The organism is Gardnerella piotii, assembly GCF_003397585.1.
Lineage (GTDB): Bacteria > Actinomycetota > Actinomycetes > Actinomycetales > Bifidobacteriaceae > Bifidobacterium > Bifidobacterium piotii.
This window is the reverse complement of sequence record NZ_QJUV01000002.1, coordinates 1-102,836: the sequence shown is the minus strand read 5'-3', so window position 1 is coordinate 102,836 and position 102,836 is coordinate 1. Positions and strand designations below refer to the sequence as shown.

At 44.7% G+C, this 102,836-nt stretch carries 69 protein-coding genes, 1 rRNA gene, 1 other RNA gene, 1 pseudogene and 1 riboswitch; of the genes and pseudogenes, 21 read left to right on the top strand and 51 right to left on the bottom strand.

What is annotated here, in order from left to right; genetic code table 11:
• A partial coding sequence (locus tag D0T20_RS06440; protein WP_205412672.1) for a hypothetical protein occupies positions 1–188 on the top strand: 188 nt, incomplete at its 5' end.
• A 205-nt stretch (positions 189–393) separates the two neighbouring features.
• Here D0T20_RS06440 and gnd read toward each other — a convergent pair.
• From gnd to D0T20_RS06320, 3 genes are all read right to left on the bottom strand, one after another.
• Positions 394–1,269, bottom strand: a complete 876-nt coding sequence (gnd, locus tag D0T20_RS06330; protein ID WP_004138455.1) for a phosphogluconate dehydrogenase (NAD(+)-dependent, decarboxylating) — start codon at positions 1,267–1,269, stop codon at positions 394–396.
• A 214-nt stretch (positions 1,270–1,483) separates the two neighbouring features.
• The gene (locus D0T20_RS06325; RefSeq protein WP_016635938.1) at positions 1,484–2,824 is read right to left on the bottom strand and encodes a GntP family permease; all 1,341 of its coding nucleotides are present in this window, start codon (positions 2,822–2,824) and stop codon (positions 1,484–1,486) included.
• 182 nt (positions 2,825–3,006) lie between these two features.
• A complete protein-coding gene (locus tag D0T20_RS06320) occupies positions 3,007–3,534 on the bottom strand; it encodes a gluconokinase (protein WP_004132207.1) in 528 nt (175 codons plus the stop codon).
• A 161-nt stretch (positions 3,535–3,695) separates the two neighbouring features.
• Here D0T20_RS06320 and D0T20_RS06315 point away from each other — a divergent pair, with 161 nt between their 5' ends.
• Positions 3,696–4,436, top strand: a complete 741-nt coding sequence (locus D0T20_RS06315) for a FadR/GntR family transcriptional regulator (RefSeq protein WP_016795326.1) — start codon at positions 3,696–3,698, stop codon at positions 4,434–4,436.
• A 43-nt stretch (positions 4,437–4,479) separates the two neighbouring features.
• Here D0T20_RS06315 and D0T20_RS06310 read toward each other — a convergent pair whose 3' ends face one another.
• From D0T20_RS06310 to D0T20_RS06270, 9 genes are all read right to left on the bottom strand, one after another.
• Positions 4,480–5,340, bottom strand: coding sequence for an HD domain-containing protein (locus D0T20_RS06310; RefSeq protein WP_016838467.1), 861 nt, complete (start codon positions 5,338–5,340; stop codon positions 4,480–4,482).
• 139 nt (positions 5,341–5,479) lie between these two features.
• Positions 5,480–8,011, bottom strand: a complete 2,532-nt coding sequence (locus D0T20_RS06305) for a KUP/HAK/KT family potassium transporter (RefSeq protein ID WP_116438796.1) — start codon at positions 8,009–8,011, stop codon at positions 5,480–5,482.
• 200 nt (positions 8,012–8,211) lie between these two features.
• A complete protein-coding gene (locus tag D0T20_RS06300; RefSeq protein ID WP_115761959.1) occupies positions 8,212–9,192 on the bottom strand; it encodes a TatD family hydrolase in 981 nt (326 codons plus the stop codon).
• Positions 9,193–9,246: 54 nt separating this feature from the next.
• Complete coding sequence (locus D0T20_RS06295) at positions 9,247–11,043, bottom strand: ABC transporter ATP-binding protein (protein ID WP_116438795.1); 1,797 nt, start codon at positions 11,041–11,043, stop codon at positions 9,247–9,249.
• Between the two features lies 1 nt (position 11,044).
• On the bottom strand, positions 11,045–12,871 hold the full coding sequence (locus tag D0T20_RS06290; RefSeq protein WP_116438794.1) for an ABC transporter ATP-binding protein: 1,827 nt from the start codon (positions 12,869–12,871) through the stop codon (positions 11,045–11,047).
• Between the two features lie 307 nt (positions 12,872–13,178).
• Positions 13,179–14,927 (bottom strand): ABC transporter family substrate-binding protein, encoded by a 1,749-nt coding sequence (locus D0T20_RS06285; RefSeq protein ID WP_162862734.1) that lies wholly within the window; start codon positions 14,925–14,927, stop codon positions 13,179–13,181.
• A gap of 325 nt (positions 14,928–15,252) precedes the next feature.
• Positions 15,253–17,148 (bottom strand): ABC transporter ATP-binding protein, encoded by a 1,896-nt coding sequence (locus D0T20_RS06280; RefSeq protein WP_116438792.1) that lies wholly within the window; start codon positions 17,146–17,148, stop codon positions 15,253–15,255.
• Positions 17,149–17,168: 20 nt separating this feature from the next.
• A complete protein-coding gene (locus D0T20_RS06275) occupies positions 17,169–18,116 on the bottom strand; it encodes an ABC transporter permease (RefSeq protein ID WP_116438791.1) in 948 nt (315 codons plus the stop codon).
• Between the two features lie 26 nt (positions 18,117–18,142).
• Entirely contained in the window at positions 18,143–19,126 is a 984-nt protein-coding gene (locus D0T20_RS06270) for an ABC transporter permease (protein ID WP_032815600.1), read from the bottom strand.
• A 460-nt stretch (positions 19,127–19,586) separates the two neighbouring features.
• Between D0T20_RS06270 and D0T20_RS06265 the strand changes: the two genes are divergently transcribed.
• Positions 19,587–21,041, top strand: coding sequence for a C1 family peptidase (locus tag D0T20_RS06265; RefSeq protein WP_116438790.1), 1,455 nt, complete (start codon positions 19,587–19,589; stop codon positions 21,039–21,041).
• Between the two features lie 612 nt (positions 21,042–21,653).
• On the opposite strand, the gene metG is transcribed toward D0T20_RS06265, so the two are convergent.
• Positions 21,654–23,519: a methionine--tRNA ligase gene (gene metG / locus D0T20_RS06255; protein ID WP_162862733.1), complete on the bottom strand. Its 1,866-nt coding sequence runs from the start codon at positions 23,517–23,519 to the stop codon at positions 21,654–21,656.
• Between the two features lie 388 nt (positions 23,520–23,907).
• On the opposite strand from metG, the gene D0T20_RS06250 reads away from it, so the two are divergent.
• A complete protein-coding gene (locus D0T20_RS06250; protein WP_116438788.1) occupies positions 23,908–24,660 on the top strand; it encodes a hypothetical protein in 753 nt (250 codons plus the stop codon).
• The gene (locus tag D0T20_RS06245) at positions 24,650–24,928 is read left to right on the top strand and encodes a variant leucine-rich repeat-containing protein (protein ID WP_116438787.1); all 279 of its coding nucleotides are present in this window, start codon (positions 24,650–24,652) and stop codon (positions 24,926–24,928) included. The genes D0T20_RS06250 and D0T20_RS06245 overlap by 11 nt, the downstream gene beginning before the upstream one ends.
• Positions 24,929–25,016: 88 nt before the next feature.
• Here D0T20_RS06245 and rsmI read toward each other — a convergent pair whose 3' ends face one another.
• Complete coding sequence (gene rsmI / locus D0T20_RS06240) at positions 25,017–25,922, bottom strand: 16S rRNA (cytidine(1402)-2'-O)-methyltransferase (protein WP_116438786.1); 906 nt, start codon at positions 25,920–25,922, stop codon at positions 25,017–25,019.
• A gap of 163 nt (positions 25,923–26,085) precedes the next feature.
• On the opposite strand from rsmI, the gene D0T20_RS06235 reads away from it, so the two are divergent.
• Positions 26,086–26,928, top strand: coding sequence for an alpha/beta hydrolase (locus D0T20_RS06235; RefSeq protein ID WP_116438785.1), 843 nt, complete (start codon positions 26,086–26,088; stop codon positions 26,926–26,928).
• 226 nt (positions 26,929–27,154) lie between these two features.
• Here the strand turns inward: D0T20_RS06235 and D0T20_RS06230 are convergent, their stop codons facing one another.
• From D0T20_RS06230 to D0T20_RS06180, 10 genes are all read right to left on the bottom strand, one after another.
• Positions 27,155–28,672: a formate--tetrahydrofolate ligase gene (locus D0T20_RS06230; protein ID WP_162862732.1), complete on the bottom strand. Its 1,518-nt coding sequence runs from the start codon at positions 28,670–28,672 to the stop codon at positions 27,155–27,157.
• 215 nt (positions 28,673–28,887) lie between these two features.
• Entirely contained in the window at positions 28,888–30,498 is a 1,611-nt protein-coding gene (locus tag D0T20_RS06225) for a C69 family dipeptidase (protein WP_116438783.1), read from the bottom strand.
• Positions 30,499–30,731: 233 nt separating this feature from the next.
• A complete protein-coding gene (locus D0T20_RS06220) occupies positions 30,732–31,283 on the bottom strand; it encodes a YbhB/YbcL family Raf kinase inhibitor-like protein (protein WP_116438782.1) in 552 nt (183 codons plus the stop codon).
• 46 nt (positions 31,284–31,329) lie between these two features.
• Positions 31,330–32,538 (bottom strand): DNA polymerase III subunit delta', encoded by a 1,209-nt coding sequence (locus D0T20_RS06215; protein ID WP_116438781.1) that lies wholly within the window; start codon positions 32,536–32,538, stop codon positions 31,330–31,332.
• Between the two features lie 18 nt (positions 32,539–32,556).
• Positions 32,557–33,282, bottom strand: coding sequence for a dTMP kinase (gene tmk / locus D0T20_RS06210; protein ID WP_116438780.1), 726 nt, complete (start codon positions 33,280–33,282; stop codon positions 32,557–32,559).
• Between the two features lie 20 nt (positions 33,283–33,302).
• A complete protein-coding gene (topA, locus tag D0T20_RS06205) occupies positions 33,303–36,203 on the bottom strand; it encodes a type I DNA topoisomerase (protein ID WP_116438779.1) in 2,901 nt (966 codons plus the stop codon).
• Between the two features lie 190 nt (positions 36,204–36,393).
• Complete coding sequence (locus tag D0T20_RS06415; RefSeq protein ID WP_162862737.1) at positions 36,394–37,533, bottom strand: phosphatase PAP2 family protein; 1,140 nt, start codon at positions 37,531–37,533, stop codon at positions 36,394–36,396.
• Between the two features lie 211 nt (positions 37,534–37,744).
• On the bottom strand, positions 37,745–39,448 hold the full coding sequence (locus D0T20_RS06190; protein ID WP_116438777.1) for a cellulosome anchor protein: 1,704 nt from the start codon (positions 39,446–39,448) through the stop codon (positions 37,745–37,747).
• Between the two features lie 228 nt (positions 39,449–39,676).
• On the bottom strand, positions 39,677–41,203 hold the full coding sequence (locus tag D0T20_RS06185; RefSeq protein WP_116438776.1) for a CAP domain-containing protein: 1,527 nt from the start codon (positions 41,201–41,203) through the stop codon (positions 39,677–39,679).
• Positions 41,204–41,631: 428 nt separating this feature from the next.
• Positions 41,632–42,822, bottom strand: a complete 1,191-nt coding sequence (locus tag D0T20_RS06180; RefSeq protein WP_240320610.1) for a hypothetical protein — start codon at positions 42,820–42,822, stop codon at positions 41,632–41,634.
• 722 nt (positions 42,823–43,544) lie between these two features.
• Between D0T20_RS06180 and D0T20_RS06170 the strand changes: the two genes are divergently transcribed.
• Positions 43,545–44,498, top strand: a complete 954-nt coding sequence (locus tag D0T20_RS06170; RefSeq protein WP_240320609.1) for an ORF6N domain-containing protein — start codon at positions 43,545–43,547, stop codon at positions 44,496–44,498.
• Positions 44,499–44,996: 498 nt separating this feature from the next.
• On the opposite strand, the gene ffs is transcribed toward D0T20_RS06170, so the two are convergent.
• Together ffs and D0T20_RS06160 are read right to left on the bottom strand one after the other, a co-directional pair.
• Positions 44,997–45,093: signal recognition particle sRNA small type (gene ffs / locus D0T20_RS06165), an RNA gene on the bottom strand.
• Positions 45,094–45,229: 136 nt separating this feature from the next.
• The gene (locus D0T20_RS06160) at positions 45,230–46,372 is read right to left on the bottom strand and encodes an inositol-3-phosphate synthase (RefSeq protein ID WP_116438774.1); all 1,143 of its coding nucleotides are present in this window, start codon (positions 46,370–46,372) and stop codon (positions 45,230–45,232) included.
• Positions 46,373–46,550: 178 nt separating this feature from the next.
• On the opposite strand from D0T20_RS06160, the gene D0T20_RS06155 reads away from it, so the two are divergent.
• On the top strand, positions 46,551–48,944 hold the full coding sequence (locus D0T20_RS06155) for a transglycosylase domain-containing protein (RefSeq protein WP_116438773.1): 2,394 nt from the start codon (positions 46,551–46,553) through the stop codon (positions 48,942–48,944).
• A gap of 122 nt (positions 48,945–49,066) precedes the next feature.
• On the opposite strand, the gene D0T20_RS06150 is transcribed toward D0T20_RS06155, so the two are convergent.
• From D0T20_RS06150 to D0T20_RS06100, 10 genes are all read right to left on the bottom strand, one after another.
• Positions 49,067–49,780: an HAD family hydrolase gene (locus D0T20_RS06150; protein WP_016789918.1), complete on the bottom strand. Its 714-nt coding sequence runs from the start codon at positions 49,778–49,780 to the stop codon at positions 49,067–49,069.
• 135 nt (positions 49,781–49,915) lie between these two features.
• Complete coding sequence (locus D0T20_RS06145; protein ID WP_016806621.1) at positions 49,916–50,524, bottom strand: heat shock protein transcriptional repressor HspR; 609 nt, start codon at positions 50,522–50,524, stop codon at positions 49,916–49,918.
• 77 nt (positions 50,525–50,601) lie between these two features.
• Positions 50,602–51,633, bottom strand: coding sequence for a DnaJ C-terminal domain-containing protein (locus tag D0T20_RS06140; RefSeq protein WP_116286187.1), 1,032 nt, complete (start codon positions 51,631–51,633; stop codon positions 50,602–50,604).
• A 234-nt stretch (positions 51,634–51,867) separates the two neighbouring features.
• Positions 51,868–52,599 carry a nucleotide exchange factor GrpE gene (gene grpE, locus D0T20_RS06135; protein ID WP_116438772.1) on the bottom strand — a complete coding sequence of 244 codons (732 nt, stop codon included), beginning with the start codon at positions 52,597–52,599 and terminating at the stop codon, positions 51,868–51,870.
• Positions 52,599–54,500 (bottom strand): molecular chaperone DnaK, encoded by a 1,902-nt coding sequence (dnaK, locus tag D0T20_RS06130; protein ID WP_016802822.1) that lies wholly within the window; start codon positions 54,498–54,500, stop codon positions 52,599–52,601. The genes grpE and dnaK overlap by 1 nt, the downstream gene beginning before the upstream one ends.
• A gap of 536 nt (positions 54,501–55,036) precedes the next feature.
• Positions 55,037–59,866, bottom strand: coding sequence for an FIVAR domain-containing protein (locus tag D0T20_RS06125; RefSeq protein WP_116438771.1), 4,830 nt, complete (start codon positions 59,864–59,866; stop codon positions 55,037–55,039).
• 63 nt (positions 59,867–59,929) lie between these two features.
• The gene (locus D0T20_RS06565; protein WP_116438770.1) at positions 59,930–61,975 is read right to left on the bottom strand and encodes a hypothetical protein; all 2,046 of its coding nucleotides are present in this window, start codon (positions 61,973–61,975) and stop codon (positions 59,930–59,932) included.
• A gap of 594 nt (positions 61,976–62,569) precedes the next feature.
• The gene (locus D0T20_RS06115; protein WP_116438769.1) at positions 62,570–65,380 is read right to left on the bottom strand and encodes a glycoside hydrolase family 31 protein; all 2,811 of its coding nucleotides are present in this window, start codon (positions 65,378–65,380) and stop codon (positions 62,570–62,572) included.
• 269 nt (positions 65,381–65,649) lie between these two features.
• Positions 65,650–66,423, bottom strand: coding sequence for a TraX family protein (locus D0T20_RS06110; protein WP_116438768.1), 774 nt, complete (start codon positions 66,421–66,423; stop codon positions 65,650–65,652).
• Positions 66,424–66,725: 302 nt separating this feature from the next.
• Entirely contained in the window at positions 66,726–68,453 is a 1,728-nt protein-coding gene (locus D0T20_RS06100) for an alpha-amylase family glycosyl hydrolase (RefSeq protein WP_116438766.1), read from the bottom strand.
• Positions 68,454–69,067: 614 nt separating this feature from the next.
• Between D0T20_RS06100 and D0T20_RS06095 the strand changes: the two genes are divergently transcribed.
• From D0T20_RS06095 to malQ, 6 genes and pseudogenes are all read left to right on the top strand, one after another.
• Positions 69,068–70,297 carry an extracellular solute-binding protein gene (locus tag D0T20_RS06095; protein ID WP_116438765.1) on the top strand — a complete coding sequence of 410 codons (1,230 nt, stop codon included), beginning with the start codon at positions 69,068–69,070 and terminating at the stop codon, positions 70,295–70,297.
• A 149-nt stretch (positions 70,298–70,446) separates the two neighbouring features.
• The gene (locus D0T20_RS06090; protein WP_060785716.1) at positions 70,447–71,844 is read left to right on the top strand and encodes a carbohydrate ABC transporter permease; all 1,398 of its coding nucleotides are present in this window, start codon (positions 70,447–70,449) and stop codon (positions 71,842–71,844) included.
• Complete coding sequence (locus D0T20_RS06085) at positions 71,841–72,776, top strand: sugar ABC transporter permease (RefSeq protein WP_162862731.1); 936 nt, start codon at positions 71,841–71,843, stop codon at positions 72,774–72,776. Before D0T20_RS06090 ends, D0T20_RS06085 begins: the two co-directional genes overlap by 4 nt.
• A 113-nt stretch (positions 72,777–72,889) precedes the next feature.
• Positions 72,890–74,887: a type I pullulanase gene (gene pulA / locus D0T20_RS06080; RefSeq protein ID WP_116438764.1), complete on the top strand. Its 1,998-nt coding sequence runs from the start codon at positions 72,890–72,892 to the stop codon at positions 74,885–74,887.
• A 424-nt stretch (positions 74,888–75,311) separates the two neighbouring features.
• Positions 75,312–76,890: pseudogene (locus D0T20_RS06520) on the top strand (hypothetical protein).
• Between the two features lie 288 nt (positions 76,891–77,178).
• Positions 77,179–79,440, top strand: a complete 2,262-nt coding sequence (gene malQ, locus D0T20_RS06070; protein ID WP_116438763.1) for a 4-alpha-glucanotransferase — start codon at positions 77,179–77,181, stop codon at positions 79,438–79,440.
• A 220-nt stretch (positions 79,441–79,660) separates the two neighbouring features.
• Here the strand turns inward: malQ and D0T20_RS06065 are convergent, their stop codons facing one another.
• From D0T20_RS06065 to D0T20_RS06055, 3 genes are all read right to left on the bottom strand, one after another.
• Complete coding sequence (locus D0T20_RS06065) at positions 79,661–80,275, bottom strand: DUF624 domain-containing protein (protein ID WP_116438762.1); 615 nt, start codon at positions 80,273–80,275, stop codon at positions 79,661–79,663.
• 161 nt (positions 80,276–80,436) lie between these two features.
• Positions 80,437–81,270: a carbohydrate ABC transporter permease gene (locus D0T20_RS06060; protein ID WP_016636339.1), complete on the bottom strand. Its 834-nt coding sequence runs from the start codon at positions 81,268–81,270 to the stop codon at positions 80,437–80,439.
• Entirely contained in the window at positions 81,267–82,121 is an 855-nt protein-coding gene (locus D0T20_RS06055) for a carbohydrate ABC transporter permease (RefSeq protein WP_004131357.1), read from the bottom strand. The genes D0T20_RS06060 and D0T20_RS06055 overlap by 4 nt, the downstream gene beginning before the upstream one ends.
• Before the next feature lie 344 nt (positions 82,122–82,465).
• Here D0T20_RS06055 and D0T20_RS06045 point away from each other — a divergent pair, with 344 nt between their 5' ends.
• Positions 82,466–83,485 (top strand): LacI family DNA-binding transcriptional regulator, encoded by a 1,020-nt coding sequence (locus D0T20_RS06045; RefSeq protein ID WP_116438760.1) that lies wholly within the window; start codon positions 82,466–82,468, stop codon positions 83,483–83,485.
• Positions 83,486–83,767: 282 nt separating this feature from the next.
• Here D0T20_RS06045 and D0T20_RS06040 read toward each other — a convergent pair whose 3' ends face one another.
• Positions 83,768–85,111 (bottom strand): ABC transporter substrate-binding protein, encoded by a 1,344-nt coding sequence (locus tag D0T20_RS06040; protein ID WP_101896696.1) that lies wholly within the window; start codon positions 85,109–85,111, stop codon positions 83,768–83,770.
• 153 nt (positions 85,112–85,264) lie between these two features.
• On the bottom strand, positions 85,265–86,050 hold the full coding sequence (locus tag D0T20_RS06035) for a histidine phosphatase family protein (RefSeq protein WP_116438797.1): 786 nt from the start codon (positions 86,048–86,050) through the stop codon (positions 85,265–85,267).
• Positions 86,051–86,220: 170 nt separating this feature from the next.
• Here D0T20_RS06035 and D0T20_RS06030 point away from each other — a divergent pair, with 170 nt between their 5' ends.
• Positions 86,221–87,057 carry a nitroreductase family protein gene (locus tag D0T20_RS06030; RefSeq protein ID WP_116438759.1) on the top strand — a complete coding sequence of 279 codons (837 nt, stop codon included), beginning with the start codon at positions 86,221–86,223 and terminating at the stop codon, positions 87,055–87,057.
• 56 nt (positions 87,058–87,113) lie between these two features.
• Here the strand turns inward: D0T20_RS06030 and D0T20_RS06025 are convergent, their stop codons facing one another.
• On the bottom strand, positions 87,114–87,380 hold the full coding sequence (locus tag D0T20_RS06025; RefSeq protein WP_016839851.1) for a hypothetical protein: 267 nt from the start codon (positions 87,378–87,380) through the stop codon (positions 87,114–87,116).
• A gap of 297 nt (positions 87,381–87,677) precedes the next feature.
• On the opposite strand from D0T20_RS06025, the gene D0T20_RS06020 reads away from it, so the two are divergent.
• Both D0T20_RS06020 and D0T20_RS06015 read left to right on the top strand, forming a co-directional pair.
• Positions 87,678–89,207, top strand: a complete 1,530-nt coding sequence (locus D0T20_RS06020; protein ID WP_116438758.1) for an aminotransferase class I/II-fold pyridoxal phosphate-dependent enzyme — start codon at positions 87,678–87,680, stop codon at positions 89,205–89,207.
• Positions 89,208–89,345: 138 nt separating this feature from the next.
• A complete protein-coding gene (locus D0T20_RS06015) occupies positions 89,346–90,608 on the top strand; it encodes an MFS transporter (protein WP_116438757.1) in 1,263 nt (420 codons plus the stop codon).
• A gap of 41 nt (positions 90,609–90,649) precedes the next feature.
• Here D0T20_RS06015 and D0T20_RS06010 read toward each other — a convergent pair whose 3' ends face one another.
• From D0T20_RS06010 to D0T20_RS05995, 4 genes are read right to left on the bottom strand one after another with little or no spacing between them, the layout of a single operon-like run.
• Entirely contained in the window at positions 90,650–91,174 is a 525-nt protein-coding gene (locus tag D0T20_RS06010) for a hypothetical protein (RefSeq protein WP_016798582.1), read from the bottom strand.
• A 27-nt stretch (positions 91,175–91,201) separates the two neighbouring features.
• A complete protein-coding gene (locus D0T20_RS06005; protein ID WP_116438756.1) occupies positions 91,202–92,413 on the bottom strand; it encodes an ABC transporter permease in 1,212 nt (403 codons plus the stop codon).
• On the bottom strand, positions 92,397–93,107 hold the full coding sequence (locus D0T20_RS06000; RefSeq protein WP_116438755.1) for an ABC transporter ATP-binding protein: 711 nt from the start codon (positions 93,105–93,107) through the stop codon (positions 92,397–92,399). Before D0T20_RS06000 ends, D0T20_RS06005 begins: the two co-directional genes overlap by 17 nt.
• Positions 93,104–94,006: an efflux RND transporter periplasmic adaptor subunit gene (locus D0T20_RS05995; RefSeq protein ID WP_116438754.1), complete on the bottom strand. Its 903-nt coding sequence runs from the start codon at positions 94,004–94,006 to the stop codon at positions 93,104–93,106. Before D0T20_RS05995 ends, D0T20_RS06000 begins: the two co-directional genes overlap by 4 nt.
• Before the next feature lie 475 nt (positions 94,007–94,481).
• Here D0T20_RS05995 and D0T20_RS05990 point away from each other — a divergent pair, with 475 nt between their 5' ends.
• The 3 genes from D0T20_RS05990 (at position 94,482) to D0T20_RS05980 (ending at position 96,843) form a co-directional block, all read left to right on the top strand.
• Entirely contained in the window at positions 94,482–95,153 is a 672-nt protein-coding gene (locus D0T20_RS05990) for a response regulator transcription factor (RefSeq protein WP_020757017.1), read from the top strand.
• The gene (locus D0T20_RS05985) at positions 95,150–96,310 is read left to right on the top strand and encodes a histidine kinase (protein ID WP_116438753.1); all 1,161 of its coding nucleotides are present in this window, start codon (positions 95,150–95,152) and stop codon (positions 96,308–96,310) included. The genes D0T20_RS05990 and D0T20_RS05985 overlap by 4 nt, the downstream gene beginning before the upstream one ends.
• Before the next feature lie 161 nt (positions 96,311–96,471).
• The gene (locus D0T20_RS05980; protein ID WP_004112863.1) at positions 96,472–96,843 is read left to right on the top strand and encodes a hypothetical protein; all 372 of its coding nucleotides are present in this window, start codon (positions 96,472–96,474) and stop codon (positions 96,841–96,843) included.
• Between the two features lie 179 nt (positions 96,844–97,022).
• Here D0T20_RS05980 and D0T20_RS05975 read toward each other — a convergent pair whose 3' ends face one another.
• From D0T20_RS05975 to rrf, 5 genes are all read right to left on the bottom strand, one after another.
• Positions 97,023–97,424, bottom strand: a complete 402-nt coding sequence (locus D0T20_RS05975) for an XRE family transcriptional regulator (protein ID WP_162862735.1) — start codon at positions 97,422–97,424, stop codon at positions 97,023–97,025.
• 167 nt (positions 97,425–97,591) lie between these two features.
• Complete coding sequence (locus D0T20_RS05970) at positions 97,592–98,923, bottom strand: ATP-binding protein (RefSeq protein WP_032813134.1); 1,332 nt, start codon at positions 98,921–98,923, stop codon at positions 97,592–97,594.
• Positions 98,924–99,223: 300 nt separating this feature from the next.
• Complete coding sequence (locus tag D0T20_RS05965; RefSeq protein WP_016839832.1) at positions 99,224–100,921, bottom strand: bifunctional hydroxymethylpyrimidine kinase/phosphomethylpyrimidine kinase; 1,698 nt, start codon at positions 100,919–100,921, stop codon at positions 99,224–99,226.
• A 5-nt stretch (positions 100,922–100,926) separates the two neighbouring features.
• Positions 100,927–102,444, bottom strand: a complete 1,518-nt coding sequence (gene thiM / locus D0T20_RS05960; RefSeq protein ID WP_116438751.1) for a hydroxyethylthiazole kinase — start codon at positions 102,442–102,444, stop codon at positions 100,927–100,929.
• A riboswitch (TPP riboswitch) is annotated at positions 102,433–102,524 on the bottom strand. Its footprint overlaps the gene before it by 12 nt.
• Positions 102,525–102,749: 225 nt before the next feature.
• A 5S ribosomal RNA gene (rrf, locus tag D0T20_RS06560) occupies positions 102,750–102,836 on the bottom strand; the annotation flags it as partial.

The window sequence follows — 102,836 nt, the reverse complement described above, 5'->3', positions numbered from 1 at the left end:
TTCTCAAACCACCACCACACCAGCCGGCTCATCAACCTCAACCGAGGAGAACCAGCCGCGCTGAGCAGCAAGAGATAAACTTACACCAAAGCAAGCCCAAAAGCAAATCACACACAAGCCAACAAGCCAAAACCATTGAAACAAAGCCAAAACATCGGCGTGTTGAAAACGCGATCAAAACACGATAAAAAGTCGCAAGAAACCAAACACCAACAAAAACACAACAAAAATAATCCAAAAAAACAAGAAAAACACCCCCAAAACCCAAAACACGGGAGTGTCGCAAACAAAAATAGATGGGCAATTAACACATAACTGCCCATCTATACAATCTTTATCTATTTTTTACCTATTTTACCTATTTTTACCTTAGATATTTTCTACTTACTTTGACTATTTTTTAGTCACATGGCCACCAAACTGCGCACGCAACGATGAAACTACTCGCAAAGTGTCATCTCCACCTCCGCGAGATACTTGGCGAGCCCACAATGAGCATGCGGTAACTGGGGTTGGAACACCAAGTTCAAGTGCAGCTTCAACCATCCACTTTGCTTCACCAGACTCATTAGCAACAGGAGGCATAGATTCTAATGTTGGATCGTCTTTTGCAGCGCGCGCGAATAAGTCAAGAAGCCAAGACTGAACAACAGAACCTTGGCGCCATGAAGACATAACCTTAGCTGGATCATCTATTAATTCTGAACGCATCATTGTTGCAAAGCCTTCACCAAAAGCCTGCATCATGCCATATTCAATTCCATTGTGAACCATCTTGGCAAAATGACCACCGCCAACAGCACCAGCGTGAACGAGTCCGTCAGGGCCTTCAGGCTTCAAAGTCTCGAAAATTGGTAGCATTCTCTGATAATCTTCATCGGAGCCGCCAGCCATCAATGCGTATCCACGAGTCGAGCCCCAAACTCCTCCTGAAACTCCAACATCCATAAAATGGATTCCTTTTGCCTTTAATTCAGCAGAATGACGCTGATCATCAACATACCTAGTATTGCCTCCATCAATTACTAGGTCATTATCTTCGAGAAGATTGCTTAATTTTTCGATAGTTGTGTCTGTAGGAGAACCAGCTGGAACCATAACCCATACAATACGCGGACTAGAAAGTCTTTGTACCAATTTTTCTAAAGAGTCAACATCTCGATTTGATTCGGCACTAACATCGTATCCAACAACTTCATGACCTCCTTCGCGCAAGCGCTTAACCATGTTTCCACCCATGCGTCCTAAACCGATAACACCTAATTGCATAATAAATTCCTTCTTTCAAATTTTTTGATAACTTTTAATAACTTTTGCAAAACTGTCTTATAAAATTTTTATAAAATAATTCTGCCGTCTGTATCTTTTGTATCTAATGGTTCTTATAAAGAATTTTCAAAGATATCTGCTACAAATATCTGCAAAAATATTTGTACAAACCGTCTGTTCCTACACAAAACTTATTCAGATAATCTTTTTAATTTCATATGAACACAGGAACAACAGCAGAAACTAGCATAATAATTGCAAGCCCAACAACAGACAATACCGTTTCCATTAATGACCATGTTTTAAATGTTTGTCCTACGCTCATACCGAAATATTCTTTAACCAACCAGAATCCAGCATCATTTACATGAGATAAGAAGATTGATCCAGCACCAATAGCTAGTACGAGTAACGCTAATTGTACTTGATTTAGATTTGCAGCCAAAGGTGCAACAATTCCAGATGCCGTTACGGTTGCAACGGTTGCAGATCCAGTTGCCAATCTAATTAGTACAGCAACAATCCATCCAGCAAGAAGAGGATTAAGATTTGCCTGAACAATGCCCGCAGCAATAACTTTACCAATTCCAGAATCTACAAGAGTTTGCTTGAATCCACCTCCAGCAGCAACGATCAACAAGATACTTGCAATTGAGGAGAACGAAAGGCCTACCAGAGAATTTAATGTATCCCTACTCCACTTTGCGCGAATAGCAAATAATATCATCGCAAAAATAGTAGTGATTGTAAGAGCTTCAAGTGGTGTTCCAATCCATGCGATTACACTACCAAATGTAGATTTTGATTGCCCCGTAATATCAACAACACTGGCTGCAAGCATAAGAATTACTGGAAGTAAAATTACGCTAGACGCTTCCGCGAATGTAGGACGATTTTGTGGCTTATCTTCCTTCTTATTGTCTTCTTCTTGCTTAGCTTGAATAGGAACCATTTTTACCATCCAATGAACCATTAGAGGTCCTGCGATTGCTACAGTTGGTATGGCGATAATCAAACCAAAAGCCAAAGTCAATCCAAGGTTTGCATGCAAAGCATCAATAGCAACAAGTGGTCCAGGATGTGGCGGTACAAAAGCATGCAAAGCCGATAAGCCTGCGAGCGCTGGTATGCCGAGAGCAATTACTGGCATTTTTGTACGACGAGCAACAAGAAGAATAATTGGTATAAGTATCACTACACCAACTTCAAAGAACAGTGGAATTCCAACAATAAATGCGCTCAGAGCCATGGCCCATGGAAGCTTATGTTCTGGAGCTTTCTTAAGTATGGTGTCACAAATCACGTCTGCTCCACCAGAACGCGTAAGAAGAATTCCAATAATTCCGCCTAAAGCAATGAGTAATCCAACTCCTGATGCTGTGGAACCAACTCCATTAGTAAAGCTTGTAAGACTTTTATCATATGGAACTCCTGCAATGATTGCAGTTGCAATCGAACCAATCATTAACGATAGGAAAGGATGTACTTTTACCACTGCAATAAGTACGACAATAAGCGCTATACCTAATATTGCCGCAAGAATTAACCCACTCATAAATCCTCCATGATTTTGTGAATTGTTTTAATTATTGTGATGCTTTATTTATAATTCCTTGTGATCTTTTGTTTACGATCAATACGCTAACAACTTTGTTATTTGCGTTAGTAATTTTTGAATGTATATTTTTTGTGCTGCTTTACAATTGTTATGCTTTACAATTGCGACTATTTTTACATTTACAATTGTTTTTGCAGCTGCGATTGTTCATATGTTTTCACTGCTTTGATAGCTCTATGAACCATATCTTCAACAGAACCTTCAATCGATATAACGGTTCCGTTTTCTTCTTTACCTAGAGGCTCCAAAATTGCGAACTGACTTGGCAATAAAGATGGTGGCATAAAGTGTCCTTTACGATCTTTTAGCCTCTGCGCTATTAACTCATGGCTTCCGTTTAAATGCAAGAAGTACACGTTTAGATTTTTAGAAAGAACTTCGCGATATGACCGTTTTAATGCAGAGCTTGAAACAACTGTGTTTTCTCCAAGACTTTCACGCGCAACCATCCATTTGTTAATAAGATCCAACCAAGGCCAACGATCTTCATCTGTTAGCGCAATTCCTGCGGACATTTTATCTATATTAGCTTTTGGATGAAAATCATCACCTTCTGCCAGAGTGTAACCAAGTTGATCACGAATTGCCTCAGAAACAGTAGACTTGCCGCAACCAGCAACGCCCATCACTACAATGTGAATCGCCATAATAGCTCCTTTGTTATTGACAACACTATAAGAATACCACACAAAGACTCTTTGTCAAAGAATTAAGAGTCTTTAATGTGTTATTTTTTGAGCATAACTATATTTTCATTTTCTATTTGCTAGGATGAAACCATAAATATACATAAAACTGCGAGGCAAATATGGTGTCTAATACCACACAAAGTCAAATTTCTAGTGACTTAGTGACCGAAAACGCTCCTTTACATCTATCTATAGCAGATTCTCTCGCAGATGAAATAGTAAATAACAAATGGGAGCCAAAAACTAATCGAAAACTAGAAGATATTCAAAAACAATATGGAATATCTAGAACAGTAGCTCGAGAAGCAACAAGACTATTAGCATCTTTGGGTTGCGTACAATTTCAACGCGGAACAGGCGTAATAGCTTGCAATCCAGAAAATTGGGACGATTTAAATACACGAGTAATCACATGGAAACTACATTCACCATACAGAGAAAATGAACTACGAGCATTAACAGAACTTCGTCTTGTTGTAGAACCTGCCGCAGCAGCTGGATGTGCATTACGCGGAGATGTAGAAATACGCTATAAATTGGGCGTAATTGGTCACGATATGGTAAAAGCGGTAGAAGAAAATAGACTGGCAGATTTTCATGAATTAGATATCCAGTTCCATACTCTTTTGCTTGCAAATAGCGGTAACCCGATTTTTGCAAAACTTAGTTCAATAGTCGAAAGCGTATTACGCGGCAGGGTTGAGCTAAATCTTTATCCGCAAAAACCAAATAAAAAAGCGATATTAAACCATAAAAAGGTAACGCAGGCAATTATGGAAGGTGACGCAGCTGCAGCAAGCGCTGCTATGCACGATATTGTAGCCGAAGTAAACACTGCACTTGGATTAGCGGCTTTATAGCCATAAAAGCAAAGCTTAATCAAGCTTGCCTAATCAATCTTGCCTAATCAACTTTAAGCCCAAAGAAATCTGCAAGCTTACAAACACTCGGCCTGCCGTATTTATTAACCAAGCACATCCATCGCTTTGCGTTCTCTTCACCAAAGCGCGCAGCCTTACGCCTATACGTATCTACAGTTAAAAATCGCGGCGGAATCGACTTACTGTTGTATTTATCTGCAACCATCACAATTTCTTGCTCAACTGTACGCGGAACATAATCGCCAGCAGGAAGCGGCAAATTTTGCGCAATAACTTGCTCGCGAGTTAGTCCAACGCCCGTATGATTACGTGCAAATTGCGCAATATCTTCGCTAAAGCCGTTATCAATCAAATAGTTGTAGCCGCGCAAACCGTGCAAAATATAATTCGGCCCGTCAAACTCCAACTTGCCATTCGCTGCTTTTGAACCGTCTTTAGCTAAAACAAAATACGTTCCAATATCGTGCAACAATCCGCCAGCAAACGCCGCATACTCGTCTACATAATCTTTCGGCGCGATTCCGCCACTAACTTTAGGAAGCTCTAGCGGATTTACGTCAATCAACTTTCCAAGACACGACTTTGCTAAATCACACCTGTTTTTTAGATCTTCATTGATTTTAGACATTTGACGAAGCATAATTTGCTCAACATCTGCTTGCGACTTATCCGCAAAATCAGCAAAATCTGCAAAATTCTCAAAATCATTATTCAAATTAAGCTGCTTAAAAGCCAACAGCTGATTTTGGCGTCTAGCAAGCATCCAAGAAATCGTAGCAATAACAACACAATGGCAATGAATCAAATTGTACGCAGCTTCACTTGGCGCAGTAGCGCGATGCAACTTTTCAATCCTATTAAAATCAGGCAAATCTGCAAGCATAATAATCGCGCTCCTTAAACCCTAAATCACAAAACGGCCGTTATTGAAAGCAAGCGCACAAGCAAACATAAGCACATGTGCAAGCCAACGCAAACGGCCGATTAGCAATAAAGCAGTAAAGCAATAATATGGATTTTAGTTATTTTTTAACTGCTTTAATCTGACCAGTATCTATTCTAGCGATTTTGCCAGTGTTAGATATTTTAGATTCCTTAGTCTCTTTATCCTTAGCCTCTTTATTTTCAGACTTGCTTCCAGACTTCTCAGACTTCTCAGACTTGACTTCTCCAGAAACATTCGCTGCAGCAATATCTCTAGCGTTCATAATCGCAGTTTGCTCGGCATCAACCGAAGCTTGCGCTGCAACATCATTGCCTTGCAAAGACTGAACAGCTCTAGATGAAGCAACCTCTTCTCGCTTTAATCGAGGAGGTCTACGAGTAGAAACAAACAACGGCTGAACTTCTACAACAGGATTATACGGAGCTAAACCAAACCACTTAACTGGCGTTCCAGCAATATGACGAATCGCATACTTCATTTTTAGAGACAATGCGCCACGCAAAGAAATATTCGACTCAGGCATCAAAGCCTTATGCAAAAGCACGTAACGAATTGGGCCAATATCTGGATCCGCATCTACCTTAGGGTACACAGACTGCTGTTGTGGCAGCTCTCCCGTATGCGACAAATCGTGCATAATTTGATGCAAATATGCAGGAATCGAAGGAGAAACCTTAAATCCAAGCTTGATTTTAACGCGGAATAAATAATCCGTGCCAAAATTCTCCACGCAATATTCGCGAGTAAACGGAGCGTCATCAGTTTCTACAGAAACAGCCCACCACGCACGAGCGCGCTTAGGATGATCCGCAAAAATCGAGAAGAAAATACCAGTATCTAGACGCTTCATCTCCTTATCGGAAGTCAAATACACAATATTGTCTGCAAAATAAGGGATTCTAAAATCACTGTGTAACTTATCTAGAACAGGCAAAAAGTCCTTAGGCTTCATGTGCAATCGCTGCGAGCGCTCAATCTTAGTGCCATCTTTCCAAGTGAGCATAATAATCAAAATCGAAGCACCAAGAAGCATGGTAAACCAGCCGCCATGCATAAACTTTGCCATAGATGCTATAAAGAACAAAATCTCAATAATCAGGAAGACTACAGCAAATACTAAAGCGCCAAGCTTCTTATTTTGATACCACATGTGAACCGTAAGAAGTATTGTTGTTGCAATCATGGTAAGCGTAAGCGCAAGACCGTACGCTCCAGATATATGCTCAGAATCCTTAAACACAGCCAAAACTGTAAGAGTTGCAAGACAGAGCACAAAATTAACAACAGGAATATAAAGCTGACCGCGAGTTCGCGCAGGGTATCGCACTTGAAGATGAGGCATCCAGTTAAGGCTGGTAGCTTCCGAAACCATAGTAAAAGCACCAGTAATCAAAGCCTGGGACGCAATAATGCCAGCTGTTACAGAAAGCACAACGGCAACGTAACGTAAATTCGGGCTTAGCATCTGGAAGAACGGGTTTAAGCCTTCTATAGACCACAATGCTTTATTGTTTTGATGCTGAAGCATCCAGCTGCCTTGACCGAAGTAGTTTAGAATAAGCGCCACTTTAATAAACGGCCAAGTAACATAAACGTTTCCACGACCAACGTGACCCATATCAGAATACAGCGCTTCTGCACCAGTTGTAGAAAGGAATATAATGCCCATTAAGGCCATTCCTTGCATATTGTGCGAACTAAACAAGAACTTTAGGCCATAAATCGGGTTCAAAGCCTCAAAAATCGCCAGATTTTCGCCAATATTCATGATTCCAACAAGCGCTAGGAATCCGAACCAAATCATAACGACTATGCCGAAAACTTTTCCAATTCTTTCGGTTCCGCGCTGTTGAACAGAAAACAGAATCACAATAATAATTACCGTGATCATTAAAGAAAGATTGTCGTTTTCTAAGAAGATAGGCCTAAATGCAGATATTGTGCGCAAGCCTTCTACTGCAGAAGATATTGAAACTGCTGGAGTTAGAACAGAATCCGCAAGGAACGCCGCACCACCAATCATTGCTGGAATCGCAAGCCATGCGCCTTTTCGCCTAATAAGCGAGTAGAGTGCAAAAATTCCGCCTTCGCCCTTGTTGTCTGTTCGCATTGCAACAAACACGTATTTTACTGTTGTGATTAGCGTAATTGACCAAAACACAAGGGAAAGCATGCCATAAACCGCTTCGCGACTAATGTTTTGCAATCCGCCTTGACCTGCCAAGAATGTTTGAGCAGTGTACAAAGGAGACGTTCCAATATCTCCATAAACAACGCCCAATGCCACAATTGACATGCCCAAAGTGAATTTATCGGAGCTGGTTTGTATCTTTGCCCACAATCTTCCAAGCGGGCCTCTAACAGCACTATCCGCAAGCTTTTCGGCCTCTTTAACCTCTTTTGCTTGCTGATACGCCAACGCCTCTCGCTCTTCGCGAGTGGTGGTTTTCTGAGAAACCTTTGGCGCTTTTGTAAAAGAAGCGGCCTTTAGAATCGCCTCTTTAGGGTTTGTTACGCCCTTATTAGCGGCCTTCTCAGACTCCTTCGCCACGTTACGAAGATCTTTAGCGTTATCACCAGATAACGCTGAAACGCGTGACTTAGTCATGCTTGATTTTTCCTCCAAAAAGTAAAACCTCTTCTTGGCAATAATCTGCCATAATAAGAAGTCGCATACGGTCTTACCACTTACAGTTTTATTTATTTGTACCTAAATATTGTATACAACAACAGATATATAAAGCAAAATAAGCGTAGAATCCTTGGAAAATAAGGCTTAATCAAAGAAAGAATATAAGACTAAATCGTCTAAAAACCATAGATTTCTTTCGTTGTTTTTAAGGTTGATTCTGCTACTTCCCTCAAAGAACAGTCAAGCGCGGTTGCTAACGATTCAAGTGTGTAAGGCACCATATACGGCGCGTTCGGCCGTCCGCGGTAAGGCATTGGAGTAAGGTACGGCGCATCCGTTTCAACAGTTATGTGGTCTTTGCCAATGATTCGCGCAGACTCTTGCAAATCCTCATTTCCCTTATAACTAATCGTTCCAGAAAAACTTGCGTACCATCCGTTTTCTTTTAGCACTTGAGCTAAGTCTTTTCCGCCAGAATAGCTGTGGAAAACTGTGCGCTCTGGCGCTCCGTCTTTTAGCAAAATTTCTACAACATCGCTATGCGCATCTCTATCGTGAATTTGAAGCGGCAAATTAAGCTCTTTTGCAAGCGCTATATGCGCGCGGAACGAGTCGCGTTGGTAAATTCTTGCGCGTTCGCCTGTGCGGAAATAGTCTAATCCCGTCTCGCCAATCGCCACTACTTCTTTTGGATGCTCTATTACTAGCGAGCGCAAGCGTTGCATCGCTTCGTCAAATGGAATATCGTGATACGGCTTATAAACTACTGGCAAGCCGTCTGGCCCTTCTGCTCCCCTATGGCCATGTAAAGGCGCTTCGTTTGGGTGAATCGCTATTGCAGCGCGCACGCAATCCGCGTGATCTGCCGCAAAGTCTATTGTTGGCTGCCAATCTGGGTATTCGCATCCAACTTCAATCATTTTAGAAACGCCTGATGCTTTTGCATGATTTACTAAATCGCTTGCGCTAGGCTCAGCTATTAAATCTCGACCTTTTTGCTCTAATTCTTGATTAAGATTTTTTGCAAAATCCACTACGCTTAGCATATGCGTGTGGTCGTCTGCGATTGTTATGCCTTCTTTAATTAGATTCTGCCATATTTCAGACTGCTCTGTTAAAGAAGGCGCCCAATTGTGTTCACGATGATGCTTACTCATGATTTACAAGTGTAGTCGCATATTTAACGCGACTTACAATGTGACTGTTTGCGCTTATTGAATCGCCGCACTAATCGCAGCGTACTGCGATTCCACAAGTCTGTAATACGCACCTTTTTGCGCCATAAGTTGCTCATGGCTTCCGCGCTCCACGATTTGCCCATGGTCAATCACGCAAATCAAATCCGCATTCTCGATTGTAGAAAGCCTGTGTGCAATCACAAAAGAAGTACGATTTTTAAGCAATTGAGATAATCCTGCTTGCAAAGCTTCTTCTGTACGAGTATCTATATTGCTTGTTGCTTCGTCTAGGATTAAAATTCGCGGGTCTGCTAAAAGCACGCGCGCAAACGATATAAGCTGCCTTTGCCCTGCAGAAAGAGTAGCTCCTCGCTCTTCAATCTTAGTATTGTAGCCATTAGGCAATTCTTCAATAAACTCGTGAGCGTGAACAACTCGAGCCGCAGCCTCAATCTCTTCGTCCGTTGCGTCAAGCTTGCCGTATCGAATGTTTTCTTTAACAGTTCCGCTAAATATAAAGCTGTCTTGAAGCATAACGCCCATTTGCTTTCGCAAAGATGCTAACGTTATTGAACGCACATCGTAGCCGTCAATTGTGATTGAGCCTTCGGAAACGTCGTAGAATCTAGAAAGCAGGCTTACAAGCGTTGTTTTGCCCGCTCCAGTAGGGCCAACAAGCGCAACCGTTGTTCCAGGCTCAACATGCAAGTCAACTAAATTCAAAATCGGCTTTCCGCCCTCTTCGTAGCGGAAAACAACATCGTTTACGTCAACCTTGCCTTTAATTTTCGGCAATTCTTTTGCATCTGGCTTATCTACAATATTTGGCTTAATGCTTAGAGTCTCAAAAATACGTTCCAAATACACTGAGCATGTTACGAGTTGCGTGTAGAAGTTACCAATGTTTACAACTGGCTCCCAAAAAGTGCTCGAATACCACACAAATGCTATAAGCGTACCCGTGCTTATGTTCATACTGCTCGCGTTTGTTATGCCAACGTAGTAGAGCAGCGAAATTGCTGCGCTTTCAATAATCGAAGCTCCAGGCCAAAGCAGCATTTGCACTCTAACGTTTCGCATCCACGCTTTTCTAACTCCCGACTGCTGCTCTTGGAATGTAGCGTATTGTTCTGATTCACGAGCAAAAGTTTGAGTGGTTTTTACGCCTGCGATTGATTCGTGCAAATATGCGTTAAGATTGCTTTGCTTATTCGATAGTTTTTTAGACGCTTTTCGTTGCAAAATTTGCAAAGTGCGAGTCCAGATTATAAAAACTGGGAATAATACAAGACTCCACAACGCCATTCGCCAATCTATAGCAAACATTGCGATTAGTGTAATGATTAGCACAAAAACATCGGAAAACACGTTGATTAAACCAGAAGAAAGCGTGTCGGAAAGCGTGTTTATGTAGTTTACTATGCGAATCAAAATCTTGCCGTGCGGACGCGAATCAAAGTAGTCAAACGACAACGATTGCACATGCGTAAAAATATCGCGCCGCATATCTTTAATTATCATTTGGCCGAGTCGCGTAATTGCAAGCGTTCTGTAGGCTAACCCAAGCTCATACAGCACAATAAGCACGCCAAACAATGCAATAAGCACGTACAAATAAGAAACGTTTTTATTAGGCAAAACTACGTCTATAAGTGTTTTTGTAATCATTGGAGTTACTGTCATAATGCAACTTCCGCTAATAACAACTAAAACTATTTTGACTAGTTGCCATGCGTACGGCTTTATGTATTTGCGAACGCGCATCAACTCGTGCAAATTTACGTGCTCTTCTTGGCCTTCGTCTTCTCTATAAGTGTTGCGCTGCGCCATTCTACTCCCCCTTAGCCTCGTGTGAATCTTCAAATCCCAAAGCTTTGCCTGTTTGCATACCAAGCTGCTTTTTGTAGATTTCCCAATATCTTCCATGCGACGCAACAAGCTGCTCATGTGTTCCGCGCTCTACGATTTTGCCGTGATCTAGCACAACAATCATGTCTGCGTCTTTAACAGATGAGATTCTGTGAGCAATTGTGATTACTGTTCGCAAGCAGTCTAACTTTTTTAGCTCTTTTTGAATATGCTCCTCAGTTTCCATGTCTACTGCAGAAGTTGTATCGTCCATAATTAAGACTGCGGGATTATTAGCTAGCGCGCGAGCAAGACTTAAGCGCTGCTTTTGACCGCCCGAAAGGCCAACTCCTCGTTCTCCTACAACAGTTTCGTAGCCTTCTGGCATACTCATAATAAAATCGTCTGCATCTGCGATTCTTGCCATGCGCCTAATAGTGTTATCTAACTCTTTGCAATTTTCCTCGTTTTGAGGCAATCCAAAGCTAATATTTCCTGCAATCGTATCGGAAAACAGGAATGTTTCTTGCGCGACTATGCTAACTTGATTTCTAACAGTTTCTAGAGGCCATTCGCGCACGTCTTTTCCATCAATCAAAACGCGACCGCTCGTAGTGTCATAAAAACGCGCTATAAGACTTACAAGCGTTGACTTTCCAGACCCCGTTTCTCCTAAGATTCCAAGCTTTGTGCCTGCTGGAACATCTAAATCAATATCGCTTAAAATTGGTGAATCAAGATCATCTGGGAACGCAAAATCAACGTGTTCAAAAGTTACGCGCCCCTTAACTTTAAGATTTTCCGCAGATGTAGATGGCAAATCAATATGCGATTCTTGCGTAAGAAGCTTACGAATATTTACGCATCCTGCGTTGAATCGCTGCCAATCATTAATAAGCCACCCAACCATTCTTACTGGCATGTGGAGCATCCAAAGGAAGCTGTTAAACGTTACAAACGCGCCTAAAGTCATGCTTCCATTAAGCACAAGCCATCCGCCAAATCCTACTGTTACAAGCTCCAGCGCAAAGCCCATGCCATCCAGCCATGGCATGTATTTTTGCGTGTTTTTTGCAAGCGTAATATTGCGATTAAAGTAGTCTTCGTTGCAATCGTCGAATTTCTTTGTTTCAAAAGGCTCGCGAACAAACGCTTTTACAACGCGATTACCTTCAATGTTTTCTTCCACCATTGAATTCATGCGCGCAAATGATTCGCGAATCGCAAGGAACTTTGGTCTAGCGTTTTTGCCCATAAGTCTTGCAAGCCAGAATAAAAATGGTGTAATTGCCATAAGCGCTAGAGCTAGCTGCCATTGGATTGAAAACATTATAATTAGCGCAAACACAAACATTACTAAGCAATCCAGCGCCATATAAGACACCCAGCTTAAAATGTGGCGAATCGCGTCCGTATCCGAAGTCATGCGGCTCATAATGTCGCCTGTGCGCGTGTGATTAAAGTACGTAAAGTCAAGCGAATGCAGCTTTTCGTACTCGTCGCTTACAAGGCGATACACGGCATTCTGCCCAAACTTTTCCATTAGAAGCTGGTAGATATACCTTGAGCCTACGCGAACAATCATCATTGCAACCATTAGCACGCACACAAAAGCAAGCAAATCATGCTGTTTTCCAATAATGACTTTGTCTACAATAAAGCCCGAAAGCAGAGGCATTGTCATTGCCATTGTGTCGTTTATAGTAAAAAGAACTAGCGATACGCCTACTCTCCACATATCTGGCTTACAATATTGCAAAACCCAGCGCACATTGCTTGCGTCTTTGCGTTTATTTGGATTTACATACATGCGCTAGATTCTCCCTTATTTTTGACTTTACGATTTATTTTTTTATTAAGTTTTATTAAGTTTACATTATTTTCTGCGCGATTATTTTTACGCGATTACACGCGCACAATATTTTGCCTAAATCACGTACAAAACGCGGAAAATAACTCCGTCTTTTGTACCATATTTTGCCTAAATCACGTACAAAACGCGGAAAACGTCCTTTACGCGCAAAAGCATGTGGCGTGCAGCCAAAGACCACACGCCACATGCTATAAGTTAAGCAATCAGCTTAGTAAACTTGCGCGAATCATCGCTACAAATTTACTCACTTCTGCCAACCGATGTTTTCAACAAAAACGTTAGCATATCCAGCAGGACCGCCGTTAGCAAAGCCCTTCTTGTATGCCTGGTAGGTTGGAGGAGCAGAAACTGGGAGCGTGCCATACTCAGCAAGAGCCATGGACTCAGCCTTGTTGCTCAATGCAGTCTGTTCCTTGTAATCGTAGGTCTTGCCAACCTTGGCGAGCAGGGCATCAATCTTCTTGCTGCCAGTACCAGTAAAGTTGGAATCGCTCTTAGAACCGTAGACCTGGGAAGCGGATGCCAAGAAGCTCAATGGGGATTGGGAAACCCAAGCCATTGGAAGCACCTGGAAGTCGAAGGAGCTTACAGTCTTAGAGAACTTAGAAGCAGGCTTGTTTACAGTCTTGCACTTCATTCCAGCCTTCTTCATCATGGCCTGGAATGCGTTAGCAAGAGCTGCCTGAGTGGAGTCATCGCCGAAGAAGGTAAATGTGAACTGAACGGTCTTGCCATTCTTAGCATAGTAGCCGTCTTTGCCCATCTTGTAGCCAGCGGCCTCAAGAGTCTTCTTAGCGTTTTCTACGTTGAACTTACCATCAGCTGGGAGGTTGTTCTTGTAGCCAGCCTGGAACATGGAGAGAAGCTCCGAACCTGGCTGCTCGCTCTTCCAGTTCATACCCTGGAACTGAATCTTGTTGTAGGTGGCAACGTCGAATGCCTGGACAACGGCCTTACGCACGGCCTTGTCTTTGAATGCGCCAGCCTTTGCGTTTAAGTTAATAACACGAATCTTGGTGCTGTAGCCGTAACGGAGCTGAGCGCCCTTAACGCTACGAGCAGCCTTAACCTTATCCTTGGTGGAGATGGAATCCACGGAATCGATTTCGCCGTTCTGGAAGGCGTTCATTGCAGCGGTATCTTCCATACGCTTTACAACAACCTTGTCAAGCTTTGCCTTCTTGCCCCACCACTTTGGATTGCGCACGAAAACAACCTGATCTTCGGTTGCGGACTGAATCTCGAATGGACCTGCGCCCCACTCGTTGTGAGGATTACCTACCCAACCCTGGTTGAATACGGTTGGATCGGTTGCCTTTGGATGAACCAATGGAGCGAAAAGCAATTCCCAAGTTGCGCATGGCTTATTGTACTTAACGATTACTTGCTTAGGATTTGCGCCCTGCTCAACGGACTCAATGCAGTCGTAGCCCTCGTGAGTTGGAACGGAGTATGCTTCGTTCTTGCCATTCATAACTTCCCAAGTGGCCTTGAAAGCAGTGTAATCAATGTCTGTGCCATCGTTCCACTTAGCCTTTGGGTTCAAGTTGTACTGAACAACGAGTGGCTTGTCGCTAACCTTCTTAACGGAAGTGATGTAGTCAGGGTTGTACTTAAGCTTCTCACCCTTAACGGTGTCATAAGCCATAAGATTTGGCTGATAGAATCCCCACAAAGTGCTCATATACGCGGTGTTACCATCGTTGGAAGCGTAGTTCCAGTTTGGACCCATGTCGGAAAGCGAGAACGTGTAAGTACCGCCATCCTTAACATTGTCACGAGGCTGTGGATTGTCGTAACGCTTATCAACCTTAGGCATTGGAAGAGCGCCAGTGTAGGAAGTATCTACACCTGCGGCTGGCTCTTCGGTCATGCCGCCCTTAGCTTTATCTGCCGTAGTGGCGGTTGTACCACCACAAGCGCCGAGCAGCATTGCAACAGAAAGTGCAGCTGCGGCGAATACAGTCAATTTGCCTGCATTAGTATTTTTCATGATTCCTCTCATTCCCCAGAAATGATGTCCACTTTCTGGTATGTGTGTAGAGTATATCTAATCTTTTGACATTTTGTGTTACGACTTTTTTAACAAATGCTGAATTTAAGCTTTTGTTACTTAAGATTTAATCCAGAAAAAAGAAAATTAAATGCAGAAAACCGCCAAACAGAAAATTTTTTAGTTTATTTTAATTAAAAAACAAAATATATTACTTTTTTTAGAATTTATATGCCTGTAACAAAAAATCGCGTGTGTCTTGCATAACACACGCGATTGAAATTGCCATAAACAAAAGTTTAGGCGCATTCACAAAAGATTAGAATCAGACGCTTGCAACGTCATCAAACGAATCTTCTTCGTTAAGAATAATACGCTTGCGATTCTTCTCAATAACAGGATCTGGAATTGGCACAGCGCTAATCAAAGCCTTAGTGTACGGGTGCTTAGGATTATCGAATACCTCGTCCGTCTCGCCAGATTCAACAATGCGTCCGTGGTACATAACAGCAATTCGGCTAGAGATGTGACGAACAACCGCCATGTTGTGAGCAACAAACAAGTAAGCAACGCCCAACTTATCTTGCAAGTCTTCGAGCAAGTTAATAATTCCAGCTTGAATAGAAACATCCAAAGCCGAAACAGGCTCATCAAGAAGAAGAAGCTTAGGGTTTACAGCCAAAGCGCGAGCAATAGCAATACGCTGACGCTGACCACCAGAGAACTGCGTTGGGAAGCGATCAACCTGATCTGGATTCAGCTCAACAAGCTGCATAAGCTCCGCAATACGCTGACGAATCTCTTCCTTCGACTTCTTTTGAACATGAAGAGGCTCTGCCAAAATATCGTAAACAAGCATACGAGGATCAAGGGAGCTCATAGGGTCCTGGAACACGTATTGAATCTTAGAACGAAGCTCGCGACGCTGCTCGCTAGTCAACTTATCGTTAAGCTCGGTGCCGAAGACGGTAATAGAGCCAGCTTCTGGCTTCTTTAAGCTCATGATTTCCATCAAAGTAGTTGACTTACCAGAACCAGATTCTCCAACAAGAGCCACAGTTTCGCCTTCGCGAATCTCAAGGTCAATGCCATCAACAGCGCGAACCTCGCCAACCTTGCGTCGCAAGAAACCGCCACCTGTAATCGGGAATGTTTTAACTAAGCCCTTAACATCCAAAACAACCTTGCGATCCTCGCGAGGAATGCCCTCAAACATTGGCTTAATCGTTTTTTCGGTTTCTGCATGAAGCATCGCGCGAACAGTTTCGCTTTCTGCCTCAAGGCCCATCATATCGCTGGTATCTCCACTCTTTTCTTCTGCAATCAACATATCCATTGTTGGCTTAGAGATTGGAGTTAAGCGGCGAGTACGCTTTTGATCAACGCGCGGAACAGCGCCAAGCAAACCGATTGTGTATGGCTGAGTTGGGTGAGCAAAAATCTCCTCAACGCTATTATGCTCAACCAAATGACCCGCATACATAACAATAACTTCGTCTGCAACGCCAGCAATAACGCCCAAATCGTGAGTAATGAAGATCATTGCGGCGCCAGTTTCTTTCTGGGCCTTCTTCAAAACATCCAAAACTTGAGCCTGAATCGTAACGTCCAAAGCGGTAGTAGGCTCATCAGCAATAATAATATCTGGGTTATTCGCGATTGCCATTGCAATCATAACGCGCTGACGCATGCCGCCAGAAAACTCATGAGGGAACGCCTTTAAGCGCTCAGCTGGCTTAGTAATACCTACCAAGTTAAGAAGCTCAATAGAGCGATCGCGAATCTGCTCTTCTGTCATATTTGGATTATGAATAACCAAAGCTTCCTTAAGCTGATCTCCAATAGAGAACACTGGAGTTAAAGCAGAAAGAGGATCCTGGAACACCATTGCAATGTTCTTACCGCGAATCTTACTCATCTCTGCATCAGACTTTGTTAAAAGCTCTTCGCCCTTATAAACAACAGAACCCTTAACAGAAGCATTCTTATCTAGCAAGCCCATAACAGCCAAAGAAGTAACAGACTTACCAGATCCAGATTCGCCAACAATACCAATTGTTTTGCCGCGATACAAATCAAAGTTCATATTGCGAACAGCGTGAACTGTACCAGCTTCCGAAGCAAAGCTAATTTGCAAGTTGCGTACAGAAAGAAGTGGTTCGTTGTTCTGATTTTCCATTGCAAAGTCTTCCTTATTTGCGTTATTACCCATATCAGTCATGTTTACACCTCCAACAAGCCTTACTCGGCCTTACCAACAGACCTAGAATATGGATCAATCGCATCGCGCAAGCCATCTCCAATAAGCTGAACGGAGAAAGTCAAAACAACCAAAACCGCAGAAGGAACCAAAAGAACCCAAGGAGACGTCATAACGCTACTTTGACCAACGTTAAGAAGAGTACCCAAAGAAGTATCTGGAGCCTTAATACCAAGACCCAAGAAGCTCAATGCTGTTTCGCCGTTGATTGCGCCGATAACACCAAGAACCGTGTTAATAATCAAAACGGAACCAAGATTTGGAACAAGATGGCGAACAATAATGCGGAACGAAGAAACACCTTCAAACTTAGCAGCACGCACATATTCGCGTTCGCGCAAGCTCAAAGTCAAAGTTCTAAGCGTACGAGCGTAACCAATCCAACCAAAGGAAGTCATGCCAAACGCAAGCCACAACCAATCGTTGCCGCCAGTAGCAGAGCCAACAATCAAAGCAATAAGCAAGAAGGATGGAACAATTAAAAGCATGTCTAGAAGCCACATGCCAACCTGCTCAAACCAACCTTCAAAGTAAGAAATAGCAGTACCAACCAAAGCGGCAATAATCGTAATAGAAATGGAGCTTACAATACCAATAGAAAGCGAGCGACCAAGTCCGCGAACGACCATTGCGTACATGTCTGATCCGCCAGGCGTTGTGCCAAGCCAATGTTCAGCACTAGGAGGAGTTGCAAGAGCTGTAAAATCAGGCTCGTCGTAGCCCCACTTGCTAATCTTAGATCCAAACAAAGCAAGAAGAATCAAGAGAACAAGTAAAACTAAGCCAACAACAGCGGATGGACGCCTAAAGAAGCGGCGCGTATAAAGCGTTATTTTGCCTGTGCGCTTAAAATTACCCCAAGAATTAGCAGTTGCCTTCTTATCAGCAGCAGACTCTTGAGCCTTTGAAGATACATCTTTTTTACTCATATCAATACACCTACACTATTGCGCAATTAGCTCAAACGAATACGAGGATCAAGCCAAGCGGAGAAGATATCTGCCAACAAGGCTCCGGCCAAAGTACACACGGCTCCGAACGCAGCAATAGCAACAGAACCATTAATGTCGTTATTAGAAATAGTTTGTACGAAGTAGCTACCCAAACCGTTAATTGCAAACACGGTTTCGGTAATCACAGCGCCCGTAAACACGCCTGCAATAGAGAATGCAACGTCTACGGCAGTAGGAATCAAAGAAGTACGCAAAGCGTGACGACGAATAGCCACATTTAGAGGCAAACCCTTAGCGCGAGCAGTACGAACATAATCAGCATTCATAGTATCGAGCAAATAGGTGCGTTGCGTAAGATGGTAGCCAACCATGCCAGGAACGGTCATAACAATTGTTGGCAAAATCAAATGCTGCAAGAAGTCAAGAATAAAAGCAATAGGATTAGAACCTTGGTAGGAATGTAATCCAGTAACAAAGAACAAACGAGAACCAGCAGCGTTATTAATGCTGATTGCAGCTAAAACAATAAGTAATCCAAACACGGCGGCTGGAACAACAAGCAAGAACGTAGCAATAGAGTTAAGAACCCTGTCTTGCCACTTATATTGGCGAATAGCAGTATAAACACCAACGCTAACGCCTAAAACAATGCCAAGAACAGTTGCGCATGTAACCAGCTGCACCGATGCACCGATTCGCGCAGCAATCGCAGGACCAACAGGCGCTTGCTCTGGGCTTAATCCCCAATCCCAACGAGTAAGAACGCCAGTAATCCAACGCAAATACCTTGTAATAACTGGAGTTTGGTCGTTAATATTTGCTAAATCCAAAGAACGGTTAATCGAAGGAATTGGCGGATGCGGATGCCTAGACATATAGTTCGATCTCGGATCCATAAATGCACTTGCCAAGAAATACGTCATGGATACGGACACAAACAGCATCACAACATAATTCAGGCATCGTTTAACGATGTATCGTATCATTGTGACTCTTTTCTACGTCTAAACATTGTTACCTCCATCTGGTAACTGCAAACTTACGCTTGCACACTGCCATCATTTAATCACTAATCAAAAAGGCAAATCATAAGTGCTTAAGGCACACTTAAGTAAGCCCTAATAATTTGGACGTGTAATTAGTATATTTTTAGCTAACCTATGTACATTACCTAAAATAAACATGCAATAACACGTAATAAATAGTAATCTTAACCAAAATTAATACATAAAATCGGCAAAATATCAAAATATTTAACGAAATTACTTAAAATTTACGAAAACTTGTTTCGTAAATCGCAATAAACACATAAAAATAACATGTTTTACATAAACGAAACACAAACACTCGCAAACACTTAAAGCCGCGCAAAACGCGACTCGTGCATTGAGCAAGCTACAATAACACTTATTCATTACTTTCAAAACAATCAAAACAAGGAGATATATGTCTGAAAACGTAAAAGCCGTTACGCTAAACGACGTGCGCGAATATTCTAAGCATTTTAACGAACAGCGAGCAAATCGAGTAGCAGCAAACGCTTCGGTATCGAGCGGCGTTCTTAAAGCAGCAACAAGCTACCAGGGTCAGCGCGCACTTCCACGCGAATTTTCTATAGAACTAAAGCAAGGAACAATAACAAACCAACAGCATTCTGGACGTTGCTGGATGTTTGCATCGCTTAACACTTTGCGCTACGAGCTTATGCATAAGTGGAATCTAGAAGACTTTGAGTTTTCCGAAAGCTACTTGTTCTTCTGGGACAAGATTGAAAAAGCAAACGCATACTTGGAAAACGTTTTAGCGACTTTAGATGAGACATTAGATAGCCGAATTTTTGAGAGCATCAACTACGGTCCGATTGACGACGGCGGATGGTGGCAAATGTTCGTTAACTTGGTAAACAAGTACGGACTTATGCCAAAGAGCGCATACCCAGATTCGCAAAACGCTACCGATTCCGAAGCATTCGTGCAATACATTAATAGCAAGCTTCGCGAGTTTGCATGCGAGTTGCGCGAAGCACACAAGAATGGCACCTCTATGGAAGAGTTGCGAAAGATGAAGATTCGCGACTTGGAAACCGTGTACCGCATGACCGCGATTGCTCTTGGCGAGCCACCAGAGCGTTTCGACTTCTTTGCACGCACTAAAGATGACGACGACAAGAAGGACGATAAGAAGAGCGGCGAAAATAGCGAATCTAAGAGCGAAGAAAAGAAAGACGATAAAGGCAGCGAAAAGCCAAAGAGCGGTAAAGACGATCGCCCAATGATTTGCGAATACGGCATTACGCCACTCGAGTTTGCAAAGAAGTACGTGCCAGTAGACGTAAACGACTTTGTAAGCTTGTGCAACTCCCCAATGGAACGCACTCCGTTCAACAAGCTCTACCAACTCAAGTACACAACAAACGTTGCTGAGACGAAGGAAATGGAGTTTGCAAACGTTGCGCTAGAAGTGTTCCGCAAAGCAGCTGTTGATCAGCTAAAAGACGGACACCCAATTTGGTTTGCTTGCGATTGCACGCAATTCTCGCTAAGACAAGAGGGCTTCTTTGACCCAGCAGTTGTGCGCGTAGACGAGCTATTCGATGTAGAGTTTACTTTCGACAAAGCCAAAGGTTTGGAATACATGGATTGCCCAGGCAACCACGCAATGACCTTTACTGGCGTAAATCTTAACAAAGATGGCGAGCCAGACCGCTGGAAGATTGAAAACAGCTGGGGTAAAGATAACGGCGAAGATGGATACTACGTTGGATCCGCGCAGTGGTTTGACCGCTACGTTACAGAAATCATTATTAACAAGAAGTATCTTGATGAAGCAACGCGAGCAATATTGGATCAGGAGCCTGTAATGCTTGATCCGTGGGTGCCGCTTACAAAGCGCTGCCGCTAAACTTGATTTAGCACACGCTGATTTATAAACGCAGATTGCATTCGCAAATTACAAATGCAGTCTGCGTTTTTTATTTTATTGCGCTTTGACTGAGCTTGAAATTGCATAGCGCGTTTCAAGCTCCTTCAAAGCGTGATTTGGCTCAAATGTAAAGTCCAGTGGACTTTACATGCCAAATCAGCCGAGCGGCTACTAATAGCCGCGAGGAATAGCGTAGCGCGCGAGCTACATTTCCGCTTTTTGTACGTGTTTTGGGTCGAATGTGGTACAAAGTGCGTCAGTTTTTCCGCATTTTGTTGTTGATTTTGACGTTTAGAGCTACAAAATCGGAGTAAGCGGCGAACACTTGAAAAAGATAAAAGATAAAAAAGAAGCCCGGTGGGAAAGAGAAAACCCACCGGGGCAGAGAGAAAGAGAGAAGAAGGTTTCAGTTATGGGGTTCGCGAACGAACCTCACTGATGGAAGAACCATCAGCAATATTTATTATAACCACATTTTTCTCGCAAAACACGCATATAAACTAAAAATTTCCTGAAAATTTTTTCGTATTCCTGGCAGTATGCCAATTTTTTGTTACATACGTCACTATGCCTTAAAATTTTCCGCTAAAATCACTCAGATTCCAACGATTTTTTAGCTGCAGCCAATCTTTCTTCGTCAGCTTTACGACGAGCAGCAAGAGCAGACTCAAAACGCTCAAGCTCCTCATCAATCGCCTCTTTAGGAATCTTGGCAAAAATCGGAGTTGGCTTAGCAACAGGAGTACCAGTAACCAACGGCTCACTTTCCCATGGATGAACAGTCTTTCCAAGCTCATAGTCGCCAGTAATAATCGGGTACTTAAAATCTGGATTATCTAAGTCAGTCACCTCTTCGATTCTTGGAAGCGGCGAGAACACTCCCGTTCCACCAAGAGCTTCCCACACTTTTTGTGCAGAATGAGGCAAGAATGGAGCAAGCAAATGATTAGCGTCCGAAACAGCTTGTGCAGCAACATGCAAAACAGTTCCAAAACGAGACTCATCATCCTTAATCTTCCAAGGCTCCGTAGCAGAAATATACTTGTTGATATCCGACACAACGCGCATAGCCTCATTAAGAGCATTCTTTTGGTGATGACGCTCAATCAAACCGCCAACAATCTCAAAAGCGTTAGAAGTTTGATCCAAAAGCGCACGATCCATATCTGTCATTGAATTTTCATCCAACGGCGGAATCTCTCCAAAATTCTTATTAATCAAATTTGCAACACGATTAACAAGATTGCCCCAACTTGCTGCAAGCTCTTCGTTATTGTGACGAACGAACTCTGCCCAAGTAAAGTCAGCATCGGAATTTTCTGGACCTGCAACGGAAATGTAGTAGCGCACAGCATCCACTGGGTAGCGCGCCAAAATATCCTTAACATAAATCACAATTCCGCGCGAAGAGCTGAACTTCTTGCCTTCCATAGTCATAAACTCGGAGGCAACAACCTGCTCTGGCATGTTAAGTGGGCCGTAAACGCCAGCTTCCCCACCTTTAGAGCCAGCGCCGTTATACGCAAGCATCTCCGAAGGCCAAATTTGAGAATGGAAAGTAATGTTATCTTTGCCCATAAAGTAGTAGCCAGGAGACTTAGGGTCGCACCACCAATCGCGCCAAGCATCTGGCTTGCCCTGCCTACGCGCCCACTCAATGGATGCAGACAAGTAGCCAATAACGGCGTCAAACCACACGTACAAGCGCTTATTTGGGTTATCAATCCAGCCTTCTACAGGAACTGGAATACCCCAATCAATGTCTCGCGTAATTGCTCGAGGCTTAACTTCCTTAAACAAGCCGATTGAGAAGTTAATAACATTTGTACGCCAACCATCCCTGGAATTAAGCCACTCCAAGTTTGCGTTTGCTAAAGCAGGCAGATCAAGGAAGTAATGTTCTGTTTCTTCAAATCGCGGAGTTTCGCCATTTATCTTAGAAACAGGATTAATAAGCTCGTCTGGGTCCAGCTCGTTTCCGCAAGCATCGCACTGGTCGCCCCTGGCGCCGTCCGCGCCGCAAATCGGGCATGTGCCCTCAATGTAGCGGTCTGGAAGAGTGCGGCCTGTAGAAGGCGAAATCGCAACCTTTTGAGTCCCCTTGTAAATATAACCATTCTTAAGGCACTGGCGGAACATCTCTTGAACAACATGCTCATGATTTGCCGTTGTTGTGCGCGTAAACAAATCGTAGCTTAAGCCTAAATCGCACAAATCTTTAGTAATCACGCGATTATAGCGGTTTGCAAGCTCTTGCGCGCTCACGCCTTCTTTATCTGCCTCAACCAAAATCGGCGTGCCGTGTTCGTCTGTTCCCGAAACCATAAGCACGCTGTTTCCCTTCATGCGCTCGTAACGCGCGTATACGTCGGAAGGGACGCCAAATCCTGCAACGTGACCAATATGACGAGGGCCATTTGCGTAAGGCCATGCAACATTCACCAAAATATGACTCATAGCCAAATATTATCTTGTTCAGCGAGGACACATTAAATAATACACAGAAAAATCACACTAAAAAATCGCTATAAAAATCGCTATAAAAATCACATAGCAAAGTAGATAAATCAAGCATAATCGCGTGTAATCAAGCGCAATCGTACACAACCACATTTAGTCACATATTATTTAGTCACATATAATCACATTTTTTGATGTAAAAAGCTAAAAATCCACTTTTCCACAATTACAAAAAATCGCGTAGACAAAAAAGTAAAACACGATATTGTGTATAAAACTTAGAAGATTAAAACCTAGAACAGCAGAACATTACAGAATTACGGCACTAAAACATTACAGCACTAAAAAGTTGGCGTATTAAGCACATTACGCAGAAAGGAGAAACATGAGCACTTCAACGTTGAACAAAAAACGCACAATACACAATGACGAAAAAAATAAAAAAGCAATAAAAGACTACAAAAGACGCAAAGAATACAAAACTCGCGAAGAATACGAAGAATACGAAAACTACAAAGACTACAAAAACGAAGAGATGATTTTATTTTCGGAAAAACAAAACGAGGAGCTGCCTATTCTTATAGACACAAAACACCTACCAGGGCCACTAAGCATGAAGAAACTATGCAATTTTGGAGCATTCAACAACGTTTCAATACGCACTGGATTTACACAATCTACCGCAAAAACCCCAGAAGGACGATGCAACGTGCTAAAAAATCTGCTTCCAAACGGAACAGTTGCATGCGCATTTACAGCATCTTGGATTTGGCTTGGCGGAAAAATCCCAAACATACTAGAGATAATATCCAAAAGTCATTATCGAATAAAGCCGTACGATCACCGACTACAAGTGTTTAGAAGAAAACTAATGAAAAAAGAACAAAGTGTGATTAAAGACTTGCACGTAACTTCTCCAGCGCGAACTATTTGCGACATTGCACTAACGCCATCAAAAAACATTTACGAAGAAATAAGAAGAGTAGATACTGTGTGCGAATTGGCGCAAAAATACAACACCAGTTTTAAAGATTGCGAAAAAATCATAGACAGCAATCCTTATTTTCCAGGAGCTGCGAAGGCAAAAGAGTGGATTAAATACATAATAGACAAGGACAATATTCTTTATGACTATTAGAGAAAATATTAAGAATTATAAAGCGAGCGCAATGCCGCCAAAACCGCCAATTGTGCTCACTGCGCAAGTCGCGTGCTGCGAAAACACAAGCAAAGACGTGCTATGGCATATTGCTAAGAACGTGCCTGAATTAAGAAAATGGGTTGTTGCAAACCCAGTCGCGGACGCAAAAATGCTGGAATACGTATCTCAGCAAGGAGGGCCAGGCGTTAAACAAAGTCTAGATGTGCTTTTAGAAGCATACGAATATGCAAAAAATGGGGATTAATTGCTGCTTAATTTTCCACATTTGAACATTTTTCGCTTTACTTGCTAGCACTTTTCCACATTTGCACATTTTCCGCTTAATTTCCTATTTAGTTGTCCACATTTTCCTTGATTTTTAAGCAAGCTGCATAAACTTCTTTGCGATTAGCAAAAGAGCCATCATCAAGCGGATTACTGGAAACAACTCGAGTTATAGCGTCTTTGATTCGCAAGCCCTCGTTTTGCGAAAGATTGCAAGCCATTTGCGCAAGCTGATTCACGCTTAAATCAACGTTTTGTTGCACAACCTCATCTTCGCTAGCGCCCGAAAGCACAAGCACAATCTCGCCACGAGGAGGATCATTTTCTACGCTTTTTGCAATCTGCTCAATAGTTCCACGACGTACTTCTTCAAAATCCTTAGTAAGCTCGCGGCACAACGCCATTTTGCGATCTGCTCCAAAAACTGCAAGAAGAGCTGCCATTGACTCCGCAATCCTGTGCGGCGCCTCGTAAAACACGATTGTTCGCCTCTCTAAAAGAAGCGAGCGCAAATGCTGCATGCGCTCCCCCGACTTGCGCGGCAAGAAACCTTCGTAGCAAAAACGGTCTGTTGGCAGGCCAGAAAGCGCCAAAGCATCCAACACGGCACTCGGTCCAGGCGCGCAAGTAACAGGCAAATCGCGCTCTATTGCGCGGCGAACAATCGCAAGCCCTGGGTCGTTAATCGTAGGCATGCCAGCGTCGGAAACAACAAGAACAGTGCTGCCTTGCTCAACCTTGTCTAGTAAACCATCTGCCTTATTGCGCTCATTGTGATCGTGATACGCAACAACTTGCCCAGAAACGTGCACGCCAAGGCGATTTGCAAGGTCGTAAAGCCTACGCGTATCTTCTGCTGCAACAATATCCGCAGTTTCTAGAAGATTAATTAAGCGCGCAGAAGCATCTCCCATATTTCCAATCGGAGTGGCCGCAAGAACAACTTTTCCTAAATTATCTTCTTCACTGCTCATCTTAAATCTCCTTATAAAACCTCTTAAGACTCTACACGAATTTATAAAATAACGCACATAATGCACACCAAAAACAAGGTATTTGATTAGAATTATGCTTAAGTTTATGCTTAGTAATTATGCTTAACATAAATTGCAATCGCGCAAAACGAAAAGAGATACCATGAAGATTATAGAACGCCAAATTAAAGGCATTGATGGCAGTAACGCGCTTCTAACTGCATACGTTTTAGACGATAATTTAGATAGCGAAGGGGATCAAACGCGACCAGCAGTGCTGATTTTGCCAGGCGGCGGATTCTTGCGCGTTTCTAATCGAGAAGCAGAGCCTATTGCTATGAAGTTTGCTACCGCTGGATTCCACGCTTTTGTTTTGCGATACTCGCTTGTGCCTAGCGCGCACCCTACTCAGCTTTTGGAAGCCGCAGAAGCTATGCAATTGATTCGCAATAATGCAGCAGAATGGCATGTAGATGCGCAAAAAGTGGCGATTATTGGATTCTCTGCAGGAGGCCATGTAGCCGCAAATCTTGCGACTAGCGTTAGCGACGATGTTGAAGAAGCAAATGGATATAACGCAAATGACGTGCGCCCAAATGCTCTTATGCTTGCTTACCCTGTGATTTCTGCTGGCGAATACGCGCATAAGCCAACTTTCGACCGTCTTTTTGGAGACGTAGATTCTAGTACTCGCGAGCAACTCGTGGAGCAGCTTTCGCTTGAAAATCACGTTGATTCTAAGACTCCACCTGTGTTCGTTTGGCAAACGATTACAGACCAGACGGTTCCAGTTCAAAACTCGATTATGTTTATTAATGCTTGCGTTAAAGCTGGCGTAAGCGTGGAAGCACATTTGTTCCCTAAGGGTCCGCATGGCTTGGCTTTGGCGGTTAAAGAAACAGCTAAGCGCGATGAAAATGGCGCAGTGCTGCCTGAGTTTGTTCAGCCAGAAGTTCAGCAATGGATTGATCTTGCTTGCGATTGGCTGCGCCGCACTTTTGCATAATTTAACTTCGATGCTCCAGGATGCGCCAGAATGCGCCCGAGTTTGTTTACTTTTCCGCACTTTGTACCAAATTCAACCTAAATCACGTACAAAATCAGGAAAAACCTTCCGCACTTTGTACCACATTCAACCCAAATCACGTACAAAATCAGGAAAAGCCTTCCGCACTTTGTACCACATTTGACCTAAATCACGTACAAAATGCGGAAGATTTCACAGCGGAAAATCACACAATCTTTGGCATTGGAGTTGTTAGTGAAGCTGTAAGGTTGACTTGAACAACGCCTGCGCCAGAATGAACTTCCACCTTTTTAAGCGTTACAGTGCGAGAATCAGCAGGCGCGTGATCGTCATCCGTCATGGTTGCTGGCGACTTTACAGCAACAAGAGCCAAGCTATCAAAATCAACACCAGCCTTATTGCACAAATCCTGCGCTTCTTTCAACGAATCAGCAAAACCTGCTTTGTCGATTACGCGCTCAACAGGCACACCATACGCCTCGGAGCAAAGCAGATTAATACGCTCGCGAAGAGACTTTCCACGGCGGCTTTGTGGAACTTTCGTTTCTGCATCATCTGTAATCACAGACACAAAATCGTCTAGCTGATCTGCCAATCCATCTCCGCCATCTCGGAAAAGATTGCCAACAATCGGCTTGCGGAATCCCAAAGCCTTAGCTTGTTCAAGCAAATCTGGAACCTGCCCATCTTCCCCATCCCACAAATTAATAAGAGGGAAAGTAGGAATATCAAGCGACTCAAGGCGCGAAACGTGGAACGGGTAGCGCCACGCAAGCGTTTTGTCATCTCGCCAAGTGCTGGCACGAGTAACAACAACCGCAGCAGCAGGCCACTTTGCGCCGAACTCGCGAGCAGCAATATCTAGCCACTTTTGCGCGCCAGCATCCGTGCCATACCCTGCTTCCACAACAACAACATCGTGTAGCGCACAAGCCATCTCAACGCTCACAAGGCTTGGAATACCAAGAGAAACGTTGGCAAATGGCCCGCAATGAACGTAAATCGGAGAACCATTAATCGTCTCTGTTTTTGCAGGCTTTACAGCATCAGCAAGAATATTTGTGATTCGCCACAAGTCAACAAAATCGCCAAATTTAACAGGATTCCCGTCTTTTGTGCCAGCAATCATTACAGAAACGCGATTTGCGATTTCTTCCATGCTTCTAGAAAGCACTACGATTTGCATAAGTTCGCAAGTTGGCGTTAATACAACGCGCTCTACAACCGTGCTCTTGCCAAAATCAACAGCAATACTACGCAAAGATCTTGAAGGCACTTCGCTTACTCGCGGCACTAAAATCGTGTCTAAAATACCGTCGTCAATCGCCTTTTCTGCAAAAGAAACAAGCAAATTCTGCGCGCATTCAATAGCCGCCATTTCTCCGCACAATCCCCAGTCAATCAACTCTGGGTGCGAAAGCGAGGACTTTCCGCCACCGCTAGCGCCGCCTTTTGAACCCGCCGCAGTAATGCCCATGCTTGGCTGCCTTAAAACAGCCGCCGCATCTACTCCGCGTTCGCGCAAAGCGTCTACAAGCGCAATAGTGGTGGTTGTTTTGCCTTCTCCTCTAGAAGCCTTAAGAGGAGTATCTGCAGTAACGAGCAACACTTTACCGTGCTTTCTTGGCTCGCTTGGATTCCTCTTTAGATAATCCATAAATCCAAAAGCGTCGATTTTTTTAACCAGTCCAAATTGTGCAGTAAACGAATCAAGAATGCTCATATTCCCCACTTTCAGGCAAAACGCCTAATAGACGCTCAACAACAAATACTCAACAACAAACGTTCAATAACAGATGCTCAATAAGCGCTCAATAATAAAACGCGCATAGCTAATGTAAATGAACAATTTTTATACTATACGATTGCATAGGCGTGGTATAGCAATATTACATTAAAACTATGCGCGTTATTAGTAACGTCTATAACAGCTTGCGATTAGTGATCGGAGCGATTAAAACCATTCTTCATACGCATGCTAGTTATGTACAGAACTGTATCGAGCAAAGAATCGGTTTCTTTCTTCAACTTTGCAGCCATATCTTCATTTGCTTTAGCCAAAGCCGCGCGCACTTCTTCGTTTCTAAGCTCTGCAATAATAGCTTCAGGATCGCGAACTAAATCGCAATAGCCTTCATCACCTTCATCACCTTCGCGCTCTGGCTCGTAATCCTTCAAAGAAACGCCAAGAATCTTTGCAGCAGCAGCATCCGTAGACTTGACCATTGCGTGACCAAGAGAACCAACAACTTCTTGGTAGCGCTCAATCGCGTTTGCAGTGTCGTTAAATGCAGCATCCGCAAGAGCTGCAATAATGCGATTCTCCCAATAGAAGTTTTCGCTTGTTACGCGAGTAGTTGTATCTTCCAAATACTTTGGAGTTTCGTTTACATTTGCGTAGAACGGAACTAAAGCATTAAACGGGTTAGAGCCATACGCCATCCACTGAATTGCGCGCATTGGCTCTGGCATGTAAGGGCGGATTTGCATAACAGCAAGCTGGCTTTGGCGATTAATGCCGATTGGGCGGAAAAGATGACGCGTATGCTCATCGCCAAGCTTGCCGTAAGGATCGTACTCGGTTCCCTGATAGTGCGAGCTTAAAACGTACTTAATATCTTCAACAGTCACTTTGCGCTCAGGCTGACGCGCCCACGGAATGTCGTTGCTATCTGGCTTATGATCCGCATCTTTACCGTCCCACACTTCGTCATACGGATTCAAGAAACGCTCCATAAACCATGCACGAGGCGTGTTGTACACGTGGTCCGCATCTGAATGGGATCCGAAAGCATCTCGAGGATTAAACGGCGAAGCGTTTTCCACAGACAAATCTAAGTGGTTTTCTTCAATAAACTCAAGCAAATCAGCCGAGCACATGTGCTCTTCTTGGTCTGCCAAAGCGTCTTCCAAATCGAACTCGTCAATTCCAAGCTGATTTGGCATAACAACATACGCCTCGTCTGGAACGCGCTTAGCAATCCAGTGGTGTCCGCCAACAGTTTCCATCCACCAAATCTCGTTTACATCCGAGAACGCAACGCCGTTCATCTCGTAAGTGCCATACTTTTCTAGCAACGCACCCAAACGCTCAACGCCTTCGCGAGCGCTACGAATATAAGGCAAAACAAGCGTTAAGAAGTCTTCTTCGCCAATTCCGCCAGGCACTTCTGGCTTATAATCAGCGTCGCCTTCCTTGCCCTGCGCTTTTTGAAGCTCCACCATTGGGTCTGCGCCCAGCACGCGCTCGTTGGATGTAAGCGTTTCGGTAGCGCTCATTGCCACGTTTGCTTCGTTAACGCCAGCTTCTCCCCAAATTCCTTCGCGCAAGTCTGCGTTTGGAACGCTTGTGTATTGCATTGGATTATCTGGAAGCTCTACTGTTACGTGGCTAAGCACGGACTTATAAACGCGAGGCTGGTCTTGCGGCTTTACCACTACAAGTCGCTTTGGGTTAAACTCTCCATTTGCGGAGTCTTCGTTGCGCGCAATAAGCGTGGAGCCGTCGTAGCTCGCTTTGCGTCCTACTAAAATTGTTGTGCATGCCATATTTGCATCCTCATTTTTCTAATTTTTGATTATTTTGGTTATTTGATTATTTTAGATAATTTTGTTTGTTTAGATTAGTTTTGCTTAGTTTTGACTAGTTTTGACTATTTTACACACGCGCATCTAGTCGTAAGCTGCTTGCGATTTGCCAGCGCGCGAAGTCATATAAATCCTAAACCTAAAACCTAAACCTAAAACCTAAATCCTATACTCTAAGCTCTAAACCTTAAGCTCTAAGCTTTTCCTCGCAAATATAATCCGTTAACGTCTACATACGAATCATAATGCCTGATTTCATTCATCATTTCGTTAAGGTAAAAGCCCTCTTTAAGATTTGCAAGAGGCTCTTGCGTGCCAAACACTTCTAGCATGTAGTCGTGATCCTTGTCTGGCGGCTGCGGGCCATTGTAGCGCATTGTAATCGCAGGGTCCGTGCATCCAACAAATCGGCTAGCTTGCGAGTTTCGCCCTTGTACAACTTCTGGAATCATGGTTGGCATTGTGCGCGAAAAGTCTTGCGGAATTTGCAAAGCGCGCGAGTCGTTAAAGTCAAACATAAGCGCTTCCACTGGAACATTTGCTACAACCCAATGAATCCACTGGAATCCGCACACTGGTATAGCGTCGTCGTCTACAAATCGCCAATGCAAGTAGTGCACAAAATCAGGCAACTTGTCTACATAAAATGGAAAAGATACGACTGGAACGCCGTTAATCTTGTTTTCTTCCGGCGCAGCTTTTGCAAAGTTGTCTGGAATAGTGGTGAAATCTGCAGAAATATTCATAATTTAAGTATCTACTACCGCTGTGACTATAAAACGTGACTATGCGTTAAGAAAGCGCACAGAAAAGCGCTTCAAAAACAAGCGTTGCGTTTCCATTGCCAGCAAGCCGCTTTTTAGCCACCGAAAGCGCATCAAGGCATTTAAGCGCGCGCTCTGCTGTAATTTTTTTAGAAAGCTGCATAATATCTGCTTTAAATTCTTGATTCACAAGTGGCGTTTGTAATTGCGCATTGTTTAGCACAACAAGCACATCTCTGTACACGCTGCAAATCGCATCTATTGCGCGGTTTAGAACATCTCTGCTTACGCGAGTCACTTTGCGCTTAACGTCGTCTTTTTTGCCAATCGCATTGTATGCGCTACGAATTTTAGGCGGAATTTTATCCGTTGGCTTAATGCCATTTATGCGCAAAAACTCGCTTTGCTCTTCTTCCACCCACTTTTGCACCTCTTCTTCTGCCTGCGCTTTAGCATCTTCGATTAGCGTTTGCGCAAGCATAATCGCATCTATTGCGCTGCTAATGCGCAAAACGCTAGCAACAAGCTCTTCCCGCCCGCTTCTAGCACGCTCGCTTGTAGCATAAAGCATTGCCAAATCAACGTTTCCTTGCGCAATTCGTGCAACGCTCTCCGCTGTTTTTGCATCCACGTTAGAGCGTTTTTGCACGTATTCTTGCACATCTTGGTCGCTTGGTTGCGCCAAATTCACTATTTGAGACCTGGAACGAATTGTTGGCAAAACATCTGCCGCGCTTGCAGCGCAAAGAATCCATATTGTGCGAGGTGCTGGTTCTTCGATTTCTTTTAGCAAAACGTTTGTTGTTCGCTCAAGCATGCGCCCAACGTCTTCGATTATTATGATTCGCCACGGTGCAACACTTGGCATTTGCTCGGAAATTGACACAATTTCGCGCACTTCGTCAATGCTTACTGTAACTTTGTCTGTGCTTAAAATGTTTACATCTGGGCTTGTTCCAGCTAATACTTCACTTGCGATTTTATCTGTGTTTATTTGAGTATTTGTATTTATTTGAGCATTTATTTGAGTTGCGGAGTCTTCAGCGGCGCGGAAGCTTGCGACTTTTCCGCGCGATTGCAATGCTGCTGCAAACGCTCTTGCTACTTTTGCGCATCCAAATCCCGAAGCGCCGCAAATAAGCCACGATTGCGCAATTTTGCTTGAATCGCCTTGCGCTACTTTTTTAAGACGCTCAACAACTTGCGCTTGACCAACTACCGATTCCCAAACGTCCATTGCTAAAATCCTAGAGTCCTAAAATCCTTGATTTTCTTGCGATTCTGGCGATTTTTCGCAACAGTAACGCACACCAGCATCATCCATCAACTCGCACAAGTCTTTAGCAATCAACTTCGATAAGTCGCAAGCTGGCAAAGTGGCGTCTAAAACGCAAAATCTTTGCGCGTTTTGTTTAGCAAGATCCAAAAACGCTTCACGCGTTCGGCGCGCAAAATCAAGCCCTGCACTTTCCATGCGATCCGCCTGCCCATGCAATCGCACAGCAGCATCTTTCTCGCTCATATCTAGCAAATACGTGCGATTTGGCCAAAGGCAATTAGACGCCCACTCGCTTAAATCACGCACGTCTTGCATAGTGAGTTCGCGCCCACCCGATTGGTACGCTAGCGAAGAATCAATGTAGCGATCCGTTATAACAACCGCACCGCGCTGCAACGCTGGAATAATGATTTGCGCAGCATGTTGAGCGCGATCCGCCGCAAAAAGTAGCGCCTCTGCACGCGCAGAAATCGCTCCGCCGTGCAAAAGAATATCTCGCAACTGTTTTCCTAATTGCGTGCCGCCAGGCTCTCTAGTAACAACAACCTCAAGTCCGCGCGCTTGCAGAAAATCGCGCAAAGCTTCAACCTGCGTGGTTTTCCCAACGCCATCTATTCCTTCAAAAGATATAAAAAGCCCTTTAAGCCCTTTAAGACCATTGTTTAAGCCGCTAATCCCGCTGTTTTTAACACATATAGCCATTTTGCATACCTCTACCAGGTTTACTCGGCTTTAGACGTGGACTTTTTTGCTGTGCTCTTTTTTGCAGCAGGCTTTTTAGCTGCCGTTTTTTTAGCAGCCGTCTTCTTTGTTGCCGTCTTCTTAGAGGCCGCTCTCTTGCGCTTTACAGGCCCTGCCGCTCGCTTTTGCGCCAAAAGCTCAAACGCAACTTGCGGCTCAATCGACTCAGGCGTGTATTGCTTTGGAAGCGTGCGATTCGTAACGCCATCCGTAATATAAGCTCCGTAGAAGCCGTCTTTAATTACAACTGGCTTGCCGCTTTCTGGGTCTTCTCCAAGCTCCCTAAGTGGCGGTTTTGCAGCTCCACGCGTGCGCTTGCCGTACTTTGGTTGCGCAAACAGCTCCTTAGCTTCGTCTAAAGTCACACTAAAAATCGCGTCTTCGCTTGCAAGTGAGCGGTTATCTGGCTTAGAATACGCAGCTGAATCGCCAGAATCCGTTCGCTCGTAGGTCTTAGTCAAATACGGGCCGTATCGCCCATTATTCGCCTCAATCCTTGCGCGCTTAACCTCGCCCTGCTCATCAACTTCTTCTACAACGCCAACCAATCGCGGCAAATTCAAAAGTTTCAAAGCGTCTTGCAAAGTTATTGTTGCAGGGTCCATAGTTTTGAACAAAGACGCCATTTTTGGCTTAGCTTTAGCAGTCTTCTTGGATTTTGCAGAAGACTTTGCAGAAGACTTTGCGCCAGTTTTAGCGGAATCGTCGGTTGCTTGCGACTTACCCTCGCCCGAAGCCTCATCCGCAGCCTCAACAAGCGCAACGTACGCGCCAAAACGCCCGTTCCTAACTTCTACACTGCCGCCAGTTTGCGGATCTGTTCCCAAAACGCGCGGGCCGTCAGAGTTGTTCTCAATCAAATCTCTAGCAACCTGCTCGCTCAACTCGTCTGGAGCTAAAGTGCTTGGAATCGAAGCTCTGCGCGCATTGCCCTCTTCGTCTAGATTCTTAGTATCTTCCAAATATGGGCCGTATCTGCCTACGCGCACGTGCAATCCGCCGCCAATATCAATCGTGTTAATCTCTCGAGCGTCAATCTCGCCAAGCTGATCAACCTGCTTTTGCAAGCCTTCACGCATTGCAAAGTCGCCAGCCTCCGCACGCGAATCGCCAGCAACCGCCGCCTCGTCATCTCCAAAGTAAAACTTGTAAAGCCAATCTTTACCAGCTTCCTCGCCATGCGCAATGCGGTCCAAGCCATTTTCCATGTCTGCCGTAAACGCGTAGTCAACATAAGTTGGGAAATTAGATTCCAAAAGCTTAATAACCGCAAAAGCAAGCCAGCTTGGAATCAACGCGCGTCCACGCTCATACACATATCCGCGGTCAATAATCGTAGAAATAATGCTAGCGTAAGTAGACGGCCTACCAATCTCTTTAGCTTCAAGCGTTTTAACTAAAGACGCTTCCGTATAGCGTGCTGGCGGCTGAGTTTCATGACCATCCGCACTAACTTGCAAAGCTTTAAGAACATCGCCATTAGCCATAGGCGGCAAAGCCTTAGACTGCTCGTCTTCGCTAAATCCGCCAAACACCTTCATAAATCCAGCAAACTCGATAACGGTTCCAGAAGCCTGGAAATTAGCCGTTCCAAAGCTGCCAGCTAAAGCGTCTAGCTTAACTGTAGCTGTAAAACCAGTAGCGTCCGCCATTTGAGACGCAAGCGTGCGCTGCCAAATAAGCGTGTAAAGCTTAAGCTGATCGGCAGGCAGCACGCCAGCCAAATCCGCAGGATTCCTAAAAGTAGACCCAGCCGGACGAATACACTCGTGCGCTTCTTGAGCGCCTGCAGAAGTCGTAGCATACTGCTTTGGAGAATCCGCTAAATACTCGCTGCCAAAACTAGACTTAACGCAATCTCGAGCCGCAAAAATCGCCTCTTTAGAAAGCGTTACAGAATCCGTACGCATGTAGGTTATGTAACCGTTTTCGTACAAAGATTGAGCCGCGCGCATAGTTTGGCGAGAGCTCATAGACAAGCGGTTTCCAGCAGTCTGTTGAAGAGTAGACGTTGTAAACGGAGGCAATGAGCGGCGGCGATACGGCTTAGTGTCCATTGAGTTTACAACAAAATCGGCAGCGCCAAGGATTTGCGCAATCGCGCAAGCGTCTGCCTCGCTTAAATAGTGCGCTAAAGCGGATTCGCCCTTGACTTTTTGAAGCTCTCCAAGCGAGTTAAAATCTTTAGAACCAGCCAAACGCGCTCCGTTTAGAGCCGTCATTCGCGCCGTAAAATCAACGCCGTTTGCACTCAAATCCGCGCAAACATCCCAGTAGCTTGCTTTTCTAAACGCCATTCGCTCGCGCTCGCGCTCAACAATCAAACGCGTTGCAACAGATTGCACTCGTCCAGCCGAAAGACCTGGCCCAACTTTACGCCACAAAACTGGCGAAAGCTCGTAGCCGTACAATCTATCCAACACGCGGCGCGTTTCTTGCGCGTCAACCATGTGGTCGTCAACGTCTCGCGTGTTAGCAAGCGAAGCTTGAATCGCGGGCTTTGTAATCTCGTGAAACACCATGCGCTTTACTGGCACTTTTGGCTTAAGCGCTTGCACAAGATGCCAAGCAATCGCCTCTCCTTCGCGATCCTCATCAGTCGCAAGGAACAACTCGCCAGACTTTGCCAGCGCAGCCTTTAAGTCCGAAACTGTTTTCTTTTTATCTGCGCCAACAACGTAGTATGGCTCAAAACCATTGTTTACATCTACGCCAAACTTGCCAAATTCCGCCTTTTTAGCAGCTGGCACCTGACTTGGCTGCGCTAAATCGCGAATATGGCCTACAGACGCCATAACCGTGTATCCGCTTCCAAGATATCCGCCTATTTTACGCGCTTTAGTGGGAGACTCCACAATGACAAGCTTATTCTGCTCTGTCATACTCTCTCCTTTCATTCATATGCATTCTATATGCAATTCCGCGCTTTTATTACTAAATCCACGCCAACTCTAACGCAATATGCGCTGCAAATTCTGCAAAATCAACAAAATCAAACTTTGCGAAATATCAGCATATACTCCTATATATACCACTTTACTTATTTTTTATTCAATTTTAATTATTTTTTATTCAATTAGACGATAGCATTTTTAACAAATCGCTTTCATTAGACTGACTTTGCTCATCGCTTTTTGATGGTGCAGCAGGAGGAATAGGAGGCGCTCCCACTAATCCGAGTCTGCTTAAAGGAGCAGCCGCGCATTGCTTAATAACCATTAAAACGCCGAAGGTTAGGCTACACGCACCTGCAACAGCCCAATATGTTAAAACGTGCGAAACGCCAATCGCCCATTTTGCGCCCAGCTCAATGCCTGGCATGATTTGATAAAACATGTACGCAAAATACGCGATGCAAATAACGCCCATTGTAATCATTGCGCTTCCAACAATTTGCACGCTTATAGACGACTTTCTGCGTCCAGGCAAATCCATTGCAGAACCGCGCGTAAAAGCCATTACAGCGCAAGAGATTGCGCCTACTATTAGTACCGACATTACAACGTCTGCAGGCCTATGCCAGCGGCCTCCCATAAGTGCCACAGCCAGCAAAAACGTTATTAACGCTGCTCCAGCTGCAGCCCATGCTCTAAACGCGCGAGACGCCGCGCAAACAAGTATTGCGCAAGCAGCCGCCATTAAAAGAGTGTGGCCAGAAGGTGCGGAATTTTTTGCAAGAGTAGCAATGTTTACAAGCATTTGCCTAGGAAGAATGCGTTTTAATGGCTCTGTAGCAAGCGATAGCACGAATATTGTGCAGCATTGTGCAAGCAGCAACCATCGTTTTCTTATGATTGATATTATTAATGCCGCAACGCAAATTAGTGCAGATAAAACTATAACGATTATTGAACTTCTAAGCGGCGCTAAAATCGCGGCGAATGTTGGCGGAATGGCACTATATCCAAAAGTGCTGATTACCATTTCTTCGTACGATTGGCCGATTGGTGTTCTAACAGCTAGAAGCCATACAGCACTAGCAGATGCAGCAAAAATCAATGCGAATATAGCGCATAACACGATTGTTGATATTCTAGGACGATTCATCAATGGATCGAGCTTAGAAATATCTTGATTGACTTTAATATCTTGATTAACTTTGCTGCTATTAGAGTTTTGAGTTAGCTGGATATCGCCGATAATCTGGCTATTATCACTGTCGTCGGCGCTGCCGATAATCTTGCTGCCTTCAAATTGACCCATACGCAATATTTTATCAAACAACACTCCACGCGCTCCATAGCGCTATTCCTCACGACTATTAAGCCGTGAGGAATAGCACGCTCTAAGCGCACAGACAGGTCATGTCGCTCGCGCGGATTAGCCGCGCTCACGTCTTCGCCGCGCGTAAAGTCCACTGGACTTTACGCTTAAGCGGCTCAGCGCTTTGAAGGAGCTTGAAATGCGTTATGCAATTTCAAGCTCAGTCAAAGCGCCGAGCGTCTACAGCGTCGAAGTTGTAATCAAACGTAAAGTCACTTGGCATCACGTTTGAATCAGAATCACTAGAAGGCGCTTCGTCAAAGCTTGGCGAGAAATCAAAATCAGACGGAGTATAAGTATCCTCACTTGGCGTCACATCGAAGCTTGGCGTAAAGTCAAAATCCGAAGGAGTATAAGTATCCTCAGACGGAGTCACGTCGAAGCTTGGCGAGAAATCGAAGTCAGAAGGCGTATCCTCAGACGGCGTCACATCAAAGTTTGGAGTGAAATCAAAATCAGAAGGAGTATAAGTATCCTCAGAAGGCGTCACATCAAAGTTTGGAGTGAAGTCAAAATCAGAAGGGGTCACATCCTCAGAAGGCGTCACATCGAAGCTTGGCGTAAAGTCAAAATCAGATGGGATCACATCCTCAGAAGGCGCGAAATCAAAGTTTGGCGAGAAATCGAAATCAGAAGGAGTATCCTCAGACGGCGTCACGTCCGAAGGAACAAGCTCAGGCTCAGGCGTATCCTCAGAAGGCGTGCTCTCATCGTCAGACGCAGCAATCGCGGCGCCACGTGAAATATCTCCAACGCTCTCGCCCTCTTTATCAACATTTATTGTGGTCCATCCAAGCTGCCTTCCGTTCTCACCTACAAGCAAAAGCGTATATAAGCCGTGGCAGCCTTCTGGAATTGAAACATCAAAGGCCAGATCGTCATTATTAGGATCGCCTGAATAGTCCTTAGCAATAAGGATATCGTCATCTTTATAACTTGACGAAGTCAGCAGCACTGGTTTCTCGCCGTACGCATCCCCAAAATCGTCTACACTGCCCTTATAGAGGTATGCGCGAGATAGAACCAAAAGAGGATCACTTATAATCTTGTTCATATCTGCGTTAGGATATATTCTTCTTGTTTTAATCCTAACATAGCTAGGCATTCCAGCTTCTGCACCAATGCTTTTATCTAAGACTAAGTTGCCTTTTAAGTTTGGATCAACGTCACTCAACGACGCAGGTGCTGGAGCATGCGGATAGGAATCGTCTCTAGAGACTACTGGCGAAAAGTTATCTAAGTACGAAAGATCATAATTGCCAAACTTAGATTTTGTAGGAGTTGGGTCTACAAAACTATTTGACTTTGGATTTTGCATGCCATTCGTAACATTATTTAAACCATAATGAGCACTGTAATTCCTAATAGAAAAGCGCATAGCCTCTGCAAGATCTTTGTATGCTTTCTTCAACTCTTCTTGGCTTTTAGCTGCATCAATACGCTTCCAGTGTTTTTCAAGCAAATACGAATCTTCGCCATCTTCCTTAGTAAAAGAATGAAAATGATATTCGTATCTTCTAATTTCCTCTTTTATTGAATTAAGAAGCTTTTCGCTAGCAGCATCAAGCTTGCCAGTTTTACTTGCCATTCGCGTATTGTTAGACGCCATTAACATGTCGTAATACAGCTGAAATGCAAACTTTCCCTCTCCCAATGGATTCTTATCCACATTGCCATGCTTATAGATAAGACCAACGCCATCCGTTGTGCCATAAAGCTTTGCAAGGTTAACATTCGTGCTTCTTTGAACGCTTGCGTACGAGTCAGCAAACGCAGGCGCGCCCGCAATAAAGCAAGGAGCTGCCATCGAAAGACCTGCTACCACTAACGCAAGCTTTTTTGCGACTAAAGTTTTATTTTTCATAACATTCTTCCTTTTTCTTACTTACGATTTTTGATACGACGACGCTTTTGCGCTCCGACCTGCCGTAGCGCTACGCTTTAAGCGAAAAGACATGTCATCGTTCGCGCGGTCTAAGCGCGCGAACGTCTTCGCCACGCAGAAGCAGTGCTTCTGCCTTGAGTGGCTCAGCGCTTTGAAGGAGCTTGAAATGCGTTATGCAATTTCAAGCTCAGTCAAAGCGCCGAGCGTCTACAGGTCGAAGTTGTAATCAAACGTAAAGTCACTTGGCGTCACGTTTGAATCAGAATCACTAGAAGGCGCTTCATCAAAGCTTGGCGAGAAGTCAAAGTCAGACGGAGTATAAGTATCCTCACTTGGCGTCACATCAAAGTTTGGAGTGAAATCGAAGTCAGACGGCGTCTCATCAGATGGGGTCACGTCAAAGCTTGGAGTGAAATCAAAATCAGAAGGAGTATCCTCACTTGGCGTCACATCAAAGCTTGGCGAGAAGTCGAAATCAGACGGAGTATCCTCACTTGGCGTCACATCAAACGAAGGAGTGAAGTCAAAGTCAGACGGAGTATAAGTATCCTCACTTGGCGTCACATCAAAGCTTGGAGTGAAATCGAAGTCAGAAGGCGTATCCTCAGACGGCGTTACGTCAAACGAAGGAGTGAAATCGAAGTCCGAAGGTGTCACATCAGGTGTCACGTCAGGAGTCACGTCAGGCGTAACATCCGAAGGCGTCACATCCGAAGGCGTCACGTCCGAAGGAACAGGCGCAGGCGCAGGCGTCACATCACTTGGCGTCACATCACTTGGCGTCTCCTCGCTTGGCGTCACATCATAAGGCTGCCCATTAATGTATGCATTAATAAGCTTTTGGTACTCGTCCAGCGTAAATGGCGCCTTATTGCCTTCCAAGTAGCTAGCTGGAACAGCTTCCCAAGATATAACAGTGCCGTACTCGTTGCTAATATTTCCGCTAGTAAGACCCATTGCCGTAAGCGTTGGATTAATGAAGTTTAGGTAGTGGCCAAACTCTCTATAATAGCCAGAATTTATTCCGCCAACAGACATACCCTTAGCTATAAAGTCATCATACTTGGCTTTTTCGTCCGTAATCCACATTTTCATTGCACCAGTCATGGTATCCGTGGTGCTGCCGCCGTCGTAGGTTCCGTCGCCGTATGAACCCCAAGCCAAATTTTCAAACGTCTTATAGTGCATTGCGTGTTCAAAAATATTGGCAGAATAGAACGCGTCATTTATTGCTACTGCCGTCGTATAAAGACTTACGCCAAGAGGATTAAGACCACGACTCTTGCGATACTCGTTAATCGCGCGCATATACGATATTGAATTATTCAAGCGAGTAATGTTATCTGGAGAGTCTTCGCCGCTATTAAGCTTTACTTTTGAATCGTACCAGTTTGGCTTTTCTGTAAAACCATGCAATATTGCAAGAGCTTTAGCTGCATCATCGCGCTGAGCACGCGTAAAGGATTCATTATCCATTACGCTTGCAAAAAGACCGCTAGCAGTGCTTTTTGCGCTGGTGCTATCTAAGCTGGTTGCTGGGTGCGCGTAGCTAGATACTGTTACATCGCTAGCAAAAGCGGTGTTTGCAGTAGCTCCAAACATAGAAACCGCTGAACCAGCCAAAATTGCGGCTACGGTTGCAGCGGTGAATTTTTTAGAAAATGAACTGAAAGAGTTGTTAGAAAATGAATTGAAAGCCATTTTTTCGGCAGATTTTGGAGTTTGCTTTTTCATGGATTCTCTCTTTTACTATAGGGGTTTACTATAGGCTTTTACTATAGGCCTTTACTACAGAGACAAATAACAAAAAAGCTTTCGGCTTTGAATGCCCCTAGTAGCAAACAAAACCGAAAGCAACACGCTCAACACCTAAAACACACTATCTAACGCTAAAACTCCAAGAAGAAAGAAAATTAATAGCAAATCAGAGTTTAAGCAATTAGTAAGCACGCAATTGGCATATCAGCAAGGCGCTTCCCTACAAAACCCCTTACCAACCGTTGAGCGCAAGTATAAACGCTCTTAAATTTCGAGCCGAGGGTATTTATCTAGCTGCGCAATTAGCAACGCGATTAATAATGCAATTAATAATTACTACTAAGCGCATCAATCGCAATGCTTAAACTACGCAGCTAGACAAATTTAGTTTTTACACTTTTAGCTTAGTGACGAGCCTTGCGAACAGCAGCACCCATGCCAGCAAGCATAGTGGCAGCCAAAGCGGTCAAAGTTACGCCAACACCAGTACCAGTGTGGGTGTTACCGCGCTTGTCCCTGTCCTTCTTGTTCTCAACCTCAGCCTTAGCACCAGCAGCGGCAGCACCATTAGCAGCGCCAGCCTTACCTGGCTGAGCACCTGGCTTTACAGCACCTGGGGCAGTGTGGCCAGCAGCGCCTGGTGTAACGTGGGCAACGCCTGGCTGGTAGTTAGCAGCAAGTGGCTCTAAGTCATCTGGCAAAGCATAGCCAGCAACCAAAGCAGCATTCTTATCCTTAGCAGCCTTGAATGCAGTCTTGTAAGCAGACCAAGCATTGTGAGCAGCGGTAAATGCCTTTCCAAGCTCGTCCTTAGCCTTGTTGTAAGCCTTAGTAGCGTCGTTTACTTCTTCAGTAGCGTCCTTAACAGCCTTACCAAGTCGAGCCAACTCAACCTTATCTGCTTTGGTATACTCGTCATGAGCAGTCTTGAAGCTTGCAAGAGCAGCATTTGCGCTATCAAGCTTGGCTTGAGCAGCCTTTACATCAGAGTATGCAGCATCGAACTTGGTGTAGGCCTTCTCGAGCTTGCCGTTAGCTTCGTCGAAATCAGCGCTGGTCTTTACCAAAGCAGCCTTAAGAGTGGACTCAGATGGGTCAGCTGGCTTGACTGGATCCTTGTAGTTGACAAGAGCGGTCTGAGCAGCCTTCAAGTTAGCATCAGCGGTCTTAACAGCCTCATCAGCCTTAGCAGCAGCATCAGCTGTAGTCTTAACGGCAGTCTGCTTATCCAAGAACTTCTGAAGAGTGTTTCCCTCTTCTGTTGTCAAAGCAACAGTGTCATCCTTAGCATATACATGGGTTGTTTGATCTTCCTTAGCGCCCTTTGGAGCACCAGCATTCTTAGCTGCAGTCCAAGCATCGGAAGCATCCTTAGCAGCCTTATCCTTAGCAGCCTTATCTGTGTTAGCTTTATCAAGAGCAGCCTGAGCCTTATTAACAGCATCCTGAGCCTTTTCAAGGCCAGACATTTCCTTTTCAGCTTCCTTCTTAGGAGCTTCAGTCTTATCAGCAGCGAATGCTGGGGTTGCCATTGCAAAGCCGGCAAGCAAAGTTGCGCCAGCGGCGAAAGCGGCGATAGCCTTCTTATTCATCATTTTATTTCCTTTCTTCTTCTCCACCACTCGCAAAGCGAACAACTCGCAATGCGGCGAGGAAAATATAAAACGCGCGTTCGCGCATTTTCACCAACGGTTATCCACCGTGTGATGTTGCTATTAACATACCCCCCCCCGTTTGAAAAAGTCAAGCACCAGCCACACGTGCTAAACCGAAAAAAATGATGTTATACGCAAACTAATTCACAATTAGGCCACACTCGCCGTAAAATTTGTAGATAAACAACGCTCAAACCGTAAAAATGCGCATTTCAAGGTTTTTGAAGAATTTTCCCAGGTTTTTTTAAGGAAAGATTTCCGCGCGTGTCGTTCAACAATAGCGCAGTTAATTTTCCCGAGTTTGTACGTGATTTAGGTCAAAAATGGTACAAAAAGCGTCAACCGTTCGCGCGTTACGGCGCGCAAACGTCTTCGCCGCGCAGAAGCAATGCTTCTGCCTTAAGCGGCTCAGCGCTCCGAATTACCTTCTCGCGCGCTTTGGAATGAAAAACCTATTTTTTTGTTGCTTCTTATCTATAAAATCTTATAAAATGACATTTATGCGCTGATGCATGCTAGTTTTGCTAGTTGTTATATGTTATGTGTCTTGTGTTTGATTTTGGGGAATAACCCTGATTGCTTGTGATTCATGGGTTTTGTGTTAGAAATGTAGTTTTTGTTGCATGGCGCTAGGTTTACGCACATTTTTTAGGAGGAGTCTTATGGCAGAGCAGAATAAAAATTTAAGGATCGCGAATTCTAAAAACGCGTCTGTTAAAACGATTAAAACAATTGAGTCTGCTAAAGCGATAAAAGATGCTAAAGCGATAAAAGAGAGAATCTACAACATTCGCAATCAAAAAGTCATGCTTGATTTTGAGCTTGCTGAAATCTATGGGTATGAAACGAAAAATTTCAATAGACAGATTAAAAATAATATTGAGAAGTTTGAGGGAGAAGATTTTATGTTTCAGCTAACTGCTGATGAGTTCAAAAACTTGAGGTGCAAAAATTTCACCTCAAGTTGGGGCGGCTCTAGATATTTGCCTTATGCTTTTACGGAGCAGGGTATTTATATGCTTATGACTGTGCTAAGAGGCGAACTTGCCACAATGCAGTCGAAAGCTCTTATTAGAACCTTTAAGCAAATGAAGGATTATATTGTTGAAAATAAGGATTTTATTGGCGAGAATGAATTAGCTAAGCTTGCGATTCAAACAAGCCGGAATACTAAAGACATAGCGGAAATAAAATCTCAAATGGCAACGAAGGAAGATTTTAATAAGGTAATGGATAATTTTATTAATCCAAATACGTATAAACATTTTCTTCTTATGGACGGCAATAAAATAGAAGCGGATCTTGCATATTGCAAAATATATAAGTCGGCTAAGAAAAGCATTTATGTTGTAGATAATTATATTGGTCTTAAAACGTTGGAGCTATTGCGGTTTGCCAGTGAAGGGGTTGAAATTGTAGTTTTTAGTGATAATGCTAGGAACAAGAATATGCTTACGGAAAGTATGTTGCATGATTTTGTAAGCGATTATCCTAGTGTTGATTTGAAGTTTAAGACTGCTTGCAGAAAGTATCACGATAGGTATGTGGCTATAGATTATGGAACAGACGATGAGGCTGTTTATCTTTGTGGCGCTCCGACCTGCCTTTTCGCTTAGAGCGTAGCGCGAAAAGGTAATTCGGAGCGCTGAGCCGCTCAAGGCAGAAGCACTGCTTCTGCGCGGCGAAGACGTTCGCGCGCTTAGACCGCGCGAACGACATGACCTGCCTTTGCGTTTGTATAATGCGATGTTTGATGAGTTGTTAAAGAATCCCGAATTGGAGTTCTAAGCGCGCGGGCAAGGCGCATGGCGCAATACAAAAAAGCCCTCTCCGTGGTCCGCATGTAAAATACATTAAGCGTGGAGAGGTTCTGTTAATACGATTTTCCCATGGAATTTTTCAAGAGTCAATATAGACACGCCATATTTTAAGTACAAACACACTACGGTTTTGCGTGTTTATGTAGTGCTTTTGTATCAAAAAACGCCGAAATTCGGTACAAACGCACTACAAAAAATGAACAAAACATTGAACAAAAGTCAACATAAGCAACAAAAAGTGGGAAGCCGCTCGCGCGCTACGCTTTGAGCGCTCAGGCAAGTCGTCGCGCAGAATACAGAAAACCCCCGCGCACCCACCAGAGGCCACTTACCCTTGCTGCATTCCTGCCCTGGGGGGATTGGGTGACGTAGTGCCACGCGGAGGCTCTACCTATATTACACGATTCTGGATAAAAGTCGAGCGCAAGCCGAGCGCAAGTCGCAAGCAACCGAAGATGGAGCGCGCAACAAGATGCATCGCTAGACACAATCACAAGTCGCAAGTAACCGCACCGTTAGACACGCCGCTAGGCGCGCCACACGCTTTTACCGCTCTTCTTTGCATCCTCAACATCCGCATTAAGCTGCGACTCGTCTGCCTCAACATCTCCAGCAATATAGCGCTCAACAAGTTCGCGCGCCTCACTATCTTCGTGCTGAACAGCTGGCGACTTCATAAAGTAAGAGCTAGGAGCCAAAATAGGGCCCGAAAGCTTGCGATCCAGCGCAATCTTCGCCGCGCGCACAGCGTCTATAACAATGCCTGCAGAATTAGGCGAATCCCACACCTCAAGCTTGTACTCCAAGCTAAGCGGAACATCGCCAAAAGTGGTTCCCTCCAAGCGCACAAACGCAAACTTGCGGTCGTCAAGCCAAGCAACATAATCCGAAGGGCCAATGTGCACGTTGTGGTCATCCATATCGTGCGGAACAATCGAAGTAACCGCGCGCGTCTTAGAAATCTTCTTCGACTCAAGCCTAGAGCGCTGCAACATGTTCATAAAATCCATGTTTCCGCCAACATTAAGCTGGTAAGTGCGGTCCAAACGCACTCCTCTATCTTCAAAAAGTCGCGCCATAACTCGGTGCGTAATCGTAGCTCCAACCTGGCTTTTAATATCGTCGCCAATAATCGGAACGCCTGCATCGCGGAATTTTTGCGCCCAAACTGGGTCGGAAGCAATAAAAACAGGAAGGCAATTTACAAACGCGCATCCAGCTTCCATAGCCGCCGTAGCATACGCCTTATCTGCCTGCTCGGAGCCAACTGGCAAGTAAGAAACAAGCACGTCTACGTGCAAATCGCGCAAAACCGCTGCAACATTTACAGGCTCTTCATTAGACTCCTCAATCATTTGCTTGTAGTAGTCGCCCAAGCCATCGTAAGTAGGGCCGCGCTGCACTGTAACACCAAGATTAGGCACGTCTGCAAAGCGAATCGTGTTGTTTTGAGAAGCATAAATCGCCTCGCTTAAGTCATGGCCAACTTTTAAAGCGTCAACATCGAAAGCGGCTACAAACTCAATGTCTCGCACGCGATATTGCCCAAAAACAGCATGCATTAATCCTGGAATTTTATCGCCATCATTGGCATTCTTGTAGTATTCAACGCCCTGAACTAACGACGAAGCACAATTGCCAACACCGGCAATGGCAACGCGGATACTCATATAAACTCCTTAACAAAAATCATCGGCACAAAAACGCCGCACTAATACACTTTTATAATACTAGCTTTTACAAATATTACATACGATATTAAGTATGATTAAAATTCCGCGTTATGTAGGATTAAAGTTCCGCGTTAAGTATGATTAAAGTTCCTCGCCAAGCGCTAACTTGGATTATATGGTTGCAAATAGTTATAGACGAAATTCGCACTCTTCTAGCACAAGGCGCACCGTAAGAAGCGCGGGCGCTGGCGATGCTGCTGGCAACGGCGCAGGCAACAGGGCAGGCGGAAGAAACGGCGCAAGAAACGGCGCAAGAAACGGCGGAAGCGCAAGGCGACCATACAATCAACCATACAATCGCAGAAGCCACAGAAGAATCCAAAAAAACTTTAGAACAAAACACCCGATTCTATTTTGGGCACTAATCGTAGTTTTTACGCCAATAATCCTTGGAATTCTAACGGTTGCGTGGATGTACGTAACAACAGACATTCCGCAGCCAGACAAAATCGCAATGGCGGATAAAACAAAGGTTTACTACGCGGATGGAAAAACGGAAATCGGCAGCTTTGCAGAGCAAAATCGCGAAATCATAAACTGCTCTGTTCTAAAACCATATGTTGGAAACGCAATAATCGCAAGCGAAAACAGGTCATTCTACAAAGACGGCGGAATCGATCTTAAGGGAATTGGGCGCGCAATAATCCACAACGTAACGTCTAAAGGCAGATGGGGCGGCTCTACGATTACGCAACAATACGCGGAACGCTACTATCTTGGCGAAACAAAAACGTATTTAGGAAAGCTGCACGAGGCCATTCTTGCGCTAAAAATCGCGCAAACACAAGACAAAAACACCGTGCTGTGCAATTACATGAACACGATTTATCTGGGCCGCGGAGCGTACGGAATCCAGGCGGCAGCAAAAGCGTACTTTGGCGTGGAAGCGAAGGATCTTACGCTATCTCAAGCGGCAATGCTGGCTGGAATAATCCCTGCGCCAAGCAGCTGGGATCCTGCAATCATGCCTAAAGAGGCGAATATTCGATTCAAGCGCGTTCTGCGAATTATGCGTGAAGACAAGTACATTACAAGCGAAGAATACAAAAACGCAAAAATGCCGCAAACCATTAATCAAACTAAGCAAAACATGTACGCGGGGCCGCAAGGATACCTTTTGCAAATGGTTCGCAGCGAGCTTACAAGCGGCGGCGCGTTTACAAAAGAAGACCTAGACACAGGCGGATACCGCATTATTACAACAATCGACAAAGCTAAGCAGGATTTAATGTTTAACGTTGCAAGCCCGACTGCTGGCGCGCGCGGAATTACGCCGCAAGGAGTGCAAACGGGCGCAATGAGCGTAAATCCTAAAGATGGGTCGATTATATCTGTGTATGCAGGCGATGACTACCTTTCTAAGCCGCTAAATAACGCCACTCAAGCGCTTTACGAGCCTGGAAGTACCATGAAGCCGTTTGCGCTGATTGGGGCGATTCAGGCTGGAACAAGCCTAAACACGCTGTTTAATGGAAATACTGGGCTAAAGTTTAAGGGAATCGACAAGCCAGTAAACAACTTTGCAAACACAAATTGGGGAATAATCAACCTTTATAAAGCAACAGCAAACTCTGTAAACACGCCATTTATGGCTTTGCAAGAAAAGCTGGGGCAAAAAGGTGTGGCGAATACGGCTGTTATGGCTGGGCTAAATGCGCAGCGCGTTAACGGCAAGAATCCGTTTACTGTTCTTGGAAACGACCCTGTGCATATTAGCGAGATTGCGCGCGCGTATTCCACGATTGCAAACCAGGGGCGCAGGCCAGATTTGCACATTGTTTCTAGCGTTAAGAACCCAGACGGCAAAGAGTTTTATAGGGCGCCGACCGTTGGAAAGCAGGTGTTTGCTGCGGCAGACATGGCGCTTGCTATTAAGGCCATGCAAGGCGTTGTGCAATACGGTACTTCGCCAGAAGTTAGGGGCGTTGGAAAGCCGATTGCTGGAAAGTCGGGAACTGCTAACGATGCTTCGGCGTGTAGTTTTGTTGGATTTACGCCGAGTGTTTTGACTGTGTTTGCTATTTGGCACCCAGATGCGCAAGGAAATCCTTTGCCTGTGCCAACTTTCCGCGGATACCCTGGTGGAATTGGGTATTCTGCGCATTTGTTTACGCGATACATGCGTGCGGCGCTGGCTGGAACGGCGGCGGAAAAATTCCCAGAAGCTAAAGATAACGGCAAAATTGGCGGCGTTGACGGCACTTGGGGGCTTGGCGGAAGCAAGCACGAATTTGCGGACGACGATAGCGAAGTTGCGAATAGCGAAAATAAGGAAGATAGTTCAAGTAGCAAAGATAAGGATAAAGATAAAGATAAAGCAGATAGCGCAAGTGGCGAAAATGGCGCGAGTAGTGAAGATGGCGCTAATGGTTCTGGGGCGAACGGTGAGAACGGCTCGGCTGGCAGCGGCACTACTGTAGGCGGCGGGAGCGCTGGCGATGGGTCTGGCGCAGCATCATCTTCTGGAAGCGGCGGAGCTAACCAAACGCAAAGTGGCGGCGGCGATTAAGCTGTATTTTCCCGAGAATGTACGTAAATTGGGTCAAATTTGGTACAAAGTGCGGAAGTTTTTCCGCTTTTTGTACGTGATTTAGGCCAAATATGGTACAAAATCGGGAAAATCCGTATTAGTTACTGCGCAATGCGATCAATAATGTAGCGCTCAAGCGCTTGCGGCGTAAGGTCTTTGTAGCCGTCTAAGTCTGCAAACTGCGGACCGCCGCTAACGTCTAAGTTAGAATACGCTCTTTGCGCAAGAGTTGTTGCTCCCGAAGCCGCTGCCGACTTTAGCCCTGCAAACGAATCCTCAATCGCAATGCAATACTTCATGTTTTGCGCGCTAATGCCAAGCAGCCTACCTGCAGCCAAATACGGCTCGGGGCTTGGCTTTGTAGCATACCCATCGTCTCCGCAAACAAAACCAGCGAACGCTCCTTTAGGCGCATGGTTCACAATGTTTTCAACAAGTCGCCTTGGTGAATTGCTCACTAAAATCGAAGGGATTTTTGCATCGGCAAGCTTTTGCAAAAGATCTAGAACGTCTGGCACCCATGGAACTTCCGCGCTTTCGCGCTCGGCAACATAGTCCACCATTGCGTTGCCAATCTCTTCAACGCCCATCTTTGTTCCGCGCGCAATCATAGCTTCGGCAACGTCTTTTAGAGAGCCGCCCGAGTATTGCCATGCAAGCTCTTCGCTCCACTCGCCGCCGTGTTTCTTTGCGATTTGGATTTCGGACTCGTGCCAATACGGCTCTGAGTCGATTAGCGTGCCGTCCATATCCCAAAAAACTGCTGCCAACTTGCGATTTGTGGCGTTTTGCGCTGCTGTTGTGTTTAGTGCCATTAATACCCTTTATTTTGTAGCTTTACATACGCAATATTTATAATATTTATAATATTTACATTTATATTTAAGCATTTGACTAGTATTTAGAAAAATCTAAACTAATGTTTATATAGGCACTTGTTAGCGTAGGCTCTATAGCCCAAACGCGCGCCACAAAACAATCGACCTATCGTCTTCTAAATCATTGCTCGCGTAATCATTATATTGCGAATCGCCATTATTGCCTCTTGCATAAGACGACGGCAACTCGCGCTGAGGCACACGAATATCTCGGCGCCAATCCTTTGCGCGCTGCGAGCGCTGAACCTCTACAATGTTTCCGTCTGCACTCGCCGCAAAAATGTTTCGCTCCGCACTCGCCGCCTCGTCAACTAAGCGCCTCACTTGCCTTTTAAGCTGGCGATTTTCTTCTTGAAGCTCCAAAATCCGCATAATTCCAGCAAGATTCACGCCGTTTTCTTGGCTCAGCTTTTGCGTTTGCACAAGCCTATCTATGTCTCTAAGCGAGTATCTTCTGGCTCCGCCTTCTGTGCGCTGCGGCATAATCAAGCGCAATCTATCGTACTGCCTAAGCGTTTGCGGATGCGTGTCGGTTAGGTTGGCTACGTGACTCACGGTAAAAATCGGCATGTCGATTTTAAAGCCCACTTCGTCCGCGCCGTCAAGCGTTGCATTTCCGCGCACTAGCGCCACTGCACACATCTCATACAGCGCCCTAATTTGGCGATCCAACCTAGCCATGACTTTCCTTTCTCACGCAAACGCTAAGCAAATCTGCGACTCTTAAACGTAAACGCTAAGCGCATATGCATCTGCATCTATTCGCGCAAATCCTTAACTTCTTGCTCGTAATCTGCGCCACACGCCTTTTCAAACTCTTTTGCAGCATGTTTTACCGCCATTGTTGGCTTTTTTGGAACGTGTATTTGCGCAATTCCAACAAACGCGCCATTTTTGCCTGGCACGCCTTCGCCTTCTACGCGTATTCTGCTGCCGCCCGAAGTTCCAGATGGCACCTTAAACACAATCGGCTCGCCATCTACGTTTTTAAGCGTGACTTTTGCTCCGTGCACAGCTTCGCTTAAAGTGAGCGGCAAAGTGGCCACTAAATCGCATCCTTCAATCGAGAATTGCTCCGACTTTTCCACTTGCACTTGCAAATACATGTCTCCAGAAGCGCCGCCAAACTTTCCTGGTTTGCCTTTTGACTTTAGGCGTATTTTTTGCCCATCTTTTACGCCTGCAGGAATGTGAGTTTTGAACGATTCTCCGCCCGATCGAAGCGAAACTGTAGCGCCTTTAAACGCCTGCTTAAACGTTAGTTTTATAGACGTTGTAATGTCTTCACCACGTTCAGGCACGTTTTGCGTAGCAGATTGACCAGATTGAGCGTACCGCTCGTAATCTGCTCCACCAAATCCTGCTTGCGATGCGCCAGCGCCGCCACCAAACATGGAGAATATGTTTCCCATATCTGGACCCGCGCCGCTTGTGGAGAATCGCACTCGTGAGCCGCCGCCCATTGGCGATCCGCCAAACATTGATGAGAAAATGTCGCTGAATCCGCTTGCGTCGAATCCACCTGCGCCCGCGCCGCCAGCGAATCTTGCTCCGCCTGCGCCGAATTGGCGAATCGCATCGTAGCGAGCGCGCATCTGCTTATCTTTCAAAACGTCGTACGCTTCGGATACGTCTTTGAATTTTTCTTCTGCTTCTTTAGTTTTGTTTAAGTCTGGGTGATATTTTCTAGCGAGTTTTCTGTACGCTTTTGTGATTGTGTCTTCGTCAGCATCTTTAGAGACGCCGAGAACCTTGTAAAAATCTTTGGCTAGCCATTCATTCTCAGCCATTTAAGCTCCTTTTTCTTTGAGCCACTGGCATTTACTAAACAACTTATATCTATAGCTTGTATCTAAATAACCTACTCGCGCTAGCTGCTTAGAATCTAAACCGCCAACACGAGTAGGCATGGGACTTGCATAAGTAAACATTTGATGAAATGCGCGAGCTAAACAATCCAAACAAGCGCTGACATTAGCGATGTTTCACGCATTGTTTCACACTGTTTTACGCTGCGCACACTACTACTCATTGCTTGGAGACGCCACTACGACTCTTGCAGCGCGAATCACTCTATCTCCAATCCTGTAGCCCGATTCCACAACAACATCAACCGTTTCCTTCGTAGCATTCGCATCTGGCTTGTGTAGAATCGCATCGTGCTTTGTTGGGTCAAAGTCTTCGCCCTTTTCGCCAAACTTTTCTACACCAAACTTTTCAAACGCCTTGTCTAATTTTGCGGCCACAGCCTTGAACGAATCGTCCATTGCGCCGTGTTCGCGAATCCTATCAATGTCGTCTAAAGCTGGCAATAAAGCCGTAAGCACGTCTGTTATTCCATGCTGCCTAAATCGGTCTTGCTCTTTGGCTGCGCGGTTACGGAAGTTGATGAACTCAGCTCGCTCGCGTTGCAACGCTTCCAAATAATCCGCCGCCTCTTTTTTGGCTTTGCCAAGAGGTGTTAAGGAATCGTCTTCTTCGCTGCTTTGAGCGTCTACAGAATTGTCATTTTCTTGAGATTTACGCGCGTTGGATTCATCTGCGGTTGCTTGCGACTTTTCCGCGTCGGCGGCTGCGCTAGCGGCCGCATCGGTGTTAGCAGCAGCGTGCTTTGCTTCATGAGTTTCCTCATGCTCCGCAACACCATCAGCCGCAACACCATCCGCCGCAGCGCTATCCGCTGCACACGAATCGTCAGCCGCCGACGGCACGTCTTCCAAACCACTCAAGTAGTCGTTGGCGTTAAACTCGGACATTACTTGTTGTCCTTATCGTCCTTGTCGTCGTCCACCACTTCGGCGTCAACCACGTCGTCATCTTTAGATGCACCTGCATTTGCATCAGATGCAGAACCAGCGGCACCAGCCTGAGCACCAGCAGCACCTGCAGCACCAGCCGCACCCTGCTGAGCGTAAAGCTGCTGACCAATCTTTTGCGCAGACGTCATAAGCTCGCTTTGCGCACTCTTAATCTTCTCAACGTCATCACCCTTCAAAGCCTCCTTCAAAGCATTCACCTTTTCGGTAACTTCCTTAGAGATTTCGTCGGAAAGCTTATCTTTATTGTCGTTCACAAGCTTTTCAGTCTGGTAAGCAAAGGATTCTGCCTGGTTGCGAGTATCCGCTTCTTCCTTGCGCTTCTTATCTTCCGCTTCGTGAGCTTCCGCCTCTTTAACCATGCGGTCAATCTCGTCCTTTGGCAAGCCAGAACCGCCCGTAATCGTCATGGACTGTTCCTTGCCTGTGCCCTTATCTTTAGCAGAAACGTGCACAATGCCGTTAGCATCAATGTCGAAAGTCACTTCAATCTGCGGAACGCCACGAGGAGCTGGAGCAATACCCGTCAACTCAAAAGTACCGAGAGGCTTGTTATCGCGCGCAAACTCGCGTTCGCCCTGGTATACCTGAATCAACACGGATGGCTGATTGTCTTCTGCAGTAGAGAACACCTCAGATCGCTTAGTTGGGATTGCGGTGTTGCGCTCAATAAGCTTCGTCATAATTCCACCCTTGGTTTCAATGCCCAAAGAAAGTGGAGTTACGTCAATAAGCAGAACGTCTTTGCGGTCTCCCTTAATAACGCCCGATTGCACAGCTGCGCCAACAGCCACAACCTCATCTGGATTCACGGACTGGTTAGCTTCCTTACCGCCAGTAAGTTCCTTTACAAGCTCCTTGACGGCTGGCATACGAGTTGAACCACCAACAAGCACCACGTGATCAATCTGGCTTACGGAGATGCCAGCGTCGGAAAGCACGTTGTTAAATGGCGTACGGCAGCGACCGAGCAAGTCGGAAGTCATCTCCTCAAAGTGAGCGCGAGTCAAAGTCTCATCCAAATGCACTGGAGTGCCGTCTGGAGTCATTGCCAAGTACTGCATAGAAATCGAGGTAGAAGTAGAAGAGCTAAGCTCCTTCTTTGCCTGCTCAGCAGCTTCCTTCAAGCGCTGCAAAGCAATCTTATCTTTGCTCAAATCAACGCCGTACTTATTCTTAACTTCGCCAACAAGCCAGTCAATAATCTTCTGATCCCAGTCATCGCCACCCAAGTGGTTATCTCCATTAGTGGCCTGTACCTGGATTGTGGAGAAGCCGTCGTCATCCTTACCAATCTCAAGAAGCGACACATCGAAAGTACCGCCACCCAAGTCGAACACCAAAATGCGCTCGTCTTCCTTGCCTTTTTCGAGGCCATAAGCCAATGCAGCAGCAGTTGGTTCGTTAATAATACGCAGCACATTCAAGCCTGCAATCTTACCTGCATCCTTAGTTGCCTGACGCTGAGCATCGTTGAAGTATGCTGGGCATGTAATAACGGCATCGGTTACTGGCTCACCAAGGTAGGCTTCTGCATCGCGCTTCAACTTCATTAAAACCTGAGCAGAAATCTCTTGCGGAGTCCACTTCTTGCCGTCAATCTCAACGGACCAATCCGTACCCATATGGCGCTTTACGGAGCTAATCGTGCGGTCAACGTTTGTAACAGCCTGACGCTTAGCGACTTCGCCAACCAAGATTTCTCCCGACTTGCTGAAAGCCACCACGGACGGTGTTGTACGCGCACCTTCTGCGTTAACAATAACTGTTGGGCTGCCGCCTTCAAGCGTTGCAATGCAGGAGTTCGTTGTTCCTAAATCAATACCTACTGCGCGTCCCATAATATCTCCTAGCTATCTTATCTATGTACCTTTTAATCTATGTACTCAAATTCTTGACAGCCAGCCTTGCGACTAGCCGCTTTTTCTTTTTACAAAACTTGAGTCTAACACACTCAAGTTATTAAAGTCAAGCATTTTTGCGCGCGTTTCGCAAAAACTTAACACTCCCTCACTCAACTTTGCGCAGCGAGCGCGCCTTCCTTACTTGGTGTTGCGCGTATTATTTTCCGCTTTTTGTACGTGATTTAGGTCAAATTTGGTACAAAGTGCGTCAATTGGTTCCGCTTTTTGTACGTGATTTAGGCCAAATTTGGTACAAAACCCGTCAAATCGCTTGCGCGGATTAGCCGCGCGAACGCAGAAACACCCAGCCCTCGCGCAATACCAAGTAAAGACGTGAGTGCGGTCTAAGCGCGAAGGCAGGTCGGAGCGCGCAACAAAAATGGCTTGAAGATTATCTCCAAGCCATTTTGTGCGTTCACACCACAAAACAAAATGCGAACGCTTTTTAAGGAACGCTACTAGAGCGCAAATTTTTACTTGCTAGCGTGCTTACGGCGCTTAGCAGACACTCCGAGTCCCGCCAGCCCAACAAACACGGCAGCGAACGCGCTTAACGTTGCGGAATCAACGCCAGTTTGCACTCCCATGTTTCCGCGCAAGTTGCTACCCTTGTTTGCCTTTGCTGCATTAAGCGCAGCACGAGCCGCACGAAGTCGCATAGTCGCAGCTTCAACCTGCTCCTGTGTAGCATTCGGGTCAGCGAGCACGCGACGAGCGTTTTCTAGAGCATCATTAAACTCCTTGATCACGCTTGCGTCTACAAGTGCGCCCTTATTGCCATTAGCGCCATTAGATGCGCCAGCCGCACCATTGCCATTAGCAATGTCTGCAAGAGCACCATTCACTTCGGCACTTAACATTGACTTATCAACCGCGTTTGCAGCGTTCGCGTTATTCGCGCCCGTGCCATTGTTGTTGCCATCGGAATCGTCATCACTACCCGAACCAAGCGAGTTGTAGAAGTCAATCATCTTCTGCTTTATAGCTTGCAACTTTCTAAGCGCTTCATCAACCTGAGCTTGGGTAGCGTTTGGATCCGCGAGCACAGCATTTGCATCGTTCAGCGCCTTGTTGTACTCAGCTATATCCTTGCCATCTGCAATCAAGAACGGAATCGACTTGCGGAACTCAGGGTCATTGCCCGTTTCTTGGTAGAGCTTGTTCTTATTCGTCCTGTGCTTGCTTGTAAGGTCATCCTTAGCTTGCTTAAGCTTCTTCAAAGCCTCGTCAACCTGCGCCTGAGTTGCATTCTCGTCGCCAAGAACCTTGTTCGCTTCCTCGAGCGCCTTCTTGTACGCGTCTGCCTCTAGGCTTCCTGCAGCGTTCTGGAATTCTGGCGTCTTGGTGAAGTCAGAATCCTTGCCAGCTTCAGTGTTCAAATCAGACTTATTAGTCTTGTAGCCTTCGGTAATCTTCTTCTTGGCATCCTGAAGATCCTTTAGAGCCTTATCAAGTTCCTGCTGAGTTGGAGCCTTTTCGCCCGCTGGGAGAGTCTTTGGCTTGCCAGTAGTGCGGTCGAACTTGTCAAGGAGCTTCTTAGCAGCCTTGAGCTTGTCGTTGTAATCTTGGAGATCCTTCTTGGCAGCTTCATCACCCTTAGCAGTCACATTCTTGAACTCTGGAGTGTTCTCGAACACATCAGTGTTGGTATCAGTATCGCCGTCCTTAGACTTATCAACTTCTTTATACAAGTCATGCGGGCTAGTGACGTAGTTCTTAGTAATCTTATCCTTAATTTCCTTCAGATTCTTAAGAGCCTCGTCAACTTCCTTCTGAGTTGGAACATCCTTTTCACCAGAATTTGGCTTACCATTCTGATCGAACTTGTTAAGCAAATTCCTAGCTTTACCCAACGCATCCTTATAAGCAGTGACATCAGCATTTTCCTTGCCATCATCACCCTTCTTAGCATCAGCGTTCTTGAACTCAGTAGTAGCCTCAAAGTCATCTTTACCAACGGTAGTTGCACCGTCAGCAGTAGACTTCGCAGATTCATCCTTCAAAGCCTTAGCATTAGTTGCAAAGGCATCTTTGATAGCGTTCTTGGCTTCTTGCAAAGCCTTAAGAGCAGCGTCTACCTGCGCTTGTGTTGGCTTTTTATCTGGATCAGCATTCGGATCGGTACTGTTTACCTGCGCAATCAAGTCTTGCGCAGCCTTCAGCTTCTTGTTGTAATCTTCTAGCTTCTTGGTTGCAGAAGTATCGGAAGTTTTATCAGTTTCAGTCTTCGCCTTTTCAAGCGCGTTCTTGTACGGAACCGATGCCTCGAATGGAGGATTTACATCCTTGCCATTCTCGTCCTTATCGCCCACTTCATTCTTAAGCTTGTCGGCGTTAGTCTTGTAATTGTTGGTGACTTTGTTCATGGCTTCTTGCAAAGTCTTAAGCGCGTCATCAACTTCCTTCTGAGTTGGGATTCTGGCTCCCGTTGTTCCCCCCTGCTTTGGCTTGCCGTCATCGTCGAATGCCTGAAGAATACCGATGGCGTTATTCAGAGCGCCGCCGTTAGTGTTCTTATCAAGAGCATCAACAGCATCCTTAGCCGCGTTCTTCTTTTCCGCATCTGCATTCTGATCACCCTTAAGCGCATCAGCATTCTTATACTCAGGCGTCTTCTTAAAGTCGCCAGCTGCAAAGTCTTTTGCAGCCTTAAGCGCAGCTGCATTGGTCTTGTAATTGTCGGTGATTTGCTTCTTGGCGTTCTTCAAAGCCTCAAGCGCCTCGTCAACCTGCTGCTGCGTTGGACGTTCGCTGTTCTTCTTGCCTTGTTCCGTTGCAGCCTTTACAAGCTCGCGCGCTTTTTTCAGTGCGTCCTTGTATGCCTTAACGTCGTCTTTACCAGTTTCCTTACCGTCGGCGTTCTTGAACTCTGGAGAGTCCTCGAACTTACCAGTTGCACTAGCGCCTTCGGCATCTTCCTTAGACTTTTCCGCTTCTGTGTTCAAAGCAGTGGTATCAGTCTTGTAGTCATCAAGCTTGGTACGTGCTTCATCAAGAGCCTTAAGTGCATCGTTGACGTCTTTCTGCGTTGGCTTTGCGTCTTGCGGCGTGGCATTATCATCATGCTTCTTCAAAAGCTCCTGAGCTTTGGTCAAAGCATCGTCATACGCCTTCTTGGCTGCAGCAGCCTGCTTGTTCTTGTTGTCATCAGGAACAAGCTTGCCGCCCTCTTCCTTCATGAAGTGAGGGTCAGACGCGTTGCGATACGCATCAGAAGTTTGCGTGCCTTCTGTAGGCGCAGAACCCTCTGTAGAGCCATGCTTCTTTACGCTTTCCTTAAGCTTGGTGGTGTCGGTGTTGTACTTGTCAAGCTCTTTGCGAGCATCGTCAAGCTTCTTCAACGCATCATTGACTTCCTTCTGCGTTGCAGCAGGATTCTTAAGCAATTCTTTAGCTGCATTAAGAGCGTCACCATAAGCATCTGCTGCTGCTTTAGCTGCATTGTTCTTGTCGGTATTGTCAGAACCATCATCGTTTTTGTAACTTGGCTGCGACGCGTTCTTAAACGCAGGGTTTTGATGCGTGGCCGCGTCCTCGTTGACTGACTTAAGAAGCTCATCAGTCTTGGTTGCAAACTTGTTCAACTCAGCAGCTGCGTCGTTCATTTCCTTAAGGATCTTGGTAATATCCCTATCCAGAGGCTCGCCTTTTGCATGTGCCTGAATATCTTTCAGGTAGTCCTTATCATCAAGGTTGCCGTCCTTAACAGGAATATTTGTATCAGGAATATCCTGACCAGTTGTCTTATCCTTATCCTTAGGCATCTGTTTATTAAGCGCCTGATGTAGCTTCGTTACAGCATCGTCATACTTCTGCTTAGCAGCCTTTGCCTCCGCGCTTGCATCATCTGCGGACACATTCTTGTAGGCTGGGCTGTTTTGTATTGCAAGGTCATTAAATGCAGCAGCCGAAAGTTTGCTGGTATTAGTTGCATACTTGTCGATAACTTTACGTGCGTTTTCAAGAGCCTCTTTCGCTGTTTTAATTTCTTCCGCAGTTGGCTGTTTAGACGTTTCGGTTTCAGCAAACTTTTTCTTAAGCTCCTTGGCTTTTTGATAAGCATCGTTGTAATCTTTAAATGCTTTCTTGGCGTCTTTGTCGCCAGCTTGCGCCTTATCGAAAGCGTTAAAGTATGCAGGCATAAGGTAACCAGTTACATTATCTGCAAGAGCTTTCGTAAGATCATTAGCATCGGACTTATAATTCTCATGCAGAGCATCTTCGGCCTTAGTTAATGCATCTTTAGCAGCATCCACTTCTTTTTGAGTTGCTTTGTCGTTCTTAAGAACCTCACGTGCCTTAGCTAACGCATTGTCATAGTTTTCAACAGCGGTTTTAGCAGCAGGGTCGATGCCTTTCTTCGCGGCGGCATTCTTGTAGAAGGTACTTTGCTTGCTTGCATCAGTAGTATCAGGATTATCGAAACTGAGCTTTTCAGCAGTTATCAGCTTTGACTTATCTGTTGCTTTAGCATCAAGTGCTGCTTTAGCTTTCTTAAGATCCTCAATAGCCTTGTTTACTTCCTTCTGAGAAGCGTTTGGATCCTTGGAGACCTTATCTGCTGCTGCTACAGCATCGTCGTAGGCTTTGCGCTCATCATCAGTTGCGTTTTGATAAGCTGGGTCAGCGTTTGCAATCGTTTGAGCGCCTTGATCGTTCTTACCATTCTTCACCTTGCCATTTGCCTCAATCGAGGTGTTCAAGCCGTCTTTATTAGTTGCATCACCATCAAGCTCGGCGCGTGCCTTATTAAGATTAATCGTCGCGTTATCGATGAGCGCCTTTAGATTCTCAGGCAGCTTGGAATCTTCTGTATCACCCGCCTGCTTCAAAGCCTCATTAGCTTGCTTCAACGCCTCATCATACGCCTCTTTCTTCTTGTCCGAAGCGTTGTAGTACTTCGACTCGGTTGGAACATCCTTGCCTTCAATCTTGGTAGTCTGGTGCTCGCCAACTGACTTCTTTAAATCGCTCGTCTTATGATTCGTCTGCGGCACAAAGATAACGTTGATTGCCTTTGCAGTATTTCCTGGATTGCGCCCTGATTCCATATACACGTCCTTGTAGTATGTCATTGCATACGGCTGAACGAACAAGCGCGCCTTGTAAATCTTATCCTTCTTACCAGCTACTGTTACAGGGCCAGCTTCTGGATCCCACGAATACGGTCCAGCAATCGACTGATTGTCACCGAGTTTTTCGTCGGAATGGCTCACCTTTTGGTTGCCTATCCAGTATGCACCGCTCATATTGCCCACCGAAAGCTCGCCAGTTGGCTCGTCATCTTTAAGGGCGTATTTCATGTGTGACTTTCGAGGCTTGCCATTTGAATCTTCGTGATCAAGCTGCTCGCCGCCTGTAAGATCTCACAAACCAGCTACGAGGTCCTTGCTGTCAGCACCTTTTTTCGGCGTAGCTTTGAGCAAACCAAGAATCTTTGTTGTATCAAACTCTTCTGCTTTAGTTGGGTCGTAGCGGTAAATGATAGTGGTATGGCTATCGTTGCCCCAGGATAATCCCTCATCGGAGGTGCGACCGTCAATCTTATTCTTATCCTGCTCCCACGAGACGTCATAATCTTTGCGAATATCCACCAAACGCGTGAGCTTGCCAGCCTTTACGTCAGAAGTAAACTCTGCATAGGCTTTATCGGTCTTGATCTTAACGGTAATCTTGTTTTCTTGCTGACCGTTCGAAATACCTATATTTTCATGACCAATGACAGTATCGCCTTCAACGTACGAAAGCGTAATTTGATTTACGCTGGTAAGGCCAAGATCTGTATTATTTTTGTTCGCTTCAAGAATCGACTGCTTAATGCGCGCAAGCTCTGCTTTTGAGTAGCCAAGTGGATTGTAAATAACGGTTGCTTTATCGGCTACAGGAACAGTAATCTGATCTTCCTTGAACTTCTTCAATACAAGCTCGCTGAGCTTAATCTTAGGCGCATCTTTCGCATCTACCCCATCAAAGCTAATAACAGCTTCATCTCCGACAAACGAAATCTTATCTGGAGTTACGCCGTTAATCTTTGCAAGCTTCTTTGCAATTTCTTCCTTAACTTCAGTCGAAAGATTAGTCGGATCTTCCACAATCGGCTTATCGATACGCGTGTCGTAGCGCGCAACCGTAAGCGGAATAGCTTGCGACTTAAAGCCCAAATCCGTAACCATATAAGTATTAAGAGTCTTCGAACCAGCTACATAAGAGTTTGTATCGTCAGTTTTTTTAGTATTAATATCCGCAAACTGCTTTGCATCGTAGGCATCCGAAGACTTTACGTTAAGCTTGCCATCAGTGGTATCTGTAACTCGCACCGCTTTACCATTCTCCCTGGTAAATACGCCATTCGATGCGCTTGCTGCGGCGAGCTGATCGTTCACAGACTTCTTATCGCCGCGAGCTGTTTCAGCATTAGCAGCAGAGGTAATTGCTGATTGAACCTGCTCTTCCGTAAGAGCTTGATTATATTTCAGCACAACTGATCCAGCTGTCTTTGGTGGCACAAGCGTTGCTGCACGGAATGCATTCGTTTTATAAACAGTTGTAGTACCATCTTTGGTTACGTACACAAAAATAGAACGATTCGCTGCATACTTCTCAGCTGCACCGATATCGCCATTTCTAAAAAGATTGCTCATCGTAAGAGTTGCAGAGCCGTCGTTACCCTTCTTAAACGTATAGTTGCCAGAGAAGCTCTGGTGCATAGTATCATCGCCAGAATAGTATTCAGCACCCCTCTTGCTCTTATCGTTAGTCAAACCATTGTTTTGAGCAGGGAAAATAGCAATATTGGTGATTGTTCCACCATCTTTTGGCTTTGCAAAGTTGAAAGTAACCGTGTGCGTTTCACCATCTACACTAAACGTGTTTTCTGTGCTTCCCCAGCCATACATATTAGGCATAGTTTCAGCGTTAGTCTCGTTAATATCAATCTTGGTATTATCTTTATCCGTTGTGTTTGGCTTAATTTTATTAGGATCTTGACTTTCTGTACCATTCGACGCGCGATCCTGATTTTCAGACGTAGTGCCCTCGGGGTTAACATCAGACTTACCTTCAGCCTTTACTACAGTCTGCTCAGGCTGCTTCTTAACATCAGTCGGATTATTCTGATTAGTCTCATCAGCCTGGTGCTCTTTATCAACCTTCTTATTAGAACCATCATTCTTAGCAGTTACATCCTGCGTATTTGCAGGCGTAGTCGTGTCGACAGGCGCAGAAGTAGCATCCGCAGCCATTGCAGGAGTTGCACCAAAAGCAATCGCCGCGCCAGCAATCACACCAGCAGCTCCAGCCGAAAGAGCGGCCACTTTGCGCATATCAACAGCCTTTATAACACCATTGTTGGCTGCAGAATCAAATGCATTCTTTGCAATCTTGTTGGTGTGCTTACCAGATTTTGTAGTCATTTTCCTCTTCTTTCTATTAGAACAAATAGTCAAAAAGTTTTGAACACTCTAACCACGAGCGACAAAAAGTCATAAGCCCTAAAAGTAGTTATTTAATTTTCAATAGCGCGCAACCATAAAGGAGCAGCAATCTTTAACAAGTCATTATAACATTTAGAGAATATTTTTGACACTACATAAACAAATGTTTATAGCTTTTGGAGATACATACCCCCCCCCCCCCAGGCCTTTTATTTCAAGGGTTTTTACGAGATGATTTTTTAGAAAACACTTGCGATTTTAACACGCCAGACGCCATTTTTAGCTTAATTATCTAAACATTTGTATATAAGACAACTCACACTTTTAACCCTCTGCAGCGCGCTTATGAATTCGCCGCAAGCATCAACTTTTCCGCATTTTGTACGTAATTTAGGTCAAATTTGGTACAAAGTGCGGAAGTTTTCTCCGCTTTTTGTACGTGATTTAGGCCAAATATGGTACAAAGTGCGGAAGTTTTTCCGCACTTTGTAGCTCAACACGCCGATTAGAACCACAAACGCGGTAAACCGCGCGCGCTACGCTCTAAGCGCTCATGCAAGTCGATTCGCGCAGTTACAGCGCGCTGCGAAGTAAAATCTCCTCAAGCGCGCGCTTAACCGAATCAGGCAGCGTGCACTTCCATTGCGCCCACTTAGCAACCTCTGGATGCTGCGGCGCATGCGCGTTAGTCAAGTCAACGCTTTGCTGGTAGCGGTCAAAATCGCTCTCGCTAGTGTACTCAAGCGCGCAAAGTTCACTTATAGCACTCGCGCTGCCATCAGCTTGGCGAATCGCATCAAAAGCAATCTCCTTGCCGCGGTACGGCATTTGCGCTTGTAAAAGCAACCTGTAGCAATCGCCAATCTTAGGGTCTTGCGCAATGCACAGTCCGCCATCAACAATCACGCGCACGCAATCGCCAACAGGCACATCGCGCACAGAAACAGTAAGGCTTAAGTCGCCCTCTTCGCCTTCATATAAAACTTCTACAGCTTTAGATTCAAGCTGATTTTCCCCAACAAAAACGCGAACACGCGAAAAGTCTGGGCAAGCAACGCCCTTAAACACAACGCTCCAATCGCGATTGGAAGGCAGCGAAGAAACGGCACTAGCGCATCCTTTTGCTGCATCAATCACAAACTGTGTAGATCCATTGCCATCTCGCCAAATCAACTCCATGCGCGTATCGGCAGTTTTCCCAGCGCACGCGTCTTCAAAGCGGCCATTATCTTCACGCATAACAAACTCGCCGCAATCCCCTGGGAATGCAAGAATGCGCAAAGATCGCGGATTTTCAACGCTATTAACATGCGCCGCAGCCTGCTCGCTACTTGCACAATCCGCTTCACTCGGCAAAACTTGCATTGGCACAATAGCCCCAGCGCGCGCAAACGCTGGCACGCGGTCGATTCCTCGCCAAACCTCAAATCTGCAACCCGCACCGCCGCGCGAAACGTAGCGCCTTCCGTCAAAGAAATCGTACCAATCGCCTTCTGGAAGCCAAACGGCAGTGCACCCGCGCTCAACTTGCGCGCATCCCTTGCTAACGATTGGCGCAACAACAAGCTGGCTGCCAAAACGGTACTCGTTCGGCATCTCGTACGCTGCAAGCGTTTCTGGCGACTGCCAATACATTGGCTCTACAATCGGCCTGCCGCAAACCGCCGCGCGATAGTTCATCGTATACAAATAAGGCAGCATTTGCGCGCGAAGTCGCAGCATTTTAACCATCGCATTTCGCGTCTCGGCAGGGAAGTTCCACGGCTCCTTGCCTGCAAACGGCGAGCAGCTGGAGTGAAGGCGATTAATCGGGCTAAACGCGCCGAACGCATACCAGCGCGCCTCCAGCTCATCGCATCGCACACCAAGCATATGTCCGCCAATATCGTGGCTCCACCAACCGTAGCCAATGTTGGACGCCGTAGAAGTAAAGTAAGTTTGAAAAGCCAGCGAATCCCACGTTGTTACGCTATCTCCCGAAAATCCCACTGGGTAGCGGTGCGAGCCAGGCCCCGCGTAGCGCGAGAACGTAAGCGGCCACGCGCCGCCGCGCCCCGAATCCTGGTAATGCACGTGGTTAAGCATCCAAAGCGGATCCAAGCCAGCCTGCTTTGTAACTCCGCCCTGCTGCCAGTCAATCCACCAGAACCCAACGCCTTCGCCCTCCATGCGCCGATGCATGTTTAGGTATGCTCGCAAAAATCGCGGATTTGTAAGGTCAAACTCAACTGCCTTGCCGCTTGCAGGGTCAATTCCCATATCGCTAGCAACTTGCGCATAGTCGTCTTCAAACGCGCGCACGCCGTCTCGCGGATGCAAATTAAGCGTTACGGTAAGCCCTTCGCTGGCAAGTTGGCGCAAAAACGCGCGATGATCTGGGAACAAATCGCGGTTCCACGTGTAGCCAGTCCATCCCGAACCGTACTTTGGGTCCACATCCGTTACGTGCCAATCCATGTCGATTACGGCAGTAGAAAACGGTATGCCTTCGCGCTTAAATCGGCTCATTAGCTGCAAATATTCGTCTTGACTGTACCTGTAGTACCTGCTCCACCAGTTGCTTAGCGCGAATCGCGGAAGAAGCGGCTGCGCGCCCGTAAGCTTGTAAAAGTCGCGAATCGCGCCTATATAGTTGTGACCGTAGCCAAAGAAGTATAGGTCTTTAGAGTTTTCGCCAGACACGCCGCCATCTGCCTTTGCGCGCGGCTCCACCCATGCCCCGTATGGGTTTTCTTTTCCATCAACAGCAGCCGCGTACGCGATTTGTGCCGAGCGCGAATCGTCTAAAACGGCCCACCCATCGCGAGATATTACGCCCGTTCCAAGCTTTACGGCTCCATCCGCCTCGTCCACTGTTCGCGCTGTGCCGAGCAAATTGCCGTGGCACTCGTCGCCGTAATGCCATGTGTTGAATTGCGAGCCTGGCACTCCGCGCACAACAATGCTCAAGCCCTCTTTGCTAAACGGCTGCTGGTTGTACGTGATCAGCAGTTTTTCGGTTTCGACTTCTATCCAGCCATTTTCCAAGTTTTTTACACTATATTTTGGATTAACAGATTTTGGATTAAAAGCGCGCGATGCTTCATCTTCGGTTGCTTGCGATTTTTCCGCGGCAAACTGCGCGCTGCTCTCAAAGTTTCGCCTTACAACTGTTTGCGTAGGCGCGTCTACAAATCCGCCGTTTTCGCTCCACTCAAGGCGCACAAGCGAATCCGTGATTAACGTGATTCGCCAATTTTTGCCGCTTATAACCTGCGATTCTTTTGCCTTAGCTAGCGGATTTTTAGCATAATCGTAAAAAATGTGCGCGTCTTGCACACCATGTGTCCCCCGCGCTTCACGCGCATCTTGCGATTCTTTCAATTCTTGCGGATTCAAAGTCATTTTACGCCTCTTTGCTTTGCTTTGTTACTGCTTTGCTGCATTGCTATTTTGCGTTACGTTGCTTTGCTGCATTAATTACGTTGCTGCGTTGCATCTTCCAAAATCATACAGCAAACGTTTGCATTTACAAAACGATACGCGCCGCGGAAAAGTCGCCAGCAACCGCGCCGTAAAAATTACGCCACTCTTCTAAAGACTAAATAAAAAATTAAAACATATATATAGGGACTAAAAACTAAAGACTTAAAGCTAAAGGCTTAAGATAGCACCTAAAGCAGAATCGTGAACACGCTTGCGATTACAAGCATAAGCGGATACCACGCATACATAAGCCAGCGGAATTGCTTAGTTTGCTTAGGGCCGTCGCCGTATGGACTGCGATAGTGCAGCACAGCCACGCCAACGCCTGGCGCCAAAAGCGACATAGCGCCAAACGCGCCAGCAATCAGCTCCATGCGAATCTCGTGGTTTTCCAGGAATCTAAAGATAAGAACAAATCCTAAAAGTAAAGCTCCGCCCCAAAAAATATTCTGCCTAAAGCCGACTTTCCCGAAAAGATTCCACAATATTCCTGCAACCAGGATCACTGCGATTGACGCCACTTTTTGCGCGCCCTTAAAACGCGCGCGAACCATGTCGATTCCCGAAAGCACAAAAAGCGCAATAACAAGACCAAACACTGGGTTTTGCGAGCGCATATCGAAAGCGCAGCTAAAGGTTGTAAAGTCGTACGGAACCTCGCAAATAAGAGCCAGCACAAGCAGACGGAGCGTGTAAAGGTTGAGGTTATGCGTGTTTTGATAGCCACGAACGAGCAGCCACGCATACCACGGCAGGGCCGACCAGCTTACAACTTCGCACACTACGGCAGCCGTAAGGCTCCACATGTTGGAAGTGGAAAGGCCGCCAAAAAGGTGCGGAATCACGGTTGTGCCGAACGCGCTGAGCATCATCATTACAGCGCCGAGCAGCTTGAACTTTTTGAGCGTAATCCCCATTTTTATGTTCTTGTCTGCGCGGATCTTTGGTTTTAGCGCGTCCATAATTCACCTCTTGCTCGCACGCGTGGCGTTAAGTGCGTATAACGTTGTGCGTATAGCTTTTGCCGTCATTGCAATTGTATCAAACTCAGACTTCAATCTCTGCAGTGCGCTTTTTCTTTTATCCCGCGTTTGTTCCCTTTTACCCGCATTTGTTCCCTTTTTGGCCCATTTTGTAAACAAACTCGGGCACACTTTCCCGCGTTTGTTCCCTTTTACCCGCATTTGTTCACATTTTGGTCGATTTTGGAAACAAACGCAGGAAAAAAGAAACAAAAGCAAGAACGCCATCCACGCGCTACGCTTTAAGCGATCATGCAAGTCGGAGCGCAAACAAACAGAGCGAAGGACTGCGCGCCGAGTTTAAGCGCGGAAGAATCGCAAGCAACCGCCCCAATCGAAAGCCGCGGCTGCAAAATCGCCTCTGGCGTAAGCCCTGCAAGCGCACTAAGCTCAATCGTCTCCTCATTTAATCCAGGATTCATAACCACAATAATTCGTTCTGTAGAGCATTCACCATCCGACTCAACCGACTCAACCGCGCACCGCTCGTACGCAAAACTGCGACCATCCACAGGTGCGTACAGCACTCGCCAAGTAGCATCCGCGTGCAGCGCTGCGCACTCGTGACGCAAAGCAATCAGCGCGCGCACCCAGTTAAGCAGCGAATCACCATTCTGCTCCTGCCTCAAAACCGTTGGAATCTCACCACTTTGCACGGCCTGCTTGCGCGAGTTTGCGCAAGTCCTTCCATCCGCGCGCGCTTCAACAGGCAGGTACAACTTCGACTTTGCGGCTGCAGAGAATCCAAAATTCTTGGAATCATCCCACTGCATTGGCGTACGCGTACCCGTGCGCGCATAACCGCCCTCTTTTGTAGGAATATCGCGGTATTTCATGCCGATTTCGTCGCCGTAATACACAAACGGCACGCCTGGCATTGTAAGAATCATGCCAAACGCAATCCGCCTTTCGCGCTCGCTTAATCGCGGAGCCAGTCGCGGAGTATCGTGATTGCACGTTATAAAACTAAAGTAGCCATCGTTGCAAGTGGCCTCATACTGCGGGCAATAATCGTCTAAGAATGGGCAAATGCTGCCGCCGCCGCGCGCATTAAAGTAACTGTGGTCGTGCTCGGGGCTGCTGTCTAGCGCATTATCCACATCGCGAGCCAGGCGCGCATAACCGTTAGGATTCCCATCCCATCGCCAATTCAAGTAGAAGTCCATGTCGAACCCAGCAGCCAGCGCCTGACGAGGCCTGCCCCACTCCGAAACGAAAGCAGCCTGCGGATACTCGGCCTTTACAGCACCCAGCATCTCTTGCCATGCGCGAATCGTGTTGTCTTTGCCAAGGCTTCCCTCGCCATTGTTGTCGTCGTTTTTTACAAGCGAATCCGCCATGTCTACACGGAATCCATCCGCGCCGAGCGCAAGCCAGAATCGCATAACATCAACCATTGCAGCGCGCGTTTGCGCAGCCTCCGCGGAATCTGGCGCGGATTGCCACGCGCGATCCCTATGCGCAAAGCCGTAATTTAGCGCTGGCTGGCATTTGAAGAAGTTAAGAATATACGTGGCATCTCGCTCGCTTTCGCCGCCAATAAACGGCATGGAATAGCCGCTAAACGCGCTGTCTGTCCAAATATATCGCTTGCTAAACTCGTTTTCTTGCGCGCGCGAGCTTTGCTTAAACCACTCGTGCTCTTCGCTTGTGTGCCCTGGAACAAGGTCTAGCAGAATGTGCATTCCGCGATTGTGAGCTTCGCTAAAAAGACGTTGCAAATCCTCGTTTGTGCCGTAGCGCGCTGCCACTTTTTTGTAGTCGCGCACGTCGTAGCCTGCATCCTTAAATGGAGAATCGTAGCAAGGATTTAACCAGATTGCGTTGCAGCCAAGTGATTTTACGTAGTCGAGTTTTTCGATTATGCCTGGAATATCGCCGATTCCGTCGCCGTTTGAATCGTAGAAGCTTTGTGGGTAGATTTCGTAGAATACGGCGTCGCGCAGCCATTGCGCATGTTCGTTTTGCATATTTCCCCCGTTTTGTTGGTTTTGTTTGGCGTGTATTAATTTTTGGCTTGACTTGTCTTTTTTGACTTGACTTTCGTCTTTTATTTTGACTTATCTTATCTCTTTTATTTTGACTTGACTTGACTTATCTTGTCTAATCCTATTTTACTATTCACTTTCCCGCATTTGTTCCCATTTTGAGCAAAAACGTAAACAAACGCGCAAATCGCCCGCGCGGTCTAAGCGCGCGAACGTCTTCGCTTGCGTTGAAAGCACACTGTGCTTTCAACTTTGAGCAAGCTCAGCGCTCCAAATTGCCTTCGCGCGCTACGCTACAAGCGCGAAGGCAGGTTGGAGCGCAGTCAAAATAAAATTCCGATAAATTTACTGATTTACAGAATAAAATACGACTTTTTATCAACAACAATCAGCTTTATCGGAAATTTTTCTAATAGCGCGCAACATGATTTGCCAACTACAATATATACGTGTATACTACACATTGCTTATAAACAGATTTCAACAACAAATGTGACGCTGCAAAAACGCAGCAAAACGTCGAAGTTGCGCCACATGAAATTTGTTACTATGCCACCAAAGGACATGCCAAGCTGGCATGATATAGGAGGTCAAGGATGACGAATATGAAGAAAGTGCTGGGCGCAGGCCTCGCAATCGCCACTATGTTTGGATTTTCTGCATGCGGTTCTAGCACCAACGCTGGCTCCAGCAGCAAGTCGAACCCAGTAAAGCTCACTGTATGGTCTGCTTCCGAAGATCAAAAAGCTGGCGGCTGGATTCAGACAATGGAGAAAGCCTTCCAAAAGGATCACCCAGAAGTTACTTTTAAGAATTCTGTAGTTGCCCCTCCAGATGCAGCAACAACAGTAAAGCAGGACGCTAAGGCCGCTGCAGATGTTTACCTGTTCCCTAACGATCAGATTGGTGAATTGGTAAAGGCTGGCGCAATCGGCGAGTTGAGCGATGACGCTGTAAAGCAGGTTAAGGAGCAGAACGAGGACGCTTTGATTAAGTCCGTTACTGCTCAAGATGGCAAGATGTATGGCGTTCCATACACCAGCAACACTTGGTTCATGTACTACAACAAGTCCAAGTTCTCTAAGGATGACGTTAAGTCCCTCGACAAGATGCTCGAAAAGGGCAAGGTTGCATTCGACATTGGTGGCGGCTGGTACCTCGCTGGCTTCTACCTGGATGGAAACCTCAAGTTCTTCGGCGATAGCGGCATGGATGCCAAGGCTGGAATCAAGCTTGGCGATAAGGCAGCTGCTGTTACCAAGTACATCACCAAGTTCATTCAGAACAAGAACTTTGTAATGGATGGAAACGGCGCTGGCTTGGCTGGAATCAAGGATGGCACTGTTGACGCTTACTTCTCTGGCTCTTGGGATGAAGCAGATGTTAAGAAGGCTTTGGGCGACAACTATGCCGCTGCAGCTTTGCCTAAGTTCACAACCGAAGCAGGCGAGCTTCAGATGAAGTCCTTCGTTGGCTCCAAGGCTGTTGCTTACAACCCTAACTCCAAGGCTCCAGAGATGGCTGCTAAGTTCGCTGCATTCCTTGGTTCTAAGGAATCCCAGAAGAAGGCTTACGAGCTTCAGAGCGTAATTCCTTCCGACAAGTCCCTTGCTGACGTAGTTAAGGATGATGCAGGCGCCACCGCACAGATGGAAACCATTGCTAAGACTTCTGTTGTTCAGCCAAACATTCCTGAGATGAGCGCATACTGGGATCCATCCAAGAACTTCGGTTCCGCTCTTGCTAACAAGGAAATCAACGAAAGCAACGCTGCAGCAAAGACTGCAGACTTCCAGAAGAGCTTCGACGAAGCCCTCAAGAAGTAAGCTTCTCGTCTAGTAAAAATATCTAAAAACGCAAGTAATACAAATCTTGCGTAAAAGTAAAATGCCCCGCTCCCCACACTAATGTGAATAGGGGCGGGGCGTTTTATTCCTCCTCAAAACACACTCATTGTTTATAGGAAGGGCATGTCATGACTGGCACAGCATCCATGAAACGATTCAAGCGTCGGAGCACGCCGACTTCCGAACGCTTTGCACCGTCTCCATACTCATTGCAAGAAGCAGCAAAAAATGCTGATGTCTTCTCTTGGGTTTCTCTTATTATTTTCGGCTTCGGTAATTTAGTACGACGCCAGTTTACAAAAGGCGTTATTTTCTTAGTAACTGAAATAGCTGTAATCGCCTTCTTATCTACCACTGGTGTCGAATACTTGCCAAAAATCCTAACTTTAGGCACTCATAAAGCTGGCAAGGTTAAGATTAACGGCTTCTGGCACTACACCCAAGGCGACAACTCCGTAGAAATTCTTCTTTACTGCGTTATGTCTCTTGCTGCTATTGCCGTACTAATTTTCTTGGCTACATTATCTTTGCGTAGCTCGTATAAGGCACAAAGCGCCGTTGCAAAAGGCAAAAAACCTGTTAACTTCTACGAAGATTTAAAGTCTCTGCTCGATCAAAATGCGCATGTTGGTTTTATGACTTTACCAACAATCGGCATTGTTCTGTTTACGATTTTGCCATTACTCTTTATGATTTCCATGGCATTTACCAACTACGATAGCAATCACGTTCCACTGTTCAGCTGGGTTGGTTTACAGAACTTCTTTGATATTGGCAACTCAAACAGCTTGATTAACGCTAAGGTCTTTGTGGATGTGTTGATTTGGACCCTTGTTTGGGCCTTCTTCGCTACATTCCTTAACTTCTTCTTCGGCATGTTTATGGCAATGATTATCAACAGACGCACAACCCGATTTAAGGGCTTGTGGCGTACCTGCTTCTCGTTGACAGTTGCCGTTCCACAGTTCGTGTCTTTGCTTGTTATGCACAGCATGCTTCAGCGCGAAGGCGCCATTAACCGTCTTCTCATTGCTTCGGGTTGGATTCATTCCCCACTGCCATTCTTCCAGGATGCTACTTGGGCAAGGGTTACCGTTATTATAATCAACCTTTGGGTTGGTATTCCTTACACAATCATGCAAATCACTGGTATTTTGCAAAACGTTCCAGCAGAACTTTACGAAGCAGCAGAACTTGATGGTGCAAGCTGGTGGCAGCGCTTTATGAACGTTACTATGCCATACATCTTCTTTGTTATGACACCATACTTGATTACAACGTTCACTGGCAATGTTAACAACTTCAACGTTATTTACCTCTTGTCTGGTGGCGACCCATCGTCGCTCACATCTTCGGCAGGTAAGACTGATTTGCTTATCACCTGGCTGTACAAGTTGACTGTTGATAAGAGCGATTACAGCATGGGCGCCGTGATTGGCATTATGACATTCATCGTGCTCGCTGTTGTAGCACTGCTTACATATCGCAACTCTGGCTCCTACAAGAATGAGGAGGGATTCCGGTGAGTAATAAAGATAAAGTTATGCAATCTACTTCTAATAAAAAAGAGCAAGTAGTACATAGTGTACGTAGCGTTCCGTTCTGGCGCGATCAACGAGTTCGTCGCATATTCGGAGATGTTGTTGCACACTTGTTCTTGATTCTTATGTCTATTGTTTGGCTCACCCCAATCGCATGGATATTCTTGGAAAGTTTCAACAAGAACACTGCTCCATATCAGACTACGTTCTTCCCTACCGAGTACTCGTTTAATAACTATATTCAGTTGTTCACTCAGCGCGAAACATTTGATTTCCCACGCATGTTCTTAAACACTTTGATTGTGTCTATCTTCGTGTGCATTATCTCTCTGTTCTTTGTGCTCATAGTGGCGTTCTGCATGTCTCGCTTACGCTTCCGCGGACGCAAGACGTTCATGAATATTGCATTAATCCTCGGTATGTTCCCATCCATCATGGCCGTTATCGCTATCTACTTCATCTTGAAGGCATTCGGCTTAACAAACGGCGGAGTGGTTTTAATCTCTTTGATTATCGTCTACTCTGCTGGTAGCGGCATGGGCTTCTACGTTATGAAGGGCTACATGGATACGATTCCAAAGTCTTTGGACGAGGCCGCCTACTTGGATGGCTGCACAACTTGGCAAGTATTCTATAAGATTATTCTTCCAATATGCAAGCCTATGATTGTGTTCCAGGCTATTACTAGCTTCTTGGGACCATGGGTTGACTTCGTTTTGGTTAAGACTATTGCTCGAACTGCAGATAACTACACTGTTGCTGTGGGCTTGTGGCAAATGCTACAAAAGGAATACATTAATCACTGGTTCGCACGATTCTCCGCTGGAGCTGTGTGCGTTTCCATTCCAATCGCAATCCTGTTCATTGTTATGCAACGATTCTACGAAGAGTCGATGTCTGGCTCTGTTAAGGGATAGTAAGCTCTGCATTAATTGTAGAGTTTGGTGAAATATGGGGGCCGAGCGTTAAAAGCGTTTCGGCCTTCGTATTTTATGCTAAATAATTTAATAAAATACAAAAGGATATATTCATGACGTTCCCACCTTCAACACAATGGCCAGTTTATTCGGGGCAGCTCGGATTCTCGCTTAACGAAAAATCGACCACATTTACGCTTTGGGCGCCAACAGCATCGTGCGTAACACTGCGACTTTTTGAAACAGGAAACAACAGTGAACCTTTCAAAACACGCGATTTGAAGCCATTGCGCGACGGAGCATGGAGAACGTCAATATTGCAAAGGCTAGATGGCGTATACTACGACTTTCTTGTTACTTTTGCAGACGGAAAAGTGAATCGCACAAGCGACCCTTGGGGCGTGGCTAGTGGCGTAAATGGCGAACGCAGCCTTGTTATTGACGAGGATCGCGTGGCTCCTGCAGGGTGGCACAAAGACAAATCGCCAGAATTTGTGCGCCATGCAACTGTTGTGTGGGAAATGCACGTTGAAGACTTTAGCAGCAATGCAAATGGCGGATTTAAGCCAGAACACCGCGGTCAGTATCTTGCTTTTACAGATTCGCATACAACTTTAGATTCAGATAGCAATTTCCCTACTGGAATCGACTATCTTAAAAAACTTGGTGTAACTCACGTTCAACTAATGCCAATCTACGATTTTGCGACTGTGGATGAGGTTGCGATTTCGTCTGCACGCGAAGATGGCAAAAGCGTTGATTCGCTTTACAATTGGGGCTACGATCCGCACGCGTACAACGTGCCAGAAGGCGCGTATTCGAGCAACCCATATGACGGAACGGCAAGAATCCGCGAGTGCAAGGCGATGATTGGCGCTTTGCATAAGAATGGCATGCGCGTAGTGATGGATGTTGTTTATAATCACATGTTTGAAGCAGCGTCGAACGCGTTTGAAAGCGTTGCTCCTGGCTATTTTTGCAGGCGCAAGGATGACGGCGGATTTGCAAACGGATCGGGCTGCGGAAACGAAATGGCTTCCGATCATCCAATGTTTAGGCGTTTTATGATTGAGTCCATTTTGCATTGGGCGCGCTGCTACCACGTGGATGGCTTTAGGTTTGACCTTATGGGCTTAACGGACGCGGAAACGTTGAACATGATTCGCGCAGAACTAGATAAGCTTGATGGCGGCAAAGATATTCTTATGTATGGCGAGCCGTGGGGTGCGGGCGCTGCAGCTGTAGCCGATGATTGCCCTATGGGAGATAAAGCTGGGCGCGGCTTCCTTGATTCTAGAATCGGCTGGTTCAGTGATGAGTCTCGAGACACGCTTAAGGGCAATGTTATGGATCATCACGACCGCGGCTATGTAAACGGCAACGAGTTTTGGACTGCGGATCCTGTGCGCAATGCGTTTAACGGTTGGCGTGGTATGCCTTGTGCTGGTAAAAGTGTTGGCCAGATTGTGCAGTATGTTTCTGCTCACGACGATTTGACTTTGTGGGATAAGCTGTGTATTTCCATGCGCGAAAACGCAACTAGTGGCGATTTTGACGCAAGCGATCCAAACAGCGTTGCAGACATCTTCAGCGCTAATATTCTTAGCTCTGGCATAATTTTGTGCTCCGCTGGAATGCCATTTATGCTTGGCGGCGAAGAGTTTGGCCGCACTAAGCACGGTTGCGATAATTCCTATAATCGCGGCGTTATTATGAACCAGCTTGATTGGTCTAGAGCTAAGCGATTCCAGCCGCTTGTAGACTGGTATAGCGCTCTTATAAAACTTCGCGCTAAGAACGCTGATTTCTACGATGCACAGCACACTCGTCTTAACGCATCCGATAATTCCATTCTTGCGGAGCAAATCGGAAGCGACTTGATTGTGTGCGCTAATCCTATGAAGGATGCTCGCGCAACGGTTGATTTGCCTGAACCTTGCGCAAGCGGCAAGGAATGGAGATTTGTGCTGGACTCCAGCGAGTACTTTGATAGATGGATTGGTAGCGCTTCTGGCAGCCGCGCATCAATGCTTTGCGATGATAATGGCGATACGCGTGCCGTTCATATTCCGCCGCGTACATTCGTTGTGTTGAGTCGCAAGCGCGCTTAATTGCTCGAGTTTTTTTAGCGCTCGAATCGCATTTTATCCCGATTTTGTTCCCCTATTCTTGTGATTTGGAAACAAAGTCGGGATTATTTTTTGATTATTTTTGGATTATAGTTGAATATTATATTTTCGAATACTGAGTCGAATACTGAGTCAAATACTAATATTTCAAGGCAAAACCTTGTAATTTCCTTAATTGTTCCTTATAAATTGCCAAAGTGAGCGAATTATTCCTGCTGTTCTGCTAGAATCATTTTTAGACTTTATACCCCCCTTGCGTATATTCGCGATGGTGGAGAGGAGAAAGTTCAGTAACAAGACAGAGACGCAAAACTTAATAAACAGTTAGCGCTTTGATCTTACAACTTGATAATTAAACAAATATCCCCACCCCCCAAACCTAAATGATTTGAAGAATGAGGTAAATATGAACGCTAAGATTGCAGCCGCCATCTCTTTGGGAGCAAGCTCTTTGGCTCTTATTGGAAGCATAAGCATTGCAAACGCAGCAAACGCCGCCGACACGGCTACAACCTTGACGCAAAATGTGAAAACCGCAAGCGCAGCTACAGTTTCTGCTGCTGCACAAGCTAGCGAAGGCTTTGACCGCGTAAAAGTTGTTACTGTTGATCCGCAAGGCGATTCTGGCGCTACTGGCGCTGCTACTGGCAAGACGCAGCAAGGTGCAGAAGTGGCTAATCAAGAAAACTCCAACTCTGTTACAGACGAGCAAGTAGAAAAAGATTTGCAAAAGATTATAGATAAATTTACGAATCTTCAAAAAAATCCTATTATCACAACCGAGTTTGAGAAAAAATTAGAAGCAGCAACTCAAAATACAAATGCTGCTGACACTGAATCCCAAAAAGCTTCAACAGAAGTTGATAATGCAGAAAATGATACTAAAGAGAAAATTCAATCAGCTATAAACGCCGTAAATAAAGCTGAAGCTAAAGTAAAAGAAGCTCAAAAAGAAATTAAAAGCGTAGAAACTGACTTTGATGCAGCAAAGAAAAGATTCGAAGCACTAAAAAGCGAAATAGAAGCGATTAAAAAAAGAAATAGAGAAGTCTTTAGAGCACCTAAACAGTGGAAACAGTGAAAGCTTCAAAAACAGACTAAATAATACAGGTCCTCTTTTTGACGAAACCGACAAGTCAATTATTAAAAGCAGCTCAGCTATTGAAGTCGCAAAAACTAAGCTAAATGGTGCTTTAAAGAAACTTACAGCTTCTCTTGAAAAGGGCCAAAAGGCGCTACAGGCAAAGCAGCAGAACGCTCCAGCTCCTGCCCCAGCAGAGCCACAGCAGCAAGAGAAGAATCAAGCTCCTGCAGAGCCAGAGAAACAAACCACTCCTACTCCTCCAGCGCCTCCAGCTGCCCAAAAACCACAGGCTAAGCAGCCAGAAAACAAAGTGAAGGATAGCGATAGCTCTGCTCAAGGACACTTTGCAGGAAGCACCGCTAAGCAAAATGGTGGCAATTTGAGTGTTGTTCCAGGTGTAGGCTCTATGGAAGCAGCTCCTTCTGCTCCACAGGCTGCCCCTAAGCACAGTGCTGCTCCAGCGAACCAAACGGAGCCTGCGAATACAGCTAAAGCTGCAGAAGAACTCGTAGAAAACGCTACCGATAAGTCGCAAGCAACCGCACAAACTCCTGCACGCACGCCTCGTGCTGCAGCATCTGCTGCAGCTCCTGCATCTGCTCCTGCAGCAAGCTCCGCAACCGCAACAAAGAGCGAAGAGTCCAAGAACACATCTAACGATTCCGCAAAAGATGAAAATCAGAAGGAATCCGAAGATTCCAAGAACGAAGACTCCAAGAACGAAGACTCCAAGAGCGAAGACAAGAGCAGCGATAAGAGCGCTCAGGCATCTGGCGCAAACAACGGTGAGCACGCCGCTGGCAACAACACAACGCTAATCGCAGCTGTTGCTGGCAGCATCACTGCTGGAATCGCAGCAATCGGCGCTGGTTGGCACTTTATGCGAATCCGTCGCAAGTAAGTAGCAACTAGCAGCAAACATGCGCGAATAATCGCAAATAATCGCAAATAACAAAACCGCAGTTGGCATTTAGCTTTCTGCGGTTTTTGCATACTCAAGTCACACAAATTACCCTAAAGTCACATAAGTCACCCCAAAATCGCCAATATTGCAAACGATATCAATACTTAATATAATGGTTAGCTAGAGCGTGCCTCAATCCAGTGATGTGTTGAGAACCGCACCCTTTAGCATCGTTTGCAATCAATTCGATGCTCGTACATGTGCCACGATTAACAAAGGAGCATCATGAGCACAACAGACAATGGCACAACTAATGGCAAAACAAAGGCTGCCACGACTGTGCCCGTAGAAGAAAGCGCAGAAAGGCTTGCTCGCCCACTAGTTAAACTTGCAAAAGCATGCGGAGTTGCAACTTTCTACATAGACCAACTAGGCGACTATACGGAAATTACGGACGAAGCGCTTGTAGGCGTTCTAGACGCGCTGGGCTACCCTGCAACCACAAGCGAAAACATTGAAAACTCACTAAAACGCGTTCAAGAAAAGCGCGATAGCGAGCTGCTGCCACCAACCGTGGTGTGCTTTATTGGCGCAAAAACGATTGTTCCTATTCATGCTGAAGAAGCCACAAGCAGCCCAGAAAAAATACATATAACGCTTACGCTAGAAGATGGGTCGGAATACGAAGAGCCTCTTAACAACTTTGAAACAAGCGAAGAAGACGGATTAACTCTTGAACTTCCGCAAGACTTGCCAATGGGCTACCACACTCTTCTTGCAAAAGTCGAAGATAAAAATGGCAAAACCATTGCTCATGCGCAATCAACTTTGATTTGCGCGCCAGCAAAAATACCACTTCCGCAAAGCGTTCAAGAACGGCATCGTTGGGGATACATGACTCAGCTTTATTCCGTGCGCTCAAAGGAATCTTGGGGAGTTGGCGATTATGGCGATTTGCGCAGACTGCTTAAAGACGCAGGAAACATTGGAAAAGCAGACTTTATGCTTATAAACCCGATTCACGCATGCGCGCCAGTGGCACCTTTGGAGCCTTCGCCGTACTTGCCAGAATCGCGCAGGTTCTTAAACGTTACATACATTCGTCCGCAAGATATTCCAGAGTACGCGCAGCTTAGCGATAGCCAGCGCAAAGAGGTGGAGATTTTGCACGAGGGCGTGGAAGCGCTTAATAACAATCCAAATCCAATGGACATTAACGCCGCGTGGAACGCAAAACTTCCAGCCTTAAAGATTATTTTTAAGCAGCCTAGAAGCGCCGAGCGCGAGCAGGATTTCGCAGACTTTAAGGCGCGCTCTGGAGAAGACTTAGACGCTTTTGCTACTTGGTGCGTAGCTTTTGAAGTTTGGGGCGCTCCTTGGGGAGATAATCTTTGGTTTGATACAACTGGCAAAGGCACTCCTCAAATAGACATGCTTAGACGAGATCATGCTGATTTGCTTGAGTTCCACCGCTGGCTGCAATGGATTGCAGATGAACAAGTTGCTGCTGCTCACGCCGAAGCTAAGGCTGCAGGAATGGCGATTGGACTTATGCAAGACATGGCTGTTGGCGTGCACGGATACGGCGCAGACGTGTGGTGGAGCCCAGAGCGCTTTGCTAACGGCGTTAGTGTTGGCGCGCCACCAGACTTCTACAACCAGCAGGGTCAGGATTGGGGCCAGCCGCCATTTGATCCTAATTACTTAGACGAGACTGGCTACATTGCCTACCGAGACATGGTTCACAACGTGTTCTTGCACGCTGGCGCAGTTCGCATTGACCACGTTCTTGGGCTTTTCCGCTTGTGGTGGATTCCGCAAGGCCAGGGCGCAAAGAACGGCGCTTACGTTTACTACAATGTGGACGCAATGCTTGCAGTTCTTAGTATTGAAGCCACTCGCGCAGGCGGATTGGTGATTGGCGAAGACCTTGGCACTGTTCCAGCGTACGTTTCCAAGGTGCTTGCTTCGCATGGCATTCTTGGAACTGTTGTTGAATGGTTTACGCATAATGATGAGGCCGAAAAAGCGGCTAAAAAGGCTGGAAAGAAGGAAATCATATTTGCAAATCCTTCTACATACCGCGAATACGCTTTGGCATCTGTTACTACTCACGACATGCCTCCTACAGCAGGCTATCTTGCGTTTGAGCATGTTAAGATTCGCGAAGAGCTGCACCTTCTTACCGATTCTGTAGAAAGCTTCCAAAAGGCTGCTAGTGCGGAGCGAGACGCCATGATGAAGATGCTTTTTGATGGCGGATGGATTAGCAAGGATGCTGCCGAAAACGTAGAAGGCCATGTGCAAGAGATTGTAGAAGCTATGCACGCGATTATGCGCACTTCCCCATCTTTGCTTTTGCAAGTGGCACTTGTTGACGCAGTTGGCGAAAAGCGTTCGCAAAATCAGCCTGGAACCAGTACGGAGTATCCAAATTGGCGTATTCCTCTTGCAGATAAAGATGGAAACGTTGTTCACACAGGCGACGTTTTTAAGTCTCAGCGCGTACTCAATATGGCCGCGATTATGCGAGGCGAAAAAAATTAACCAATAAGCGCAAATAACTGTAAAATTACCACCAAAAAATGTAAAAAGAAAGGTTGAAAATACTTGCAAACACTTGAATTAAGAGTATAATAAATATTGATTGTTACTCATGTAGTAACTTCTTTCTCTCTCGCATAGCGCGTAGGTCGCCTGTAGACACGGCTTACGCGCTATGTTTTTGATGTCCTAAGTGAGGCGAGCATCTATGGCGATGTTCGCCTCACTGCGTATTAGCCGCAACGTACTTAGCAAACACGCGCTCCAAAAGCGGCGTGTGAAGCATAATCAAAGACCCCCACCCAAGCAAAATCAACAGCGGTAATCCTTGCAAAAAATACCTTAGAGAAAGGTATACGAGCGCAAAGAACACGCAATCAAGCAAAAACATCATAAGCGTTGTGCTAGCGTAGCTAACGCCAAAAATCAGCGAATTAATAAGAGTTCTGCCAATCGAGTTTTCAAATCGCGCTTGCAATGCAAACACCCACTGCGCAACCAGAATCCACAATATGCTAATCGCAAACTTTATTATTAAAAGCGGAGTAAGTTGCAAAAAAATCCAAGACCATATAATTACAACTAAAAGTGGCCCTAAAATAAGCCAAATAATAGTTGCCTTAACAAAATTATTCTTAAACGACTTAAAGTAGATTGCTGTTGTGTGCGCCTCGCCACGCTCAATCCGTCTAGCTGTCTCGTGAGCGGCCGTAATAGACGCTCCAACCGTTACAAGCGGAATGCTGGTAATAATCATTAGAACAGTGAGCCAGACCGCATCTGCAAACGATTCCATTCCTTGAGCGAACTTAGAATCAGGGCTTCCAAAAGAGATCATTACAACTACTCCCACCTAATTAAGCAAACTTAAACAAATCTAAAATAACAATACACTATAAGATACGCTTAAACACAAAGATACGCTTAAACACAAATGATGGTGGCTGCAAACACTTGCAACCACCATCATGCATGCCGAGATTCGAAGGAGAAAAAACCTCAGCCCTTTACCGCACCTGCCATAACACCTTTAATTATGTACTTCTGGCAGATTAGGTAGAAGACTATTATTGGAACAATTGCCATAACCAGGCAGCCCATCATTGCACCCATTTCAACAGAGCCATATCCGCCCTTCAAATATTGAACTGCAATAGAAACCGTCTTGTACTTGTTCAAATCCAAAGTGAGGTATGGAAGAAGGAAGTCGTTCCAAATCCACATTGTTTGCAAGATAGAAACGGATATAATTGCAGGCCTCATAATAGGAACAATAATCTGGAAGAATATGCGCGGCACAGAAGCGCCGTCAATCATTGCAGACTCTTCCAACTCTTGAGGAATGCCCTTTACAACGCCCGTGAAAATAAACACAGCCAAGCCTGCGCCAAAGCCAAGGTAGATAATCCACAAGCCCCAAGGGGTATTCAATCCAAGCTTTGTAGTGATGTTGGAAAGAGTGAACATAACCATTTGGAATGGCACAATCATGTTGAACAAGAACAACACGTAAAGCAGCTTTGCAGCCCAATTGTTAACTCGCACAATCCACCAAGCGCACATAGAAGTGCAAAGCAGAATCAAAGCCACAGCGCCAACTGTTACAACAATTGTCCACCAGAAGCTCATCAACAAATTCGTGCGATTAATGCCAAGAACGTAGTTATCAAAACCAATAAACGACTTTGGAGTAAGTGAAAATGGCTCGCTAGCAATATACACCTTTGACTTAAAGGAGTTCATAAACACTAACGCGATTGGGAAAATCCACAGCAAACTCACTACAGCAAAAAGCGTGGTCCAAAGCACAGGATGCTTAGTCTTCTCGTTCATGCTGCCACCTCCTTAGACGTTGTCAACCTGTTCTGAATCAAAGCAATTACAGCCACAATAATGAAGAATATGACTGCCTTAGCCTGACCAACACCTTCACCATTGAGTCTTCCATAGAATGTGTTGAAGATGTTCAATGCAAGCATCTCCGACTTTCTGGAAGGAGCACCATTAGTCAACGCCAAGTTCTGATCGAATAGCTTGAATCCGTTTGTAACCGTTAAGAACGTGCAAACCGTAATAGAAGGCATCATAAGCGGGATTGTAATCTTAAACAGCGTCTGCGTTGGGCTTGCGCCATCAACGGCAGCTGCCTCAATAACGTCTCCTGGAAGCGCTTGTAAGCCAGCAATGTAAATAATCATCATGTAGCCGATTTGCTGCCAGCATATCAAAAGAACCATGCCCCAGAATCCGTACGTTGCAGAATACGTAATAGCACGGCCAAAATAGCCCAAGATGCCATTAAGCACTACCTGCCAAACGTAGCCCAGAACAATGCCACCAATCAAATTCGGCATAAAGAATACCGTACGGAATAGGTTGGAGCCTTTGAACTTTTTTGTAAGCATGTAAGCAATTGCGAATGCAATAACATTAATAACAATTGTTGTTACAACCGTAAAAGCTGTTGTAAATACTAGCGAATGAAGGAAGTGCGGGTCTCGCAAAGCCTTGCGATAATTGCGGATTCCAACAAACTTTCCGTCAGTAACAGTGTGGAACTTAGTAAAGCTAAGATACACGCCCATTACAAATGGCACTAAAAAGCCAATTACAAATGCAGCAAACGTTGGTAGCGCGAATAACGCCCACCATTTGCGTATTGCTTTTCCACTCATATTAATCATGATTCGTCACTTTCTCCTCCTTGAGTACGCGCCTGTACGAGCGGCCGCGCTCGAACCAATACTTTTATCTTACTACATGCAACCACAATGTCAAACGTTGTCATTTTTTGCATGTCGCAACTTAAGAAGGCAAAAATCAAATGTGAAAAAAATCCCTATTTTTGGCGATTTTACGGCAAAACCTGCTATTATTGTTCGTATTGCAAACGTTTGTGTAATGAGCGCAAATAAGCACGTGAAAATTCTCATATGCAACACTGCTCATATACTAGCGTTGTATATGTTTCAACAATATTAATGAAGATATTGAGTAAACATTTTGCTGCGCGAATAAAGGAGTTCAAATGCCAGCTAATATTCAAGACGTGGCCGATCAGGCGCATGTATCTGTATCTACTGTTTCTAGATCTTTTACGCGCCCAGACTTGGTTTCCGCAGCAACGCGCAACAAAGTATTAGCTATTGCCGAAAAACTAAACTTTTCAATATCTAGATCCGCAGCAGCACTAAAATCTGGCAAAACACTAAGAGTTGCACTTCTTCTTAGCGACAGCATTCGGCTATGGTTTAGCGCGTCGATTATACAAGGCCTAAATCAAGTTCTTCACCCCGCAGGCTACGACCTTTCAATCTTCCAAATATCCAGCAGCCAAGAGCGCGCAGAGTTCTTTAGCATGCTGCCAACTCGCCGAAACGCAGACGCTGTAGTCGTTTGCTCCTTCGACGTAAACAAGTCGGAAGTTGCTTCTCTAAAGGCCACAGGCGTGCCAGTCTTAGGTATAAACTGTTTGAATCCTATGGATTGCGATTTTGACGCAACGATTAATATAGACGACGATCAAGGCGCGCGACTTATGGCACGTCATCTTATTGGACTAGGGCACAAAAACATTGCCTACATTCGCACAAACCGCGATATCTCACTGCATTTTAGCGTTTTGCAGCGCTACCACTCTTTTATTGACGAATGCAAAATCAACGGCATTACGCCTACAGAAATCGTTGCCCCCGAAGGATTAGACAGAATAAGCTCAATCGTCTCTTCGCTTTTAAGTAACGTAAATGTTCCTACGGCGATTGCCTGCCAAGAAGACGGCATAGCAATTCCGCTTATGTTTCAGCTTTCTAGAAGCGGATACAGCACAGCTGGAGACGTTTCGATTATTGGTTTTGACGATAGTTTTTACGCTAGAGAAACAGGGCTTACGACTATTCGCCAAGACCCTGCAGAAATGGCAGCAGACGCAGCAAAAATAACTTTGTCTCTGATTAATGGCGATTATTTAAGCGAAGAATGCAAATATATTACCATTCCAGCACAGCTTATAGTTAGATCGAGCACAAGTCAGCTTGAAAACAATTAAGGTCATTCTTAGACTAAAGTCATTCTTGTCTTAAACTAAGGTCATTCTTACAACAAAGCGATATATCAAGCATATCCCACTCAAACATATCCCACTCAAACATATCCCACTCAAACATACCCTACTAAGATAATTCTCAAAACAAAAAGAGCCTCAAACCATTAGGCTTGAAGCTCTTTTACTTGCCACTAATGCACTGTGCTAATGCAATTACAAAAATGACATATATTAAATTATGAATTTAATAATCCAGTTTTAACCCAATTCTTAGGATTAATCGGATTAATCCTGATCTTCGTGAGCTTGAGCAACTTCCTTAGCCCAATTGTCAACGAAGGCGCTCTTAACCTTATCCCACTTGCCAGTGCCCTGAGCATACTCAAGCAAAGCGGAGCCAAGATCGTTCTTCCAGTTGTCAGATGGCATCATAGTGAAGTTCCAGCTTACAGGAGTCTTGCCAGACTGAGCATCTTCAACAGCAGCAGCAGTCAAAGGATTATCAGACTTTACATCTGCAAAGCTCTTGAACGGAGTGGTGAAGCCCATCTTCTTAGACATAGCTTCCTTGCCGTAATCAGAGGTAAGAACCCACTTCAAGAAGTCCTTGGTTGCCTTCTTGTTAGCATCCGAAGTCTTCTCGTTAATGCACCAGTAATTCTCGGAACCAGTGGCCAAGCCTTGCTTCTCTTCGCCCTTAGCGCCAATGTAGATTGGGAGCATGCCAAGGTCTTCGGCCTTCATGCCAGCCTTCTGCAAGTCGGTCCAAGCCCAAGTACCATTCTGATAGAACACAGCCTTACCAAGCGAGAACTCGGAGTTTGCATCCTCGCCAGTCTTAGAGCTGAGCTGAGTTGCAGGAGTGGTGGAATCAGTAATGTAAAGATCGAAGATCTTCTTGTAGCCATCAAGGAACGTGCCCTTAATCTTTGCTGGCTGCTTGGTAACCTTGTCTGCCTTGAACTCGTAGTACAGAGGAATGTTTGCAAGGTGAGTCTTAAAGCGCCAATCAGAGCTGGAATCGAAGCCAGCGGAAGTGAATGCGCCATCAACACCAAGCTCACCCTTACGAGCCTGAATATCGTCTGCAACAGCCTTAAGCTTATCGAAGGAGTTAATCTCTTCAGCAGACTTTACCTTAGCATCCTTAAGCTCCGTGTACTTCTTTAACAAAGCCTTGTTGTAAATCAAGCCGTAAGTTTCCATTGCGTATGGAACGCCAACAACCTTGTCTCCATCCTTAAGAGCAATATCCTTGTTTTGAAGCTGCTTGTAAAGCTCGGTATCCTTAAGATCTGCAGTGTAATCCTTCCAGCTTGCGTAGCCAACAGGACCATTCACCTGGAACAGTGTAGGCGCTTCGTCGCCCTTGCTGATTTCGCTCTTAAGCGACTGCTCGTAAGTGCCAGAAGCAGCGTTCTGAACCTTTACAGGAATGCCAGTCTTCTTGGTGTATTCCTTAGCAACTTCCTTCCACTGATCAGCAGATTCTGGCTTGAAGTTAAGGAAGTATACCTTGCCCTTATCGGAAGAATCCGAAGAGCTAGAACCACATGCAGCGAGCGCACCGAATGCCATTGCTGAGCAAGCTACAAGCGCAATTGTTGACTTAATTGTACGATTCATCATCGAACCTTTCTCCTATGCCGTCGGCCTACCTTTTGGCCGCCGCACCTCTAGGTGCCCTTTCGACAATTTTTATTATGCCTCAAATTCAAAGATATTGCAAACGATAGCAGTGTTGATATTATGGCGTGTCGCATAATCTACAACAATCACAAATCAGCAATTCCAGCGAACGATTACACGATCGCCCTTATAAGTTCCAAGAGCGCTGTAATGAGCGGTATCTAGTCGAAGCAAGCGCGCCTGCTGTGCATCTACACCAAGCCATCTGGTTGCTAAAATCCTAAGAATGTGCGCGTGAGCTACAATAATCACATCTTTGCCGCTTTTAAGTTTTGGCAAAACAGAGTCGATTATTTTTTGAGTACGATTAGAAACTTCTTGTAAAGATTCGCCATTAGAACGCACGACTTTTACTGTTTCGCCACTTGGAAGAATCTCTTGGCAAGAATCCTGCATAAAATCTGGAAGAGCTTTAGGGCCATCCTTCCAAACATCCCATGACTCAACACCGCTTAGAGCGGACACATCTTTTCGAGTGCGCCCCTCTGCACAGCCGTAATCCCACTCGGCAGCATATTCTAGCGGCGTGCAATGCGTAAATCCTGCCAACTGAGCTGTTTGACGAGCACGAACAAGAGGGCTTACAAACTGGCAATCCTCGCTAAAACCGTTTGGAAAAGCTTGACGAATCCTGGCGCCTGCGCTTATAGCTTGATTGCGGCCAACTTGCGTTAGTGGAATATCGGTGCGGCCCGTGTGCTGTCCAGATTCACTCCAAGCAGTTTGACCGTGGCGCAAAAGAACAAGTCTGCCCTCGGGAGCTCCGCCACAAGTTGCTGGAACGTCTTGAATCTCGTACGAATCCGTTGTATCTGTTGCATCCGTTGTGCACAAATCGCCATTAACTTCAATGTCAATATTGTTCAAACCGTTCAGCATACCCAACGCCGCCTTAGCACCACCATTCTTAGCTTGCGCTTGGTGCATTAACGCAAGCATTCATCAAGCGGCTTCGCTGCCAACTTGTTCACTCGTACATTTATAACACTTTTATAACACTTTTACATGTCAATTTCTAATTGGTATTTCGTTGCCATTAATATAAAAACATGACGTCAACTCAAAGCAACGCACAGAACAGCGAGCAAAATAATACGCAAAACAACGCGCAAAATGCATATGCGAATCAAACTATTCAAACGCTTCTTAATCGCAGATCTATACGCGCTTTCAAAAATGAGCCGATTGGCGAAGATATTGCAAAAACGTTGGAAGAAGCAGCACAGCGCGCAGCTTGCAGCCAGTTTTTGAACGATTGGTCTGCAATCAAAATCACTAGCAAAGATCTTAAACAAAAACTTTCCCAGCTTGGAAATCAAACTTACATAGCAACAGCGCCACTTTTGTATGTTTTTATTATTGACCAGCACAGAAATGCTGCTATAGCACGTAAAAACGGCATTGATGCAGACGGAAACGATTTTACTCTTAAAACAGGCTACAGATTCTCGCAGTCGCAAAACGACGCTGTTCTTGCACTACACGCAATGGAAACAGCCGCGGAATCGCTTGGACTCGGTTGCGTAATCCTTGGTTCAATTTTGAATAATATTCCAGATTTAATTGAACTTTTGAAGTTGCCAAAATACACGTATCCAGTTCTTGGGCTTGCAATTGGCAAGCCAGATCAAAGGCCAGAATTAAAGCCGCGCATGGACTCGAGTATACAATTCTTTGAAAATGAATACCCTAGCAGCGATGATGTTTTGCTTGAAAAACTTGCAGAATTCGATGAAAGAGTGCATAAATACTACGATTTACGCAATGCAGATAGGCCAGTGGACGCTTTCAGTGCACAAATCGCAAAGCTTGCTGTAGATTCTGGGGCCAAAAACCACAGTTGCGAATCGCAGCTTAATGCGCAAGGATTTACTTTCAAGTACTGATTTATTGACTTGCTGATTTATTGATTTTTAAGCATTAATTACTAAGCAATAATTATTTAACGAAGACGCGGCTTATATCCGCGTTTTCTAGACTTAGGTTTGGTTGTTTCAAACCGCGAGCGCATATCGCAATACTTACGAATCGCAGGATTTGAATGCGTTAAATGCCAACTTCCACAATAATCGCATTTATAAACCCACAGCTTTGCTCCGCGTTCCGTAAAACTTTTATCCGCTGCCATAAGAGCCTGCCCTTTGTTGGCATACATTATTTTTTGAGTAGATTCACATCTGCGCGGAGTAAAGAAATACATGTAACCCATAGTATCACCGCAACAAACTGCGACGATTAGCAAACAATCATATTCCAGCAAATCAAAATAAGTTCAATTTAATGTCTTTTTAGTTCAATTCTTAATGATTACTCAGCCAGAATTTTGTCAAAATTCAAAATAAATTCAATTTTATGCTTGCAAAATGAGTTTTGACGCGTAAAATTGTCTTTTAATCGCCTCAAAGTTCAATTTATAGCTTCTATTTTGAACTTTGTTGTAAATTTGTTCAATTTAAGAATGCTGATTTTATGAGCTTCTATAAAATGGCATAAAGAAAGACGGATTATGGCACAAAATTTTGCAAACGACCTTAAAAAGGCCATGAAAATCAAAGGATACAAGCAGATTGACGTAATCGAGCTTGCAGCAAAAAGCGGCCATAAGCTTGGCAAAAGCCAATTAAGTCAATATTTAAGCGGCAAAACTGAACCTCGCAAAGACGTGCGAGATATGCTTGCACAAATTCTTGAAATTAGCGACGACGGAATCAAAGGTGGCCATTATTGCGCAAAAACCGCGCAAAAGTCGCAAGCAGATTGCAGCGATCAGCACGAGGAAAATCGCCCATTAACAGAAGATGAGCTTTCTGAAGCACTCAAAAATAGAAACTTCAACAAATCCACCAAACTTGAGCACGTGCTCTACGACGTTCGCGGCCCTGTTGTAGAAGAAGCAAACCGCATGGAAGCAAACGGAACGCATATTTTAAAGCTCAACATTGGAAATCCTGCGCCTTTTGGCTTCTGCGCTCCAGACGAAGTGATTTACGATATGCAACAGCAGCTTATTGACTGCGAAGGCTACTCGGATAGCCGCGGACTTTTCTCTGCGCGCAAGGCGATTATGCAATACGACCAGCTTAAGGGTATTCCAGGCGTACAAATGGAAGATATTTACACTGGAAACGGCGTTTCCGAGCTGATTAATCTTTCTATGCAAGCGTTGCTTGATTGCGGCGACGAGATTCTTATACCAAGCCCAGACTATCCTCTGTGGACCGCGTGCGCGAGCCTGGCTGGCGGCACTCCTGTGCACTACATGTGTGACGAAAAGTCGCATTGGTACCCAGATATTGCCGACATTCGCTCTAAAATCACGCCTCGCACTAAAGCAATCGTGATTATTAACCCGAATAATCCCACGGGCGTGCTGTATAGTCGCGAAATTTTGGAAGAGATTGTTAAGGTTGCGCGCGAGTTTAATTTGATTATTTTTGCGGACGAGATTTACGACCGTCTTGTTATGGACGGCAAGAAGCATATTTCGATTGCTTCTCTCGCTCCAGACGTATTCTGCGTAACTTTTAGCGGACTTTCTAAGTCGCATATGATTGCTGGCTTCCGTATTGGTTGGATGAGTCTTTCGGGAGATAAGTCCAAGGCTCGCGACTACATTATGGGTCTTAACATGCTGTCTAATATGCGCTTGTGCTCGAACGTTCCTGCGCAATCGATTATTCAGACTGCTTTGGGCGGATACCAGAGCGTTGAAAAATATTTGGAGCCGGGCGGACGCGTGTACGAGCAGCGCGAGTACTGCTATAACGCGCTTCAGGAGATGGATGGCGTAAGCGTTGAGCGGCCAGACGCTGCTTTCTACATGTTTGTAAAGCTCGATCCTGCTCGCTACAACATTCACGACGACGAACAGTTTGCGCTTGATTTGCTGCGCGATCAGAAGTTGCTGATTGTGCATGGAAAAGGCTTTAATTGGCAGACTCCAGGCTACTTCCGCGTAGTCTACTTGCCGCGCTTGCAAACGCTTCGCGATGCAATGGGCAAACTCTCCAGCTTCCTCTCCTACTATCGCCAGTAATTTATGCATCTTGCTTGCAAACTGCAATAAAACACTCATTTCGCTCACAGTCCATAAAAAGGTGTAAATAAAGGTGTACATATCGAAAGACACATATCATTCATAATATGAAAGAAAGAAAAGTAAGAAGAGTAAGCAATGAACACTGCAGCACGAGTACGATCGGGGTTGGTTATATCCGTTTTATCGCTTAATGCTTTTCTTTTAACAAGCTGTAGATTTGGCGTGAGCCTATATCTTTTAATACATGTCGACTTATCTCACGCAGCGCTTAACGCAGTGTCCGTAGCACTTATGACCTGCATAGCAGCACCGCTTGGCGGCATTATCGCAGATAAATATCCACCAACTAGATTGTTTATAGCGCTAACGTTCTGTTTTGCCTTGTTGTGTACTGGATACGGTTTCGCTTTAGTAGCACAGCATAATCTTATTGCTATTACGGTTACACTACTCGGCATAATATTCGGGTTCTTTACTGCATTTTCTTCGCCTAATCAAAAAGTATTGATGGCATATAGCGTACCAACTGGCGAAAAAACCAAGTTTTTAGCAAGCATGCGCATGTGGATTAATCTCAGCAGGCTTGCTGCACCTGCGATTACTGGCATATTTGTTGATATATGCAATCCGCTCATTTTCTTTACGAGCATTGCTGTTGTGATGATACTAGCGGCACTACCTCTACTGTTAGTTAATCTAAACCAGCAAGCACAAAATAGCGCAAACAATACGAAGACAGAAAGCAATAAAACTGCTGGTTTTGCAGCCTCTCTACACTATATGAAATCTACACCATGGTTAATAGTCTTAGGAGTAGTATCCGCATTACAATCGGGATCATGGCTTGCTGCATTTAGACTAATGGGAGCACACCATTGTCTTACACTTTTTCATTCAGCATACACTTGGGGGTCAATAGTCAGCATATTTAACATTGGCATGATTGTAGGTTCGCTATTATGCAAATATATTGTGCTGCATTATGAAATTTTATACTCTATTTTACTACCTGGATTCCTTTCTATTCCTTTACTTATTTTTGCACTCAATAATTGGATTGCTCTTTTTCTTTGCTCTGCTTTCATTGCAGGTATTATTTTTGACGCAACTATTGTCTATGGGCAAACAGCTCTTCTCGACGGCATACCAACACGCATTCTCGGCGCAACTACTACTTTTACTTCTATTATGGAGCAATGCGGCATTATCGTAGGGTATGCAAGCGTACTAGCATGGGGAAATCTAAATTCATCATTATTCATAATGATTGCAGCTGGCGTAATACTTGTTTCAACAGGTATAGCCTTATGGATTATTCAAGCTCGTAAACAAACATACCCATCAATGCTTACCAAAGATTATTGGACACCATCAACATGGGTAAAAAGAAGCATATAACAAGCTATTTAGCGCGAAAGCAAATGAAGCTATGCAAGCAATTACATCACAGGACAATTAGTTTGCACATCCTGTTGGAATCCTGATGGATCTCCCAGTTTTGCTTTGCGCATGTGCTCTTTGAAAAAGTTTCGCGTTGCATCATCACAACGGTCTGGACCCATAAACGGCATACTAGGCACTTTTTCAAGCTCATGCAAAGCTTTACTTGCCGCTTGTTCATCACTAGCATACGTGTCTAGCCATTGCCGCTCCCAAGCACACTGATAATAATTAGATGCTTGCGTATCGCCATATCCACTCTGGAACTGAGCGTCTTTTTCTTCTCCAACCAAGTTTGCAGGAGCTTTATATTTTTCAGGCCAACTAAGCTTTGCAACGGACTCCTGATATTCCTTCTCTATATGAGCAAAATCAACAGTCTCTCTAGGTGAACTATTTTGCGAGCGCGCGCCACCCATACCACTCGCATTATTGTTGCCCACTCCTCCACACGCATTAAACATAAGAAGCGCACTAAGCACACCAACAATAAGAGTTGCTTTACCAATATTATGATTATTCATTATTCCTTCTTTCTTATTTTTTGAAAATTAACGCAATGCTAATGCTGGTTGTAAACGCGATGCTTTTATTGCTGGCACCGCACTTCCAGCAAGCGCTGTAATAAAAGCCGCAATAACAGCTCCAATAGCGGCTTCATATGGGTAAACTGGCGGACTAACTGGGCTTGCTGCATACCAAAAACTTGATGCTATAGACACAAGGCCAAAAGAAACAGCAACAGCAGCAATCGAAACTATCAGCGCTAAAATAATCGCGCTGCCTAACACGAGTGAAGCAATCGACCATCTAGTAGCACCCAAAGCTCTGCGTATAAGCAGTTCATGTGTGCGCTGCTCCAACGATGCTAAACCAATATTGATTAAACCTAGCGCGGAAACAAAAAGCAATAATGCTGCTACGATAGCAAAACTTAATTGCAATACTGTTATAACATTCTCGTAATCATCACTATTATCATGTCTTCTAATTTCGTTTACTTGTCCACCACAACAGTCATAAAGAGCATCTGAAACATAAGATTTAATTGATTTTTGAGAACGATTTTCTTTATTCAACCAGTAGATTGAGCCTTGAGACGATTTTCCAGAATATTCCCAAAGAGTTGGAGCATAACGTAATAATCCTAGAATATTCACGTATACTTTTGCTGAGTCTACACCATCGTTCACAACTCCAACAATCCTTATAGGACTCATTTGTGTTGTTTTGCGAGAAGTAATAAATGCTACTTCACCAATCTTGTATCTTTTGCTGGCAGATTGGTTTACTACCATTTCTAATGCGTTGCTTTTATCGCTATTAATAAACCATCTTCCACTTACAATAGGTAAGTTATAAACTTTGTTGTATCCTGCCGTAGTGTAAACAGCGTCAGTATATTGAAGATTGCCAGTCTTATATTCTTTGCTTATTTTTACACTCTTCGAGGCTGGCATAGAAGCGCTAAACAGTAGTCCAGTGTTTGGTTGTAGCATAACGTTAGCGTTACGGTTTGCGGATTCAATGCGATTTAAGAATTTGTTAAATACTGAATATTCGTCAAAATTTTGTGCTGAAAAAGTAATCTCGTATGTTGGTCTACGACCGTTTAGCTGTTCGTTAGTTGCAATAAGATAGTCCTTACCAACCGTGCCGATAAGCACTGATGCAATAACGGCAATGATGCCTATAAACATTGAAAAACCTGTGAGGAAGGATCTCATAGGAGACAGGCGCAAATCTTTAAGCAGCATGATCATAAAGAACACCGCCTTCCATAGTAAAAATGTGAGAGCAAGAACGAGCCACTTTCATATCATGAGTGACTAATAGTAATGTTGTTCCAGATTCTTGAACACGATCATGCAACACTTGAAGCACTTTTTCTCCCGTACTACTATCGAGCGCACCAGTTGGCTCATCGCAAATAAGTAATTCGGGATTAGTGACGAGAGCACGCGCTATCGCGACTCTCTGCTGTTCACCGCCTGATAGCCTTCCAGGGTATTCGTTTAGTTTATCTTGCAATCCAACATCACATAATGCTTCTTCTATAGTTTTTCTTCTTGTCTGCTTGCTTTGTTGTAGTCCTGCGTATAAAAGCGGCAACTCAACATTTTCTCTAATACTTAAATGCTTAATGAGAGAATAGTTTTGAAAAACAAAACCAATATTTCGAGCGCGCATATGCGATACTGTATTATCACTACACTTTTGGATTGACTTGCCAGAATAATAGTATTTTCCAGTAAAATTTTTATTCAAAAATCCAACAATAGAAATAAGGCTCGTTTTGCCAGATCCAGACCTGCCAACTACCGCGTATGTTTCACCTTGATTAAGTAACATAGAAGCAGAGTTAACAGTGGTAAGCCATTCGCCATTGCCTAGTTTTACACGCGCTGACACGTCTTGTAGTTCAACCAGCGGAACAGTATTGTTCTCCATAATCATTGCACTCCTGGAATGAGATCAGGAGAAACACCTGCTACAACATCACCCTCATGCAAACCAGACGTAATTTCAATATTAGCGCCGTCACTGATTCCAAGACCAACTTCTTTGCGCTCCCAATTATCGCCTTTCTTGTATGAGACTAAGCCTTTTTGGACTCTTCCAGCAACCGCACTAACGGGCAGTGTTAGAACTGATTGTTTATGCTTGCCATTAAAAACAAGCGTCGCATTTTGACCTGATTCTACTTCTGCGCTTTTATCTATTAAACACGTTAAAACTTTTGACGATACACTAGGTGCACTTTGCAAACTCGACTCATCTGTTTGAGTCGAATCAGCACTATCATTCTTGCTACTACCCGAGGCTGCAATATCGGTAGGTGCTCCACCGCTTTGTACTATTTGCAAACAATTGGTTGGACCAACACCATCTTCAACTTGGAAGCGACCTTTAACATCTGTAATATCCGCAGAACGAAGTAAAGCTTTTGCATTAAGGCTTATTGAAAAACCTTCATATTTAAGAGTGAATAGTGGGAAAGATTTAGGCACGTCCGCAGATGATTCAGCTACTGACACAACTTTAGCGTCTACGGGAGCAATAATTTTGTTACCAGCATTGTAGCCTAGAACACTTCCAGCTTTTACAGCACTTCCTGCTTTTACCGATGGAGAAAAATTCCCTCTACTTACAGCAGTGATAACAAAGGTAGATGATTGTTCTATTGCTGCTTTACCCGACACAACTTGTATTAAAGGCTGTTTTTTGACTGAAACAAGTGGGACTGAATCATGTGATGCCTGCTGTTGACTATTATCAACTGCTCTACCAGAGCATGCAGTAAGCAAACACACTGGCAGAGCAGCAAGCAAGAGTACTTTCGTAAACTTACGCATAACACAAATCTCCTTACTCGCCAAACCTGTAGACACATAGTATGCGTCGAAACAAGCCTCTCAAACTGATCCAAAATAAATAAAGTGCCTGATAATGCTACGATTAACGCTTTTATGATTGACACTTTATTGAGGATTTCAGCTTTTGCTTAATAGCCTATAATCGCCGTAAAGAGTTTGCATCACACTAAATGATGATTTTATTTATGATTCTTGGAGATTGCGTAGTACCAGAGAATGATTTGTTCTGCATAGAGCTTATACACTACTAAGCAACTTGCTTGCGCATATCCTCAACCACATTGATTTGAATCACTAAGCTTTAAGCGAGCTTATTCGCTGCGGAGTAACCCCCGTAAGCTTTAAGCAACTACTTTTATACAATCTGCTTTGTAAAGGTTTTCATAGACAAGATATTCATCATACAAATTCAAGTACTATTATTACTTAAATAATGCTTTTCTAAAGGAGCAATATGATAGCAAAGCATATTACTGTTGGCATTGTTGATGATGATTGTTTTTGTCTACACGGCCTAAAAACATATATTGAACAGGTTGTTCCGTCCTGCAGTATTTGCTGGTTATCCGCGTACGCCGATCAAGCAATTCAGTTTTGTCAAAATCAATGCCCAGACGTGCTACTAATTGACATGTATATGTCTGGTGTTTCGGGAATTAAAATATTATACGAATTGCGAAGAAGATACTCACTCCCAATAATAATTGCTATAACTTCATTCCCTATCAACGATTATGCTTTAAAAGCATCAACAGCAGGCGCGCAAGGCATTGTTGGAAAGAACCACCCAGAAACTATTTGCGCCATGCTTAGCAGTATTGCCCATGGCACATTCAAGCCACAAATAATAGGCGATCTTCATTTTGACGACACGACGACAGCATTTCAACGTTTGCAAAATAAACCAAAAAATGGACGCCTTGCTTTAACGGATCATGAGACTGAAATTGTAAAGCTGTGCAGTAAAGGAATGACTAATGCGCAAATCGCTAAACGTTTATTTGTTGAAACTTGTACTGTGGAAACTATCCTTCGTCGCGTATTCAAAAAATTGAATGTGACAAATCGTTCACAACTTATTACTACATGGCTGCATGATGAATATTTAGGAAATGATACACAATGATTATTTTCTTAATGCGTCGTTTACGAGAAAAGCTTATTGACAATAAAACATTTTTACTATTGGGATGTTTATCGAGCGCAATGGATGCATATATTTACTCAAATAGCGACAATAGCACAATACAACTTGTTATAGTTTACATGATTCTTGCTGCTATGAATCTGTTCCTTTGCTTGCTCCCGCATTTTATGAGCATGTGCTATATTTTTGTGCACCTCAGCATTCTTGTTATTCCTAGTCTGAATCTTCCACCAGTAACTTTCGGGCTCATCATATCATTTGTTTTTATTTCATATTTATATCCGATTCAATTTACACTACCTTTATTCTTAGTAATAGATGCATTACACTACGTTGCATACCGATACCTATCAACTTTGTCTTTCAAGTATCTTATTGCTTACCTTTTAATAAATATATTTTGCGTTTGCACTGGTATTATTTTGCGCATTTATCACCAAAAAATGGTTCTTTATGAAAAAGATAGGCAAACAATTAATAATCTTAATTTGGCTGTGCGAATGCACGATAAATTAACTAATAAGATTGCAGATATTGCACTACAAAGTAAAATAGCATTACTTGACAAGTCTATTTCTAAAAAGCAACGAGAAGCTATTGAAGAAATAAATGATTTGGCAGATCAGGCTTTTGAAGAAGGTCATAATATTATCGACATTCTACGTGGAAATACTGCTAAGCATGATGCTCGAAGCGAGTTCATTCAGCGCATTGAAGATACGCTACAAATGAACGACTCAATCAATGAATCATGTGGATTAAAAGGAAGATCCATATGCAATATATCTAGTAACGATATTCCTGAAGACATTAGCGATGAAATCATCTGTGAAGTTATTGAATTAATCGAAGAACTATATTTGAACATTCGAAAATATGCTTCTTTAGTTTATTACATCAGAATTTCGATACGCGAAAAACAAATTGTTATAAAACAGTTCAATGTTCGATTTTTGGGCAAGAAAAGTAAAGATGTGATTCGCGCAGTATCTCAAAAAGGGCTTCTGCTTCATCGCGATACCCTAAAGCATTTAGGCGGTTCACTTTATTTTCGAGCCTTTGGTAAGTATTGGGAATGTAATGCAGTGATACCTTTAAAAAATAAACATAACTATATAGATAGTATACTTTACTGATTCAGTTTAAAAGATTAATGAATCTTAAGCAGTTTTAGATAGTAATTATTTGTAAAGGTTTTCCTAGACAAGATATTGTTTACCTTTTAGCACGCCATTAATTTATAAGTTGTAAAGGTTTGATATACACAATTATTTTCTTGTATTAGAAGGAGAAGAATATGAGTAATTTAGAAGATACAAAAGCACAAATTCCATCCGTATTTTGGACAATAGCCAATGGTGTATTTCTTGCTAGCGGAATTGCGCTGATTGTAATGCGTAATGATTATCTATGGGGAGTACCTCAAATTATCGCTGGATTATTTGGTCTTGCAACCATGTTTCTCATTAAAAAACCGTGGTGCGCGCAACTATATTTTATAGTATCTTCACTAGCCGTAATAGCAAATGGACTTATGGAAATATTCGGCATAATCCACGGATCTGGATACGGTTATGTTCCGCTGATTATTGGCATAATTGTGCTTTTATTTATAGGCCTTGATAAGGATGAAAGTTCAAAAGCTCTTGGAATTGCCAAGAATAAATAAAAGCCTTAGACTGCGATTTTAACTTAAAAAAATATCGCAATTTTCAAAGGTCAAGTTGTAGCCACACATCCTACGGCTTGACCTTTGATTATTTATCCGCTATTGATTTTTTTGCATAGAGTTTATACACTACTGAGCGACTTACTTGCGCATATCCTCAACCACATTGATTTGAATCACTAAGATTTAAGCGAGCTTATTCGCTGCGGAGTAACCCCCGTAAGCTCTGCAACATCACGAACCGTCAATCCCTGATTCCTTAGTATACGAACTGTTTCACGCATAAGCATAGATGCTTCTTGCTGAGTTTTTATAGCTGCAGATTTTGCATCTAGCATGCGCTGAAGCATAAGCTCATCTTGCTCACTAAGTTTCGGAATTACTTTCACGCCATTGACTTTAACATTTAAAGTTGCAGCAGCATCTTTTACCATTGCTGCAACCTGATCCAGCCTACGCACTTGAGTAAACAATCCTGGTATTTCCGGCACTTCTATAGCCCACCAGTCATCGCATCTGCGAGCTATAGCGGTCACCATTTGCAAACAAGTCGTTGCATTATCATGCTCAGTGGCACTCATTGATTGAGTCTTTTCTCCAACTCTTTTCGCTTCACACATATAAGTATATGCCTATTTATCAATTAAGTAAATAGGCATTGCATACAAAATCAGCACAATGAAGCTATAAAGCACACATGACGCTTCTTCACTCAGCCATTGCCAAGACTAAAGCATATTGCATTAAGTCACCGCTTAAGACTGTCTTCGTTAAGCAAAAAATCGAATAGATCCATGGTGACTACCCCACGATTATCTCTTGTAGCATGCAATCCATTTTTCGTAACTACTATCTTTTTGAAAGAATTATCAATATAGTAAAGCGAGCGCTTTTCTTGCAATGATTTTTCTTCCGTCGTCATAGCGAGCGCAGATTGTATATAATATTTTTCACTTCCCAAAGTAGCAATAAAATCTATTTCCAAAGATTTTTGCGCATAAATATCATGGTTATTTTTATCTTTTCGACCAGTATTTTCAGCAATATTCATTTCGCCAATATCCACGTTATATCCGCGATATCTTAACTCGTTGTATATAACATTTTCCATAATATGCGACTCTTCGATTTGCCTAAAATTAAGCAAAGCGTTGCGTACTCCAATGTCTTCAAAGTAAATCTTGAACAAGGAATCAATGTATTTTTTGCCCTTAATATTGTACTTTTGAGCTTTGCTTACAAGAAAAGCATCACTGTAGTAGTCTATAAAACGACTAACAGTTGCTGAAGTAATTTCTCCATATCCGTGGCTAATAAACGTGTTAGAAAGTTTCCTTGGGTTAACAGGAGCGCCTATTGACGAAGCTATTACTTGCAAAGTTTCAAAAAGCGCCTGCTCTTTTCGCACGCCGTTTCGCTGAACTACATCTTTCAAATAAGTTTCTTTAACAAGATTTTCAAGGTATTTTATTTGTTCCTCAACATTTTGCATTCTAGCTACAAGCGGTATCCCGCCAGCAACAATGTAATCTGCCCAAGATTCCGAAACCGTTTTGCTAGAACTTTCCATGTATTCAGCAAAAGTAAGAGGTTGAACGTGAACTTCTGTGCTCCTCCCCTTAAATTCAGTAACAATGTCCGATGAAAGAAAACGGGAGTTAGATCCAGTAACATATATGTCTAAATTTGCATGCCTTAAGTAACTGTTAAGTGTGCCAACAAAATTATCAAGCAATTGCACTTCGTCGAGGAAAATGTAAAACTTGTCGCTATCATTTATTTGCGATGCAATGTAGCGACGGAACACTTTAGCATTGATAACGTAGCCAAGTTTTTTATCTGCGATTTTTACCGGTTCGCCATTTGCAAATGGCTCAAGACGATCAATATCTTCATCTGCATCAAAGGCAAACCGAATAATATTATTCTGCAAAACACCTTGAGAAATAAGAGAATTATAGAACAGCTCATTAAGAATGAACGATTTTCCTGCTCTGCGCACACCAGTAATGATTTTAACCAGGCCATTCCAACTAAGCTGGTTCAGTTTCTTTATGTACCTTTGACGATTGAAAATCATTCGCATTCCTTTTCTTTCCACTTCTATCTTCAATTTAGCAAAGTACTTTGGGTTTTGCAAGATAGAATTAGCGAAAATGGTGCATATTTGGCAATTCTATCTGATATTTTCCAAAGTACTTTGGGTTTTGCAAGATAGACGATAGAAAAATAGAAAAATAGAAAAATCAACAATAAGAGACATGCGTATTAAAAAAAAAAATGCGCTGACGCTTTGACTCATCTTCAAATCCTCTAGATGTTGTTAATAAAGACGAAGTCAATGCATCAGCGCTATCAAGTTATCAAGCTATCAAACCATCTACCTCAATGCTCTATGAGCTTGATTAAAGAACTCATACTCGTAAATGCATGAAGTCATATATACTTGAGCAGCAAGAATTCGAGCCTTTGGTCCAGCTTCCTCAAAAGCTCTCTCAACAAATTTAACTGCCATTCTTACTCCTGACTCAAAATCATGAGAAGAATACATTGAAATCCAATCATAATATGGGTTTTCAGGAGTATTATTTTTGACTAAAATTTGCCCCACTTCTTCATAAAGCCAATAGCATGGCAATATGGACGCAGCTCCAATCACGTAGTCTTCGGCCATTGTAGAAGCAAGCAAGTGATTTACGTAAGCTAATGTTACTGGAGAGCAAGGCGCATCAATGCTTATATTTCTACTTCCAAGCCAATCTCTGTGCAACTGCGATTCTGCTTCTATACACATAGCTGCACCCGTAGCCCAATGCACTCCAGCTTCATTATCTGGCGTTTTAGCTCCAACAGCAGCTAGCGCACGCGAATAACGCTTCAAGTATTCGGAATCTTGACTTATGTAGAAAGCAAACAAGTCGGAGTCAAGCGTTCCATTGCCTAAAGCCTTAATAAATGGCATTTTCATAATGTTGTTATCAACATCTGCGCTAGCATCCCATAAAGCTTGAGTCCAAGGGCCACAAGGCTCCACATTTGGCTTTCTAGCCTTGCTATGAGCTTTTACGACTACGCTTTGTGGAGTTAATCCATCTAAGCCATTCGCTTGCATATGCTCCCAAGGAGTTGACGAAGAATCTAATTCCAAACGATAATTACGAGCCGCATGGTTCACAGGCCCATGACCTTTGCCAACATGCAAATCTTTACCGCAAGCAATAGCTTCGTTAAGCCATCTTGACGACCATGCTAAAGCATCCGCTACAGTACTGTAATCACTAAGATTCTTCCCTTCTCGCAACGCTAATCCTATGCGCGTAGCGAGCGCAGAGGATAGCGAGCAGCCAGTGCCATGCGTTGTTGTTGTATCAACTCGAGGGCAAGGAACGTGCACTCTGTGGCCATCTGGGAACACAACAGTATTCCCAGCATCTTCGCTTGTTAAGTGACCGCCTTTAACAATAACAATAGTATTGTTTTTTGCGCTCCACTCGCTTGCTTGAGCATAAGCTTCTTCAAAATTAGATGCAGGCTGTTTATCGCATAATACTGCGAGCTCAGGTATGTTTGGCGTAATAACATCCGCAAGAGGCGCAAATTCACGCATTGCGTCTTCTGCAGACTTTTCAAGCAGCCTATCTCCCGAAGTTGCTACCATCACTGGGTCTAACACAACAACAGGAACAGGATGATTCTTAAGCCAATCTTGAACTAGACTAATATATGATTTATCTCCAAGCATGCCGATTTTTACAGCATCAATAGTTACGTCATCAAATACTGCTTCTAATTGCGCTTGCAAAAAGTCGGTTGGAGGAGTGTACACTTCGCGCACACCGCAAGTGTTTTGAGCAACCAAATTAGTTGTTACACACATTGCGAATCCATGAGATGCTGTGATTGATTTTAGATCAGCTTGAATTCCAGCTCCGCCTGTTGGATCAGTTCCAGCAATGCTTAGTACGCGTGGAATAATCGGGTCTTCTAAAGATGGCAAAGAAGATGGCCTTAGGCTTGAATCATATAATTTAGAAATTGATTGCAAAGGTGCTTGAGCTTGAGAAAATTGATTATTCATTATTTTTATTCCTTCGTAATAGCATCGCGTAATTTGCGCGCTTCTTCGCAAGGATTTTGCGCAAGCATTAGAGCAGATACTACGCATAAACCATCTATTGAAGTGCTTTTAATAGGGAACACGGTATTTTCGTTAACGCCGCCAATTCCGAGCGTACTAATGCCGAGTTCTTTAGCGCGTTTAGCAATCTTTTCTACTCCTTCAACACCTAAAGCAGGAGCGGCGTCTGGCTTAGTGGCAGTAGGCCAAATCGGACCTATTCCAATAACATCTGGCAATGCCACATTTTCTTTAGCACATTCGTTATAAACGTAATCTAACTGTTCTAACTTTTCTATAGAAAGTCCAACCATCCATTCTGCAGGAATAGACTTACGCGCTTCAATATAAGGCGTATCTGTTTGACCAACATGCAAGTTGAGTCCTAATCTTTTAGCGCAATCTATACGATCATCAACAAAAATCGGCACGTCTCCGCAACCATTAGCAAGCATTTTGTCTCGCAAGCTTTGAGCTTTATTGTTAAAAGTTTCGCTATTTGCGTACTTATCGCGCAATTGGACTACGCTTGCTCCACCTTTAACGCAATCAACTGCAATATCTTCTTCGGCTCGGTCGCTCATCTTTGGGTCTGTTATAAAGTATAGAGACCAATCAACAGGGTCGAGTTCAAATTCAATATTCGCTAGTTTCAGCATCTCGTCTGCGCTCAAATCCATAAGCGCATCCATCCATAATGTTCTAAATGACCCTGGCGATGTTGAACGTTGTGCTGCCCAAGTTCCTGCTGCAGCAGCGTGTACGTGAGCGGCAACTGTTGCTGCAAAAGGTCGATTTCGATTCGCTCCAACGTATGCTGCAACCAATGCGCCGAGAGAACAGCCTGTGCCGACTACTTTCGTCATTATTTCGTGACCGCCAGAAACTCGCGCAGAGCATCCGTGCCCATAAATAGCGTCTTTTTCGCCAGAAATAGCCACTACCGAGCCATAGAGTTTAACTAGCTTCTTGGCTGCTGCAACTGCTGAATCAACGGAGTCTCCAGCGTCTACGCCTTTACCGCCACTTTCTTCTCCAGCTAAACCTAAGATTTCGGAAGCGTTTGCACGAATTACAGTAGGATGACTTTTAACAATTTCGCGCGCGTATTGCGTGCGTGGAGCTAAACCACCAACTGCAACTGGATCAAGAACCCATGGAGTGTACGCTTTTACAGCTCCGCGAATCGCAGCATCCATAGATTCTTTGTCGACTGGCCTGTATGTTCCAATGTTTACTAATACACCAGATGCGATTTGAGCAAAGACTTCAGCTTCTTCTGCATCTACGACCATTGCTGGCGATGCTCCAGCAGCTAGCAGAACGTTTGCTGTTATTTCTTGAACAACATTATTCGTTACGCAATGTGTTAGCGGATTTTTTGCGCGTAAAGCTTCGATGCATTCACGTACATCTTGCATGAATTGCTTGCAACGAGCATTAGTTGAGAATTCACTATTTTTAGAGCACGACACAGTAGTCATGATTTTCCCTTCGCTAGTACTAACTAGATCAGGTTCAACGGGTATAATCTCAGCGCTTATGCGCACCCCGAACCCATATTTGACTATATATGTTCGTTATGACGTTATTTACACGCGCGACGACCTACCTTTTCGCTTAGAGCGTAGCGCGAAAATGTAAATCGGAGCGCTGAGCTTGCTCAAAGTTGAAAGCACGGTGTGCTTTCAACGCAAGCGAAGACGTTCGCGCGAGTAGACCGCGCGAACGATAACCTAAACTTAAATAAAAAAAGCGGGGAACAATCAAGTTCCCCGCTAGAAGAATAATGCGGCAGCGTGTTAGTCTCCCACACCCTATCGAGTGCAGTACCCTCACCGTATCAGGCCTTAGCTTCCGGGTTCGGAATGGGACC

Coding starts and splice junctions, on each gene's coding strand:
- D0T20_RS05995 (WP_116438754.1), bottom strand. CDS start 94,006: ATGCGTAAGTTTACGAAAGTACTCTTGCTTGCTGCTCTGCCAGTGTGT.
- D0T20_RS06280 (WP_116438792.1), bottom strand. CDS start 17,148: ATGACTGATATGGGTAATAACGCAAATAAGGAAGACTTTGCAATGGAA.
- D0T20_RS06185 (WP_116438776.1), bottom strand. CDS start 41,203: ATGAAAAAGCAAACTCCAAAATCTGCCGAAAAAATGGCTTTCAATTCA.
- D0T20_RS06100 (WP_116438766.1), bottom strand. CDS start 68,453: ATGCAAAACGAACATGCGCAATGGCTGCGCGACGCCGTATTCTACGAA.
- D0T20_RS06565 (WP_116438770.1), bottom strand. CDS start 61,975: ATGACTACAAAATCTGGTAAGCACACCAACAAGATTGCAAAGAATGCA.
- D0T20_RS06275 (WP_116438791.1), bottom strand. CDS start 18,116: ATGAGTAAAAAAGATGTATCTTCAAAGGCTCAAGAGTCTGCTGCTGAT.
- D0T20_RS06020 (WP_116438758.1), top strand. CDS start 87,678: ATGGCACAAAATTTTGCAAACGACCTTAAAAAGGCCATGAAAATCAAA.
- D0T20_RS05970 (WP_032813134.1), bottom strand. CDS start 98,923: ATGATTTTCAATCGTCAAAGGTACATAAAGAAACTGAACCAGCTTAGT.
- D0T20_RS06060 (WP_016636339.1), bottom strand. CDS start 81,270: ATGAACGAGAAGACTAAGCATCCTGTGCTTTGGACCACGCTTTTTGCT.
- D0T20_RS06145 (WP_016806621.1), bottom strand. CDS start 50,524: ATGGCTAGGTTGGATCGCCAAATTAGGGCGCTGTATGAGATGTGTGCA.
- D0T20_RS06150 (WP_016789918.1), bottom strand. CDS start 49,780: ATGGCACTAAACACAACAGCAGCGCAAAACGCCACAAATCGCAAGTTG.
- D0T20_RS06090 (WP_060785716.1), top strand. CDS start 70,447: ATGACTGGCACAGCATCCATGAAACGATTCAAGCGTCGGAGCACGCCG.
- D0T20_RS06030 (WP_116438759.1), top strand. CDS start 86,221: ATGACGTCAACTCAAAGCAACGCACAGAACAGCGAGCAAAATAATACG.
- D0T20_RS06170 (WP_240320609.1), top strand. CDS start 43,545: ATGGCAGAGCAGAATAAAAATTTAAGGATCGCGAATTCTAAAAACGCG.
- D0T20_RS06115 (WP_116438769.1), bottom strand. CDS start 65,380: ATGACTTTGAATCCGCAAGAATTGAAAGAATCGCAAGATGCGCGTGAA.
- D0T20_RS06225 (WP_116438783.1), bottom strand. CDS start 30,498: ATGGCATGCACAACAATTTTAGTAGGACGCAAAGCGAGCTACGACGGC.
- D0T20_RS06140 (WP_116286187.1), bottom strand. CDS start 51,633: ATGGCTGAGAATGAATGGCTAGCCAAAGATTTTTACAAGGTTCTCGGC.
- malQ (WP_116438763.1), top strand. CDS start 77,179: ATGAGCACAACAGACAATGGCACAACTAATGGCAAAACAAAGGCTGCC.
- D0T20_RS06065 (WP_116438762.1), bottom strand. CDS start 80,275: ATGATCTCTTTTGGAAGCCCTGATTCTAAGTTCGCTCAAGGAATGGAA.
- D0T20_RS06035 (WP_116438797.1), bottom strand. CDS start 86,050: ATGCTGAACGGTTTGAACAATATTGACATTGAAGTTAATGGCGATTTG.
- D0T20_RS06160 (WP_116438774.1), bottom strand. CDS start 46,372: ATGAGTATCCGCGTTGCCATTGCCGGTGTTGGCAATTGTGCTTCGTCG.
- D0T20_RS06155 (WP_116438773.1), top strand. CDS start 46,551: ATGGTTGCAAATAGTTATAGACGAAATTCGCACTCTTCTAGCACAAGG.
- thiM (WP_116438751.1), bottom strand. CDS start 102,444: ATGACTACTGTGTCGTGCTCTAAAAATAGTGAATTCTCAACTAATGCT.
- D0T20_RS06045 (WP_116438760.1), top strand. CDS start 82,466: ATGCCAGCTAATATTCAAGACGTGGCCGATCAGGCGCATGTATCTGTA.
- D0T20_RS05985 (WP_116438753.1), top strand. CDS start 95,150: ATGATTATTTTCTTAATGCGTCGTTTACGAGAAAAGCTTATTGACAAT.
- D0T20_RS06015 (WP_116438757.1), top strand. CDS start 89,346: ATGAACACTGCAGCACGAGTACGATCGGGGTTGGTTATATCCGTTTTA.
- metG (WP_162862733.1), bottom strand. CDS start 23,519: ATGAGTCATATTTTGGTGAATGTTGCATGGCCTTACGCAAATGGCCCT.
- D0T20_RS06230 (WP_162862732.1), bottom strand. CDS start 28,672: ATGAGCATTCTTGATTCGTTTACTGCACAATTTGGACTGGTTAAAAAA.
- tmk (WP_116438780.1), bottom strand. CDS start 33,282: ATGGCTATATGTGTTAAAAACAGCGGGATTAGCGGCTTAAACAATGGT.
- D0T20_RS06325 (WP_016635938.1), bottom strand. CDS start 2,824: ATGAGTGGGTTAATTCTTGCGGCAATATTAGGTATAGCGCTTATTGTC.
- gnd (WP_004138455.1), bottom strand. CDS start 1,269: ATGCAATTAGGTGTTATCGGTTTAGGACGCATGGGTGGAAACATGGTT.
- topA (WP_116438779.1), bottom strand. CDS start 36,203: ATGACAGAGCAGAATAAGCTTGTCATTGTGGAGTCTCCCACTAAAGCG.
- D0T20_RS06250 (WP_116438788.1), top strand. CDS start 23,908: ATGAGCACTTCAACGTTGAACAAAAAACGCACAATACACAATGACGAA.
- D0T20_RS06290 (WP_116438794.1), bottom strand. CDS start 12,871: ATGTATGTAAATCCAAATAAACGCAAAGACGCAAGCAATGTGCGCTGG.
- D0T20_RS06310 (WP_016838467.1), bottom strand. CDS start 5,340: ATGCTTGCAGATTTGCCTGATTTTAATAGGATTGAAAAGTTGCATCGC.
- D0T20_RS06305 (WP_116438796.1), bottom strand. CDS start 8,011: ATGACTAAGTCACGCGTTTCAGCGTTATCTGGTGATAACGCTAAAGAT.
- D0T20_RS06285 (WP_162862734.1), bottom strand. CDS start 14,927: ATGAAAAATACTAATGCAGGCAAATTGACTGTATTCGCCGCAGCTGCA.
- D0T20_RS06300 (WP_115761959.1), bottom strand. CDS start 9,192: ATGAGTAAGCATCATCGTGAACACAATTGGGCGCCTTCTTTAACAGAG.
- D0T20_RS06265 (WP_116438790.1), top strand. CDS start 19,587: ATGTCTGAAAACGTAAAAGCCGTTACGCTAAACGACGTGCGCGAATAT.
- D0T20_RS05975 (WP_162862735.1), bottom strand. CDS start 97,424: ATGAGTGCCACTGAGCATGATAATGCAACGACTTGTTTGCAAATGGTG.
- D0T20_RS06095 (WP_116438765.1), top strand. CDS start 69,068: ATGACGAATATGAAGAAAGTGCTGGGCGCAGGCCTCGCAATCGCCACT.
- D0T20_RS06245 (WP_116438787.1), top strand. CDS start 24,650: ATGACTATTAGAGAAAATATTAAGAATTATAAAGCGAGCGCAATGCCG.
- dnaK (WP_016802822.1), bottom strand. CDS start 54,500: ATGGGACGCGCAGTAGGTATTGATTTAGGAACAACGAACTCCTGCATT.
- D0T20_RS06315 (WP_016795326.1), top strand. CDS start 3,696: ATGGTGTCTAATACCACACAAAGTCAAATTTCTAGTGACTTAGTGACC.
- D0T20_RS06010 (WP_016798582.1), bottom strand. CDS start 91,174: ATGAATAATCATAATATTGGTAAAGCAACTCTTATTGTTGGTGTGCTT.
- D0T20_RS06005 (WP_116438756.1), bottom strand. CDS start 92,413: ATGATCATGCTGCTTAAAGATTTGCGCCTGTCTCCTATGAGATCCTTC.
- D0T20_RS06125 (WP_116438771.1), bottom strand. CDS start 59,866: ATGAAATACGCCCTTAAAGATGACGAGCCAACTGGCGAGCTTTCGGTG.
- D0T20_RS06040 (WP_101896696.1), bottom strand. CDS start 85,111: ATGATGAATCGTACAATTAAGTCAACAATTGCGCTTGTAGCTTGCTCA.
- D0T20_RS06110 (WP_116438768.1), bottom strand. CDS start 66,423: ATGGACGCGCTAAAACCAAAGATCCGCGCAGACAAGAACATAAAAATG.
- D0T20_RS06215 (WP_116438781.1), bottom strand. CDS start 32,538: ATGGACGTTTGGGAATCGGTAGTTGGTCAAGCGCAAGTTGTTGAGCGT.
- D0T20_RS06025 (WP_016839851.1), bottom strand. CDS start 87,380: ATGGGTTACATGTATTTCTTTACTCCGCGCAGATGTGAATCTACTCAA.
- D0T20_RS06055 (WP_004131357.1), bottom strand. CDS start 82,121: ATGATTAATATGAGTGGAAAAGCAATACGCAAATGGTGGGCGTTATTC.
- D0T20_RS06180 (WP_240320610.1), bottom strand. CDS start 42,822: ATGATGAATAAGAAGGCTATCGCCGCTTTCGCCGCTGGCGCAACTTTG.
- D0T20_RS06295 (WP_116438795.1), bottom strand. CDS start 11,043: ATGGCGCAGCGCAACACTTATAGAGAAGACGAAGGCCAAGAAGAGCAC.
- D0T20_RS06190 (WP_116438777.1), bottom strand. CDS start 39,448: ATGAAAAATAAAACTTTAGTCGCAAAAAAGCTTGCGTTAGTGGTAGCA.
- pulA (WP_116438764.1), top strand. CDS start 72,890: ATGACGTTCCCACCTTCAACACAATGGCCAGTTTATTCGGGGCAGCTC.
- D0T20_RS05990 (WP_020757017.1), top strand. CDS start 94,482: ATGATAGCAAAGCATATTACTGTTGGCATTGTTGATGATGATTGTTTT.
- D0T20_RS06235 (WP_116438785.1), top strand. CDS start 26,086: ATGAAGATTATAGAACGCCAAATTAAAGGCATTGATGGCAGTAACGCG.
- grpE (WP_116438772.1), bottom strand. CDS start 52,599: ATGTCCGAGTTTAACGCCAACGACTACTTGAGTGGTTTGGAAGACGTG.
- D0T20_RS06000 (WP_116438755.1), bottom strand. CDS start 93,107: ATGATTATGGAGAACAATACTGTTCCGCTGGTTGAACTACAAGACGTG.
- D0T20_RS05980 (WP_004112863.1), top strand. CDS start 96,472: ATGAGTAATTTAGAAGATACAAAAGCACAAATTCCATCCGTATTTTGG.
- D0T20_RS06320 (WP_004132207.1), bottom strand. CDS start 3,534: ATGGCGATTCACATTGTAGTGATGGGCGTTGCTGGTTGCGGCAAGTCT.
- D0T20_RS06220 (WP_116438782.1), bottom strand. CDS start 31,283: ATGAATATTTCTGCAGATTTCACCACTATTCCAGACAACTTTGCAAAA.
- rsmI (WP_116438786.1), bottom strand. CDS start 25,922: ATGAGCAGTGAAGAAGATAATTTAGGAAAAGTTGTTCTTGCGGCCACT.
- D0T20_RS05965 (WP_016839832.1), bottom strand. CDS start 100,921: ATGAATAATCAATTTTCTCAAGCTCAAGCACCTTTGCAATCAATTTCT.
- D0T20_RS06270 (WP_032815600.1), bottom strand. CDS start 19,126: ATGATACGATACATCGTTAAACGATGCCTGAATTATGTTGTGATGCTG.